We start from the raw sequence: 109,340 nt of genomic DNA, 5'->3' as shown, positions 1-109,340 counted from the left end.
GAATCACCGCAATGGGCGATGAGCGCATTCACCAGCGTGCCGCTTTCATGGCCAGCGGCCGGATGCACCACCAGGCCGACCGGCTTGTCGATGACCAGGAGGTCGTCGTCCTCATACACAACGGCAAGGGGAATGTCTTCGCCCTGCGGTTCGGCAGGCTCGGGTTCCGGGACCCGAAGCGCCACCCGCTGCCCCGGCTTGAGGATCTGGCCGGCATCGAGCACCGCCCGGCCGTCGATACTGGCATGACCGGCCTCGATCAGGGCCTTGATGCGCGTGCGCGACAAGGGCTGCAGATCGGGCCTGCTATCGGCCGCCTGGCATTGGCGCGCCAGGAAGCGGTCGATGCGCTCGCCGGCTTCTGTGGCCTCAAAAAACGTCTCTTCGGAGTTGCTGTCGATGCTATTCATAGGCGGGTACTAGAGCAAAATGGGGCTGAGTGGAAACGTGATTATTCCCTAACTCTTTGTTTCGACGCGCCTTTGCAATTCAGGCCGTTTCTGTCGAATTGCGGAACGCTTCAGGCGTGAATGCCTGCCATGCGAAGAATTCAAACCATAAACAGGCAGATTGCGCAGATTGCCGCTTGCCGCCGTCCTGATTTGCCGCTATAGGCGCACTCCTTGCCGCTGCTCCCATCGTCTAGTGGCCTAGGACGTCGCCCTCTCACGGCGAAAACAGGGGTTCGAGTCCCCTTGGGAGCGCCAGCAATATCAAGCACTTAGGTGCCTTCCCCGGAAAACTAGGTAATATCTAGGTAATACATACCGGTGAAGCGTGGTGCAAATCAGCGCAAAATCAGCCCTGAAATGAAAAACGCCGCAGTTTCCTGCGGCGCTTGGTGATTCTGGCTTACCGAAGCCGTTGCATTCGTCGGTAGCTGGGCTGAAGGCCCGCAATGACCTTGAGGGCCGTTTTGATGTCCGGCACCTTCCGAACGCCGGGGTGCTCCTGCCACGTCCCATAGTCTTCGTGTTCGCCGACGACGAAGACGGGAACCCCGTAGGCCAAGGCCATGCCCGCCTCGACGAGCGCCCCGCGCAGGTGCTCCCCTTTCTCCGCATAGACAAGCACGGCATCCGCCTGGCGGACGTCCTGCTCATCTTGCAGCCAGAAATCTTCGGCTTCCTCGGGAATGTCTGGCGTCCCGATGGCGTTATGTTTCAGCCACCGGGCATGAAAATAGATGCCCGGCTCGTCGCGGCCAGTCAGACGCCATTTCGGCCCGTGCACCAGTTTGGACGCGGTGTAGACTTTAAGCATTGGCGGAATCGTCCTTCTCCGCTCGGGGTGGAAGCCCCAGCGCGGCAAGCTGTTTGTTGATGCCATGGGCGAAATCAGCCAGCCGCTTCGCGGTTGTGGCCAGCCCTCCGTATGCATTGTCAATGCCGAGGGTGCGGATAGCGCCGACCAAGCGCCCCATTTCGTCGCCACTGCCGCCCCAGCCGTAGCCTTGCGAGATCCTGAAACCTGCCGCCTTTTCGAACGCGTCGACCTCTTCCTTGAGTTTTTGATAGGCACGGGTCCGGTTCTGGACCTCCGTCTCAATGACGGCGGCGTTGTCTTCCAGCTGCTTGGCAGCACGTTCCTGCACGTCTTTGGTGCGCTCGGCGACCCGCGCCTCTACCATGGCCGCCGTGGCCTCGTCGGAGCGCCGCAGAAGGGCGGCCAGGAATTTCCGGTCTATCGGCGCGGTTTCCGTTTTTTGGGCGTCACGGCGGCGGACAAAGGCCCTGCCGTTGAATTCCAGCCAGCCCCACGCAAGCGGAATCTCTGCCTCGTCCCGCACCACGTTCGGGGCGGTCACCAACCACCACCGGTCGCAGTATGCCGCGATGGTTTCGGCCTTCTGTGGCTGCGCGCGCTCCTTCGCCCAATCCTTGCGCGAGATCTTGATCTCCATGCCCCACAGTTCGAGCCCGCGGCTAGGCCATAGCCCCATGACCATGGCGTCGGCAAAGCGGGTATGTCTGGCACCGGTAGCGTCGCCGACTTCGAAGAGCGTGGCGTACTCGGGAGCGGGATAGCGGCGCCGCAATGCCGCCCGCACGTCAGCTGTCCGAATCTTGTCGGCCATCGGGTGAATTCCTGTGAGAGAAGATCAGGCAGAAGACGAGAGACACGGCGCCGCCGGCCATGAACGCGGCGACGGCGACGGCGTAGACGCCTTCCACGGTGGCGCCGCAAATCATTTGCGTGCCCCCCCACCGCCCGTGTTTGCGGCCTCATAGGCCTCGATGACGGCAATGCGATAGATCACCGTGCCGTTGAGTTTGACGAACGCCGGGCCTTTGTTTTCGGAACGCCAGCGTTCAAGCGTACGCACGCTGACGGCCCCGCCCCACCGTTCGGACAGTTGGACGGGCGTCAGGAACTGCGCCGCTGTTGGAGCGGGGCCGGCTGCCATCAGATGGTGTCCCCGTCTTCGGAGTCGCCATAGTTGCCGTCAAAGTCGCCGTTGTCCCCATCCTCGGGGCCATCATAGTGGTCGACCGGCGGGGCTTCCTCTTCCTTCGGGGCGGTCGGGGCAGCCGTGCGGGCCTGTGCAGGGGCCGTAGCAGCCGCCTGCTTGGCTTGGGCGGCCTGCCCAGCGTCGTCCTTCTCCATAGCCGCCTGCACGCCGCGCGGGCGGCGCTGCCGGCCGCTGGAAACCTCGACGGGTGCGGCCTGTGTTTGTGCCTGCTGCCGGGCTGGGGCTTCCTGCACGACCGTATATTCGACGTCCTGCAAGTCGCTCACTTCGTCGTTAGTCTGGAAGCCCATAAGCAGGTCGGGCGCGTACAGCCGGCCGAAGAATGCAGCCGCGCGGTAGCGCAGCATGAGATCTGGCATCGTCACCCACTTGGAGCCGCTGCGGTGATACCAGCCTTCCGCCACCGCCATGGCGATAGAAGCCTCGGGGCCTTCCAGGACCTCGCCGGTTGCCTTCTCGACCGCCGTGGCGATGCAGGTCTTGTTGCGTACCTTGGCAGAAATCGTTTCCTTCTTCCGATCCCCCTTCGGGCCGGTCCAGCGCTCATAGGAAACGGTCTTCTCGCCTTCGTCGACGATGCGGAAGCGGATTGGCGAGAACTTGCCGCAGGCGTTGAGGGCAGCAATGATGAACTGCGATGCCCAGGACGGCCGCCCCTCAATGATATTGAGGTTCTGCATCACCATAAGCGGGCTGGCGTTGATGCGCTGGGCGATGTCGAGGGCGATAAGGGCATCGCCCATGTTTTCGCGATAGCTTACCGGCGCCATCGACGAATGCACCAGGGCGTTGGCCATCCGCTGGGCCGCTTCGAAGGAGGCCGGCGACTGCCAGACGGACACGTGTTGCGAAGAGGCGTGCGGGCGCGAGTCGGCGACCGCGAGTGCGGTTGATTCAGACATTGTAGGCTCCGTGTTGGACGTGCTGCAGGTGTCCAGCGCGCTTACGCGCTGGCGCTCTCTTTCACCGGCGTGATGGTGAGACGGCGATAGGACGATGCCCGGCGCGTGACGGTCTGTTCGGGGGTGTGCACCGTGACCGCAGACAGCCGGAACTCCTTCATGCCCGACACACGTTCGTGGTCGTTCATGATGACGATCAGTTCGGCTTGCGCCCGCTTCTTGTCTTCCTCGGCAAGCTTCATGGCGGCATCCGCCGCACGCTCGGCAGCGCACAATTCCTTGATGTGTGCCGCCATTACCGAATGGGCCGGATCCGACAGGTCCATGACCTTGCCCGGCATGGCATCGCGGTAAATCCGTTTGATGACGTCGAAATCGTCCAGATAGTTCGGGCCGGGCGGGTCGTTGTCGCGAACGCGACGCAACATGTCCATGACGCGGTTCCCGATCTCGGCACCGACTTCCGTGTCACGCTCGCGTTCGAACACCTGTGCTTCGTTGCCGCCAATGAGGCCACCGATAGCGCCCCATGACAGTTGCGAGCATTCAAGCTGGTGTTGAATTTGAAGTTCGATGTGGACCGGGGCCTCTTCTTTCGACCAACCGTCCTTGGCGATGCGCCAATCGACGTTCTTGATTTCCAGCAGGCCCACCCCGCGCTCGGGGCTGTGGATGATGTAATCGGGGCTGGCCCCCATCCCGACGAAGTGCGGGCTGCGGACATACAACCACGGCGAGCGGTTGATGATTTTCCACCCGCGATCCGCGCAAATGCCCTCGGCAATTGCGTTTTGCAAACGCTGCCCCCAAAGCATTCTTTCCGTGGTCTCGAAGCTGACTTCGAGTGTCCCCGCCTTGCGATGATATAATTCGAAAGGCGTCGAATATGGCGACACTCCAAAGAGTGCCGCAGCGTCAGTTGCCGTGATGTCGTCACCGCGCAGCTTGTGCCAATCTTCTTCCGTCTTGGCGGTAATCCAAATTGATTTAGTATAAGGATACCGCAACCGTCCTGCCGTAGGCATAAATGACCCCCCAAAATGACTCGCCACCGACCGACCGCAAATTTGCGTCAGCGAGTCAGTATTTGTATATTGCAAATATGTTTTGGGAGTCGTCAAGGGCACTTGCGTGCCAAATGTGACGATAGCGTGTTAACGCTAATGGGCGCGGCTCGATGCGAGTTGTTGACGTGAAATGCGGATCAGAGCGGGCGGAAGAGAAGCACGCGCCGGATCCATTCAAGGCGCACGTCGTGCATTGGCTCCGACGTCCCGCTGCCAGTGAGGGTGTAGACGTCGGGGGAAGCGCCGCGCCGAATAACGCGCAGCACAGGGGCCTCATTCGGCATTTTCGCAATCACGAACCGGTCAATGTGGCGGTCGAAATCGCGGCGCTCTTCCGGCCCGATATACGCGGTCCAGCCGTTCATGAAGTCGAGTTCGGTTTGCGCCGTCCGCATCACGAGCGCGGATACATCGCCGACAATGGCGGGTGGCGGCGGGACTTTGCCCTTCGGCTCAGCGTCCAAGCTTATGGTACCGTCCCCGCCAACATAGCCGATTATGGGCAACCGTTCGGCATTGTCGGGTTCAATCGGAATGCCTGCCCTGGCTATTACCTCGTCCACGCTCGTTTGCAGGTGCAAAGCAAGGTTTCGGGCTACCTCCACCGTCATTCGACGTTTGCCCGCCAACAGAAGCGACATAGTGGAGGGGTCGACGCCTATTGCAGCGCCGATTCTGCGCTGAGACGTGCCGACGTCGGCGATTCTATCCAGAAACCACCTTTTATCGACTCGGTTCATTTCTCACACCCCTCTGTTTGCGTTTTTTGTCAATAGCCCGCAAAGGCCCGCAAATGCACGCGCAAACTCTTATACACGGAACGGATCAATGAGTTTATCCACCGCAGAAAAAAAACCATTGGAAATGGTGGTCAAAAAGTTGACTAACGGGAACTATCGAGCATTTGCCCAAGGCATAGGCGTATCGCCATCTACTGTTTCATGCTGGAATAACCCCGAAAGACGTGCTGACGGTTTAGTAGGCACAATTCCAATGAAGCATCATGCCAAAGTATTCGATCTGGCGGATAGGTTGGGCATCCCATTTTCTTATGATGACCTACTTGGTAAACCAAAAGACGTAATGGCGGAAAAGTAGGACGTCGTTAACGCTGCCGGCGACAAACCGCTTGCCTGCGCGCTCAGTGTTTGCATAATGCAAATTCATTGACAGAGTCGCAAACGATGAACGCCAAACTTCCACGCCTCGCCATGGTGCCGGGAAACACCCACCCGGTGTTTCTCCACCCCTGCTGCGCAGAGGGCTGCGAGGCAGACGGAACGTATGGCGAAGGCGTCGCCCTGCTGAAGGGAAAGGCCGGGGTTTGGTGGTGCTTTGAGCACTGGCCCCGTCGTGACCAGGCCCTGGCAAACCGCGCGAAACAAGCGCCGCCCGTCGAGGCGGCGACGACGGGAGATTTGTTCTAAATGGCCAGCCAGAATGACGACGGCTTTCAAGAAATTCTGCCCGAGAGCGGCAAGCCGACCAAACACCCCTGCACCATGGCGACAATTGCGATGGGCAAGAGCGGCGCGCGGCGCGTCAGCCTGACATTCCGGTTGAATACGGCGCCGCCTGACGTCGCGCACATCCTGATGCACGGCCCTCGTTTCGCAATCGCCTACAACAAGGGCACAAGAACTATTCGCATCAAAGCCGATAACCTCGGCAGGTTCGAAACAATCGACGCCCCGCGCGGCAAGAGGGTGGTGGGCGGCGATAAAGTTGTTCTGCTGCGCTTCCCTCTGCCCGATGGCATCGCCTTCATTGGCGACCGCATCGCCGTCGAGCCCGACGCGAATCTGTTGCAGCGGGCCATACTTATTGACGTACCCGTGGGCTTCTGGCCCGTGCCCAAGCCGGCTCCGCGCACTCCGGCGCCGCCCGTAACGCGGCGAGCGGACGTTACCGCCGACCTTATGGGCGATCCTTCCCCCAGCCGTTCCGCCTTCAAACCGAAGGTGTGATGTCATGCAGGAACTCGCCCGACTGCGGGAAGAGAACGACAGGCTGAAGGCAGAGGTGGACTATCTGAAATCCGCCCTTGTTCCGCCCGGCTGGTTGCCCGCCCGCTTCCGTCTGACCGCACTTGAAGAACGCTTGTTCAAGGCCTTGTTGAGCCGCGAGCAGGCTACAAAAGAACAGCTGCTGACAGCGGCCTATTCGCATGTGTTCTCCGCCGACGAAATCCCACACGTCAAAATCATCGACGTGCTGATTTGCAAGGTGCGGCGGAAGTTGACCCCATTCGGTGTTGAGATCAATACCATTTGGGGTAAGGGGTACAGCATTCCCGCCGATATGCGCCAGAAAGTGGCGGATATCATCAAATCCGAGGCTACAGCGGTTGCCGCGATCACTGCGGAGGCATCCGCATGACGCCTCGTTCCCCTGCGGCTTGGGCTGCACAAGGCTTCCTAGATCGGTTCCAGCGACGGCAGCGCCTCAGCGCCCTGATGGAACGTGACCATGGCGTTTGCTTCTGGTGTGAACGCCGGGTTTCCATCGTCAAGGTCAAGGCTGGGCAGCGTCACCCCAAGCACGCCGCCACAGAAGATCACGTTATCCCGAAGGTCAAAGGCGGCGCCGACGTCCTGTCGAACCTCGTCCTGTCCTGCTGGCGCTGCAACAACGAGCGCGGCGGCATGGACGCCGAAGCGTTCCTTGAACTGCGCAGCACACAGCGCCGCGCCGGGCGTGTGAATGTGTGCGAGGCCGTGCAATGAGGCCTTTCACCTATCTCAGCGTGTGCAGTGGCATCGAGGCCGCGAGCGTCGCATGGCGTCCGCTTGGCTGGCAGCCGTGGGCATTCGCCCAATTCGACCCCGAGCACAATTACCGTCGCGGCCCTGACTTCGCTTCCCGCGTGCTCGCCCACCACTACCCCGACGTTCCCAACCTCGGGGACATGACGAAATACCGGGAATGGCCTGATGCAGCTATCGATCTTCTCGTCGGCGGAACCCCCTGCCAAGATTTCAGCCTCGCCGGCCTCAGAGCGGGATTGGACGGCGAACGTGGCAACCTCATGCTCGTCTATGGCGCAATTGCTCGCCGATATCGGCCCACATGGCTGGTCTGGGAAAACGTCTTCGGCGTCCTTTCAAGCAAAGGAGGACGCGACTTTGCAAGCCTTCTGGGACTCCTCTCCGGAAAGCGCGTCACCGTCCCCGCAGGAGGATGGCGATCTTCGGGCGTTGTCGAAGGCTACCAGGGCGCATACGGACTTGCATGGCGCGTGCTTGACACTCAATTCGTCCGAGTGGACGGGTTTCCGCGCGCCATCCCACAGCGTCGACGCCGTGTGTTCGTTGTCGGATATATTGGTGACTGGCGACGTGCCGCAGCGGTACTTTTTGAGCGCGAAAGCGTGCATGGGAATTCTGCGCCGCGCCGCCAACCGGGGCAAGGCGTTGCCGCCGACGTTGCACCAAGCATTGTCGGAAGCGGCTGCGGCGTAGCCAGAGCCGGAGAAGGCCGGGGGCAAGACCCTGTCGTCGCAGTGCAACCCGTTGCACCGACTCTCAGCGCTCGCGTGAACGCAGGCGGTGGCCTCGGCACCGACGTTGACCTTGACGGTGGGCTTGTCCTGGCGTTCGGCGGGAACAATACCCGTGGCCCGATTGAGGTAGCAACGTCTGTCCTGGCGCACGGCGGGCCGCATGGACACCTCGATTTTGAGAGCGAAACCTTCGTTGCCCATTCGCTTCGCGGCGAAGGATTCGACGCCAGCGAAGACGGCACGGGACGTGGCACGCCTATCGTTCCGGTGCGGATACAGGAAGTCGTCAGCACGCTTGATGCCAGCTATGGCAAGCTGCAAGGGGCAAGCGGGCAGGATCTGCGGCACGGGCATTCCCACCTGATTCCGGTGGAAGTCGGCGCGGCCCCCGTCGCCCCTGCCCTCACCGGCAACCAGTACGGCGACCATGAAAGCCGCGAGGGCTTGCTTGTTGCCGAGCCCATCACGTTGGCGGTTCGCGGGCGTGGCGACGTTCGGCAATTGGAGTTTCGACAGGACGGGACCGCCAACACCATCGTGACGCCGAACGGCGGACGCGACGGCATCGGTGTGGGCGCCATCGCGTTCAGTTCGAAAGACCATGGTGCGGATGCGACGGAGGAAGTCTCCCCGACCTTGCGGGCCGGTGGGCATGTCACCAGCCACGCCAATTCCGGCGCACCGCCTGCCATAGCGTTCAACGCCCGGCAGGATCCTACGTCCGACCTTGAGATTTCCGGCGCCCTCGACGGCGACGGCTACACCGCTGGCGTCCTGACGCACTGGCGCGTGCGCCGCCTCATGCCCGTGGAATGTGAACGCCTGCAGGGTTTCCCCGATGGCTACACCCTTATTCCGGTCGGGAAGAAAATGGCGGCCGATGGGCCGCGCTACCAGGCGCTCGGCCTGTCCATGTCGACCAACGTCATGCAGTGGATTGGCCGTCGCATAGACATGGTTCGCTCCATCATCGAGGGGGCGAACTCGTGAGCGTCTCCCTTCGTGATTACCAGGGCAAAATGATTCAGGACACGCGGGTCGCCCTGCGTTCGTTCGACCGCGTCCTGCTTCAATCCCCTACCGGCTCGGGCAAAACCGTGCTGGCCTCGTTCATGTCCGGCAGCGCCTTAAGCAAGGGGCTTCGCGTCGGCTTTATCTGCCACCGTCGCGAACTCATCAAACAGACGGCGAAAACCTTCACCCGGGCCGGACTTCCGTTCGGCATCGTCAGCGCCGGCATTACCGGTGACAGGCGAGCGCCTATTCAGATCTGCGGTATCCAGACGCTGGCCAACCGGTTGGACTTCTTCAAGCACTTTGATTTGGTGCTTTGGGATGAGGCGCACCACGTCGCTGCAGCGTCATGGGCACGCGTCATGGAGCAGTACGCGTCTGCCAAGCACGTCGGCCTCAGCGCCACACCCGAGCGTATGGACGGCAATGGCCTTGCGCAGTGGTTCCAAACGCTTGTGCCGGGGCCAAAGGTGTCGTGGCTGATAGAGAACGGATACCTCTCGCCCTATCGCCTTTTTCAGCCTGCGATGCCCGACCTCGACGGCGTTCGTGCGGGTGGCAACGACTTCAACAGGGATGACCTGTCGGCAGCCATGCAAAAGCCGAAGCTCATCGGCGACATGGTGGAGCACTATCACCGCATCGCGCCCGGCAAGCGCAACATGGTGTTTTGCGTCAGCGTGAAGCATTCGCTTGCGGTCGTCGACCGTTTCAATGCCGCCGGCTACCGCGCCGCCCATATCGACGGCGACACCGATTCCAAGGTTCGCGACGACCTCATTGACGACTTTACAGCGGGCCGCATTCAGGTGCTGTCGTCGGTGGACCTCGTTTCGGAAGGCTTCGACTTGCCCGCCATCGAGGTTGCCACCCTGGCGCGGCCGACACGGTCGACGGCCCTTTACCTGCAGCAGGTCGGCCGTGCCCTTCGCATTGCGGAAGGCAAGACCGAGGCCATCATTCTCGACCACGCCGGCAACAGCGTTCCAACCCACCTTGGCGGACGTGGCCACGGCTATCCCGACGATGATCGGGAATGGACGCTTGAGGGCCGGAAAAAGCGCAAGCGGAAGTCCGACGAGTTCAACGACGAGGAAGAGGCGCAGGTCGAAATGCGGCGCTGTCCGCATTGCTACCACGCTCACCGGCCTGCACCCGTCTGCAGCCGCTGCGGATACGAGTATCCGGTCGAGGGCCGGACACTTCTCGAGGCCGAAGGCGAACTTACGGAGGTGCGCAAGGCACAGCAGCAGAAGGCCGAACGCGTCGAGGTTTGGAAGGCCACGACGGAGGCCGAACTGATCCAGCTGGGCAAGCTGCGCGGATACAAGAACCCCGGCTTTTGGGCCAAGAAGGTCATGCAGAGCCGGAACGCAAAGGCCAACCGCGATTACGGGGGGCTGTTCCGGTGACGCCTACCATTATTGGCCCCTGCACCCTGTACGAGGGTTCTTGCCTCGACATCATGCCCACGCTCGACCCGGTGGATCACGTTTTCAGCGACCCGCCATACGAGGACGACGTGCACGATGCGAAAGCGCATGCAAAGGCGCTTCGCAAAGACAAAGGCCCCAACCTCAAAGAGATCGATTTCGCCAGCATCACGGGAATTCGCGATGCTGCGACGAAGGAAATGGTCCGCCTGTCGAACGGCTGGCTGCTGGTGTTCTGCACACCCGAGGGCGTTGCAGCCTGGCGGGATGCCATCGAGACCCATGGCGCGAAATACAAGCGCGCCTGCGTGTGGGTGAAGCCGGACGCCGCCCCGCAGTTCAACGGCCAAGGCCCAGCCCAGGGCGCAGAAATGATGATCGCGGCTTGGGCGGGACGCGGGCACGCTAAGTGGTTCGCGGGCGGCAAGCGGGGCGTGTGGACCTGCAACACGAACAGCCGCGGGCGAGACGGGACGCACCCGACAGAGAAGCCCGTCAAGCTGATGACCGATCTCATCTTCGATTTCACCAGCATGGGCCAAACGCTCCTGGACCCGTTCATGGGCAGCGGCACCACAGGCATCGCAGCGGCCAAAAATGGCCGTCGCTTCATCGGGATCGAGAAGGATCCCCGTTATTTCGACCTCGCATGCCGCCGCATCGAAAAGGCCATCGCAGAGGACATGTTTATTGAAGAGTGGAAGCAGGGGGAACTGCTGGCATGACCGACACAATTTCCACGGCTCGCGGCATTGTTCGCAATTGGCTTGCCGGCACCCGTAACCAGTCCCCCGAGTTCCGCGCCGCAGTATGCCGGGGCGCGATGGCGGCGGCGATCGACGAAATGCACCGCGTCGTGGGCGCGCGCGCCACTGCCGAGGCCCTGTATCGCTACGCCGACGTGGTAGTTGACTCGGTCAAGCCGGAAAATCTCGTTCCTCCCCTGCCCCGGTTCTACCGGGCGCGAGTACTGCTTGGCTACGTCACCCCCAGCCGGTGGGTAGTCGCTTATATCTGCGGCTGCGCAGTGACAGGCATCCTCATGACACTGGTGCGCCTGTGATGTCGGAAGGCAACCTTATGCGCCGCATCATCATGCGGCTGTCGGACATCGCCGGCACAGTGGCGTTTCGGAACAACGTCGGCATGGGCTGGGTTGGCGACGTCGTCCATAGAGACTACACGCGCGACACGCTTCTACTGCGCCATCCACGCCCAATCCGGTTCGGCCTCTGCGAAGGCTCTGCCGATATCATCGGCTGGCACAGTGTCGTGGTTACACCCGACATGGTGGGGAAGCGCGTCGCCATCTTCATGGCGCCCGAGGTGAAAACTCCCGACGGCAAACCGCCGACCAAGCTGCAGCGCAATTTTATCCGTGCCGTGAATGATGCGGGTGGAATTTCCTTTCCTGTCCGTTCCGAAGACGAGGCGGCCGAAGCATTGCGGCGGGGGCGCCCGTGACGGAACTTGTTCTGAGTCCCACCGAAGAGCCGAAAAGCGTTGGCGGGCGGCGGCAACGGACCAAAACGCGCAAGGGCGGGTGGAGTTGGGGGCCTGTCGAAGGCGTCAAACTCCGCGCCCTTTCCCTCGGGGCCGGTGTCCAGTCAACCACGCTTGCCCTTATGGCGGCGCGCGGCGACCTTCGGCCCCGGCCTGACGTCATACTGTTTGCCGACACCGGCGACGAGCCGGCGTCCGTGATGCGTCACCTCGACTGGCTGGAAGGCGAGATCACACGCATGACCAATGGGCAGATGGAGGTGAAGCGCGTCAGCGCAGGACGCAAGCTTTCCGATGATATCCGTCACCGGCAGCAGTCATCAGGCCATCGGTTCACGGTTGCCCCCTTCTTTACCGCCAATGGCGGCATGGGCAGACGCCAGTGCACCCGCGAATTCAAGGTCGAGCCGCTGACGAAGGCCCACCGGGCACTGATGGGATTCCAGCCTCGCCAACGAATTCCGGCCCGTTCGTGCGAAATTTGGATCGGGATTTCTACCGATGAGGTCATACGAGCCGGCGCATCCTTCGATGCATGGGCAGTCAATCGCTTCCCATTGCTCGAACTCAGAATGTCGCGCGGCGATTGCATCGAATGGTTGAAACGAAACGGGTATCCCGTGCCGCCAAAGTCGGCGTGCGTCTACTGTCCTTTCAGGGAAAATGCGGAATGGCGGTGGTTGAAGGAGAACGACCCCGAAGCATTTGCGGCTGCCTGTGAGATTGACGCCCTGATCCGCAATACGCCCGGCATGAAACATCAGGAATTTGTGCACCGCTCACTGCGACCGCTCGCCGACATCGACTTTTCATCAGCTGAGGCCAGGGGCCAAGGTAATCTGTTGGCCTTGCCGTGTGCAGCTGAGGCGGGGTGCGGATTGTGACGACGCAAGCGCATACCGAAGCCGATCTAGAAGACGCCTTCCGCGATGCCATGGCCAATGCTGGCTGCACGTTTGACGGCCCGCTTATCGCGGACGGCAAATTGCACCGCGTCGACCACAACGGACGGGCGAAGAACAAGAAACACCTTTGGTACATTCTCCACCTGAACGAGCCGGCATCGGGCGCGTTCGGCGACTATTTGGAAGGCGTGAAAGAGACGTGGACGGCCAAGCGCGGCCAGTCCATGACACCGGAAGAGCGCGCGGCGCTGAAAAAGCGGATCGAGGAAGACAAGAAAAATCAGGCTGCCGAACTGGCGAAAATCCATGCCGAGGCGGCGGACAAAGCGGCCAAGATGATGGCGGCTGCCATCCCGGCCGCTGCCGACCACCCGTATCTTGTCCGCAAGCTGGTGAAGCCGTTCAACGCCATGAAAATGACGAAGGACGGGAAGCTACTGATCCCGTTGAAGTCGTCGGACGGCAAGCTTTGGTCTGTCCAAACTATCGCGGCCGATGGCCGAAAGCGCTTCCTCGTCGGCGGGAAAAAGGGCGGCAACTATTGGTCCGTTGGCAAGCTGACAGACACCATTGTCATTGCCGAGGGTTACGCGACGGCCGCCACCGTGCACATGGCCACGGGCTTCTGCACCGTCATTGCCTTTGACGCCGGCAACCTCGCTGCCGTTGCGGTGGCGATACGGAAGAAGTATCCGGACCATAAAATCATCTTCGCCGCAGATAACGACCACCTCACCACCGGCAACCCCGGCGTGACGAAGGCAACGGACGCGGCGCGTGCCATAAACGCTACGTTGGTTGTCCCGCGATTTTCAGGTGAACTGCTGCCAGACGGGAAGGCGCCCACCGATTTCAATGATCTGCACGCCCTCGCTGGCCTCGACGCCGTGAAAGAGGCGTTCTTTCCCAAGCCCAAACCCGAACCTGCGCGCGACATGGTGGAGGCCCGAGTTACCGGGAACAATGTCGTCAGCCTGGCAGAGGCTCGAGCGGAACGCACGGCCGACGAACAGCCGGATACGCCCAGGCCCATGGCCAGGATGCCCGGCGACTTTGGCCCGATACCCTTGGGCTATGACGGGGCGGGCACCGGCGGCACGACATATTATTATATGTCCGCATCGAGCCACATCGTGACGGCCTTGACGCCTCCCCAGCACAATGAGGCCTATTTCTGCAGCCTTGCCGATATCAGCTATTGGGAATCGGAATTCCCGGCCAAGTCGGGGTGCAATTGGAGCGAGGCGCGCGCCACGATGATTCGCGCATGCACCGCAGCTGGCTATTACAAGTCCAGCCGAGTGGTCGGCCGCGGCCTCGTTATCGACAAGGGGCGCGTCGTCCTTCACCTCGGCAACCGCTTGCTTGTTGACGGCAAAGCGATGCCGACCATGCACATCGAGGACAGCCGCAATATCTATGAGAGCGGCCCCGAGATCGAATTGCAGCGGTGCAAGCCCCTCGACCCGGCTGGTGGCGAACGCCTGATTGAGGCTGTCGGTACTCTTCCATGGCGCTCATCCGACATGGCACCGCTGTTCGCCGGCTGGCTGTTCGTCGCGCCCATCTGCGGCGTGCTGCCCTGGCGCACACACGCGTGGCTTACCGGCGCGCGCGGCTCGGGCAAGACATTCATCGTGGAGAAGGCCAAGGAAATCTTGGGCGACCTCGCTGTCCAGTATGAGGGCGCTACGACCGAGGCCGCGATCCGGCAGCAGCTGGGCCGCGATGCGCTGCCCGTCATCTTCGACGAGGCGGAAAGCCAGAACGAGAAGGCCCGCGAACGGCTGCAGCTGATCGTGGACCTCGCCCGTCAGATGTCATCGAAGAAGGGTGCGAAAATCGTCAAGGGCGGCGCCAGTGGCCGGGCTACCGAATTCCATCTTCGGAGCTGCTTCATTTTTTCGTCCATCAACACAGGCGCCGTGCAAGCGGCCGACCAATCGCGCATCATTGAGTTTAAGCTTGAAGGCGCGCCGGAAGAGGAAACGGAGGATCAGAAGGCCGAACGCGAAGCGAATTTCCAATACGTGGTGCGCAAGTTCGCGGAACTGATGACGCCCGACTTTGGGAGCCGTCTGTTTGCGCGTGCGCTTCGGCAGGTGAATGCCATACGGCACAATTGGGCGTCCTTCCGTTCGGCGATCGCCGCCAAGTCCGGCAACGCCCGCATGGCGGACACCATTTCCGCGCCGCTTGCCGGCTGGTGGTCTCTTCTGCACGACACCGAACTGACGCCCGAGGAAGCGCGCGAGATCCTCGACGCCAATGGCTGGGCATTGTCAGCGGCCGAGCGCCAGAAGACGGAAGCGGACCACGACCAGGCTGTCAGCCATCTGCTTGACCAGCGCATCGAGGTGAACCCGTCACGCCGGGACAATATTTCCGCGCTCATCTATGCCGCTTCGCAGCAGGCCGCGCCGCACTCTCTCGAAAGCTCGGACTTGGCCGCGCAACAGGCCCTCGCCAAAATCGGCATCAAGGTGATTCCGGGCGAATCAGAGTGTCCCGGCTTCGGCGAAGTGTATTTCGGATCCGATCACGACGGCTTGAACCGTCTATATGAAAAGACGGCATGGGCTGGGAAGCGCTGGGCTGGTGTTCTCAAGCAACACCCTGCGTGCGTATACGAGGGAAAAACCATGCGGATCAACGGCGCGCCCAAGAAAGTCTTCATGTTCCACATTTCATCGCTTGTTGGCGCGGATTGAGTGTTGACATTTTGCAAATATGTTTGCATCTTCGGTGACAGCAGAGTGGCGCAGCGGTCTAGCGCGATTGGTTCATACCCAATGGGTCACCGGTTCGAATCCGGTCTCTGCAACCAATTTGCCCTAGCGGGCATACGAGAAGGTGGGCGGGGTTTCCGGTTCCTGCAGCGCCTTTGCCGCCGAGAGCGAGATCTCGGAGCGGAGAGAACCGGGCCGATGGGCGAGCGGCTTAAAAAGCGCCTCGGGTAATTCACCGGCCGAAAGGCAATATTCGACCAATTGGCTGCATGTCGTAAAACTCTGTCGGTTTCGCCCGAATGGGCAACGGAATGGGGGGAGTGGCCTAGTCAGCCTCTCAGCCGACCGGGAGTGACTACCCGAGAGGCACCCCCGCGAAATAGTAGAGCCCGGCGTCACGGCTTTGGCCACGACGTTAAGCAGCCTCTATTCCAAGTCTAAGCCGGGATGCGTGACTTGGTAGAAGTGGGATCGGTCATTTTGCGCGCGGCCGGCGCTAAAGCCCACACCGGCAAGAGCGAGGGGAGAGACGACGGTCATTCCCCTCGCCCGATATTCGCCCGAATGGGCAACGTTGTTCCGTAGCACCGCCCCCGGCCCGTGGCCCGGGCCAAGCTGGCGAGTCAGAGACGGGCAGTGAAGGGATAGGCCGGAGCACACGCGGCTGTTTCCCTTCACCCGGTTTCGCCCAAGAGGGCACGAAGTGCGCCGAACGCCAGCAATGGCGGCTTTACCTCGCCCCGCCGAAAGGAAAAGGGGATCGCAGTCCTTAAGTGGAACAGCCCCGTTAGGCCGGGGCCGAGCCGAGGCAGGAATTTCCGAGCCTGCGTGGGACCCTTCTCGCTGCGCAGGGGCTGACGGAGCATCCACCTGCCGGGATGCCCGAAGAGCCGAACAGACGGCAGGTGGCGGGCACGGCCGCCAAGAATGGCACTTGCGGGTGTCGTCCGTGCAGCATTCGCCCGAAGGGGCAACGGCACGCCTAGCAGAGAAGGGGCCGGGAGTATGGGGCGCAGCTGATCACTGCGTTGCTAGAGACCCGGCCCCGCTGGCGAGTTTTCAGGCAGCGGACGGACGAGGCTAAGGCCGGTGAAAATCCGGGTGGGAAGCGAGCGGTCCAGTCTGTTTGAATGTGAGACGCGGTGAGCGCCAGAACCCGCGAGGCCTACGGCAGAATTGAGGCTCTGCCCCTCATAGGCGTATGTGGTGAGCACGTTCGGGGGACCGACGTTGATTGTAGCGCTTCGCGCTTGAAATTGCCCCGGTACCCAATCCGGCCCACATAAAGAAGCCCCGCCGCGTGTCATGGACGCGGCGGGGCTTCCGATTCTACGGCGTCAGATCTCAGCCGTGCAGGTACTGGACGGCCAACAGGCCGATAATCACGACAGACACGGCGATCGACGCCCACGCTAGTTTGTTACTCCGCATTGTCATTTCCGGCTCCTTTCGCATCGGGGCTCGAGCCCCATGGTTTCAGGCCGCTGGCGAGGGCGGACATTGCCAGCGCATATGAATGCTGGACCGGCACGTCCTCCCCCGCCTTCGCCAGTGCAAGCCATCGTTGGGCTATGTTCCTACCCGTGCCGAGGCGCTCGGCGACGTCGCCAGCAAAGCGCGCGCCTACCACGTCCATCCACCGCAGGAAATCTTGCCCTCGCATGCCTTCCACCTTATGTTTGGAGGTGCCCGCCCCGGGTGCAGCCGGGACGGGCGGGCTTCAGTTTACCAGTGGTGGATCAGGCTCACTAGGAGCATGATCGCCACTGTCACCTGAAGGGCAAGGGCGAAGTATTGCAGCTTCATTCCCTCTTACCTCCAGCGCGGGGCGGGACCATCCCGCCCCCTCAGCGCTTGAATAATATGCACTAAAGAGTGCATTTCCGCAAGCCTTGACCTGCGGAATTTTTGCATTTTCATGATCTTTTTCAGGGACTTAGTTCGGTGCGCCCGTATCGGCTGCCGGCCTGGATAGCGCGTAGCGTATCGTGCTGCCGTCGCGCTTGAAGATCCTGGCCAATTCCAGATACGGCAAGTCCGGCCGCATGGCGTGGACGAGGCGGATTGCGTCATATCTGGCGGCGACCAGGTGCTTGAACCGGCCGGGCTTGAGGATATCGGCCGGCGCGATTCCGTGTTCGGCCGCAACCTGCTTGATGACTTCCATAGGGTCGACGTTGTTGGGCGGAATGATGATCCGCTTAGAATTGGCCATCGCCGAAATTCTGCGCGCCCCCACCCCAACCAGTTCGGCCACCTCGGCATGTTTGAGGCGGGGGAAGGCCTTGCGCAGCTGGCGGACGGCATAAAGCCTGGCGGTGGAATACCTGCCCTGGTAGCGCCCGCCCATCAACTGATGCGCCGGGACCTTATAGGTGGCCGCGGCCTCACGTACGACATCAAGCGGCGTCATCGAGGATCACCGCGCCAGCCCGCACTACAATGACAGGCCGGTACCAGTTGATTTTGATGCGCGGGCCTTTGCCGTCATCGTTCGGGTCGTATTCCCCAATCATCCACTTGGGCTTACCGCCCTTGCGGATGAAAACTGTGTCATAGGCCCCGTCGAGGCGGCGCCACCGCTTGCCCGGTGTTGTTCCGGTCGGAAAGGTGGTGCTGTATTCCGGCAGGTCCAGGAACTGCCGAGGCGTGAGGCGCAGCACCGGCTTGCCAGCGCGCCATGTTTCTGTGCTCATGCCCGCCCCACTGGTGTGCCGATGGTGTCGGGAACGTCGGTCGCCTCGAAACGGCGGGCGGTGTGCGCGGCGCGCACCATGCTGGTGGCGACCTCAACAGTGCCTTGCGGGCTGTTCGTCATGCGCGCAACAACGCGACCGCCGGCAAACAGCATGACGTGCACCCGGCCACACGTGCAGCCCTCGACCGTCACCTCGTCGATCTCAAGCAAATTATCGCCTGCCATTGTATTTGCCCTCTCCGGCCAGATGGCCAAGCGAACTCAGCACGAAGAGTTCGCAGTCCTCGGTTTCGGAGGGCGCCATAGGCACCCCCAGCCTGAAAAAGGTGTGGTGTTCGCCTGCATTCGGCGCGGCCGGGTTGCGCAGGCATTCCTTGCGGCGCGGGCAGATTTGTGACCGGCAGCCCGTCAGGTTGTTTTCAGGCATCGGCGGTGGCCTCGGCCGGAACCTCGGGCTCCTTCAAATTGCGCAACTTGTCGTCCATGCGCATCGGCATCATCAGCGTGACGGCATAGGGGATGCCTTCATGCTGTAGGACGATAGGCCCCAAGTCCGTGCTGGACTGCTTTATGCGGAGGGTTCCCACTGCCGTTTCGACGAGGGTGGCCAGATACTCGGCATTGAGGCCCACAGGCACGAAAGGCTTGTCCTTGAGATCTGGTGTTGAGGTGCCGGGGATGCGGGCCGTGGTGATGTAGTCGCCACCGTCCTCGATGTAACGGAGTCCGATCTCGCTATCGCTGATCGGCAACAGGCAAGTGCACCTGAAACTGCCACCTATCGAAGAACGGACGAAACGCAGCGCCCTGCGCAATTCGAGGGCGGACACGTCCACAAACGCGCCGCCGGCGACATCCGGCACAACGCGCCGCCAGTCGGGATAGGTGCCGTCGATCAACTTGAACCGGATTTCGAAGTTATCGCCGACATACCGGCCAATATGATATGGGCGCTTCTCGTCGCCGAACAGTTCGAGCCGGGCCTCGACGTCTGGCGAGGTTTGCAGGATCGCCTTGACGGCCACATGCGGGATGATGACGGACAGGTTCGGCAGCTGCTGGAGGACGCCCGTCGCGCGGCTTTCCAGCATATGACCATTGGTGGCTATCGTCCGCAGCAACTGCAATTTGCCGTCGCTATCGTTCTGCAGACAGACGCCGTTCAGATAGTACCGCGTCTCTTCATAGCTGGCAGCGTGATAGACGGGCCGAATGATGCCGTGCAACTGCCCCTCGGCAAGCGGGAGTGAGAAAAGCGGCGGCGGGCCGGACTCGGGCATGACATCGCCGATTTTCTCAGCCAAGCCCAGCATCTGCATGCGCTGCCGCCTGCCCCCTAGAACAAGGCGGCCGGAGATCGCGACGAGGTGGATTTCATCGTCTTCCATGGCGGACAGGACGCGCAGCAAGCGCGACATCGGCACGAAGACAGATCCTTCCGTCGCGCCGCGCCCTTCCGCGCGAACTGTCACGTCAATAGCGATCTCGGCATTGTACGTGCGCACCCGCAGGTGATTTTCTATCACCTCGAGCCAGACATAGCGGAACGGCAGCGCGCCCAACTTGTCGACACCCGGCAGCGCCAGCTTAAGGGCTGCAATCAGCGCCCGGCGTGAGACGAGGGCGTTCATTGCACCACCTCGGGCACATTCGAGGGGTCGTAAACGGGCGGGAGCTTTCGGGACGCCTCGATATCGGCCAGCGCTTCGTAAAAGAATTGCCGGATTTCCGCGCGGCGCTGCGCATCTTCGCCAAACGACACACAAGCCAGTGTGTGATAGGCAGCGCAGAACATGGCACGCACCCCACCCGTGATGACCAGTTCGACCGTGTGTTCTTCGTGGTCGGGATGAACGGCGGTCCGGATTGCGTTGGCGTGGTCGGTGAAGACTTGCAGGATCTTTTGTTCCAGATCCCTGCAGGCCAGAGCGTAGGCCCGCGCCCCGCGTTTCTCTTTCTCTTCCATCTTCGAATCTCCGCTACGCCGGGCGTTTGCCAGGCTGCAAAGACGTTACTGTTTTGCAAACATGTTTGCAATATGCAAATTCTCGCTTGACGTGGACTATACGTAGCGTATAGTTAAGCCATCGAAACGGAGGGCTCAGAAATGGCCAAAGATGTGAAAATCAAGAAGAAGGATGGTGATGAATTCGCAGTCGGATGGGTGCCGGATGCCGATGAGTTGAGGGGCCTTAGCATCGAAGATTTGGCCTCCGAGCTAGAACTCCGCATGCAGAAGGCTGCCGAGAAGGCTTACCATGAGGGCTTTGAGGATTTCAGGGCGCGTCTAGTTACGTTCACAAACAGCGACAAAAAGTACTTGTGGTGAGACCCATGCCCACCTGCCGCACCTGCAAATACCTCGACGTCAAGCCCGACAAGCTGGGGCGTATCAGCCCCCGTCGAGGTTTGTCGTATCCATGCCTTGCGCCCGACCCGCCCGAGCCGACGTTACCGGCCGTTGCGCACAAGGCATGGTACAGATGGCCACCATCCCGGTGGCAACCGGGGCCTGATGACGGCAAAGATTGCGCACTCTATGCCGAACGCGAGAAACAGGCCTGATGCCCCGCGCCAGCAACCCCGACCTATGCGAAGCCTTCCGCGCCCTGTTGACGACAGGGTTTCACGCGGAGGGCATCGCGCATGCCGATGCCTTGGCGGCAACAAAGCCGTGGCGCGGCGAACTCTGGCGCGCGTTCCGTGAAATCGAGGCGCGCTTGTGCCCTACCCCTCCCCGCCCTGGTGAGGCCATCGACCTAGGCGACGACGACGAGGGGTGAGCCCGGCCGGAGCGGCTATTCGGATGCCGCGTCCGCGATCACGTCGTCTATCGCCCGCCGCATTTCTTCATGCGTGCAATCGACCTCCCCGTCATCGACCATTTGCGCACCGACTTTGCGGGCCTCTTCGGCTGCCTCGTCGTCGAAATTGTCAATAGTCCGTCCGTCCCGCTCGTCGTCCCGTTCGATAGCCCCGGCATCGACGGCTATCTGTGTGGCGATTTCGTACAGGTCTGGCTCTCTCGGCTTTCCCATTTGATGCACCTCCATTGCTAGGGCTTCCCAATTAGGAAGGCGCCGCGCTCATGAGAAGGTCCATAAGTCGGAAAATTTCACCGCGCAGACATGGCACCGATTTTATCGCCTACGAAAAATCTGATCTAAATCAGCGTGTTAGGCTTGACGGAACTATACATTACGTATAGTATCCAATCATCGAAACGGAGCAAGCCAATGTCCATCTACACCACGCCCCGCATGCGCATCGTCTGGCAAGTTCTCGAAGCCGCGAAGGATGCCGGCGAAACCGTGGTGCTCGCGGCTTGCCGTCGCCTCGTCGAGGCCGACCGCCGTGGCTGGAAGCGCCACGCGAACCCCGCCGACTATCAGCTTGTTTTGTCCTTCCTCGACTGAGGCCCGCCATGTCCTACCGCACCGAATTCCCCGACTTCGACCCGGCCACTCTGCCCGCAATTCCGGCCCATTGGGTTGACCAGTCCTGGCATAATGACATGTGCCCCAGCTGGGCCGCTGGCCTCGCCACGGTATTCGTCGATCATGTCCAACCTGAAAAGCGCGATATCCCCGACCTTCCCCGCTTTTCCGTCATGGTAGGCGAGGCTGAGGCCTACAGCGGCGACGATTGGCAGGCTGTGCTTGCCGCCGTCGACACGGCGAACGCCGATGTCTATTCATTCGAAGAGTTTCAGCAGACGGCGGAAGCGGTCGACGATGTCGAGGCCTTCATAGGGGAAGCCTATTACCCTATGAAGCTGGCGGGCAACGTGTACATGGCAAAGCTGTACATCGTTAAGGAAAAGGATGGTGGGTGGTTGCTGGATATCGGCAACACCGAGTTCCATGCCTCCCCCGATGACCTGCCCACGCTTGAGGCTGAATTGTACAACTTCGCCGTGCGCGAAGGCTATTGCGGGAGGGCGTGACCTTGGGCTTGCGATGGAAACAGCAGGACGACATCTGGTTTGCCTACCAGGGCGAACTTGTCGTGGGCATTGCCGGCCAGCGCGATGACGGCACGTTCTATTATGATGCCAATCGCGCCGTTCACATGAGAAGAGTTACGGCCGGCGACGGTGAAGCGGACTCGCTCGGCGCTGCAAAACTTGCCGTTGAACGCGTGTGGCAGCAATGGCTTGATGCGGCCGATTTAATTGAGGTGGGGACAGAATGAAAATCCGCCGACGCCGCTTCAAGAATGCAATGCATCAGCAGGTCTACGACCAGCTTCGTGAAATGCGGCCCGATGTTGAGAAGTATCGAGGCATGGGGGGCGGTGGCAACGCTTACGCCGTTGGTTATTCGATGCCAGACGAGCCTAATCACCTTTTTCCACCCGGCAGCAAAGCGTACGTCCAGTGGGCTGCTGGCGTCGACAATGCCCGTGCAGATCAGAAAGTAAGGGGGACGGAATGACCAAAGACAACATGATATCCTTGTCAATGGCAGTGGGCGGCTCGTTTGTGCGGCAGGCTATCGAGCCTTGGAAAAAGATGAGCGTCTCCGTTCAAGTGGCGCTTGCTGCCGGGGTGCCTGACAGGACAGTCGAGAAAGTCGTGCGCAATGTGCAAGAAGAGGCCAAAGAGGTCGCTTTTTGGGGCAGTGCCGAACAAATCGCCGACGAGGTGTCGAGGCGTCTCGCTGTTTTGCGAGAGGCGTCAGCCAACCGGAGGTGAGTGCCGTGGCCATCACCGACGAACGACTTGCTGCCATCCGCGCCGCACTCGGCATGCCTGCCCTGTCGCGTCGGCGCGTCGAGGCGATGGTCAAGGCGGTGGAAGAGACCGCTTGGCAGCGCCTCGACGATAGCACCATGGACAGGCTCACCGATGCCGCAGGCAATGGCGGCGATTACTCGTTTATCGTCGCTGGAAAGGCCAGCGCAGTTCCCGCGTCCGGCTACTGGATATCAGGCGCGCATTTGTGGAATGGGGAATGGCGCACCGTCGTCACCATGGATTCCCTGCCGTTCGAGCCGCTGTATTACCGTGTCATGGCGGGGCCGAAACCGGCCTGAATCCAGCCCACGCGCGCCCGTTACGCCAATCGTTACACCCTCCGTTACACGGATCGTTACGCCCTTAACTCGATGAAATCGCAAGAAAAAATCGTGATTAGCAGCGAAGTGTAACGCTGTAACGCGGAAAAATACCCATATGCAGACACGCACACGATGCACGCGCCCACACGCCCGTAGCGCGCATATGCGACGTCATCACGCCGTTACATCGTTACATCTATATATATAATCATATAATATAATATATATATCAGTAGCTTAGAGGTGTAACGATCATTGTAACGACCCCCGTAACGGGGCTTTTCGGATCGTTACGGGCCTAAGTCATTGATTTTCATGCGCGGCGCTAATCCTGCCCTCGGGCTTTTATTGACGTTTTGCAAATACGTTTGCGCATCGATATATTCGGCCCCAGCAAATCAGGGGCAACCATGGCAGCGACAGATTCAGCCGTAGACGTCGATATGGGCTCACCGGCCCGCACTCAGAAATCACCGCATGCCATCGTGCCCCGTGACGTCAGCAACGGGGGAATGGTTCTCACGTACGGCGTGAACCTGCTGGAACCCACCGTCTTGGACAGCTACGCCCGGCGACGCATGATCACGTCACGGGAATACGAAGCCGGGATCCTGCTGGCCAAGGTGTTTCGTCGTGCCATTCACCTGCCCAGCGTGACCGCGTCCTATGGCGAAGCCAAGGGCGGCGGCGGCGGGCTCGATACCGGGGTCGATGCACGCAAGCAGCTGTGGTCGCTGCTACTGGCAACCGGCCTTGCCATGCCACTGCAAACGGAAGTGCCCTTTCAGGTCGAGCGGCAAGAGGGCTATGCCCGTGAACCCGTGCTTGGGCCAGTTGGATTGACGCCCCTCGGCTCTCTCGTTCTCAGCGTCTGCGGATACGATGACAGGGCCGGTGGAACTCGACGTATCAAGCGCCTGCGCCAAGGCCTCAACCGCCTGGCAGACAACTGGAACTTGCCCAACCCGAACACCGACAGCGAGCGCCACCGCATCGGGAAATACATCGCACCAGGCCCCCGGCCCACGGACAACCCGGCAGCCCGCGACCTGTCGTGGTCGAATCAACAGAACGAAAAGCGGAAGTCATGGGCCGAACGGCGGCGTGAGAAAGCCGAGAGGCGAGCCGCCAAAAACCCGCAAGCATACGCAACGACGCAAACGAATTGACGTTTTGAAAATTCCCTTTGACAGGTGCACGTTTTTTGACCAGATTTCCCCAGCGTGCCGCAGTGCGCCGGGGACTTGGAGAGGCCAAAAGCCTTAGCGGAGCCCGACACATAGCGGCGCCCTCGTCTCGGTCCCCCGCTGCTGAACCCGCCCCGCAAGGGCGGGTTTTTCTTTGAGGCTTGGCAATGCGTCTCTACATCGATGGCACAGCGAGCGCCGTCGAAGAATTCGCTTCCCGCCTTAGCCCCGAACGCATCAAGCAGGGGCTTTCGACCGCAGTAAACGACACCGCCCGGCAGACGCGCCGGAAAAGCGTGCAAGTCGTTCGCAAGGAATCATCGCTGCCCACCGCAGTGGTAGAGCGAGGCCTGGACATCAGGCCGTGGTCAACACCGGCCACACTCAAAGCCACGGTAGTAGGGTCAGGCAGGCCTATCAACACGAAGCACTTTGGCGCACACCAGAACGCCAAAGGCGTCGGCGCTGTCATCTGGGGCAAGGCTCAATTCTATCCACATGCATTCGTGGTGGACAGTTTGGGCGGAAATGTCTTCACCAATACCCGCGGCTACAATGAGAAGTCGGGTAGGCACAACGCCCTTGAGGCGCACTTCGGTGCAGGCATAGCCCAAGTCATGACAGAGCACGCCGTGGAGCGGGTACTCATCACCTATGGCAAGGAACGCCTAGAGGTGAATGTGAAGCGTCAGCTTGACCGCGCTGTAGCAGGCCCAGGAGGCGCAGGGCGGGCATGATATCTCATGGCCTCGACCCCAGCGCCTGACGTCGCAAAGCCCCTCTGCGGGCCTCCCCAGCCCATCGGCGACGGCACCCCCACCCCCCACCCCTATCCCCCCGAAGGTACTTCCGAGGCGGGGCGCGGGGTGCGGGTAACGCCGCCCGCAAGCCTTCGCTAGAGGGTGGCCTCTGGTTTGGGTTAAAAAATGCCCCGGCCCGAAAATCCCGTTTTTCGGCTTTCGGGGATCGGATCGCAAAAAAGCCGCCCCTTTCGGAGCGGCTCTTGGCAGTCCTGGCGCTGACGTCAGGCGGGGATACGGTACCGGCTGACCTTGCCTTCGCGGCGGCCGATGATGCCCATCTTGTGTTTTGAGTTCGCCACGGAAATGAACCGCCGCACGCTGTGCTTGAGCCAGTTCGTTGCCGCCGTGATTTCGTCCGTCGTCGCACCTTCGGGCCTGCGGATCAGATCAAGCACCATCGTGTTCTTGTCGACCTTCGGCGCTGCTGCCTCGGCTTCTGCCTTGGCGGAGTGACGCTGGCGGCGCTCTTCGCGACGGGCAAGGATTTCATCGCGGGTCGACGGGACATGCGGCGGGATCGATTCAAACACCGTGCGAAGCTTGCTTTTCGGCTTGGCCGTGGTGACGAGCATCGTCTCGCGCGTTTGCATTTCCGGCCCGGCTTCGGCCATCGCAATCGGCGTCTTCTGCACGCCATCGGCCGGGGCCTGCCACTGGATGATGGCGATTTGGTCGACGCCATTGGCGATCAGTCGTTCCCGCAAATCCTCGGGCGCTGAAATAGCCGGATACCACTGCCCGCTGTCACCAGCCTGCACCGGCTCAATCGGCCAGATGCCGGGGATATTCTCATACAGCTTGCGGGCGGCGCGCTTGGCGTTGGACTTCACGGAATGCGACTTCATGGCGGGCTCCATTGATGGGGCGTTGGCCCCGTTGCTGATGATCCGGACCATATCAAACATTATACGTCCCGTATAGTGCAATGTGCACTAAAGCATTGGAAATGATCAGGAAATGCCGGGGCTGAATTCGTCGCAGTTCGCCAAGCTGGTGGGCGTCAGCCCCACGGCCATTCACAAGGCCGTCAAAAGCGGGCGCGTTATCGTCGGTGCTGACGGCTTGATCGACCCTGACACACAGGTCGACCGCTGGAACTCGACACGCGATTTGTCAAAGGTGCGAGGGCGTGGGCGGCCGCCGACAGTCGCGACGCCGCGGCGGTCCAAGAAGGCCGCGCAGGATTTCGACGACCTCAAGGTCGAAGAAAAGTCACTGCAGATCGCCTTGCTTGAGGAAGAGTTGAAGAAGCGCCGCGGCGAGACCGTCCACAAGGCGGACGTTGAATTGGCGCTTGCCAACTTTTCGCGTTTGATCCGTGACAAATGGCTGAACTTCGCCAATCGCTACGGGCAAGAGATTGCCGGCGATGTCGGAGCCGATGCCAAAGCCGTAATGGCGTCCCTTGACCGCTGCGTGCGCGATCAGCTGATTGAGATTTCGAACACGCGGCCGACCGTGCCGGGCATACCGAATCCGTCCGCGTCCACATAATGGAGGGCGCATATCGGTGCGAGGCGGTGTTGCTGGAGTCACAGCAACCCGACCCGCCGTACACCGTCAGCGAATGGGCTGACGAACACCGCTATTTGTCGTCCAAGGGCTCGGCAGAGCCTGGCAAGTGGCGGACGGCGCGCACGCCCTACCTGCGCGAAATCATGGACAACCAGTCCTCATATTCTACCGTTGAACAGACGGTGGTCATGAAGGGCGCCCAAATCGGCATGTCCGAGGCCGGCTTCAATCTGGTCGGCTACTGCATCCATCACAGCCCAGCCCCGGCGCTGTACGTGATGCCCACCGATAAGATGGTCAAGCGGTTCTCGAAAGCCCGCCTTGATCCCATGATTGCGGACAGCCCGGCGCTGTCCGAGCGCATCGGCCCGGCCCGCTCTCGGGACTCTTCAAACACCATGTTTGAGAAGGAGTACCCGGGCGGCATCCTGATTCTGACCGGCGCGAACTCGGCTTCGGCGCTGCGTTCGATGTCGATCCGCTACCTCATCCTAGACGAGGTGGACGCGTATCCGTTGAACGTCGATCAGGAAGGCGACCCCGTCTGGCTGGCTATCAAGCGCACGGCAAACTTCGTCCGGCGCAAGATCTTCATGCTGTCGACGCCCGGTGTTGCTGGTTTCAGCCGCATCGGCAAGGCGTTCCGCGAAGGCGATCAGCGCTATTTCAACGTCCCTTGCGACAATTGCGGCGAAATGCAGCCGTTCACTTGGAAGCAGATCAAGTGGCCGAAGGGACGTCCGGACCTCGCACAGTTCCGGTGCAAGTTCTGCGACCATCCGCACGCGGAACACCGCAAATCGCCGCTGATGGCCAAGGGCGAATGGATCCCAACCGCCGAGTCGACGCGGCCGGGCCTTCGATCCTACCACATCAGTTCGCTGTACAGCCCCTGGCAGTCATGGGCCGATTGCGCGCGAGACTTTCAGGCTTGCCACGGCGACGACGGGCGGCCGGATCCTGCGCTGCTGCAGGTGTTCGTGAACACCGTGCTTGGCGAGGAATGGGAAGAGGCGGTCGAGCGCGTTGATTCCGAGGGCCTCGTTAAGCTCGTCGAGGATTGGGGCAACGAAGTGCCGGTCCGTATCGCTGTCATCACTGGCGGCGTTGACGTTCAGCCGGATCGCCTTGAAGCGGAGATCGTCGGCTGGGGTGCAGGTGAGGAATCGTGGTCTCTCGAATATCGCGTCTTGCCCGGCGACCCCGAGGAAGACGGCGTTTGGGAGGACCTGGACGAACTCTTGCAGTCGTCATGGCCCCACCTCGGCTATGAGGAAGGCATGCGGCTCCAAGCAGCCTGCGTTGACACTGGCGGCAGCAACACCAGCCGGGTTTATGCGTACTGCGACAAGCGGACCAGGCGGAAAATTTGGGCCATTAAAGGTTCAAACCAGTTCCACGCCAAGATTTGGCCCCGCAAAGCCTCTCGCTCGAAGAAAACGGGATCGAGTTTCTACATGGTTGGCGTCTCGGCCGCCAAAGACACCATTCACAAGCGCCTCAAGCGCGTCGGGGCCACAGCTTCCGGTGCCGGCGCATGCCATTTCCCGCGCAATCGGGATGCCGCTTACTTCGATCAGCTGACGGCGGAAGTCATCCGAACGAAGTTCAGGAACGGATTCCCGCAAAAGTACTGGTGGAAGGAAGATGGCAAGCGAAATGAAGCCCTTGACTGCCGTGTCTACGCCTATGCGGCGCTTCATGGCCTCTATTCCATGGGCCTGAAACTGGATCAGCAGGCGGCGAAAGTCGCCGAACGGGTAGCGAAGGCCGAACGCGACGGCCGAACGCCCCAGCAACCGGAATCTACGGCGGACGTCAGCACTCCCGAGCCCGTTCCGGCCCCCATCCCGGCCCCAAAGGCCTCGAAATCGAGAGGGCGGCGCGTCGTCCGGTCAACCTACATGTGAGCCGCCATGGAAACGCTCGAAGAATTGCAGGTGGAGCTGCGAAAGCTCCGCCGCGCCAAACGTTCGGGCGTCCTGATTATCCGGCACGGTGACAAATCGATCCAATACCGGGACATGGGCGAACTGCAGTCGGCCATTGATGACATCAGGTCTGCGATTGCTGACCTGATGGGCACCCGCCGGTCCCGCATCCGTTATCACAAGACATCGAAGGCACTAGGATGACGCCCAAGCCGCGCTATAGGGTCGGCCTGGACGGCAGGAACCCGCGAGTCATGGACGCATCGGGCGCGTTTCGCCCGTTCGGCCCGCTTGGCTCGGCATCCTCCTTCGAAGGCGCTGGCTACGGCCGACGTCTTGCGAATTTTCAGCCGTCGCACGTTCACGTAAACGTTGCGTTGCAGGCGGCCGGCCGCACGCTGGTAAAGCGCGCCCGCTTCCTCGTCGAGAACAATGGCCTGTGCGGCAATGCGGTCGACGTCTGGGCCGGTTGGGCTGTCGGCGACGGCATCACGCCTAATTTCGCGATCTCCGATCCCAAAAAGCGCAAGGCCCTCAAGAAGAAGTTCAAGCGCTGGTGCCGTCGCGCCGACGCCGATGGGCAGACGGGCTTTAGTGGTCTGCAAGAGAAGATCGTGCGCGAGGCTTATATAGCCGGCGAAGTGTTTGTGCGGCGTCGCCGTCGTCGTCGCGATGACATGCCCGGCACCGTCCCCATGCAGATTCAGGTGTTGCCGTCCGAAATGCTGGACCTCGCCTACAATGACAATCTGCCAGGCGGAAACGTCATCCGCATGGGGATCGAATTCGACAAGATCGGACGGCGTGTCGCCTATCACTTCTGGCGGGTGCACCCTGACGACACGCAGACGCAATTTCCGCCTGATGGGAACACCCGGTCCCGCGTGCCGGCGGAAGACGTCTTGCATGTGTTCGACGGACGCCAGGGCGGACAAATCCGCGGCGTGCCTAAGATGGCCCGCGCCATGGTGCGCGCATTCATATTCGACATCTACGATGATGCCGAACTCGACCGAAAAAAGACCGCTGCGCTCTACGCCGGTTTCGTCGAGAAGCAGGGCGAAGATAGCCCGATCGACGGCGAAGAGGACGAAGACGGCGATATCCCGCTCGAGCCGGGTGCGATCGTCGAACTGAACCGCGGCGAGAAGATGAATTTCAGCCAACCGGCTGACGTCGGCGGATCGTACGAGCCGTTCATGTACCGGACCACCCTGTACCTGTCGGTGGCGCTTGGGGTGCCCTATGCCTACCTCACTGGCGATTGCACCAAGGGCAATTTCTCGAATGTCCGCACGGATATTCAGAACTTCCGCCGTCGCGTATCGCAGTATCAGGCCAACACCATCATTCCGCAGGCGCTGGAGCCGATCGTCGCGTGGTGGGCCGAAATCGGCATCGGATTCGGGTACCTCGACGAACTTGATGGCGAGGACGATTTTTCCGTTGAGGACGACACCGAATGGTTGCCGCCCCACATGGAATACATCGATCCGAACAACGACGTGACGGCCGATATCAAAGCCGTCCGCGCCGGCTTCAAGAGCCGCACCTCCGTCATTGCCGCGCGCGGCGGTGACAGGGAAGGCGTTGACGACGATATCGAGCGTGAAAACGCCGATGCTGATCGGCGCAAATTCATCTTCGACAGCGACCCGCGCCGGGTTTCCTCTGTTGGCATGACGAACGCCGTTCCGGCCGGGACCGGATACGCCGACCCGCAGGACGAGAATCCGGATCCGCAGGACGTGCAGGACGCCAAAGACGAGGCAGCTCAAGAGGCGGCCAAACGTCCGGAACCGAAGCCGGCGGCCCCCGCGCCGGCCCCAGCCAAGCCCAAGAAGAAAGGGGCCGCAGAATGAGCCGCGACCTCCCTTCCCTGGTGTCGCAGGTGTTCAACACACCGCACCTGCTGCAGGGCAAGAAGCTGCAAACCATCCTCGATGCCATTGGCGCGCGGTTGCTTTCAGGCCAACCCATTGAGGCCACCGCCGAACGTCCCGAACGTGAGGCGCGTGGTGGCGGCAGCACTGCCGGGAATTTCGAGCACGGCGGCTACCTGGCAGACGGCGGAATTGCTGTGCTGCCCGTCTACGGCACCCTTGTTCGTCGCGGATCCTGGCTCGACGCCATGTCCGGCATGGCCAGCTATCAGCGCATCGAGGCCGCCGTTATCGAGATGGCCGAAAGCCCCGCCGTTCGCGGAATCATGCTCGATATCGACAGCTTTGGTGGGCAGGCGAGCGGCTGCTTCGATCTGGTTTCGTCCATCGCGGAAATCAGCCGCGTCAACGAAAAGCCCATGTGGGCCATCGCGAACGAGGCGGCCGCCTCTGCTGCTTTCGCCATCGCCTCGGCAGCCGACAAAATCTGGATCCCGCAAATGGGCGTGGTGGGGTCGGTCGGCGTTGTCGCTGCTCATGTCGACGTCACCAAGGCCGATCAGATGGCGGGCCAGAAGTGGACCTTTATCTATGCCGGCGAGCGGAAGATTGACGGCAATCCCCACATTCCGCTGTCCGACGAAGCCAAGGCGGAAGAGCAGGACGACATTGACGACCTGTACGCTTCGTTCGTCGACCTCGTCGCTGCCAATCGGCGCATGAGCGCGGAGGCCGTGCGCGACACTCAAGCCCGCGTCTATCGCGGGCAGAAAGCCATTGATGTCGGCTTTGCCGACGAACTGGGCACGCTTGCCGAGGCCATGCAGGCCTTTGCCGAATATCTCGACGAGACGCCCTCAACCGCAACCCGCCGCTTTGCGGTGGATCAGCAAAGGACTTATGTCATGTCCAGGACGCAGCGCGGAAAGCCGCAGGCGAATGCCAACGCCACGGCGGACATCGAGGAAGACCGCACCCTCGACAACCAGACCAGCGAAGGCACCGGCGAAGGTGACGACGAGGGCGAAGGCGAGGCGGATGCGCCCGCCGCAGCACCGACCGCTACCGCGCCCAAGCGTCAGCCCGCAGCGGCTGCGCCGCAGTCGTTGGACGCCGCCGCCCTCGAAACCCAGCGCTGCAGCGAACTGGCGTCCCTTTCCGCGCAGGCGGCCAAGATGGGCGTTTCGTTCGATCTGGCCAAAGCCATTTCAGGCCGGGTTTCGGTCGACGCGGCCCGCAAATCAATCCTCGACGCCGCCGCCGAAGCCGACGAGGCGATCGAAACGCACAACCTGTCGACCTCCCACACGGTGAGGGAAGGCAACACCACGGATGCCGTAACCGCAGGCTACAACCGTGCCATCGAGCGTGTCAGCCAGCGGTTCGGCTTCAAGCGCTAACCCCTCCCACCATCTGACGGACCCTTAGGAGTTCCCCATGACCGTCTTCACGGAAGGCCGCCATGCGGCCGAATTTCTGGTAAGCGAGGCCGCAGGCTATCGTTCTCGCGAAGCCATCATCATCGGTGCAGGTGCCAATCTTGAGGCCGGTACCGTGCTCGGCTTCAACGGCAACGGTTCGGCCACCGCGTCGGCCGTTGACGGCAACACCGGTAATGGCACGATCTCGGCAGTCACCGTTTTGACTGGCGCGCTCGATGGTGTTTACGAGGTGGAATTCACCTCGGCTACCGCTTTCACCGTCACGGACCCACTCGGCAAGACGATGGCCGCCGGCACGGCAGGCACCGCCTATTCCGATGACGTGGGTTTCACCATCACGGCCGGCGCCACCGCCTTCGTGGCTGGTGATGGCTTCCATATCTCGGTCACGGCTGGCGGCGGTAAGTTTGTCAGGCTGAATCCCACCGCGAACGATGGCAGCCAGGTCGCCGCCGGCATTCTTTACGCGCCTGCCTTCGCGGCTGACGCCGAGGTGCATGGCGTCGCCTTCGTCCGTGACTGCGAAGTGCACCACGACGAAATCGTTTTCCCCGCCAGCATCACCAATGACCAGCGCGCGACCGCCGTCGCGCAGCTGAAGATGGCAGGCATCATCCTCCGCTGACGTGGTCGTCACGGAATAATAGAGAGGCACGACCATGGCACACATGGACATTTTCCGTCAGGACGCCTTTTCCATGGGCTCCCTGACCGGCACCATTCAGCGCATCCCCTACGAACCGATGCTGCTGGGGTCGCTCAATCTGGCCCGCCCAATGCCCATTCGCACCGAATTCGCTTCGATCGAAGAGAAGGGCAAGAAGCTGGCCATCATCCAGACGTCGGCGCGCGGTGCCCCGCTGGAACAGGGCCGCACCAACAAGCGCAAGCTGCGGCGCTTCGATACCGTGCGCCTTGCCAAGGGCGACCGTGTCAACGCTGCGGAAATCCAAGGCATCCGTGCATTCGGTTCGGAAACCGAACTTATGCAGGTGCAGGAACTGGTGGTCGAGAAGCAGACCGAGCTTCGCCGCGATCTGGAACTCACCTTCGAGAACCATCGCCTTGGCATGATCAATGGCCTTGTTCTCGACGCGGACGGCACGGTGATTGTTGACTGGTTTGCCGAATTCAATATCGAGCGGCCGGATCCGATCTCGCTGGGATTGAGCACCGCCACCACCGACGTGGAGCTTGCCATCAGGCAGAAAGTCCTGCGTCCGATGGCGCGCGCGGCGCAGGGCCTGTGGCTGCCGAATACCTATGCGGCGGCTCTCTGCGGTGACAGCTTCTTTGACAAGCTGACCAACCACAAGACGGTGCGTGAAACCTACCTCAACACCGTGCAGGCCCAGGCCCTCCGGAACGCCTTCGGCCCGGCGGCCGATAGTCTCACCGGCGCCTTCGCCGTCTACTGGTATGGCGGCGTGCTGTGGATCAACTATCGCGGTGTCGATGACTTCGACGAGAAAGCCGAGCCGGGTACCCGCCAGGCAATGGGCGTCCGTCCGAAGGAAGCGAAGTTGTTCCCCATCAACGCGCCCGGCGTTTTCATGCGCGCGCAGTCGCCCGGCGAGGCGTTCGCGTACGTCAACACTCCCGGCCGCGACATGTATTCGGAAATCGAAATCGAAAAGCGCACCAATCCGCGCTTCGTCGACCTCGAAATCTACAGCTATCCGCTGTTCATCTGCACGCGTCCGGAAATCCTCCGCACGGTGACGGAATAAGCCGTCTTCGGCTGACAGAGCGCCCGCAGTGATGCGGGCGCTTCAATGAGCCGAAAGGGAACCATCATGGTTTCGCTATCCGACTTCGCCAGCATGTGGCAGGACGCCGGCCCCGCCCTTGCAACGGCATTCGGTGAAGACCTCCGCGTCTTGCCGCAATCCAATGGTGCTTTTGTCGTCGGCGGGCCGGATCCGTCTCGCGTGGAATACGATATCGTCGGCATCGTCGACGAGCGCACCTTCGCAGGACGGAACGAAGGGCGCGGGTCCCGCAATGCCGACCAAGTCGACCGCCTGCTGGATCGCGTCGTGATTGACTTCGATGTCAACGACTTCGGCACCAGGGCATGGCCGCAGGAAGGTGACATCATCGCCACGAAGCGCGCCGACAGATCTAAGTATGAGGTGGTCTCACCCCACCCGAGCGAAGTCGGACGCGTCGCCTTCAAGTGCGTGAGGATCACGAAGTGAGCAGCATCATCGCCTTTGCCGCTGGTGTCTCGCTCACCTATGCGCTTCGTGGCCGCACGCTTGCAGACAATGACGTGACATTTGCCCCGCAAAACCCCCTCGGGGCTGTCCTCGATGGTGTCCGCATTGCCGTGTTCGGCGGCGAAGATGGCGGCAAAGCCTGCGGGCGCGATATGTTGGCCATCGACCGCTTGGCCGATATTTCCATCCACGTGCACTTGCCCGCCGATAAGGTTGTCGTCGAGGGCACGCCGTTGGCCGTGCGCAACTCGGCATCGGATCTTGTCTATGCCCTCGTCTGGCGGCAAATCACGCGCGCGTTGGACGACGACACCACCCCATGGGGGCGGCTGTGGAAGCTGTTCACGGTAGGCGTCAAGGAACTGACGAGCCGCCCGTTCATCATCGAGACGGAAAAAGGCGTTCGCGTGCAGGCGCGCGAATACATCCTTACCGTGGAACTGATAGCCGATCCGCAGTTCGGTGAAATCGACCCGGCCACGCCGTGGGGCGAATTCCTCGACGCGATGCGGGCCGAGCCCGACATGCAGCCGTTTGCTGATCTGATGCAACGCGCCATTGAGAGCCCGGCCGATATCCCCGAGTGGGAAGAGGCCCGCTACGCGCTGGGCCTCACTTCTGAGGCTATTCACGGCATTGGTCTTGGCCGTTTGCAGCCGCCCGACTCGGCCGCCATTACACAATGGACGGTTGAGGATGCAGAAGCCGGTGACCTAGTCATCGCCGACAGCACGCCGGCGCCATGACGTTTGACGACGTGCTGGCGCACCTCCTGGCGAGGATCGCCGAAGTCGAGCGCAAGCTGGACGGCATGGTCACGCAGGGGCCGGTGCACTCCGTTGACGCTGATGCAGGAACCGTCCGGCTGCGGCTGGGCGGAACCGATGACGAACCTTTCCTGTCCGCGCCCATCCCATATGCGCAGTTCATGGGCGCATTGAAGGTGCACACACCACCGTCGATCGGGCAACAGATGACGGCGCTTGCCGGTGCCGGCGACTTTCGCCAGGGGCTCGCTATCCCGATGACGAAATCGGATGCGAACCCGAGCCCCAGCACGAAAGGCGACGAGAACGTTGCCACCTATGGCGGCTTCCGCATCAAGCTGGATGGCAGCGACCTGCAGGTCACCAAAGGCGGTGTATCCGTCACCATCAACGACAAAGTCGCCATCGTGTCAGACGTCACGATCAAGGGCAACGTTACCATTGAAGGTGACTTCAAGGCCTCGGGCGGTGCCTTCGAACACGAGGGCAAGAACGTCGGACACGATCATATTCACACAGGCGTTTTGCCCGGCCCGGCGAATACCGGGCCGCCTGCATGAGGTTCCCAATGGAAAAGAAGCTCTATCTTGTCACCGACAAGGCCGGCCCGTTCGTTGCCGGTGCCCGCAAGCCCAAGGATGGCAAGCTTTGGCTTACGGCCAACCAGGCGGAATACGAACTGATGCTCGGCACCATCGAGTTGGCGCCCGAGAAGAGGCCCGACGAGGACAAGCCCGCGCCCAAAGGCGGCAAGGCCTGATCCGCAATGCCGCTTGTCGGTTTGAACTGGACGACCGGACGTCGCATCGAGGGATGGGAGTCCACCGTTCAGGGCATGGGGATCATTTTCTCGACCAACTTCGGGGAACGCTTCTTGCGCCGCGACTTCGGTAGCGCAACGCCCCGCCTGCTTGGCGAGAACATGGTCCCGGAAACGTTCCTTCGTTTCTTCGCAGCTGTCGGCATCGCCTTGCTGCAGGACCCTCGGGTGGTACTGACGCGCGTTACGCCAGTGTCAGTCGACCGCGGCGGTAAGGCCGGGCTTCAAATCGAAGTGCAGTGGCGACCGCGCGCGCCGCTTGGGGATTTCACGGTCTACGGCAACAAGCGCGTGCTGGTGTCCAACATCGGCACCGCAGCCGTTACCATCATCGATACGACCCCGACACAAAATGGCTGATTCAACCGTTTTCGACCTGTCGGGGTATCCGCCCCCGACTGCCATTGAGGAAGTAGATTCCGAGGTGATTATCGCGCGCATGCGCGACCGCCTGCTGGAACTCTTCCCCGACGCTGCCGGCGTCATCGATTTGGAAGACGAGCCGCTGCGGATCCTCATTGAGACGTTCGCCGGCCGCGAAACGCTGGTGCGCGAGCGCATCAACTATGTGGTGTGGGCGAACCTGCTGGCAGGGGCGCAAAAGTCGGACCTCGACCACTTGGCGGCATTCTATGGCGTGGTGAGGTTGCCGGGCGAACTCGATGACGCTTTCAAGCGTCGCGTCATCCTCGCAATTCAGGGCCGGTCAACTGGTGGCACCGCGCCCCGGTATCGCTCCGTTGCGTTGGGGGCGAGCGTGCGTGTCGCCGACGCCGTGGTGTATCGCGATGGCGACGATCCCACCGTCTACATCGCGGTGTATGCGGCCGACAACAATGGCGTAGCGGATGAGCCTTTGTTGGCCCTCGTCCGCGCCGCTGTGAACGACCCTGCGGTGCGCATGGTGAATGACACCATAGTGGTTCGGTCTGCCGTTTTCAGCGTGGTGGACATCGAGGCCGACATATGGCTCCTGCCGGAAACCCCCGACAGCGTCATTCAAACGCTATCAGATGGCCTGCGGGCGGCGTGGACAAGCGAAACCGGTCTCGGCTTCGACCTCGTCCGCGCATGGATATCGGCCCGCCTCATGAAGGCTGGCGTGCAGAAGGTGGCGGTTATCTCCCCGGCTGCCGACGTCGTGGCGTCGCCGGAACAGGCCATTTCGATCCGAAACATCGTTTTGAACAACCGCGGCCGCGCGTACTGACATGGCCGAAGATCTGCTTCCGCCGGCATCGCCTCCCCTCGGGAAGGCGATTTCCCTGGCCTCCGACATCTATGGGCTTGTCGACCCCAACGTCACCGCACTGCGCGGTTTGAAGCTTGGCAATCCGCCACCTTCGTTCCTGCCGTACCTCATCTATGAGTATGGGCTCGGAGAATTGTCTCCCTATGTGCCCAGCCTCTATCAGCTGATCCGCGAAGGTATTCAGTGGCAGCGCGTGAGGGGAACACCGGCCGCCATCTTTATGGGCCTCGGATGGCTCGGCTACGGCGGCACATTGGAGGAAGAACCCACCTGGCGCAGGCGCTGGAACAGGTTCCAAATCCAGCTTGACCGGGTGCGCGACCACGACCTGCCGGACTTGGAACGCATCGACGGCATTGTCAGCCTATCGCCGCCCGTCCGCTCGAAATTTAGCCGAGGCTTCGCGGGCTATGACGTCCGCGCTTTCGTCACGTCCAAGTCAAAAGCGTCGAATGCGATCTATTCGGACAATTCCGGCGTCACCCTTCCCGGTATCGGCGCGAAATGGTCCTTCGGTCGGAATTACGACTTCACCCGGGCACTGACGCAGGCCGAACTTACCGCCCTCGATGCGTGGATTCCGCCTGTTGATGAAGGCGGCCCTTGGGGGAGCGACAACAACCTATGGGTTGACGAAGATTTCGTGTGGTCGGTTCCCGCAGCGCAGGCCCGCCGCAATGCCATTGCCGAGGCCGTAACGGCCTATCAGCCATGGCTCCGCTTCGACGACGCCGATGGCAACCCGATTGGTTTCCGCCGCGCTGTCATTCATCCCGTGGCCGTTTCGTCGGCTGGCGAATACCAGGTGGGCGCGAGCAAATGGACGACGCTCACCACAACGCCCACGGCCATGGTGCTGCGTGCGCGCACCGATTTCGGCGACGGCTCTGGCTCGGCAGCAGCTTCGGTTGCACCCGTCTTTGGCGGCGGCCCTGCTGTGGGGCTCAAGCCGGGCTTGATGTGGCTTACCCCTGACCAGTTTTCGGGCGGCATCCCCTTGGCGGGGTCGGCCGTCTCTATCCCGTTCGGCCTCACCGTACGGGAGCGCTGCACCTTTCTCCTGACATTCTGAGGTTCGACTCCATGCCATTCGAAGTCGCGGGCGCCCCGCCGATGACCTATGACCGTGCGCCGGCCAATCCGAATTGGTCGCGCGCCCTGTTCTCCGAACGGTCTTTCGTCGACGGCGCCACCTTCAATGAAGGCGCAACCATGGAGATGCGCCGCAACCAGCGCGTCGCCAACATGACGGCCCGTGATGGCGACAGGCAGACCGGTTGCGACATCATCGTTGATGCCGTCTCGAAAACCGTCACGTTGTCGTCGGGAACCGTCTTCGTAAATGGCGACGTGCGCCCGGTCGGCGCAGCCATATTCCACGACGTCCCCATGACGGGCGATGTGCAGATCGGTGTTCGCCTGCAGACCACCACCATCACGCACGAAGACGATCCGTCGCTGCGAGGGCTTGGGCCGGGCACAGAGGCCGAGAATGAACCTATCGGCGCCCGTGTAATCGAATCCCTCGTGTGGGCGCTGGAGAACGACAACCAGCCGGGTGCCTTCTATCAGGTGTATTTCCTGCAGCGCGGCACCGTCATTGACCAAACCCCGCCGTCTGCACTGTCTGGTATTCAAAACCTGATAGCTGGCTACGATTACGGCCTTGCTGGGCACTACATCGTATCTGGCAACATGGTCCAGGCAATCGGCAACCGCGGCGAAGGACAGGTGTTTTCCATCGCAGCTGGCGAGGCGAATATTCTTGGCTACAAGAAGATCCGCTATGGCGCGCTGCCTCTCGTCGTGCCAGAGGAATTCGACGTCGAAACCGTCGCGGCCGAAACCTCGATGTGGACTTCGCCCACCGGCGGGCAACACACCATCACCGTGCAGCGCCCGCCGATTGCGGCGGTTTCTTCCGTGGTGATAGTCAAGCGCACGACGCAAAGTGTGGTGCGCGGCCCCGTGCCGGGCGGGACGGATGCTTTGCAGTTTTCGTCCGTTGTCGCCATTGAGCAGATCACGCAGGGGGCTACCACCTTCGCCGGCAATACCGACTATGTGCTTTCGAACGGGAACGTTTCTTGGGCACCTGGCGGTGCCGAACCCGCCGCTGCCAGCACGTACAGCGTCACCTATCTTTACAACTCCCCGGTTCTGCCGGACGAGGTTACGCCGACGACGATCAAGGTGACGGGCGGCGTCAATGGGCAACCGGTGTTGGTGTTCTACACCTCCAAGCTGCCACGCGTGGACCTCGTCTGCCTAGACCGGTTCGGCCTGCCCGTTTACGTCAAGGGTATCTCGACGCGCCAAAGCTTGATGGCTCCCCAGCCGCCCTATGGCCTTCTTAAGCTGGCGGAAGTGACCAACACGTGGATGTCTCTTCCCGTCGTGAACAACAACGGGACCCGCCGGACGTCGCAGGACGAGATTGCGCGTATGAAAGCGCTTCTGTTCGCGGTGGCTGCGACGTTGGACCGGCAGGCGTCTCTTTCGAAGATCGCCGCGTCCTCACCAGTCGCCAAGCGCGGCATCTTCACTGACAATTTCACGACGGACTTTTACCGCGACCAGGGCGCGCCGCAGACGGCAGCCGTGAACCGCGGGGTGCTGCAGCTGGCGGTCGACCTGATCGAAATCATCCCGGTCGGCAACAATCTGGTGACGCTGCCCTACACCGAAGAAGTGGTAATCAGCCAGCCGATTGCCTCAAGCAGCATGAAAATCAATCCGCATGCCAACTTCAATTCGATGCCGGCAGAACTCCGGCTCGAGCCGAATGTGGATTATTGGAAAGAGACCGTCACAAATTACCTGTCGCCCATCACGCAAGAATTCGTGGCCGCGCCAGGACAGCCGCCGGGTGAGCAAACCCTAACGGTCGTCGAGGACACCACGCAGGAAACCGGGTCGTTCATTCGAGAGATCCCGGTGAAATGCACCATCAACGGTTTCGGCGCCGGTGAGAATCTCGCGACGCTGACGTTTGCCGGCATCGACGTGAAGCCGGCCGGGACGCAAACTGCCGATGGGAACGGTGTGCTTGTCGTGAACATCACCGTGCCGCCCAATATCCCTGTTGGCACCTCTCGCGTTCGTGCCACCGGAGCCGCCGACACCTTCGCAGAGGCGCTCTATGTGGGCAACCATGACATTGACGTCGTGACGGCACGCATGGTGACGCTCATCAGCCGCGATGCGCCCCCGCCGGTGACGATCATCAACAACATCACCAACGTGACCAACGTCGTTCGGACAACGACGGTGGTTCGCACGCCCAACACGTCGATCAATACAGGCAGCGAGCCGACGCGTGGCGGCAGCAAGGACCCGCTCGCACAGTCCTTCGCCGTTCCCGAGCCTCGCCAAATCATCGGCTTGAACTTCAAGTTCACCGAGATCGGCAACCGGGCCAAGGGCGTGCGCGTGCAGTTGGCCACGATGGACAACGGCGAGCCGACGCAAGAGGTGATGGCCGAAGCATTCATCAACATGAACACCGTCACCATTGGCGTTCCGGTGAAGCCTCGCTTCGGCGCGCCGATCTATCTGGTGGATAACGACTTGTTCTGCAACGTCATCCTTACCGACGATGCGGAGCATGCCGTCGCAATCGCCAAGCTCGGCGATGTCGACCCGGTGACGCAACAGCGCATTGCAGCGCAGCCCTATACGATTGGCGACCTCTTCTCGTCGTCGAACCGGGCCAGCTGGCTGGTTATGCTGGATGCCGACCATTGCTTCGAAGAAGTCGCGGCGAAATATACCTCGACGACGTTGACCGTCGAATTGTGGGCCGGCGACCTAGATCAGGTGTCCGACATCACTATCCGTGGCACCGTCGATATCCCCACGGAAGATGCCCGCTTTCACTTCGAATTCGTGCGGGCAACGGGTGAGGTGATTGCCCTCATGCCGGGCCAGACGTGGTCCTTTGCTGAGTACGTGACGGAACACGTGAAGGTTCGGGCTGTCCTAGAAGGCAGTACGAACATTTCGCCGATCCTATACCCCGGCGTTCAAATCATCTGCGGGCGGATCCGTCCCACCGGAACGTACATCACCAAGGCGTGGGCGGCTGGCAACCCGGTCACCCTCGATGCCGTATTTGCCAAGCTTATCCCGGCCGGTTCCGGCGCCACCATCGAAATGGACAACTCAGATGGGGTCTGGGTTCCTGTTCCCGAGGTGCCCGGCGCAACCCAGCCCCTTGGCGACGGCTGGACCGAGCCTGCCCATCAGCTGCCGGCATTCACGGGCCTTAACGGGCGGCTCAAGATCACCTTGAACGGTGGCCCCTCTGCCCGGCCCTCTATCGCGGACCTCCGCGCTTTCACTCATTGAGGCCTGACAGATGGCTGACTCTCACGAGCCGGTGCGAAACTACCCGACGCCCGACGAGACCAACACGGTAGCGCAAGAGTTTCCGCGCATCCGTGTTGCAATTATCATGATCGGGCAGGACGTTGGCGCTATTCTGACGGCTTTGGATGGCAAGGCCGCGAAAATTCACCAGCACGGCTTTGCAGATATTCCCGGCCTGCAAGAAGCGCTGAACGGTAAGCTCAACGTCGGCGCATCCTTCGGACTCGACGATTTAACCGACGTCGACGTTGCTGGTGCGGCAAACCTGCAGGTTCTGATCAAGAGTGCCACCGGGTGGATACCTGGCGTCGTCAGTGCCAACAACCTCGCCGATTGGGATAGCACCTTGTCGTCGTCGAATGTGGCGCGGTTGAATGTTAACCAGTCCTGGACAGCGCAACAGAACTTCACCGGCCTAAATGCGGTAAGCGGCCAATATACCGGCTATCTGTTCGTACCGACCGAGGCGTTGGGAACGGCGAATACCCGCGCCGCCAGCACGGCTTTCGTGAAAAACGAACTTGATGCCCGTTGGTCCGCAAGCGGATCAGCCCTCGTTTACGCGAAGACGTCGGGTGGCTTCGACGTTTCGGCGGAAGTCCGGAACGCGGCAACTGCGAATAATTCGAACGCCCAATACAAGCTTTCGACGGGCCGGGCGAACGTCTATGGCTTCCTCTATGTCAAGAACGACACGGCATCCGCAGGGTTCGCCGGCATATCGTTCGGCCCGAGTGTCACGCAGCACACGGTCAGCGTCGACAGCCACTATTTCACGAAGCAGGACGGCACCGCGCTTGCCTTACTGGATGCTTCCGGCTTCGATCTGAAGTCTGGCACTCTGAAGGTAGCCGGCGCGCTTGTAAAAAGCGCCGCGTTCAAAGATTGGGCGACCGGGGCAGAATATGCCGCCAACGTGGCCGGCAAGGTGCTGGTGACCGATGAGGTTTGGAGTGCGGCCGCCCCCAAGCCTGCCACATGGGCATCCTCGCTGACCTTGGATTTCACCAAGATCAACCATTGGTTTGTGATGGGAGGCAACACGACGTTGGCAATCCCCACTGGCATGAAGGCTGGCCAGACGGGTTATATCTCGATCTACCAAGGCACCCCGGGTGGCCAAACATTATCCTTCGCCTCTTGCTGGAAGTTCGCGAATGGCGTCATCCCGGCGCTGTCGACCGGCGATAATGCATGGGACAAGCTCTATTATCAGGTTGAATCGGTTGCGCCGGGTAGCGAGCGGATCCATGCCAACCTAGTCAAGGCAATCAACTGATGTTGCCCGGCGATACTGCAACAATGATCGGCTTTCTTCGGGCCGTTGTGCCGCAGGTGATTACACATGGCACAGCTGGAACCTTCAATGACGTTGTTCCGCAATACAACGTGATGGTCATTGAGGGCTTTGCCGCTGCCGCGGGTGGTTGCAGCACCACGGCTAGCAGCTACGGGCGCGGAACGGCTGGCGGCGACACGACCGTTGCCGCCCTGTCGCTCTATGCGCAAGGTGGTCAACCGCCAGCCGGAACCCTCAGCAACAGTTCGCTTGGCGGCCTCGGGGGCATCGCCACGGGCGGTGATGTGAATATCTCTGGCCAGCGTGGTGGCGGGGCCTATGCGTCGTCCAATCCTGGCGGCAAGGGGGGCGATAGCGGCGGCGTTGGCTTTGGTGGGGGCACCGGTGGCGCCGCCCGCTACAGCGGCGGTGGCGAGCCGGGAACCCCATACGGTGGCGGTGGTGGCTCTGGCCTCAACGCGTCGGGTGCGTATTGCGGCGCTGGCGGCGGCGGCGGGTACTTCAAGAAGACCTACTACTACGGCCAAGCCGGCGCCCCCATCCCTGGCAGCACCCTAACAAGCGTCGTCGGAGCCGGCGGCGCTGGCGGTACGGCGGGCAATCCTGGCGGCGCCGGTGCGACGGGTGGCCTCCGCATCACCATTTCTTAGCTTCGAACATTGGAACTCGCACATGCTTGTCCGCATATCGACCTTGCAGCCTTGGCGAGGCGAGCCGATCGACGATATCCAGCATCCCGCCATCATCGAACAGCTGTGGTCCCCTTTTGAGCTGGCTGCAGTGGACTTGGCTGTTCCTGGCGCGTTTGTCGTTCCCCCCGGCAAGGTGACGGTTGGGGAGCCCTACTACGTCATGTCCGAAACCGGCTTCGTCATGACAAAATATGACGTCGCCGACGCCCCACCCCCACCCGTCCCCGAGGAGCTATCGCGCTGGCAATTCTTTGCCGCCGCAGCCATCGCGGGAATCATCACGCAACAGGAAGCCGAGGACGCGATTACCGGCCCGCTGCCCGCGCCGTTCGCCGCTTTCATTGCGACGCTGCCCGAGGGCGAACGGTTCACGGCGACGATGCTGCTACGCGGGAATCAAGCCTTCCATCGTCACCACGCCTTCGTTCAGGCGTTCCTAGAAGCCAACGGCATGACCGACGAACAAGCCGACGCGATTTGGCGCGCCGGCGCAACTCTCGGCACCTGATCTCAAACACATAGGAGTGGCAATGCGCATCCTGCTTTGCGGGTTGCTGGCGCTCGCCTTGACGTCGTGCGCCACGCGCCAGCCTGACACGCCCATTTGGGCGCGCACGGCAAAGGAAATCGGCAAATGGTGAGCCTGCTTTTGATCCCCGCGTTCGCAATTGCCAACCATGTTCGGGGCGGCGGCGGCCTTTTCGGCACTCGGGTGGTCGGGCTACTGCAGCGCATCCCCGGTAATGGCGACATTACCGCAGCGCCGTTCGTGGCCATGATGGCTTGGGCGGCCGGCGTGTCCACGTTGGGGTTGCCCGGCTGGGCATCGAGCCTGATTTTCGCTTTGTGCTGGCTTGCATGGTCAACGCCTGCATGGGGTTTCCTGCAGGGACTCGGCCGTGGACCAGGCCCCATCAATGAGCGTCAGCCCTCTTGGTATGAGGCGCTTTTCATTCGGGCGGCCGGTGGCAATCCTCATGTCGCCTTCGGGTTCCGCACCACTCTCTTTCTGATCCCCATGGCAATCAACTTCGGCTGGCTGTGGCTTATCCTCGGGCCGCTGCAAGTTGCGGCTTACGAAATCGGTTGGCGGATCAAATCCCCCGGCATCGCCGTAGGGGAACTGATGACGGGCGCCCTCTGGGGTGCGGCACTCATCCTCCTTGCGTGAGTGATCAACCATGCCAGTGCGGCTCAACATTTCGATTTGGAAGGGCAACACCTTCGAACGCGGGTTCGTGCTCCTCAACAAAGACCGAACGCCCGCCCAAATGGACGGATCTGATTTCGTCTTCATCATCACTTGGGCAGGCGGAAAAATCCGCAAGACGGTTGGCTCCGGCCTGACGTTCGATGCCGCCACCGGGCGCATCTGGTTGACGATCCCACCGTTGGAAACGCGCTTGCTGCCAACGGGGCAGAACGTTGCCAGGTACGAACTGGAACGGCGGGTCGGCGACTGGCAGGGATCCCCGTTGTACGGCTCCGTCACCGTGGAGGAATGGGCCAATGACGATTGACGTCATCGAGGTCATCGTTTCGTCGGAGCCGGAAGTCGTGGTCGTTGAGGTACCCGGCCCGCCGGGGCCTGCCGGCAAAGATGGGGATACGGTTCTTGATGACCTCCCCGACCTTACCCTGATTTTCAACAATGGGATCGTGTGATGTCATTCGCCACCAATATCCAGAACCTTGCAACCCGTATCGCAACTGAATTCAAGGCGGTGCGCACGCTAGTCAACGGCAATGCCGGTGACTTGTCCGGTTTGACGACAACAGCGAAGGCCAATCTTGTCGCGGCAATCAACGAAGTGAAGGCAGCGGTTTCGGCCGCCAGCGGTATCGATGATGGGGCGACGAGTACCGGGTCGACTTGGTCGTCATCGAAAATCCAACAGACGCTTACGGCTGCAATCGACGGGATCTTGAACGGCGTCCCCTCTGCCCTCGATACCCTTCAAGAACTGGCGGCGGCCCTCGGCAATGATGCCAACTTCTCCGGCACCGTGACCACCGCGCTCGGCAATCGGGTTCGCTTCGATGCGGCGCAGACGCTCACCGCGCCGCAGCAGGCCCAGGCCTGCGCAAATATCGGTGTCGGCGACCCGGCCACCAATTTCGTGACCACCTTCGAGGCGGGCTTGGCATGAGCCTAGCAGCCGGTGTCAACGATCTCGCGTCGCGGATAGCGGCCGAGATAAAGGCCATTGTCGGGCGGGTTTCACCGGCCGCCATTGTTGCCGTCTTCGACGGCGGCGGTTCTGTCATCCCCGCTGGCACAAAAGTGACGATCCCGGTTCCCGTCGCCGGGACGGCAAAAGATTGGACCTTGCTCGCGGACGTGTCGGGCGATGCCGTCGTCAACATCTACAAATGCACCTTTGCGGCTGCACCGCCTACGGTCGCCGACAAGATTACGGCCAGCGCCCCTCCTACCTTGGCGGCAGCTGCGAAGGCTACTTCAACGGCCCTCACGGGCTGGACAACCGCCGTCGCTTCCGGTGACGTCTTCACCTTCATTGTCGACAGCAACACCGCCGCGACCAAGCTTTCGATTGCGTTGAAGGTGCAGCGTTGAGCACGTCGTGGGATCCGACGCACTGGCATGCCCAGATGGTGTTGAGTAACGGCAACCTAACGATCACGGCGGCAACCGCATATTCAGTCTGCGGCATCGCCGTGGACCCGATAACCACGAAAAGCGTCTTCGGCCTTCGCCTCGACGATACCGATGGCAATGGGCAAGTGGCGTTAGGGGTAGCCAACGCCGGTGTCTACACCAGCAGCTATCTTGGCGGCGAAGCCAACGGATACGGCTTCTGGCCCGGTGACGAAGGCCTGTATTTCAACGGCAACAAGATTTCGACGGCCCCCGCTGCCCGTTCCAACGGCATGAAGGTTTGGGTCGCAGTCGACCCGACGCTGCGGAAGTTCTGGCTACGGGCCAACAATGACGCGTGGTTCGGCGGGACGTCGCCGGATCCGGCGACCGGTAGCGGCGGCATCGATATCGCCTTTTCCGGCGCCATTTACCCGGCTGTGGCCGTGACTCGCGCAGGTGAAGTGGCAACAGGCCTGTTCGCTGCTTCGTCGCTGGAAAACGTTCCTTCCGGGTTTGCCGAGGTCAATCCGCCTGCCGTGGCCACCGTAGCCACCGCCACCGTCTACATCATCGTCTAGCCGTTCAAACCCTCACGGCTGACAGCCCACCTAGTTCAACCCCGCCCCGCCACGGCGGGGTTTTTTTATGGAGCGCCCTATGAGCACGCCCACTTTCGGCATGTCGATTACGAGTGTCGACAACGAGCCGTTGCCGGCAATCACTTCCAACATGAGCGGTGTCGGCATCGTCGGCGTTGCACCCGATGCCGACGCGGCCGAATTCCCCTATGACCAGCCGGTTACGTTCTTTTCGAACGACGCCGGCAAGCTGGCGAAGCTGGGCAAGGCCGGCACGATCTACCGCGCTATTCAGGCCATCAACGCGCAGCTTGGGCAGTTGCAGGTAGCTGCGCAGGTGGTGGTTGTCCGCGTGCAGCCGGGAGCCAATACCGCGCAGACGATCGCCAATCTTCGCGGCGACATCAATGCGCGCACCGGCATGTTCGCCCTTCTCGATGCAGGTGAAGAACTCGGCATCACGCCGCGGCTCATCTGCGTGCCCGGCTTCACTTCCCAGAACGTTGGGTATGTCTCGGCTGTAAGTTTGACGGCCAACGGCTCCAAGCTGACCGAAGCGCCCACCATCTCGTTCACTGGCGGCGGCAGCGACCCGAACAAGATCCTGCCCACCGCTCATGCTGTGATGGGCGACGGCACGACCGGCCCGGTCGACACTGTCGTGTCGGTGGTCATCGACACGGTTGGCGCGAACCTGTCCGGTGTTGTGACGGCGACGTTCGCAGGTGGCGGCAACGCGGCCGACAAGGCCCTTCCCACCGCCACGGTGACTGTGGATACCGGATCCAATGCAATCATTGCCAGTCTTGGCGGTCTGCTGGATCAGCTGATGGCGGTTTCTGTCGTGGACGGGCCGGCCACCACTATGACGGATGGCATTGCTTGGCGCTCTACTATCTCGTCCAAGCGCATCATCCCGGTCGACCCGGCCGCCAAGATTCTGGACGAGGCCGGCAACATCGTCGTGGTGCCGATGTCGCCCTACATCATCGGCGTGGCCGTTCGTCGCGACCATGAATTCAACGGCCGCCCCTTCCGCTCTTGGGCCAATCAGCCCATCAACGGAATCGTCGGCGTCAGCCGTCCGATCTCGTTCTCCATCCTCGATGGCGCGAACGAGGGGCAGACGCTGCTTTCCCACAACATCGGCGTGGTCGTTCGCGGCAACAGCACCGATGGCGCTATCGGGGACGGCGGCTATGTCTATGTCGGCACGGACACCTGCAGCCCCGACGAACTTTGGCAGTTCTACAACCAGGTGCGCGGGCGCGACTATATCCACCTGATCTTTATCAAGACGCTGCGCTATTACCTCGGGCGCTTCAACATCACCGGCCAGGCGTTGCAGGCGGTGTTGAACACCATGGAATTCGCGCTCCGCGACTTGAAGGCCGATGATGACATTCTCGGCTACAAAATCAGGTTCGATACGACTTCCAACAGCCCCGAGAAGCTGCGGCAGGGCAAGATCTTCATCGGCTTCGCCGCTGAGGAACCCGCGCCGCTGCGCTTCATCGGCCTCAGTTCGGCCCGTTACCGGCCGGCGCTGGATACGCTGTTGACTGACCTGATGTCGCAACTCGACCTCGCAGCCTAACCCGCCACCACCCTCGTAACGCAGCAGCCGCAGCCCGCACCATCGGGTGCGGCTGCCTTGCTTTGGAGCCTGCACTATGTCCAATTCCCTGTACTTCATGGAAGCCGCCAACCTGTATTGCGGCGACACCGACCCCACGAAGTCCAAGCACCTCACCATTGAGGACGTCACCTTTTCCGACCTGCAGGCGCAGTACGCCGACCATCACCCTGGCGGCAGCTATGTCGGTGTCGAATTCGAGGTGGGCGTTAACAAGCTGAATTTCTCGTTCAAGCTCAAGGGCTGGGATCCGGACCTGCTGAAGCAATTCGGCCTCGGGACCCGCCTCAAGAACACCTATACGGCCTATGGCGTCATCCGCGACAAGCGCACCGGCCGCGCCATCGAGGTGAAGGTCATCGCCGAAGCCCGCCTCGGCAAGGCCACCGCCGACCAGTTCACCCGCGGCCAGGGCCTCGGCTTCTCCTACGCTCTCAATGAGATCACGCACTACGAAATCCACTTCGACGGTGCGGAAATCTTCTATTGGGATTTCTGGACCAACACCCTGCGCACGGGTGAGGAAGACCAGAACACCGACGTGAACCGCATCCTGCGGATCCCCAACGCCTCCTGACAATTCGCCTCGACATCGACGGCCGCGTTCGCGCGGCCGCCCCTTTTTCACATGGAATCATACCCGTGAACGCAAATGCCTCGTCCGAAGCCGCCGCTTCCACCTCGCCCGAATCCACCGCCAAGACGGCCACGCCCGCCCCGACGCACGTCCGCGCGTCCGAGCGCTTCACGACCGTGCCCCTCGAATGGCCGGTCGAGTTCGGCGGCACCACCTTCTACAGCGTTGGCGTACGCCGCATGACGGTTGAGGAAATCGAAGGCTTCACCGACCGGGTTCGGAATGCCGAATCCCGCGGCGAGAAGGCCCCGACGCGCTTTCCCATGTTCGATATTCCGGATGAGGTATTTGCCATCCTCGACGTCGACGACGCCGACAAGGTGGACGAGGTGGCAGCCCGTTTTTTGCCCCGCCGCTACCTGGACGCCCCGGCGCCCGCGCAGTCCCCGGCGGCTGGCGACGCCTAGCCGCCCTGGTGATGGCGACATTTCCGCGCCTTTCCCTCCAAGAGATTCGAGCCATGGATTGGCACGAATTGATCGAATGGTGGGATGAGGCGCGGCTCCTCAAGGAAGGCGCAGGGGCACCCCTCGAATGACTGCATCTATCGCCGAACTGATCATCAAGCTGCAGGATGATGCTTCCGCACACGCCAAAAAGGTGGCGGAATCCCTCAAGAAGATCTCGCAGGCGGAAAAGGAAGTTGGCAGCGGTTCCGCTGCCATGCAGAAGCTGACGAACGAACTCCGCAAGCAGCAGGAACAGCTGGGGCGGGTCGGCTCAGTTCGGACGATGCAGCAGCGGCTTTCCGAACTCACGGCCACCTATGACAAGGCACGCCAGCGGGTTCGGGAACTCGGCAATGCGCTGCAGGCTTCGGCGAACCCGACCGAGCGCATGCAGAGGGCCTATGAGAAGGCCGCCCAGCATGTGAAGCGAACCACGGATGCCATCAGCAGCCAGAAGTTCGCGATCCAGCAGGCCGAAAAAGAATTCGGCGCGTTCGGGAACTCGGCAAACAAGCTGGTGACGGCTGAAAACCGCGTCAAAGAGGCCATCGAGCAGACGACGGCCGCCCTCCGCAAACAAGTCCTTGCCGAACAGAACGCCGCGAAATTGGAAGCCCGCCGCGAGCGCCGACGAGCCGTCATCGGCACCATGGCGTCGGGTGGGGCCATGTACGTCGGCGCGAAGGCAAGCGAGGCCGTGCGAGGTGTCGGCCACACCTATCGCGAGTTCGACAAGGAACGCCGGTACGGCAAGGCGGTGATGGGCATCACCGATGCGGAGCAAGCGCCGCTCATCGACCAGGCCATCCACATGGGTGCCACCACCAAATACAATGACGTGCAGGTGTTGGAAGCCCAGCGCGATCTTGCCGCGCGCGGTGTCAGGCGTGACGCCATCCTTGGCATGATGCCGGACGCTGCCACGCTCGGCCAGGGTTTCGACCTGTCGCTGCCAGATGCTGTGAAGCAGATGGAAGGCGCGATCTTCACCTTCAAAAAGGACGTCTCGACGGTGGCGGCTGCTGCGGAGGCGGCAAGGCAGACCGCTGACGTGCAGGTGAAGGCCTCGAAAATATCCGGCATGACGCCCGAGGATATCCGTCAGATTTACAAGTATGGCGGCACGCCGGCGTACATGGCTGGTATCAGCGAACAAAACCTGTTGGCGTTCGGCGCTATCAGCAAAAAGGCCAACATCGGCGGCGACGAGGCAGGCGTTGCCTTCCGCGCTCTCATGGCCTTCGGGCAGAAACCGACCCGCGGCGCGAAGGAAGCCATGCTCGCCAACGGGCTGGACTATTCCAACTACCAGCGCAACCCCGACCGCATCGAGGTGGACCCGTTCGTCAAGAACGTGGCGGCGCAATACGGCGTGGCGCTCAACGAAGAGGCCCGGGCCGGGCTTAAGAAAATCTTCGAAGACAAGTCGATGATTTCGGACCCGGCCAAATTCACGCCGGCCGTTATGGGTGTCCTGGCTGACAATCTCGACGGCGACGACGCCAAGGCCAAGAAGAGCATTGCCGGTATGGCGAACCGGTTCCGCGATGCCTCGATGCGCGGCGTGGATATCAACGCCCTCATTGAAGATCTGATGCCGAAGATTGCGGGCAACCTCGCCCTTGCAAACGCCGTATTCGGTTCGAAGCAGGGCGGCCGCATTGCTACCGCGCTTGGAGATTCCAAGACCTTCAAGCACATGATCGACGAACTCAACAATCATTCGGACGGCTACGCAAAGTCCGTCTCTGATGAGCGTATGGGCGGTTTCGACGGTGCAGTTTCCCGCTTTGAAGGTGCGGTGAAGAACCTCGAAACGGCTGTGGGCCGCTCCCTCGACAATTCCGGGACAGGCGGATTCCTCACCAATATTACCGACGCCACGGGGAAATTTGTGCAAGGGCTTGCCGAAGCCAATCCCAATCTGTTGGCGTTCGGCAGCGCCGCCGGATTGGCAGCCAGCAAGGTTGCCGAGTTCTCAGGCGCTTGGGGACTCGTAAACAACCTACTGGAATTCAAATCAGCCACTGCCCTGACAGCGGCGGCCGGTGAATTGACGGTAGCCGCGAGGGCTCTGCAGGGCGCAGCTGCTACCGGTGGCGCTGCTGATGCAGCAGGCGGCGCGAAGGGCGGCAAGAAGGGTGGGAAATGGAATGTAGCCGCCGGCATAAGCGTGGGTGCTGCCATCTTGGCGGCTGGGCAAGAGGGAATGGACTATCTGTTCCCGAAGCTTCCCCATCCCACGACAACCAGAACCGGGAAGCCATACGACCCCGAGGCAGAATTCAATCTGTCGATTTGGGATCGCGCCAGACGCATGTGGGGTGGCTATAAAGAGGGGCCGAACACGTGGGCAACTGCGCCCGCGACTTCCGACATGTCATTGCGCGGCATGGCTGCGAAATACCCGCAGGGCGCTGCCGGCGTCTCTCGAGCCCCAAATGCCGGGTGGACCCCTCCGTCGTCTGGTGGCCAGAACTATCAAGATGACGTGGACAAGGCGAAGCAAGCGGGCGGCGAAATCAAAAGCGCCCTCGATGTGACGGCAGCACCGAAAATCGACCTTTCGTCCATTCAGGCGGCGCAGGCGGCGGCAAACCAGCTTGTGGCCACCATCGAGAAAATCAACGGAATGTTTGTGCGCTCGCCAACCAGCGGCCAGGCGGTGCGAGGCGTCAATGCTGACGTCGGCATCGGGGCCGGGCCATAGGACTCACCATGCTTGCCATTCTTGGACCCGTCATCTTCGAAGTCTATCCCGTGAACATCACGGATTACGAGCGCACCACCGAAGCCGGGCTCGTCGAGAAACCGGTCATGGGGCGTCGCCCTCCCCTCGAATTCGTCGGCGACGGCCCCGAAAGCTTCACCATCACGATCAAGCTGTTCCCCGAAAAGCTTGGCGGGCTGGGCAGCTTGTCCGATCTCGACGCAATGCGGCAATCGGGCATCGCCCAATACTTCATGCGCGGCGATGGCGTGCCCCTCGGGTGGTTCTGTGTCGGCGGCTGCTCTGAGAAATCCACCTATCTGGGGCCGCACGGAGTCGGACGCGTCATTGACGCGTCGCTCACCCTGAAACGGGACGAGCCGCCGTCCGGCCCTGACTTCTTCGCCTCCATTTCCTGGCTGTTGCAATGACCGATTACGAGACCGTCACCGTCCGAGGTGACAACCTGATGGTGGATCTCATTCTGTGGCGGCGCTTCAAGCGCGTGGTGCCCGGCCTGCTGGAACGGACGCTTGCCGCCAACGAAGGACTTGCCGACCTCGGGCCTATCCTGCCCGTTGGCACGGTGTTCAAAATCCCTATCGAGGCACCCGACGTAGTGACACCTCGTCGGCCTGCCGTCCGCCTGTGGGATTGAACCATGGCCACCAAAACCATATGCGTTGTCACGATTGATGGGCAAAACGTCTCGTCGGCGATCATGCCTTACCTGACGGACATCACCATCACCGACAAGGCCGGCAACACACAAGACACCTGCCAATTCGAATTCGACGATCGCAACGGGCAGATTCTGCTGCCGCGCCAGGGCGTGCCAGTGTCCGTTGAACTCGGGAATGATGAGAACCCGTCCCAAATCGCATTCACTGGTACGGTCGACGAGGTTACTTCGAAGGGATCCCGGTCCAGCGGTATGACGCTATCGGTGTCCGCCAAGAGTGCTGACACGAATTCAAAGGCGAAGCAGCCTCGCAAAAAGCATTGGGATAAGAAGAAGATCGGCGAAGTGCTGTCCGACGCCGCCAAGGATTCGGACATTGACGAAGTCGTGGTCGCCCCATCCTTGGCGGAAATCACCCGCGAATATTGGGCCATGCAGAATGAAAGCTTTCTCGCCTTCGCACAGCGCGTGGCGCGGGAGGTGGGCGGCACCTTCAAGGTCGTAGGGCGCAAGGCCATCGTCGCCGACAGGAACGCAGGCAAAAGCGCAAGCGGGCAGGATTTGCCGACGTTCGCCGCGGTGATGGGCGTGAACCTCATTTCATGGGATATCAGCCCCGAAATGGGGCGCCCTCGATACAAGACGATCAAGGTTCGGCACTACGACAAGAAGCAGGCCAAATGGGTAGAGGAAGAGCAGCAGGTCCAGGACGACGGCGCTAAGGCCGAATTCGTCGACCGGTTTACAGCCGCCGATAAGGACGAGGCGAAGGCTCGGGCGAAATCGCACGCCAAAACGTCCGAGCGGGAAAAGGGCGGCGGCACCATCGTCGTGGATGGCAGCACCGCCCCCCAGCCCGAGGCAACCGTTATCCTGATCGGCGCCCGCCCCGGTGTTGACGGCACGTACACCATCGACACCGTGACACAGAATTATTCCCGGTCTGGTTGGACCACGTCGCTGTCAGTGAAGAAGCCAGCCGGCGAATCCGGGAAGGACAGTCGCGGAAGCAAGACGGCGGCCAAGGGCAAGTAGCCATTATTTGCCCTTGAAGATCTCCAGTTCCTTCGCCAGCAATACGACGCGCTTATTTTCGATGCCGCCGATGTCATCCATGGTCGAACCCAAAAGCGTAAATCGAATTGTACGACGGCACTTTTTTGTAAATGTCGACTTCACCGAGTCGCAGTCATTTTCGAGCATCGTCCGCTCGTTATCTGGCGTGATTTTCCTGGCTACAATCATGACGGTCATGCCACGGCCATTGCTTGCACAGCGGTATTCGTCTTTATCAGCGTACAGGCATTGCGCGTTTCGCCACTCGACGGCCGTACCTTTGTATTTGTTGGGTGAGACGTAAAGATCATCCGAGTCCACAACCTTGTAAGACTTAGGCTTTTCGTCCGCATCCTTTTCCGCCGTTGCAATTGAAGCGTCGTATTTGCCTTGAGCGACCGAAATAGCCTGTTCAAAGCACGCCGCTTTGCTGGCCTCCGTCTCTTCCTGTCGGCATTTTCCGCCGTCTTCGAGCACAGCGCGTAGAATACCCGTGTTGGCATCGTCAGCCATTGCCGAGTTTGCGCCGACAATAGCGATCGCCGCAATAAGTAGTGCCCGCACATTCATGTAGTCGCCTCCCCATATAGCTGAGGCGGATGGTAGCGGTGCTCTGCGCTTGAAGTCCAGAGCCATTAGTGCGGCAAATATTCTGCCGCCCCCCTTTAGGAAAACTCAATGTTGAAAGTACTGGCGGCAGCCGGCGCGCTGTCGTGCGCCATCATCACAACCGGAAAAGCAGAAACGGGCGTCGCCAGTTGGTACGGCAGCGAAAGCGGATCCCGCACCGCGAATGGCGAACGTTTCCCGACTTCCGAGCGCACTTGCGCCCATCGGACTGCACGATTTGGCAGCCGTCTGCATGTTACCGACCTCCGCACAGGCCGCGCCGTCGTGTGTCGCGTCAACGACCGCGGGCCATTCATTCGGGGGCGCGTCATCGATTTGAACCCTGCCAGCGCCAGGGCGCTCGGCATGTCGGGCACGGCCAAAGTGCGCGTGTCCCCCCGCCCCTAAGTCACCACGTTGGAGCTATCCATGACGCCCGTTACCCTCGATATCATCCGCAAGATTGCCGGGCCGCTTTCGTCCGCGCAGGTGGCCAACGCCAACAGCGTCATTGCCGGCCTGAATGCCTACGGCGCGCGGCTCGGCCTCGACCAACCTCACCGCATCGCCCACTACCTGGCGCAGGATCTTCACGAGTCCGGCGCCTTCAAGTGGGACCGGGAGATTTGGGGGCCGACGCCGGCCCAGAAGAAGTACGAGGGGCGCGCCGATCTCGGCAACACACAGCCTGGTGACGGCCATCGCTTCATGGGCCGGACTGGCATTCAGATTACCGGGCGGGCGAACACCGCGGCGTTCCGCGATTGGTGCCGGAAGAATATCGATCCCAACACGCCAGATTTCGAGGCGAAGCCGGATTTGATGAACACCGACCCGTGGGAAGGTGTTGGCCCCCTCTGGTATTGGTCGACGCGTGGGCTCAACCGCTACGCCGACCGAAACGACATCGAGACGATCACGAAGAAGATAAACGGCGGCTTGAACGGATTCGCCGACCGCCTCGATTGGTATGCGAAGGTCGCCCTTGTCCTGCTGGGCTACGGCCCCAACGACGTGCGGCAGTTCCAGACGGCTGCAAAGCTGTCGCCTGTCGACGGCGATGCAGGGCCGCGCACGCGGGCCGCGCTCCACACCGCCTTGGTAAACCTGACGAAGGCCACTGCCCGCACCGCCGACGTGCAGGCGGCACCGGTGCAGGTGGAAAAGACCGTGACGGTTCCGGTACCCGTCGACCGTCCGACCGTTCCCGTCGAGGTGGACAAGGCTGTGAAGCGCCGCACGGGCTTAGGCGGCTGGCTACTCGGCATCGGCGGTGGCGTCGGCTCGGCATTGTCCGGACTGCTTGGCGCAGACTGGCAAACCGTGCTTGCCATCGGCGGCGTCGCCCTTGTCGCCCTCGTCGTCGTGCTGCTTCTGCGACATCAGATCGTGGGCGTCCTGCAGGACGTTCGCGCCGACGTCGAGGGGTGAGCCATGGGCCTCATCTCCGTTCGCGGCTGGCTGATCATCGTCGCCGTTGTTGTCGTCGTCGGCTTCCTCGGGTGGATAGCCACCGCACTTTTGGAAGCCGGCGGACAGCGGGAACTCACCCGAATCGAAAAGCAAGATAGGAGCGCAGTAGATGCGGCTGCCAAGGCTCGGAATACTCGTCGCGCTTGCGTTGACGCTGGCGGCGTGTGGGACACTTCGACCGGCAAGTGTGAGCGGCGGTGAGTGCAGGGTGTTCGAAGCACCAAAAACCGTCGTTCACGGCAAGACGCCAGCTGACCAGGGCTGGATAGACGACACCATAGAAAGCGGTGTCGCGGCCTGCCACTGGCCCCGACCGAGGCCACGGACATGATTGTGTCGCGCGTTATCCTCGGGGCCAAGCTGCATTTCCGCGAACGGTTTTGGGAATGGCTGTTGGCAAGCATCCTGGCAGGATGCGCCTATGTCATCCTGAAACCGGATGCAGTTTTCGGCCGCTCCCCCGCCTACGACATCATGCAGTCTGTGGCGGCAGAAGAGACGTGGGGAATCGTCTTCATGCTGGTGGCTTTCATTCGGCTCGTTGCCCTGACACTCAACGGCACGTTCAAAGTGTTCCGCCGGTTCTCTCCGCTTGTGCGGGCGGGCACGGCATGGCTTTCGGCAAGCGCGTGGGGGCTGATCGTCATAGGCCTTTGGCAAGCGGACATATCCTCAATCGGCGTCGTCACCTATCTGGGCTTGATGGTGGGCGATTTGTTTCTTGCGACCACTATCGCCGACGAGGCCGGCGACGCCGAAAGGATGTATCGGAATGCCGACGCCCCCTGATTCTGACGCGTGGTACGGGTGGGCGATCGTTGCGGGTGGTATAGCGGCGGCTTTTTACAAAGGTGTCGCCAACTATTTTCGGAGCAAGAACTCCACCGCGCCGGCACGTCTGCCGGCCGTCAATGGCTCCGACGATGCCATGCGGGCCGATATCAAACGGATCCGCGAAATCTTGGAAGAGCAGCACGACAAAACCGTGTGGCGCGAAGAGGTCGACGCGGAGGTTGACAGGCGTATCGCCAAGCAAAGGGCCATCGAGGCCGAGCGGCGGGAACGCGAAGACCGAGAAAACGCCCAACGGGCAATTGAGCGGCGGGAGCGCAGGGCCGCTATTATGCGCAACAAGTCCAGGAGGCCCCATGATGAAAGCTCATAGGGTGACAGCGCGGACGCTGCGCATTGCCGCCGGCATCGAGGCCAGGGCGGCGCAGCTGGGCATGACGCCGCTTATGCTGGCGGCACGGATGATTGAGGAATGCACCGTTGAGGCGCAGCCCGAGCCCCAGCCCGTAGGCGCTGCAACCGAGCCTCCGCAACGACCCTTGCGGGCCGAAAATCGCTATTGAGAATCAGACGCCCCTGCCCTCGCGGCCGGGGCGCTTTTTTCGCTCATAAGCTTGGCCAGCAGTTGCGGCCTGTGGGATTTCGCCACGGCATTGTATGCGGCCAGGAAAGCGAAGGCATATTCCGGCACCGGGATGGCGTGCCGCGTGTTGGCAAGCCAGCGGCTGACGGTGTTCAGGCTGACGCCAAGCACGGCCGATAACGTGGTCTGCGACATTTCGGCAGAAGACATCATATCTTCAAGCTGTTGGCGGCGGTCTGACATCGGAACTCCTATACGTACCGTATACTACACGGGGCGATAGGGCGCAACGCGATCAGCCCTGTCTTGACGCTCGATCCTTGCGAGAACAAAATAAGAACACACACTGAGGCGAGCATGTTCCGATGACAATTTACGGATGGGTCCGGATGCACATGTTCTTCGTGCCGGCCGAAGGCGGAAACCAATATTGCGTCGAGGATTGGGGGTGGCGGCCGGATCCTGGGCAGACCGACGCCAAGCCCAATCGGGAAGAACCATATCAGACTATCGCCGCGTGCGACGGCATCATGATGGCACGGGCAGCGTTCAAGGAAGCGGTAAAGGAGCGGCCAAGAAACCTCATCTTGCTTCGGCAAGGCATGCGCGTGATTCTCGATTCTCAGCGGCTCGAAGATGGCAGCATTTGACGGCTACTGTGTCACCGGCGCGGCTCGATCCCTTCGGCATGCGCCCGTTTCACGTCATCCCAAGTGGCGTACGCCTCGCGCCGCGGGTCCAATTCATCGAGCGGCAGCGCCTGCAGGCGTTCCGCCACCCGCATTATCTGATTGGGCTCGCCCTCTCGGTGAAGGACAGCCATTAAGCCGGCGCATTGCTGCGGCTTGTCTCCTGGCGACGGACATTCGTCGTCGGAATAGTCCACCGTCTTGTGGCACTGAAACGAGGTGGCGCGCTGGATCTCATCCAAGCGCCCGGGTGGAAGCCGGAACATCGACCCCAGCCCAATTCGGAACGGGCAATTTTTGCAAGGCGATTTCAGGTCGAACACGGCGGGGCCTCGTCGTCGGAAGATTTCACGCCGGCCGTCTTCCTCGCCCATAGCAAGGCGGCAGCGCGGTCGATGAACGCCCCGCCTCTGACGTCCTCACCGGTCTCCGGCTGGCGGGCATGTGGATAGCAGGCATAGCCAGCGTCGAGGACATAGGCGACCAACTCACCGGCATCCGTCCGCAATTCGGCCTTCGGGAGCGTCGTGCCCTCATATGTTTCATCGAACATGCGCCACGTCGCGCCGACGAGGTTGGATTCGGGGGAGTGCCACCCGGCCCGGTCGGATTCCCGCTTCCCCCTCACAACCGCCATTCGCTCCATGGCGATAGCTCGCGCCGTCTCGGGCGTGCCCATCGGATACCCCGAGCGCCGATTGTTTGCCATGAACGCCAGCGTGCGCATGGGTATCTCAACCGCCCCAGCCGCGACGGCCAGTGCCCTCTTGCTCATGGCGATGTCGTAATGGTCACCCTGGTACCACTTGCGCGCGACGCCGATTTTTCTGGCCATGGCGTGCAATTCTTCCTCGGTATCGGCGATCATGTGCGACATCTTCATACGCCGGAACTGGCCCAGCGGCACCTTGTGCATGTCGTCGACGTAGACGGTCATGGCTTGGGCTCCCGGTGTGTCCGCAGGGTTTTTACCTTCTTGGCCCCGCGCGGCCTCAATTTCCGATGCTTCGTTTGGCGGCCGTCCTCGTCGGGCCAGCAGCCGTAGCCAACCGCAGCTTGGGGGCTCATCTTCCCGTGGCCGGTTGTCACTGAGACGGGCGCACGTTCCTTCACAGCCGGTCCTCCCACTCCGCAACCTTCACGCCGCAGAGAACCGCGAAGAACAGCGGCCAATAGAAAAGCCACAGGGCGCAGGCCAAGAGTTTGATGACGGTACCGGTGCCGGGCCGGTTCTCATGCATGAACGAGGCGGTGAACATGAAGCCCAGCAGCCAGACGAAGAGGGCGGCAGCGCCGTAGGAAAAGCTAATTGTGATCATGGTTCTTCCTTCCACCTGGCAGATGGCTGCGCAGGTATTTGACCTGTTTCGTCAGCTTGCGGATTTCGTCACGGATGGCCTGCGGCCACAGCCGGCGGGCGTAGCGCAGGTGAGCGTCTCGCGCCGTCGTCGACAGCAGTTTGTGCCGGTCAAGCGCCATCGTGACGGAGGCGGCGGCTAGCACCTTCTCGATATCAGTGGGCGGTTTCTTGGGCATCACGCCGCCAGGACAACCAGAAAGGCTATGAAGATGAGCCAGCCCCAGCCGTCATGCCCGGTGCACATCACCGCGCCCGCCATGATGCAGATCAGGAGTGCCAGGACATTGCGGTCAATGGAGAAGGTGTATTTGGTTCTTTTGGGCTGATCGGTCATATCACACCGCCATCGACGTATCTTTGAGCGCGAAGTCGCGTTCGGCCTGCTTGTCGAGGTCGAAGGCGCGCATCAGCCATTGCGGCTCGGGGTGCCATTCCGTCGCGCCGTAATGAATGGAGATCGGCACAGCGTTCCGTTCGCCCACTTCGCCGCGCCAGTTCATATAGGTGAAGGTGATGGCACGGGCCGGATCCCGCTTTTCCTTCTCAAGCTGCGCTGCGATGTCGGCGACCTGATCCAGATGCTTCTGCACCTCGGCATACCGGAAGCGCGTAAGGCCCATCACCAACCGCACCGCTTCGACTGTGGCGGCTTCCCGATGCTCGGGGACGTAGCAGCCGATATAGTCGAGAAGCGTGCCGACCGCCGTTCGCAACGGGTCGCCATCGCCACCTAACTGCGCTGGTGCCGGCTTGGCGGCATTCAGAATGGTCAGCAACTCTCTATCGCTGACGGTGACGGAATACGGATGCTTCCACCCGCCCGTGAGGAGGTCGGGAACAGACGCGCTTTCCCGAATGTACCAGCCTTGATCACGCGCATGTTCGCGCAAGCTTTCGGGTGTCCACGCTACCGGCTTCCCCGCAGGCGCGGCGGCGAAGTAGTGGCCGACAAGGTCGCAAACCATTTGGATGGCCTCGGCCTCGTCTTCGGCACTGCCCGGCGCGCCCATGTTGTTGGCAGTTGCAAAGGCATATGCCGCCTTCTTGGCGGCTTCGCGGTCAATCTGCATTGTGTTCCCCCGTAACGTCGATTGCGAACACCTCGACCGGGTCGGGGCCGAAGTGCGGATGCGTGATTGTCTCGATGGTGGAGCCGCGCCACTGACGGACGATGCGACGATCGTCGTCGCCGGCCTTTGGGTATCCCCGTGTCAGGACGATGCTGTCATAGGTCCGCCCGAGTAGGCGCTTGCACCAGAAAGCGTTGACGCGCCGGTATTCCCTCGGTTTCGTCCCGGCCTTGATGGCGTCGAAATACTCGCCCTTGAGAGATAGGTGCAGCGTGCTCATGGCGCGCCCTCACCCGCGCCGCGCATGTCGGCGATATCTTTCTCGCGAATGGATGGGCAGCCGGACGGGTAGAGGTATGCCCCGACGTGCATGCGTTCGTGGATGAAATCGCCATCCGAAAGATACACATTCACGTCGTATCTGTTGCCCGCCTCGATCTCCTGCCGGCAACGGCAGCAGGTGTAAGGCTTGCGCGCCATGTGGCTTGCCGAGCGCAGGTGCGTGAAGGAAGGTGCGTCGCTGTCATACATCGCCGCCGCCCCTCGCGAGGATCATCGCGTCGGCCAAGGCATATGCCCATCTGGCGAAGTGATGAGGCTCGTTGCGTTCGCCTTCGCGACCAGGGTATGCGGCAAGGCCGGCCAAAGCCTGTCCGGCGAACCAATCCCGTAATGACATGCCTTCGTGGATCGGTTGATACTCGGGCACGTGCGCGCCGTCGTAGCGCCCTCCACCGAACACGACCTTGCCTTTCAGGCCCAAGGGGAACGCCGCCCCACCGTCTTTCACCGGCATGGCGTCCCCCTTTCGGCGGCGCGGTCCAACCGCTCGATTTCAGCGATGATGAGGGCGGCGGCTCGGACCAGGTCCTGGCGGCGTCCTTTAGGCTTCCACCACTTCGCGGCCCACGGCCACCACGCTACGGCGCGGCGCAAATTCGTGACATATATGCGCGCTGCCGCCGTCATTGCGTAGGCAATCGCTGCCTTCGTCATACTGAAATCGGTGTGCGCGTCGTCGTGCTCGGGCGTCCAGCCTTCCACCGTCACCTGTCGACGGCGCTCGGCAAGCACGTCTACGATCGCCCGACTGTCTTCGCCATGAAACGGAAGCCAGCCTATCGGAGTGCCATGCCCCTGCGTGAAACAATCGTGCGTCCAGTTCCAACCAGCGAGCAACCATTCGTCATCGTCGGCGGTCTCCTGCTGATTGAAGCCTATTGTCCACGTAGGTTGGTCGCTGTCTTCCAGCGCGCCGTCACCGTCCGTGTAGTCGACGAGAAGTCGAACAATCGTCCCGTCACGGGGGCAGGTTTCAATCGGGCGCGGAATTGGTTTCGCGTTTTCAGCTGACACGACGCAGCCCCCTGACGACGAAGCCGGCCAGCACCAGCACGTTCGCGGCGATGACAGCGGTGAGGATAGGATTGTTGGCGACGAGGACAGCGGCGCTATAGACGAGGAAGGTCATTGCTTGCCCTCCCTTGGCGTCAGTTCCGCCGCTGGAAGGCTGTCAAGATAGGCCTTCAAGTCATCGGCAAGCACGACGGTGCGGCGGCCGATCTTGCGAGCGCGCAATTTTCCCTCTCGCAGCAGGTAGTACAGCGCCGACATTTTGAGGGTGGTTGCCTCGCAGGCCTCTTTGACCGTGTAGGCTAGTTTTTGGGGCGGGGCGGTGTCTGCGCCCCCGCTCCCCTGTATCTGCGACATTGCGTAGAACCTCGCACGCTTTCAAGTGAACGTGCGAGAGTATTTGCATATTGCAAATATGTTTGCAACTTTGAAAACACTAGCCGGTCGATTTTACCAGCTTGGCAGGCGGATCCGAAACCGCCCCAAGCGGAATGACGGCGCGTGCCGCCACCTCGTCCATGGCGTCAATGATGTATGCCGAATAGTGCTTTTCGATCATTTCCGTGGAAGTGTCGTGCAGTGCCGCGACGAGGCGCACCGGCAGCATGGCGCGCAGCCCCCGCACGATGCTGGAATGGCGCAGCGCGTACGGAATGATGTCGACCGGTAGCTCTGCCACCTCAAGCGTCTTCCGCCACAGGCGCGACATTTCCGTTGCGTTCTGCCACGGGCCGCGCCGGTCCTTCACCCACACGATTGGGCTTTCTTGCCGGTAGCGCCAGCGCTCCAAAAGCGGATCAGTGCTCTTTCTGCCGGCGATGGCCGGTCGCAGCGCGTCGACGACATCTTGCCCAATGGGGACCGCGAATCGGGACACCTTCTTTTCGCCTGTCCCCTTGAAGGACACCGGGACCATGATTCGGTTGTTGTGGCGTTGGACGTCGCCGACAACATGCCGAGACGTTTGACCGAATCGAGCACCGGTCGCGGACAGAAGGAGCACCAGCCGGTACCAGTCCCCCTCCCACCCGTCGCGGTCGTCGACCGTTTTGGCTGCGGCGATGATGGCGCGGATCTCCGCATCCGGCAGCACCTGAATATCGCGGTCGCCGGCCGACCCGCCCCCAGTGACTTTCAGCCCCTTCTTGATGATGGCGGGCAAACCAGGTGGTGCACCCTTCGTGCCGGCAGCGGCATTCAGAGCGGCCTTGAAATCATTCACCAGCCGCTTGACCGACGTCACCACCAGCCCGTCAAGGCCGTCGAGCCATTTCGAAAGGTCGTCTTCCGTCAGTTCGTGAAGCGACTTGTCCGAAATTGATTCGACGCTGAGAACGTGTCCCGTCAACCGCGAGCGGGCATCCCGCTTCAACGGCTTGCCCGGCCGTTGCGCGGCCTCCTTCTTCTCCCTGGCAGCAATATAGGCGTCCACGGCGGTGCGTACTGTTTGCACCGGTCCCGAGGCCTCTATCACCGCCTTGGCGCGAAGGTCGGCAATCGTCTCTTTAACCTTGGCAACGGCCTGACTGTAATCCAGCACGTCGAGGCCATTGGCTGGGCTCTCGTCGTCCGTCGCGCCGGGCAGCGTACCTTTTCGATATACCCCCTCGATACGCCAGCGATATTGCCAGCGGCCACCCTTGGCGCGGCTGCGATAGCCGATGTGGATATCTGGCTCGAGTTCACGCCAATATGGTTCGGCCCTCACCGCCAGTTTCGAGCGCAGATTGCGCGTCGTAATGAGTGCGTCGGGTACTTCCCTGCCCACTTCACAGCCCCCAAGCTAGGTAATATCTAGGTAATACATGCCAGTGAAAGCGGGTGCAAGCCAGCGCAACAATTTCAAATAAGCCATTGATATTGCTATAAGCCGGTGAAAGCCCATGGAAACCAGAACCCCTAGTTTTCCGCCCTCTCACGGCGAAAACACCGGTTCGAGTCCGGTTGGGAGCGCCATTCGCTTTTTCAGGCGCCCGGGCAAGCATTTCCATTGCACCCACCGGTTTGCAGCGCCTTCTGGCGCCTCGCGGCAGGTCATTTCATGCGCAAATGAAAAGCGCCGCGGTTTCCCACGGCGCCCGGTAGATTTTCATCACGGATGGCGAAGCAGCCTGCGCGTCAGCGCATGCCAACCAGGCGCTTGGGCGTACGATATTCAACGACCACAGCCCGCGGAGCGACAGCCGCACGGGGGGACTTGGCGATCGGCAGGCTGAGACGGCGCTCGACCGGCTTCACCGACCGCTTGGCGACCGCACGCACTTCCTCGACGCCGACACCGAGCAGCGATGCGGCAATCTCGACCTGCTGGTCGAAGTCGTCATTGAGGCACTCGGCGGCGAACAAGGCTTCCTCGATGGTCGGGAGGGCCTGCTTGACGCGCCTGCTGCCGAATTTCGTGTTCCAGGTCTCGCTCACGGATCTATGCCTTCTCTTTCACTTGACGGCACCATAGCAGGATTCGCGCAATGTTGCAGTGCAACAAAGGCTGAGCAGCTATGCGTTGCAATTTCGGCAAATGTTGGGAAGACCGCGCCCCGGATACCACCTGCCCTGTGCGAATAAGGCCGCTGCCTTAGGGATGTCCGGCACATCTCTCCAGCCGGGTCAGCAATAATTTTCGGCCAGACAAAGTACCCCCAACGCCAGCGTGGCCTCGTTCAGCAACCCGTGGGTGATTAGGATGGGATCCGACCATGCAAGGAGGCGTGGCGCCTCAAATACCTCTGCGTAAGAAATACCCAAAAAGGATAAATGACCCAATGGAATTCTAGAAATCACCCTCCCTAAATCGCTTAATCATGACAATTCTAATCCGCGCGCTTCCCTAGCTAATGCTGTCAGAACACCTGTCACCATCTGATCGCAATGCGGTACATTGCGTTAGACTGCGATGCAAAAACGCAACAGGCCGCCCGATTTCCAAGGGATCAGCTCTGAACATGCTTAATAAGCCTTCACTTTTCAGCTGTCGCAGCGCTATGATCGCTTCGATTGGATACCGCGTTGACCCCCACCTTCGAGTAACGGTTCGATATTTGTCATGACATTACGCTTCCCTCGCCTGGCACCGGTGCTGTTCACCCTGCTTGCTGCCTTCTCCATGCAGACGGCCGCTGCCCAGACCGCCCCGGCGAAGCAGGGACCCGAAGTCATCGGTGACGTCGTCGGCCTGACGCCGGCCGTGCATGGTTCGATGTCCGGGCGCCTGGAAATCGGTTCCAGCGTGCATCAGGGCGAGAAGATCGTCACCGGCCCGAGCGGCGTGATCGAATTGCGCTTTCTCGACAACACCCATCTGATGCTCGGCTCGAAGTCGTCCGTCACGCTCGATAGCTTCGTCTATGCCGGCAATGGCAAGGCCAAGTCGGTCGTGCTGCAATTCGCCAAGGGCGCCTTCCGCTTCGCCACCGGCGATTCGGCCAAGAGCGCCTACAAGATCCATGCCCCCCAGGCTTCGATCGGCGTGCGCGGCACCAAATTCCAGGTCGATTCGCGCACGCCCACCAGTGCGATCACGCTCTATGAGGGCAAGACCTTCATCTGTCCGCCGCGGCGCCCCATTCGCTACTGCAAGCTGGTCAAGCCGGGCGAGACCGCGCTGGTCGGCGAGGACCGTATCATCCGCATCGTGCCCGCCGCGGGCTCGCCTACCGAGCATTGCACGGGCACGCCCAATTCCAAGATCTGCGACACCTTTGGCGGCAAGTAAGGGCTTCGAGCCGAGCTGACCAGGCAATTGCAGGACAGGCGGGCCCTTCGGGGCCCGTTTCCGTTTGTGCGCCCGGGATGTCAGAACTTCTTGCTGAGAAATTTCGAGCCGCTCCAGCCGAAGCGCCAAGGCCGCTCGACCGCCTTGCTGATGCCGATACGCGGCCCCGTAGCGATGGGCGGCTCATGGGATCGGCGCAGCAGCTCGAAGGGAGGCTGCGTCAGCGCCAGCCCGTTCTGGCTGCCGGTCAACCCCAAGGCCTGGCAGAGCCGTCCCGGTCCGGAACACAGCAGCGCCGGATTGGCGAGCCCCCGCCTCTGTGCCATGCGATCCAGCCCCATCGTCGGCTCCAGTGCTCGCAGCAGCACCGCGCTGGCGCGGCCGGGCTCGCCGGAGACGATATTGGCGCACCAATGCATGCCGTAGGACAGATAGATGTAGATGTGGCCCGGCGGACCGAACATCACGGCATTGCGTGGTGTCGGCCCGCGAAAGGTGTGGGAGGCCGGATCGTCGCGATCATAGGCTTCGGTCTCGACGATGACGCCTCCGACGCCGTCGACCAGAAGAGTCATGCCGATCAGATCTTTGGCGACGGCGAGAACATCGCGCCTGTAGAACGCGGCGGGAGCATAGACCAGGGCGGAATCGGGCATTTCTCAGATTTTGAAAGATTATTGGGCGCTTTTGCGCTTTTTTGCGCAAATTCATCAGTCAAATTAATCTATTGTCACGAAATCGGCGCGGTTTGAAGCGCCGTGGCATTGACAGGCGATAATCCCTGTTTAGCTTGCGGACGCAGTAAAGCGTTTTGCGATTGGACGGAATCACCTCGAATCGTAAAGACGCGTCGAAACAAGGAGCTAGAGCAAAACGCGTTCACGCTTGAACGCGTTTTGCTCTAGAAGTTAGGAACTTTTTGATGAACGACGCTTTCGACCGGCGGCTTTTCCTCCAGGGAGCCGTAAGTCTCTCGACCCTGATGGCACTGGGCCTTCCCACCGCAGCATTCGCCGACGAGGGCGTGCTGACCTTCGGTCCGCCTGCGCCTTTCTCCTTCGAGGGTCTGGTCGAGCGCGCCAAGAAGCTGGCGATGGAGGCCTATGTTCCGACCGAGAAGCCGGCGCCGGACATCACCTCCAAGCTGACCTATGAGGAACTCGGCAAGATCAAGTTCAAGACCGAGGACGCCCTGTGGGCCAACGGTCCGGCGCCCTTCCCGGTCACCTTCTTCCATCTCGGCACCTTCTTCCAGAAGAAGGTCACCATCAATGTGGTCGAAGGCAAGAACGCCAGCGAGATCATCTACCGCAAGGCCTCCTTCGACATGCCGCCGGACAGCCCGGCTCAGGCCATGCCCGACGGCGTCGGCTTTGCCGGCTTCCGCTTCCAGGAGCCTCGCACCGGCTCCGTCGATTGGAAGAAGAACGACTGGGTCGCCTTCCTCGGCGCCTCCTATTTCCGCGCCATCGGCGAACTCTACCAATATGGCCTTTCGGCCCGTGGCCTTGCCGTCAACGCGGCCGATCCCAACCCACCCCACCAGGAAGAATTCCCCGATTTCAAGGAGTTCTGGCTGGAAGCCGTCCCGGGCTCCGCTGACCAGGTCAAGGTCTATGCCCTCCTGGACGGCCCCTCCGTCGCCGGCGCCTTCTCCTTCCTGATGACGCGCTCCAAGGCCGTGCTGATGGACATCGAGGCGCAGGTCTTCACCCGCAACGACATCAGCCGCTTCGGCCTGACGCCATTGACCTCGATGTATTGGTTCTCCGAGACGGCCAAGCAGACCGCGATCGACTGGCGTCCCGAAGTGCACGATTCCGACGGCCTGGCCATGTGGACGGGCGGCGGCGAGCATATCTGGCGCCCGCTCAACAACGTGCCGGCCACCACCACCTCGACCTTCACCGACACCAACCCGCGCGGCTTCGGGCTCCTGCAGCGCGACCGCCTGTTCGATCACTACCTCGACGGTGTCAAATATGATCTGCGCCCTTCGCTGTGGGTGGAGCCGCTGGCCCCCTTCGGCGAAGGCACCGTCCAGCTCATCGAGATCCCCACCAATGACGAGATCCACGACAATGTCGTGGCGATGTGGGTGCCGAAGGATCCGGTCAAGGCAGGCCAGCAATTCACGCTGAAATATCGCCTGCATTGGGCCGCGGACGAGCCCTTTCCCACCAATCTCGCCCGCGTGGTGGCGACGCGGCTGGGCAATGGCGGCCACCCCGGCACGCAACGGCCGGTCGGCCTGCGCAAATTCGTGATCGAGTTCCTCGGCGATCCGCTCAAGGACCTGCCCTATGGCGTCAAGCCCGAGCCGATCATCACCGCTTCGCGCGGTGAACTCTCCTACATCTTCACCGAAGCGGTGCCCGACGGCATCAACGGCCATTGGCGTGCCCAATTCGACCTGCACGCCACGGGCCCCGAGCCGGTGGAACTGCGCTGCTATCTCAAGCTCGGTGACAAGGTGCTGAGCGAGACCTGGCTCTATCAGTACCATCCGTTCGTATAGCGCCCGATGGTCTGAGACATCAGCTGGCGATCCGGGGAAAAATCCCCGGAAGCCATTGCTGGAAAAGAAGAAATCACGCAATATCGATCGCGAGAGAGACCGCCGCAAAGGTCTCTCTCTCGGGCTTGAATGAAACGACAGACGCCGGGCATATTGGCCATGAGTGGAGTTCCAGCATTCATGCAGTGATATGTGAGCCCACCAATTTCTGCCGTGTCTGCGGTCTCGAGCAGCCTTATGCTCAATATGGCCACGACGGCCGCAGTCCGACCTATGAAATCTGCTCATGCTGCGGTGTCGAATTCGGATATGAAGATCAGCTGGTTGGATCAGCGATCGATTTTCGAAAAGCTTGGTTGGCGAAAGGAGCAGGCTGGTTTCATCCGAAGCACAGACCCCCCGGCTGGGAATTGGCGCGTCAACTCCGGCAGATCCCAGCAGCTTTTGCAGACGACGAGAGTGTCTCGCGATCGTGCTGATGCGCGACTCAACTATGTAAAGCGTTGCCACCTTCCCAAAAACGGCGTCTTGCTCTAGACACCCCTTTTACCGAAGGGAGTCCCGATGCCATCCAGCACCGCGGCGGGGCAGGCCGTACCTGTCGCCATCATCATGGGAAGTCAGTCCGATTGGGCCACGATGCGTCACGCGGCGCAGACTCTGGATACGCTCGGCATCGGTTATGAAGCTCGTATCGTCTCGGCGCACCGCACGCCGGACCGTCTCTACGACTTCGCCAAATCGGCAAAGGCGAAAGGCTTCAAGCTGGTCATTGCCGGCGCTGGCGGCGCGGCCCACCTGCCCGGCATGGCGGCGGCCTTGACCCCCCTGCCCGTCTTCGGCGTGCCCGTTGAATCCAAGGCGCTTTCGGGCGTCGACAGCCTGCATTCCATCGTGCAGATGCCGGCCGGCATACCGGTCGGAACCCTGGCGATCGGGCGGGCCGGTGCCGTCAACGCAGCCTTGCTCGCAGCGGCCGTGCTCGCCCTCGGCGACGATGCGCTGGCGACGCGGCTCGAGCGCTGGCGCACCGCCCAGACGGCCGCGGTCGCCGATCATCCCGTTTCCGACGACACGGTGAAGGCATGAATGCGGTACGTGTCGGCCCGGGCGGCGTGCTCGGCATTCTCGGCGGCGGCCAGCTCGGCCGCATGCTGGCCCTGGCCGCCAGCCAGCTCGGCATTCGCTGCCACATCTACTGCCCCGACGATACCAGCCCGGCCTTCCAGGTCGCCGAGCGCTTCACCTGTGCAGCCTATGAGGACGAGACGGCGCTGGCGGCGTTCGCGCAGAGCGTGGACGCCATCACCTACGAGTTCGAGAACATCCCGGCCGCCACCGCCGCCATCCTTTCGGCCGCCCGCCCCGTGCTGCCAGCAGTACTCGCGCTGGAAACCACCGCGGACCGCCTGACGGAAAAGAGCTTCGTGCGCTCCCTCGGCATCGGCACCGCCGAATTCCGCGCCGTCGACAGCCATGCCGACCTTGCCTCCGCGGTTGCAGCCCTGGGCCGGCCCAGCGTGCTCAAGACCCGCCGCTTCGGCTATGACGGCAAGGGCCAGACCATCATCCGCCCGGGCAGCGACCTCTCCGAAGCGCTGGCGCGCATGGGGGGCCAGCCCGCCATCCTGGAGGCCTTCGTCCCCTTCGAGACGGAAGTCTCGGTGATCGCCGTCCGGGCCGATGATGGTGCCGTCCGCACCTACGACCTCACCGAGAATCTGCATCACGACCACATTCTCGACCAGTCGATCGTGCCTTCGCATTTTTCGGCCCTGGTCGAGGTCGAGGCCCGCGACATAGCCGCCCGGATCATCGCCGCCCTCGATTATGTCGGCGTGCTCGCCGTCGAGATGTTCGTCACCTCGGACCGCCAGGTCCTGGTCAACGAAATCGCCCCGCGCGTGCACAATTCCGGCCACTGGACGCAGAATGCCTGCCTGGTCAGCCAGTTCGAGAATCACGTGCGCGCCGTCTGCGGCTGGCCGCTCGGCTCCACGGAGCGCCATTCCGACGCCGTGATGACCAATCTGATCGGCGACAGCGTGCATTCCTGGCAGGGTCTGGCCGCCGAACCGAACGCCTCCGTGCATCTCTACGGCAAGCGTGAAGCGCGTGCCGGCCGGAAAATGGGCCATGTCACCCGGATCAGCCCAAAGTCCCGCTAATTGGATCTCGCTGATCCATGCTAATCAATATGGACAGCGGCGATCCCTTCTGTTATGACGCCGCTTCCAAATTCGGCGGTGCCTTGGCACCGGGTCTCTCTGTTGCCAAGCCGCCGCAGCGATTCACACCAGGATAATAGGACAGCACGCGTGCAGGTTCTCGTTCGCGATAACAATGTTGATCAGGCGCTGAAGGCGCTCAAGAAGAAGATGCAGCGTGAAGGCATCTTCCGTGAAATGAAGCTGCGCGGCCATTACGAGAAGCCGTCCGAAAAGCGCGCCCGCGAGGCTGCCGAGGCCGTTCGCCGCGCCCGCAAGCTGGCCCGCAAGAAGCTGCAGCGCGAAGGCCTGATTCCCGCAACGCCCCGCGTTGTGAAGAAGTAAAACTGATTTTCCGAGCCATTGACTGGTTGGGACGAACGCCCGGGCAATTTGGCCGGGCGTTTGCGTTTGTGTCGTCCCACGGCGTTTTGCCACTCGGTGGAACCCGCAGGAATTGCACAGGCGCGTTCGAACGAAGGGCCGCGCAAGGGAGCGTTTCCGCTCGGACGCACTTTGCCCTCGCAGGCAAGACCCGTCGTCAAGGGGCAGATGTGCGGAGAGGCTTTACTTTCCGGCAAGGTTAATCCGGCAGATTGCACGCCGTATCGCTTTTTCCAATCTGTCCGGACCACCATGGCTCAGTCTCCGTCCTGTCCGCCGATGCGTATCGCCGCAATGCCGAACACCGGCATTGCGGGCGCCAGCATAGGGCCGGTAGGATTGGGCAGCAGTTGGATCACGGCCAGATTTACGGCCCCCTTGTAAATTCGTCTCGATGGACCCGGACCGACAAGATGACACTTTCCACGACAACCACGGCAGAGCCCCCAGCCAGACCCTCCATCTCCCGCATTGCCGCGCTCCTGATGCTGGGCGTTGCGGGCCTTGGCCTGGTCGGCTGCGCCTCCACCGGCGGCGGTGGCGATGATGGCGATGCCAGCAGCCGTCAGGTGGCGTCCGCCGACATCGGTTCGCTTTCCTCGGTGATCGAAAAGAACCCCAACGATCCCGAGGCCTGGAACATGCGCGGCTCGGCCTATGCCCGTTCCAACCAATACGGACCGGCCATCTCCGACTTCAACCGCGCGCTGCAGATCGACCCGAATTTCGTGCAGGCCCTGGCCAACCGCGCTCTGGTCTACCGCAAGACTGGCCAGACCGCCCAGGCGATGGCCGATTACAGCCAGGTGATCACCAACGATCCCAACTACGCGCCCGCCTATGTCGGCCGCGGCAATATCTACCGCCTGCAAGGCCAGACCCAGCAGGCCATGGCCGACTATGACAAGGCCATCAAGATCAAGCCCGAAACAGCCGAGGCCTATTACAATCGCGGCCTGATCCGCCAGGCCGGCAGCAATCATGAAGTGGCGATCGACGACTTCACCTCGGCGATCTCCAACGATCCGCGCGCCGAAGCCCCCTATTATTCGCGCGGCAGCTCCTATCTGCAATTGCAGAAATACAAGGAGGCGCTGTCCGACTTCGACCAGGCCCTGCAGATCAACAACCGCAATGCGGCCTCCTGGGCCGGCCGCGGCTACGCCCAGGCCGGCTTGAACGATACCCAGAAGGCCCGCGAGAGCTTCCAGCGCGCGCTGGCGATCGATTCGAGCAATGCCGCGGCCAAAAGCGGCCTCAGCCGCCTCGGCGGCGGCGCCTGACGGCGGCGGTAGACATAGACCACGCCGAAAGAGGCGCAACGGACCTTCCCCGACTTCGGGGAAGGTTCCACTCTGCAGTCGATCCGATCGCAAGGACCGATCGGCTGTGCGGCATCGCCCAGCTTCGCTGTCAGGCAATCGCCATTCGACGCAGCTTGATGCCGAGGCGGCGTTCGTCTGGACCGATGCCGAGCTCCTTGGGGCTGGTCGCAGTATCCATGCCGATCGAGATTTCCAGCATCGAACCGACCGGTGCCGGCGGAAGGGGAATCCGCAATTCGCGTATTTCTGCGGTTGCCAATAGGATTTTCTCGATGAGGCCGACGGGCGGTGAAGAAATCGTCAGTTCCTGTCGGTGGCCCACATCCGGCGCGAACGCATTGAGCGTCAGAACCAGTGTCGATGCCAGCCCGTCAGCACAGGCGGGCAGCTGAAGAACCGCCAGGACTCCATCGCTCCAGACGCCATCCGGTTCCGTTCCGCTCCAACCGAATAGGCAATAGGGCTGGATATTCGTCGTTGTTTCGCCGCGCGAAAGCGGCAAGGGGGCAATGGCCGTCATGGGCCGCGGAAGTCCCCAGTTTGCCCCGAACATATGACGCAGCGGGGGAAGCGGGGATGCACGGCTCGGCATCTGAACGGCTTGATCGAGCAGATCCCCCCAGAAGGGCGCGCTCGCAGCCCTGCCGTCGATGCGCTGGAACGGGCCGATCACGCCGGGCTCGATAAACTCCACATCCGGCTTGATCAGCCGGATGGCAGGCTTGTCGAAATACGCGGCTTCCGTCGCCACGCTCGATGAAAGAGTAACGACGGCCCCAAGCCAGGGAGCCGCCATCAGGGCGTAGATGTTGTCGCGCGTGAAGCGGCTTTTGGGCAAGGCGCGATGCAGCATGGCAAGGTCGGGATTGCCAGGCGCGTAGGGATGCGGCTTCAGCAGAATCTCGCGTCCGGCGGCGATCTCGTTCAATCGATCGGCAAAAGGCACCGCACTTTGAATATGGCTGCCGGCAATCAGGCTGCTGTCATCGGGAACCTGTCCAGCGAACACGATGGCCTCCGGCTGGGCGGGCAGCGGCTGAATTCGGGCTTTGAGTTCTGCTGCGCCGGCAGCGATCTGTTCGGATGGCGCGGATTGTTCGGCCAGCCGCGCCTGAAGCACGGAATCGTTGCTGCGCATGCGCAAGAACAAATCCTCGCAGAAGCGGATGGGATCGATCGAGATATCAACCAGTCTTTGTCCGTAGGCATGGAGAGCACGGATCAAGTTGGGGGGCATCTCGAATCCCAGCACCAGATCGAATGTCCGGAGCCGATCGAGAGTCGGCATGATCAGGCCGACAACCTCCGGGTGGGAAAAGACATGCGCCCAGCCCCCCTTGTCCCGCGGCCACCCATGCCGTGCCGCGAGGTCCTCGAGCAGGGAAGGCTCGCCATTCGCCAGGATTGAGACACGCTCGACCTCAATTCGAAGCGGCCTCAAAATCTGAAGGAATCTATTGTAGAACCAGTGGCCGATGACGGGATCGGCCTCCGGCATGCCGAGCACGCTGGAACGAAAGATATCGTGGATGGTCGCTATTCTCATCGGTTCATATTGGCTGAATCGAAGGGTGCATCATGGCCCAGATCCTGCGCGACACCTGCAGGGCATCCGCAGTCCGTCGAGCGATGCAGTATAGTCATGGGTTCTGCGCCGTTCCCAGAGCATAACGGGTGTAGGCAGCCTTCCAAAACCAGGGAACGCCAACCCACGCCCCATCTTCGAAGCGGCGGGAAGAATCACACTTTGGGGCTTACATCCGACGGCATCGATCCAATATAAGGCTGAGCGAATGCGGCCGGGCAGCAGCGCCCCCGACCGCACGCCAGTTCTTTGCTGAAGAGCGCGCCCGCGCTCCGGAGATTGCCATGGCCGATACGATTGCTTCGCAGGATAAGACGTCCGACAAGATTCCCGTCACCGTTCTCACCGGCTATCTCGGCGCCGGCAAGACCACCCTGCTCAACCGCATCCTGACCGAACCGCACGGCCAGCGCTTCGCCGTCATCGTCAACGAGTTCGGCGAGATCGGCATCGACAACGACCTCATCGTCGACGCCGACGAGGAAGTCTTCGAGATGAACAATGGCTGCGTATGCTGCACGGTGCGCGGCGACCTCATCCGCATCATCGACGGCCTGCTCAAGCGCAAGGGCAAGTTCGACGCCATCCTGGTGGAGACCACGGGCCTGGCCGATCCGGCACCGGTGGCCCAGACCTTCTTCGTCGACCAGGACGTCGCCGAGAAGACCCGCCTCGACGCCGTGGTCACCGTGGCCGACGCCAAATGGCTGAAGGATCGTCTCAAGGACGCGCCCGAGGCCAAGAACCAGATCGCCTTCGCCGATGTCATCGTCCTGAACAAGACCGATCTCGTCACGGCGCCGGAGTTGCATGAGGTCGAGATGCGCATCCGCGCCCTCAACCCCTATGCCAAGCTGCACAAGGCGACGCGTTCCAACGTGGCGATCGCGGATGTGCTCGGCCGCAACGCCTTCGACCTCGACCGCATCCTCGACCTGGAACCCGCTTTCCTCGAGGTCGACGAGCACGACCATGACCACGACCACGATCATCATCACGGCCATGACCACCATCATCACCACGACCACGGCCTGAAGCACTATCACGACGAGACCATGCAGTCGCTGTCGCTGAAGATCGACGGCGATGTCGATCCGGCCAAGTTCATGCCCTGGATCGATCGCATCGCCCAGAGCGAGGGGCCGAGCCTGCTGCGCTGGAAGGGCATCCTCGCCTTCAAGGACGAGCCGCGCCGCTTCGTGCTGCAGGGCGTGCACATGATCGTGGACGGCGATCTCCAGCGCGACTGGAAGCCGGACGAAAAGCGCGAGTCGCGCCTGGTGTTCATCGGGCACAACCTCAACCGCGACGAACTCGAGAAGGGTTTCCGCGCCTGCGCGGCGTAGGGAGGAGATTGCACCCCTCATCCGGCTTCCGCCACCTTCTCCCGCGAGGGGAGAAGGGATTTCAATGGGATGTGTCGAGCCGAATCAAACTCCTTCTCCCCTCGCGGGTGTCGTCAACTCACTTGAGTTGACTAGAGGTCCCGGCAGGGGGATGGGGGTAAATCGCCGCGCAACCCCAGAACATCCCCGCCTCTTGTCCATGAGCCCCGCCTTGAACACCACCTCCTTCCCTTCCCTGTCCGAAAGCGTCACCCCGGTCGAGGCCGGCAGCCACGTGCTGGCCTGCCATTGGCTGGGCCGCACGCCCGTCTTCGCCTTGGCCGACGGCACCGTGCTCAGGGCGGAGATCGGCGAGGAGAAGCGCGACGCCCTGTTCGGCGATGCCGGCGTGCTGGCTGTCGCCGCCAATGCCAGCACGCTCGTGGCCGGCGGCGACGACGGGCGCATTATGGCCCTCTCCGCCAATGGCGAGATCGGCCAGATCGGCGAAGCCGGCAACAAGTGGATCGACGCGGTGGCGATCTCGGCAAGCGGCGCCGCGGCCTGGTCGGCGGGCAAAGCCGTCTATGCCCGCGACGAAAAGGGCAATGTGAAGCAGTGGACGGCACCGTCCAGCGTGCGGGGCCTGGCCTTCATGCCGAAGGGCTACCGCCTGGCCATCGCCCATTACAACGGCGTTTCGGCCTGGTTCCCCAATTCCACCGCCGCCCCCGAATTCTACGAATGGAAGGGCAGCCACCTCGACATCACGATTTCGCCCGACAACCGCTTCATCGTCACCTCCATGCAGGAAAACACCCTCCATGGCTGGACGGTCGCCGAGAAGAAGCACATGCGCATGTCGGGCTATCCCTCCAAGACGCGCTCCTTCTCCTGGTCGCATGACGGCAACTGGCTGGCGACCTCCGGCGCCGATGCCGGCATCGTCTGGCCGTTCCAGAGCAAGGACGGCCCGATGGGCAAGGCGCCGCGCGAATGCGGCATTCGCCACGCCAAGGTGACGCGGGTCGCCTTCCACCCCAAGGCACTGGTGCTGGCGCTCGGCTACGAGGATGGCTGCGTGCTGCTCTGCCGCCTGACCGACGCCTCGGAGATCCTGGTGCGCCGTGCCGTGCCCGGATCGGGTATCACGGCACTCGCCTGGGACAAGACGGGTGCCCAGCTCGCCCTCGGCGCCGAGGATGGCGCCGCCGGCATCCTCACTCTGCCCGGAGCCGCCTGAGGTGGTGTTCGGCCTGTTTCGCAAGCCCAGCCAGGCCGACCGCGACAGGGCCGCCGCCATCAAGCAGATGACGCGGGAGATTCTGGGGCTCGACGAGGAGACCGCCATCTCCGTCAGCGAGATCCAGTGCGGCGATGCCGCCTGCCCCGGCACCGAGACGGTGATCCTGGTGATGCAGCCGGGCGTGAAGACCAAGGCTTACAAGGTGCTGGCGCCATTGCTGGAGGTGGAGCGGGCTGCCGTCGAACAGGCGCTGGCCGAATAGGCGCATTCCGCATCGCCGGTCTCCCGTCGGCGGACGCGCCCCTTTTTTACAAAGGCGGTGAACTCAGCGCACGCACGCCCTCACGCAGGACCGCAGCCAGCGATGAGCGGGGTCGGCGTCAAAGCGCGGGTGCCAGGCCATCGAGATGGCGAGGGCATCGGTCTTCACCGGCAGGTCGAAGGTAACCATGCCCTGGCGCAGCGGTTCGGTCAGGCGCGCGGCCACCGAGGCGATGTGATCGCTCGAGCGCACCAGCGTCAGCGCGTCGGCAAAATTGGCGACAGCTACCGAAACGGTGCGCGTGAGCCCCAGCGCACCAAGCGCCGTATCCAGCGGCCCCTCGAAACGCCCGCGTCGCGAGACGGAGACATGGGGAAAACGCGTGAAGGCCTGCGGCGTCATCGGCTCGCCCGCCAGCGGATGGCCCTGCCGGATCACGCCGACGAAGCGATCATGCAGCAGGGCTTGGAGCCGGACCTCCGGTCCCATGGCACCGATGACGCCGATGTCGAGATCGACGCTGCCCTCGCGCAGCGGCTCGACATCCTCCTTGCCCTGCGGCGCAAAGCGCACCCTGACCTTCGGCGCCTCTCGCGTCAGGGCCGTGGCGATCGCGGCGCCGAAAGCGGCGACGAAGCCGTCATTGGTACGTACGCAGAAATCGCGTTCCAGCGTGGCCGGATCGATGGCACCCTCGCCCCGTATCACCGCCTCCGCGTCCTGAACCAGCCGCCGCAAGCGGTCGCGCAACGCCTCGGCGCGCGGGGTCGGCACCAGGCCACGCCCGGCCCGCACCAGCACGGGGTCGCGCAGCAAATGGCGAATGCGGGTGAGCTGGCGGCTCATGGCCGGCGGGCTGAGATTCATGCGCTGTGCCGCCCCGGCCACGCTGCCCTCCGAGAGCAGGGCATCGAGGGCGACCAGGAGATTCATGTCCACCAGGGGTGGTGGCGTGGCGGAGCTGGGGCGATTCATCGGGCTGGTGACTTCGAGTGCGTCTGATGCATTTATACATTGCCATCATTGCACTGTATGCATTATTTTGGCAGACTTAGAAACAGACCGAGATCAGTCCGGCACAGCCCGGACGCACCGCTCCCCTCGGAGCCTCCAACACTCGGTCCATCATGAATCAAGCCATTCATCCCCATCCCGCCACACCGGCGGTCCATCATCGGCCGATCCGCACCAGCTTCGTGCTTGCCGGCCTCTCCCTCGCCATCCTGCTCTCCCAGCTCGGCACCAACATCGTCAATGTCGGCCTGCCGCACCTGGTGACGACCTTCGGCACCTCCTTCGGGGCAGTGCAATGGGTGGTGGTGAGCTATCTCCTGGTCGTCACCGCGCTCATCGTCGGCGTCGGCCGCTTCGGTGACCAGCTCGGCAAGAAGCGGCTCTATCTCGCCGGCCTGGTGATCTTCATGGCAGCGTCGGTCGCCTGTGCCCTGGCGCCCAATCTCACCGTGCTGATCGCCGGACGGGCCGCGCAGGGGCTCGGCGGTGCCATCATCATGGCGCTGTCCTTCGCCTTTGTCGGCGAAGTCTTCCCCAGGGAACGCACCGGCCTGGCCATGGGCGTGCTCTCCACCATGGTCTCGTTCGGCATTGCCCTCGGTCCCTCGCTCGGGTCGCTGGCACTGGCCTCCTTCGGCTGGCCGGCCATGTTCTGGCTCAATCTTCCCTTCGGCCTGCTCGCTTATCTGCTGATCAGCCGCTATTTGCCGGCAGCGGTCGATGCGCCCAGGCACGCGGTTTCCGCCGCCCGCTTCGACTGGCTGGGCACGGCGCTGTTCGCCGGCGCGCTCACCGCCTATAGCCTGGCCATGACGTTCTCCGGGGCCCGCGGCTTTTCCGATACGCTGGTCTTGCAGCTCCTCACCGGTGCCGTCGCCGGCCTGGCGCTGTTCCTGGCCGTGCAGGTCAAGGCGTCCGCCCCGCTGCTGCGGCTGGCCATGTTCCGCAATCGGCTGCTCTCGGCCAGCATGGCGATGAGCGTGCTGATCTATGCCGTGATGATGGCGACGCTGGTGCTCAGCCCGTTCTTCCTCGCCAAGGCCGCGAGCCTGGACACCCGCAGCGTCGGCATGGTCATGACCATCGGTCCGATCGTGGCCGCCTTGATGGGCATTCCGGCCGGCTATGTCGCCGACCGTTTCGGAGCGCGGCAGGTCATGGTGTTCGGCATCGCCCTGTTCACCATCGGCGCCTTCGGCATGGCCCAGCTCTCCGTCGACCACGGCGTGCCGGTCTACATCGCTGCCATCCTGCTCATCAGCATCGGCCTGGCCTTCTTCCAGACCCCGAACAACACCGCTGTGATGGCGGATGCCCGCCCTGAACAGCGCGGCCTCGTCTCCGGCCTGCTGGCGCTCGCCCGCAATCTCGGCCTGATCACCGGTGCCTCGCTGATGGGAGCCGTCTTCGCCCACGCCGTCGGCGGCGACAGCAGCGCGGCGGCACCCGAAGCCATCGCCCGGGGCATGCGAACGGCCTTCCAGCTGGGTGGCGCCATGGGTGCTGCGGCCCTGCTCCTGGCACTGGCCACCCTGCGCCGCCGCGCCTGATCAACCTCTTCCCAAGGACCACAATCATGAGAATGCACGACCTGCATCAGGGCGCGGATCAGCGCCCCACCCCGCCCGAACGCCGCCTGCGCGTGGCTGAAGTGCGAACCATCCGTCCGGTGACGCCCCATATGCGGCGCGTCACCATCGCCAGCGCGGCCCTGGAGGCCTTTCCGGCGAACCGGCCAGGCCAATGGGTGAAGGTTTTCGTGCCGACGCCCGGCTCGGACCGGCCGAGCGGGCGCGCCTATACCATCCGGGCCTTCCGCGAGGCGGATGCCGAAATCGATATCGACTTCGTGCTGCATGGCGACGGCCCCTGCTCGCTCTGGGCGGCGCAGGCACAGCCCGGCGACGTGATCCAGATCGCCGGGCCGCGTGGCGGCTTCCGGCTCGATCCCGAGCTGCGGCATCTGCTGATCGGTGGTGACGAGACGGCACTTCCGGCCATCGGCGCCATCCTCGAAGCGCTTCCTGCCGGCGTGAAAGTCGAGGCGTTCATCGAAATCCCGGAAGCCGAGGATGCCCAGATCCTGCCTTCCCGGGCCGAGGTCAGCTTGACCTGGTTGCCCCGCCATGGCCTGCCGGCCGGTATCGGCACGGCACTCCAGGATGCGATGACGGCGGCAAGCCTGCCGCGGCATGACAGCGAGGTCTGGGTCGCCGCCGAAGCCGGCACCGTGCGCAGCATACGCCGCCACTTCCAGGCGGATCTCGGCCTCGAACGCCGGCGCATTACCGCTTCCGGCTATTGGAAGAAGGGCGAGACCGATTTCCGGGACCGCGACGGCGACCAGTGAATGAAGAGCTGCTCGTGATGGGGCCGATGAGATCGGCCCTACGCCTTTCGCCGTTCCAGCGCCTCGACATACCGCGTCAGCGGGAAGCAGATCACGAAGAAGATCAGCGCCACGAAGCCGTACACGGTAAAGGGGTCGAAGGTGGCGTTGTTGATGGCATTGGCCGTGCGCAGCAATTCCTCGAAGCCGATGATCGAGGTCAACGCCGTGCTCTTCACCAGCTGGATCAGGAAGCCGACGGTCGGGGCGCGGGTCATCGAGAGCACCTGGGGCAGGATGACCAGGCGAAGCTGGCGCCAGTAATGCAGGCCGAGGCTGGCGCTGGCTTCCCATTGGCCGCGCGGCAGGGCCTCGACGCCGCCCCGCCAGATCTCGGCGAGAAAGGCGCTGGCACACAGGGTCAGGCCCAGCACCGCCGTCAGCCAGGGATCGATGCGCAGCCCGATGCGCGGCAGGCCGAAGAAGACCAGGAAGAGCTGCAACAGGAGCGGCGTGCCCTGGAACAGGCCGATATACCATTCGGCCGGACGGCGCACCCATTTGCGCCGGTCGATGCGGGCGATCAGGATGGCAAGGCCCACCAGGCCGCCGCCGATGAAGGCGACGATCGAGAGCAGGATGGTCCAGCGCGCCGCCAGCAGCAAATTGCGGGCGATATCCCAGAACGTGAACTCGATCATGCCACACCCCCGAACAGGAAACGCTGGCCGCCGAACCGCAGCAGGCGCCGCAGCACGATGCTCAGCAAGAGATAGATCAGGGCGACCACCAGATAGGTCTCGAAGGGCAGGAAGGTGCGGGCCTGGATGAGGTCGGCCTCATAGGTCAGTTCCTTCACCGCGATCTGGGAGACGGCCGCCGATTCCAGCATCATGATGACGATCTGGCTGCTGAGGGCGGGAAAGATCACCTTGAGCGCCTGGGGCAGCACGACCTTGACGAAGACCTGCCTGGGCCGCAGGCCGAGCGCCAGGCCCGCCTCCTTCTGCCCGCGCGACACGGCATCGAGGCCGGCCCCGACGATCTCGATGCCATAAGCGGTGAGGTTGATGGTGATGGCCACGATGGCGACCACCAGCGGGTTGAGCAGGATGCCCAGCGTCGGCAGCCCGAAGAAGATGAAGAACATCTGCACGATGAACGGGGTGTTGCGGATCAGTTCCACATAGGCGGTCACCGCATAGCGCAGCGGCGCCTGGCGGCTGCGCCGCGCTGCCGCTCCCAGCACGCTGAGAACGAGCCCGAGCAGGGCCGAGACCAGGATCATCAGGATCGTGGTGCCCGCTCCCCTCGCGATCGCGGCGAGCGCCTCGCCGAGCCAGCCGAAATCGAGACTGCTGCCCATGTCAGCATTCCTTTCTCAATACCCAACTCACCAACCGGTCTCCCGACAGGCTGGCGCAGACACACATCCTGCGTTTCCAGAACAGAGCGCCGAAATCCTTCCCCGGTTTCGGGGAAGGTGTCGCCGCGCAGCGGTGACGGAAGGGGGAGGGTGGCGCCATGGAGCCGACAAAGCCGCCAGGTCGTGTTGCTCGCCCCCATCCGGTCCGGCTTCGCCGGCCCACCTTCCCCGAAGCCGGGGAAGGATTGTTGCGTCTCACTCCGCTTGGCCGCGAGTTGCGTGCTGGCTGCCAGCGGGCCGAATACCCCCAAGGCGAGCGATTACCTCAGTCCTTGAGATCCTTGGGATCGAGCGGCTTCTGCAACCACTTCACCGAGATCTCGTTGAGCTTGCCGTCGGCCAGCAGCTTGGCGACGGCATCGTTGAGGGCCTGCTTGAGGCGCGGCTCGTTCTTGTTGATGGCGATATGGTCGGGCGAGGACAAGAGCTGGAACTTCTGCTCGGGCTTGAGGTCCACCCGCTTGGCCAGCACCTGCGAGCCGACATCGTTGCCCACCACCATCACCTGGGCCTGGCCGGAGAGGAAGGCCTGGATTACCGAATTATAATTGTCGAAACGACGGACATCGGCCGAAGCGGGTACCACCGCCGTGAGGGAGGTGTCCTCCAGCGTGCCGCGGTTGACGGCAATGGACTTGTCGGCGAGATCGTCCTTGCCGCTGACCTTGAGGGCCTGCGGGCCGATCACCGCAATGTAATAGGGCGCGTAGGCCGAGACATAGTCGACTACCTTCTCGCGCTCGGCGCTGTAGCCGACGCTCATCAGGAGATCGACGCGCTTTTCGGTGAGGAAGGGAATGCGATTCTGGCCGGTCACGCTGACCAGGTTGAGCTTGACCTTGAGACCGTCGGCGATGATCTGCGCGACGTCGATATCATAGCCCTTCAGGCTCATGTCCGGATTGACCGAGGAGAAGGGCGGGAAGTCGGCGAAGACGCCGACATTGATCACGCCGGCCTTGGTGATGTCGTCGAGAGCGTCGGCCTTGGCCGCGACGGTCGCAGCAAGCAGGGTGGCCGTCAGGGTGGCGGCCCGCAGGAGACTGCGTAGGATCATGATGTCAGTCCTTTCCTTGGATGGTTTGTTCTGGTTGGAGGAAACGTCTCAGGCTGCAACCGGCACGACCACGCAGCCTTCGGCCGGCAGCCCGACGATGACCGGCTGGCCGAGGCCATGCAGGTCGCTGCCGCGGTTGGGCTGGACGGCCAGGACCTGCCCGCCGCCCTGCAGTTCGACCAGGATCTGCCGCATGGCACCGAGCGGCGTCACCTCGAGCACCTGGCCCGGGATGCGATTGCGCTCGCCGGAGGTGGCGGCGGCCTGCAGGGGCATCAGGTCGATACTCTCAGGCCGCACGCACAGATCGACCTCGCTCCGACCGGCGGTGTCATGCGGTGTCGAGACCACGAGCTTCATGCCATTGGCGCCGACAAAGGCGGCAAGGCCGTTGCCATGGGCTTCCAGGCGGCCGCGGAACCAGTTCGCCCGGCCCATGAACTCGGCCACGAAGCGCGAGCGGGGCTGGCCATAGACCTCGTTCGGCGGCCCTTCCTGCACGATCGTGCCGCTCTTCATCACGAAGACGCGCTCGCCCAGGCTCATCGCCTCCTCCTGGTCGTGGGTGACCACGATGGTGGTGGCGTCGACGGCGGCGAGCACCTGCTTGAGCTCGGCCCGCAATTCCTGGCGCAATTTGGCGTCGAGGGCGGAGAGCGGCTCGTCGAGCAGGACCAGGCCGGGGCGCGTGGCCAGGGCGCGCGCCAGGGCGACGCGCTGCTGCTGGCCGCCCGAAAGCTGATGGGGCTTGCGATGGCCGAAATCCGGCAGGCGCACCAGCTCCAGCATCTGGGTCACGCGGTCATCGATCTCGTTGCGCGGGCAGCCCCGGTAGCGCAGCCCATAGGCAACGTTCTCGGCGATCGTCATGTGCGGAAACAGCGCATAATGCTGGAACAGGAGGCCGACATTGCGCTGATAGGGCCTGAGCCGGGTGACGTCCTCGCCGGCGATGCGCACGGCACCGGCATCCGGCCGCTCGAAGCCGGCAATGATGCGCAGGATGGTGGTCTTGCCGCAGCCGCTCGGACCGAGCAGGGCGACGGTCTCGCCACCGGCGATCGAGAAGGAAACGCCGTCGACCGCCGTCACGTCGCCGAAGCGCTTGACGGCATTGATGAATTCCACCGAGTTCGCCATGTCTGGCTCCTTTGCCTGAGCATTGCCGATTATCTGAACATTCCTTGGCCGATCAGCCGGTCGAAACCGACGAGGCGCTCGAGAATGATGATGAGGATGGCCGTGATGCCGACCAGCAGGACGGCAGCAGCCGCGATGGTGAGATCGAAGGAGGCGCGCATATTGCTCACCAACGCCACCGGCAGCGTGTAGGTGGTGGGATCGGTGAGGAAGAGACTGACGGCGACGTCATCCATCGAGATGGCGAAGGTGAAGACGGCGCCGGTGACGATGCCGGTGCGGATCAGCGGCAGGGTGACGCTCCAGAAGGCCTGCTTCTCGGTGGCCCCCAGGATCAGCGCCGCCTCGGTCAGGCGCTTGTCGCGGCCGACCAGGCTCGCCAGCGTGGCGCGCAGGGCATAGGGCAATGTGATGATGATATGCCCGGCCAGGAGACGCGGAAAACCGCTGACCACGCCGATCTTGGAGAGGAACAGCAGCAGGGCGAAACCCGTCACCACCGCCGGCACGATCAGCGGGGAGAGGAAGGCGCCCATGATCACGCCCTTGCCGCGAAATTCGCCACGGTCGAGCCCGACCGCTGCGGCGGTGCCGATCACCACGTTGATGATGGTCGCCAGTACCGCGATCTCGAGGCTGGTGGTCAGGCCCACCGCCACATAGTCCTGCGAGAACAGCTTTTCGAACCAGTGCAGCGACAGGCCGGGCGGCGGCAGCGGCCCGAGATAGTCGCGGGCATCGAAGGCGAGCAACCCCGCGACCAGCAGCGGCACGATCAGGAAGGCCAGGCCCAGCCCGATTACGGCGTTGGTCGTGGAGATGGCCAGGCGGTCGCCCCACAGCTTGGTCTTGCCGTTGGCTGTCATGCGCTTTTCCTCCGGCCATGCTGCACCAGCGAGACCAGGTAGACGACAGCGAGGGTCAGGATCAGCATGGTGATCGAGACGGCAGCACCGCTGGGATAATTGGAGACGTCGCTGAAGCGGTTGTAGATCGAATTGGAGATGAACAGCACCCGCCCCTTGCCGAGCACCATCGGGATGACGAAGGCACTGATGGAGAAGGTCAGCGAGACCAGGAAAGCAGAGACCAGCGATGGCAGGCTGCGCGGCAGGGTGATGTCGAGATGGGCGCGCCAGGCCGGCGCCCCCAGGGACTGGGCGGCGTCGATCAGGCGCGGGTCGAGGTTCTGCACCGTACCGATCAGGGTCAGCACGCTGATCGGGATCACGGCATGCAGGAGCCCGGCTCCGACCAGCGTCTCGATATACCAGCGGCTGGTTGGCGCGATGCCCAGGAAGGTGAGCAGCGGCCTGAGAATGCCGACCGAACCGAAGGTCAGCTCCAGCGCATAGGTGCGTACCAGCATGGAGAGCAGTACCAGCGTGATCATCAAGCCGATGCAGGCGACCCGCCAGCGCTTGGAAAAGCGCCGTACGATGCCATAGGCGATCGGGAAGGCGATGATCATGCCGACCAGCGAGGCGGCGACGCTGATGCGGAAGGTCTCCAACAGCACGCCCCCGAAAGCTGGACTGACGAGCTCGCGGTAATTGTCGAGCACAAAGGGCGAATCCGGCGCCGAACCGATACGCCCCGGCACGAACTGCCGGAAGCTTTCCAGCGCAAGATCGATCAGCGGCGCGGCAAAGATCAGGGCGAAAACAGCGAGCGCCGGCAAGAGCAGCAGCATCGCCGCGCGATTGGGCGACGATGTCGCCGGGCTGGTCGTGGAAAGGGCTGGAGACGACAAGGCGATATCCTCCTGCAGACAGGACAGGCGAGGAGACGGACAATTGGGCCGGAAGAACACTCACATTTCTCAACTGACCCCAGTGGAGTGCGAGATCCCTCCCCCCCCTTTCGGGGAGGATGGGTCGGCGAAGCCGGGTCGGGTGGGGTAGAGCGGCGCTACGATGCCTTCTTGCCGCTAGCTCCCGCCACACTCACCCTTCCGTCGCTGCTACGCATCGACACCTTCCCCGAAGTCGGGGAAGGATTGCCGCGCTCTAGCTTGAAAGCAGGAGCGCTTTTGCCCGCATTTGCCTCACAGCAAGGGCGCGATGTCGGATTCCCAGCGCTTGGCCCAGGCGTCCTGGTTGGAGAGCACGACATTGTAGTCGGGCACATGGACGAATTCGTCCATCTCGGCCGACGTGAAGATCAGGTGCTTGAGGTTCTCGGGCTTCTCGGCCTTGGCGTTGAGCGGCGCTTCTCCGGCAACCTTGGCGTAGAGCGTGTTCATCGCCGGGCTGATGGCAAAATTGATGAAGTCCAGCGTCGCCTTGAGGTTGGGCCGGTTCTTCAACACGGCAAAACCGCTCTGATAGAGGAAGGTCGCCATGCCCTTCTGCTTGGTCAGGCGGGTCACCGGGAAGTTCTTGGCCACCGCCGCCCAGCTCGGCTCGGCGAAGAAGCCGACGGAAGTCTCGCCCGCGGTGAAGGAATTGGTGAAGTCGACGTCGGTCACGGCGATGCGGCCGATATTGCCGGACTTGGCCAGGTCCGCCATCAGCTTCCAGCCCGGTTCCATGTTCTTCTCGTCGCCGCCGCCATGCAGGGCCAGCGCCACGATCTGCAGCATCATGCTCTGGGTCGGGCCCGGCCAGCAGATGGCACCCTTGAGCTTGGGGTCGAACAGGTCATCGATCTTGGTGACCGGCATCGGCACGGTGTCGGTGCGATAGCCGAAATACATGCCGCCGACGGCGCGCGGCACCGCCATGATGCCTCCCTTGTCGTTCTTGATGATCATCTTGGCGGGGATGTCGGCGAGATTGGGAATGTCGGCCGGATTGATGGTTTCCAGCCAGTCTTCCTTGATCATCGAATTGAAGGAGCCTTCCCAGCCGGCGACATAGTCGAAATCGGTGCGCGGCCAGATAGCCTTGATCTTGGGCAGGATGGCGGCGGCGCCGCCCTGGTGCAGCACCCAATCGATATCGGCTGCGCTTTGCTGGGCGGCGATTTCCTTCATCGCCTTGACGACGTCGCCGCCCCATTCGACGGCGGTGAGCCTGGTGCCGGCGGCCCGGGCCGGTGCCGCCTGCCCCAGCAGGGCGGGCAGGCTCAGCGAGCCCATGAGAGCGAGCAGGTTCCTGCGCGACAGTTCAACCATGATGTTCCCCTCGGTAGCGATCACCATGCCCTCGTCGTGGATCGACTGTTATGGACAGGTTCAGGCGCCGTCAGGGGGCCCGAAAAAGGCCGGCTGCGGTAGCCGGATAATTGGCGTGAGGGTATAAGCGTTGCTGAATGCCCTGGGCACTCGACCTGTCACCCCCGGCCGGGCGTCGCGAGGGGAAAGGGATCCAGGAGCCAGAAGTTTCAACCCGTTGGCCCCTTAGCCCCCCTCCCCAGGCCTGCGGCCCCGCCGGGGATGACAGCCTATCCGCCCGGGTCGGTCGATCCCCGTCGCCTCTGTTCTCAGGCGTGGCCGAGCTCGACCTGGCGAAGCACGAAATCGGCCAGGAAGCGCGATTCCTCGCGGGCGCCGCTGCGCACATAAAGGCCGATATCGACCCGGGCCGAGCCCGGCATGTCGATTGATTTGTCGAGGGCACGGCAGCCCTCGGGAATCGTCGCGGCTATCATCGGACCGATGCCGATGCCGACGCGCACCGCCGTCGCCATCGCCACCAAGGTCGAGGCCTCGCAGACGATGCGCCAGTTGCGGTTGCGCATGGCCAGCGTCGCCATGGCCGGCCCCCGCCAGGGGCAGCTTTCCACGAACATGATCACGGGCAGCGGCATGTCGGGCGTGAACTCGATGTCGCTACGCCCGACCCAATGCAGATATTCGTTCCACACATGCACCGGCTTGCGGCTGCAGCGGCTGGTATCGCAGACCGCAATGTCGAGCTCGTCGTTCTCCAGCATGGCGGCGAGGCGCGCATTGGATTCGACCAGGATGTCGATGTCGACGCGGGCATTCTTGTCGCGGAAATCGCGAAGAATGTCGATCAGCCGGGTGGCAGCGAAATCCTCGACCACGCCGAGGCGGATGCGTCCCTCGATCTGCCGGCCGTTCAGGCGCTTGCCCACCTCGTCGGTCAGGGTGAGGATCTCGCGGGCATAGGGCACCAGAAGCAATCCGTCGGCGGTCAGCGTCAGCCCCTTGGGGCTGCGCTCGAACAGGTCCGAACCGACCAGGGCCTCGAGCTTGCGGATCTGCATGCTGACCGCGGCCTGCGTGCGATGCAGCGACAGCGCCGCACCGTTCACCGTCCCCACTTCGGCGACGGAGAGAAAGGCGCGAAGCAGGTAGGGATCGAGGTTCAGCATGCGGGGTGCGGTGATGCGCCGGCAAGCCGGATGGACAGCGGATGGGACGGTGGCACGTTCGCCGCCAGGCGCCGGATAGGATGGTCCATGCTCTCGATCCCCTGGTCTGGCGTCCCCGCCTGTGCCGGCCGGCCCTTTCAAGGCCCAGGACGCCTGTGGGCATTGTTCCATACCGATCGAAAATCACAAGGCCTATACCGCCCGGCAACAAGTCCCCTCTCCCTCGGTGTTCACGCCTTTGCCGCCACCACCTCCACCTCGACCTTGAATTCCTCCCGCGTGAAGCCCGAGACGATCATCAGGGTGGAGGCCGGCGGCGGATCGGCGACCACGGCGTCACGAGCCTTCATGTAGCCGGCCATGTGCTCGCGGCCGGTGACATAGGCATTGATCCTCACGATATCGGCCAGCGCCATGCCGGCCTCCGCCAGGATGGTCTCGATGGCCTCGAAAATCAGCCGGGCCTGCGCCTCGGCACCCTCGGGGACGGCTTCGTCCGGGCCGATGCCGAGCTGGCCGGAACAAAAAACCATTCGGGCACCCGCAGGCACCTCCATGGCATGGCTGTAGCGGGCGAAGGGGGCCCGCAGGGAGGGCGGCGTGATGGCGCGAAGCATGGCGGATCCTGCGAAAAACTGGCCGGCGCAAAATTAATCGTGATCACGACTTGTGCAAGCGTGAATTGGCGCTAACAATTATGCCTCGGCGTTGCGGCAATCCGATACCAGTAACTCCCAAGACGAAACCGAACAGAGGCGACAGGAATGAACAGCATGCTCAAGACCGCCGTGCTTGCAGCGACGGCCGTGGTTTTTGCCGGCCTGAACGCCGCCTGTGCCGAGGAATTGGTGAAGGTGCGTTTCGGCACCAACTGGCTGGCCCAGGGCGAGCATGGCGGCTACTATCAGGCCGTGGCGGATGGCACCTACAAGAAGTTCGGCCTCGACGTCGAGATCGTGCAGGGTGGCCCGACCGCCAACAACGCCACCGCTTTGGTCGCGGGCAAGAACGATTTTTACATGGGCGGCAATCTGGTCGAGGTCTTCTCGGCCGCCAAGGAAGGCGTGCCCCTCGTCGCGGTGGCTGCGACCTTCCAGAAGGACCCGCAGATCCTGATGACGCACCCCGGCGTCGGCCTCGACAGCTGGGCAGACTTGAAGAAGGCCAAGACCATCTTCATCGGTCCCGATTTCCAGGCCACCGGCTATGCCTGGATGAAGGCGGCCTTCGGTTTCACCGACGAAGCCGTCAAGCCCTACGACTTCAATCCCGGCCCCTTCATCGCGGACAAGGGTTCGGTGCAGCAGGGCTATGTCGCGTCCGAGCCTCTCCAGGTCGAAAAGGGCGGCGGCTTCAAGCCCAATGTCTTCCTGATCGCGGACCAGGGCTGGAACACCTATTCGACCCTGATCGTCACCCGCCAGGACATCATCGATGCCAAGCCTGACGTGGTGCAGAAATTCGTCGATGCCTCGGCGATCGGCTGGGCCACCTATCTCTACGGCGACAACAAGCTCGGCAATGCGGCGATCCAGAAGGACAATCCCGACATGACCGACGAGAACCTCGCCTTCGCCGTCAAGCAGATCAAGGCCTATGGCATCGTCATGTCGGGTGACGCCGAGAAAAGCGGCATCGGCGCCATGACCGACGAGCATATGAAGTCCTTCTTCGACAAGATGGTCGCCGTCGGCCTCTACAAGCCCGATTTCGACTACAAGAAGGCCTACACGCTGAAGTTCGTGAACAAGAATGTCGGCTCCGACCTGATCAAGAAGTGACGATGCCCGATCGAGCGTCAGTGGCTGAGTTAAGGCGTCACGCTGGCGGTGAAAGACTGTCTCGCCAAGGCGGCAGGCTAGCTCAATGTACCGGAGACCTGTCTTGAATCGAACGGCCCGCCCGACCGTCGTCTCGTTGCGCGACGTGGGCAAGACCTTCTCCTCGGGCACCACCGCGCTCCAGCATCTCGACCTCGACATCCGCCAGGGTGAGATCCTCTCGCTGCTGGGGCCGTCGGGGTGCGGCAAGTCGACGGCGCTGCGCATCATCGCCGGGCTGGGCGAGGCCTCGAGCGGCAGCGTAGTCTGGGCGGATGGCGGAGCGGACCACTCCCGCGACGTCGGCTTCGTCTTCCAGGAACCGACGCTGATGCCATGGGCCAGCGTGTTCGACAATGTCTGGCTGCCTTCGCGGCTCAAGGGCGTATCGCGCAAGGCCGTCCGCGATACGGTGATGCAGGCCCTCGACAGCGTCGGCCTCACCGCCTTCGCCGATGCCTATCCGCGCGAACTTTCCGGCGGCATGCGCATGCGCGTCTCCATCGCCCGTGCCATGGTGACCCGTCCTCGGCTCCTCCTCATGGACGAGCCCTTCGCGGCGCTCGACGAGATCACCCGCCAGAAGCTCAACGACGACCTGATGCGCCTGCAGGGCGAACTCGGCTGGACGGTGGTGTTCGTCACCCATTCGGTGTTCGAAAGCGTCTATATTTCCGATCGCATCGTGGTGATGGCGGCCCGGCCGGGACGGGCCTTCGCCGAACTCACCATCGATGCCGAACGCCCGCGCGGCGCGGCCTTCCGGACCACGCCTGTCTATGTCGACTATTGCCGCCAGGCCTCCGCCGCGCTGACCTCGGCCATCGGCAAGGCCGCCGAGACGGTCGACGGACATTGATCGCCAAGAATTTGGATCACAGCAATTCGGATCAGGAGGGCAGGAACAGGATGAGCGCGATCAGTTCGGCAGGCGGTGCCGCCTCTCCTTCCGCGACGTCCCGCCGGGGCCCGCCCGCCCTGTTGAAATGGCTGCTGCCTCTGGCCTTTCTGGTGGTGGTGCTGGGGATTTGGGAATATTGCGTGGCCGCCGGCCTCACGCCGATGAAGGTGGTGCCGGCCCCGAGCGAGATCTGGGCCGCCTTCTTTCGCGAATGGGAGACCCTGGGGCCGGCCTGGCTTTTCACCCTGGAAGTGACGTTGAAGGGCTTCGTGCTCGCCGTGGTGGGCGGGGTGTGCCTTGCCGTCCTGTTCTCGCTGTCGCGGCTCGTCGAATATACGCTCTACCCCTACGCCATCATCCTGCAGGTCACGCCGGTCCTGGCCCTGGCGCCGCTCTTGCTGGTGATCTTCTCGCAGGCCACCGTGCTCCTGATCTGCGTGTGGCTCGTCGCCTTCTTCCCGGTGCTCGCCAACACGCTGATCGGCCTGCGCTCGACCGACCACAATCTGCTCAACCTCTTCGAGCTCTACCGCGCTTCGTCCTGGCAGAAGCTCTGGTTGCTGCGACTGCGCGGCGCCCTGCCCTATTTCCTTGGCGGCGTACGCATTGCCGGCGGCCTGTCGTTGATCGGCGCCGTGGTGTCGGAGCTTGCCACCGGCGCGGGCGGCGCCCGCGGCGGGCTTGGCTATATCATCTATCTCGCGCCACGCTATTTTGCCTATCCGCGAGCCTATGCCGCGCTGGTGCTGCTGTCGCTGAGCGGCATCGCCATCTTCCTCGCCCTGTCCTATCTGTCGCATCTCATGCTGTACAAATGGCATGAGAGCGCACTGAAGCGGGAAAACTGATCGTGTCCAGATCCGCCCAGACTGCTGCAAAGATCCCGCCCACCGGCCGCTGGGCGGTCGAGGCCAGCGTGCCGGCCTGCCTGGTGCCGCAGCGGCTTGCCGGCATCGACCAGGACGGCCTGGCGCGCATATGCCTCACCGTCGCCGACGGACGCATCGAGGCGATCGAGGCCGTGACAGGCCCCTCCGACGCGCTCTCGACCGGCATGGTCTTTCCGAGCTTCGTGGAACTGCACACCCATCTCGACAAGGGCCATATCTGGCCGCGCCGCCGCAATCCCGACGGCACCTTCTTCGGCGCGCTCGACAACGTCACACTGGATCGCGAAGCCCATTGGTCGGCAGCCGACGTCGCCGCCCGCATGGATTTCTCGCTGCGCTGCGCCTATGCGCATGGCACATCCGCGATTCGCACCCATCTCGATTCGATCGGCAAGCAGATCGGCATTTCCTGGCCTGTTTTCAGTGAGATGCGCGAGAGATGGGCCGGCAGCATCGAACTGCAGGCGGTGGCGCTGTTCTCCATCGAGCATGTGGCCGATCGCGCCCATATGTCCGAGATCTCTGCCGCCCTGCGCACGCATGATGGCATCCTGGGCGGCGTCACCTATATGGTGCCCGAGCTCGACCAGGGCCTGGACACGCTGTTCCGCCTCGCCGCCGACAATGGCTTCGACCTCGATTTCCATGTTGACGAGACCCAGGATCCCACGGCGCGCTCGCTGCACCATGTCGCCGAGGCGGCCCTGCGCCATCGCTTCGCCGGCCAGGTCACGGTCGGCCATTGCTGTTCCCTCGCCCGGCAGGGGGAGGACGAGATCAAGGCCACCATCGACAAGGTGGCCGAAGCGGGCATCGCCGTGGTCTCGCTGCCGATGTGCAACCTCTATCTGCAGGACCGCGTTCCCGGCCGCACCCCGCGCTCGCGCGGAGTGACGCTGCTCCACGAATTGAAGGCCGCCGGCGTTGATGTCGCAGTCTCCTCCGACAACACCCGCGACCCCTTCTATGCCTATGGCGATCTCGACGCCCTCGAGGTTTTCCGCGAGGCGACGCGCGTGGCCCATCTCGATCATCCCTTCGGCGACTGGCCCAAGGCGATCACGGCGACGCCCGCTTCGGTGATGGGCATCGATGCCGGCCGGCTGCGGGTCGGGGGGCCGGCCGATTTCGTGCTGTTCAAGGCCAGGACCTGGACGGAATTGCTGTCCCGGCCGCAGGCCGATCGCATCGTGGTGCGCAATGGCCAGGCCATCGACACCACTTTGCCCGATTATGAAGAGCTGGATGCGCTTCTATTGGACCACACCAAGGATTTGGTCAGGGGACCGCAGGCCAGCGGCCCGTAGGCGCTCAATCAACGACATTCGACGCACCAGACATGGTGTGCCGATCTCCAGATCGGCATCTTTCTTCGACGGAACGTTTCATTTCCAAGAATGCCGATCTGGAGATCGGCACTCCGAGATCCGCCCATGACCGATATCGCCGCCCTCAAGGCCCGCCTGCCCGACATCCGTATCGAGGATCACCCGACCCTGGTGCGGCAGAAGAGCCGTGATTTCTTCTGGTATTCGCCGGTGCTCAAGCGCGAGCTCGACCACATCACCGGCGATTGCATCATCTTCGCCAAATCCACGGACGATGTCGTCGCGGCGCTCGCGGCCTGCTACGAGCTCGACATTCCCGTCACGCCCCGCGGCACCGGCACAGGCAATTACGGCCAGGCCATGCCGCTTTCGCGCGGAGCCGTGCTCGACCTGTCCTTCATGGACAAGATCATCTCGATCGAACCAGGCGTGCTGGTCGCCGAAGCCGGCGCGGTGATGGCCGAGATCGACAAGAAGACGCAGGCCCATTCCGGCCAGGAACTACGCCTGCACCCTTCCACCGCCAAGACGGCTACCATTGGCGGCTTCGTCGCCGGCGGCTCGGGCGGCGTCGGCTCGATCACCTGGGGCGGCCTGCGCGACTGGGGCAACGTTACCCGCCTCAAGGTGGTGACGATGGAGGCAAACCCGCGCATCCTCGACCTCACGGGCGAGGATCTGCACAAGGTCAGCCATGCCTATGGCACCAATGGCATCATCACCGAAGTCGAAATGCCGCTGACATCCGCCTTCAAATGGATCGACGTCATCGTCGGTTTCGACACGCTCGCCGAGGCAGCCGCCTTCGCCAATGAGACGGGCGAGGCCGACGGCATCCTCAAGAAACAGCTCGCCGTGGTCGCCGCGCCAGCGGCGCACGACTATTTCAACCGGCACCGGCGCTGGATCCCGCGGGACAAGCACATCGTCTGTGCCATGATCGCCCCGCAGAACTACGATGCCTTCCTCACCATCACCCGTCGGCGCATGGGCGCTGAACTGCTGTTCTCGACGTCTGATATGAGCGAGGCCGACCGCAAGGGCCTGCCCGATATCTACGAGCTCGGCTGGAACCACACCACGCTGCGCGCCCTCAAGATCGACCCCACCGTCACCTATCTGCAGACGCTCTATCCCTTCCCCAACCAGCTGACGCTGGTGGAGAAGATCCATGCCGTCTTCGGCGACGAAGTGGTGGCCCATCTCGAATTCGTGCGCTTCGACGGCAAGATCACCTGTTTCGGCCTGCCGCTCGTCAAGTTCACCACCGAAGAGCGCCTCGACGAGATCATCCGCATCCACGAGGACATGGGCGCGCCGGTGTTCAATCCGCACCGCTACACCCTGGAGGAAGGCGGCATGAAGCAGACCGACGCGCTACAGCTCGCCTTCAAGCGCGAGGCTGATCCCAAGGGCCTGCTCAATCCCGGCAAGATGATCGCCTGGGACGACCCCGACTATGACTATTCATCGAGCCGCACCTATCTTTTCCGCGGCATGCAAGTGGAGATCTGACAATGTGTGGAGCACACAACAGCGACAACACCAATCTGGCAACTGGAACGCTCCAGGTCGACGACGAGCGGGTGCGCATCACCCGCTACGACTTCCAGCCCGGCCAGGAGACGGGCTGGCACCGGCATGAATATCCCTATGCCGTGGTGCCTCTGGTAGATGGCACGCTGCGCATCGTCGACACCCAGGGCGAGAAGCTGGTGCCGCTCGCCGCCGGCACCTCCTATTCGCGCCCGGCCGGCGTCGAGCACAATGTCTTCAACGGAGGCCAGTCCCACATGGCCTTCGTCGAGGTCGAGATGAAGGGCTGATGCGGGTCCTCGTCCTGTTCTCGCACCCTTGCGAGGAATCCTTCGGCGCAGCGCTGCATGCCTGCGCCGTGGAGACCCTGCGCAAGGCCGGCCATGAGGTCGATGATTGCGACCTCTATGCCGAGGATTTCCAGCCGGTGCTCACGGCCGCCGAACGGCGTGCCTATCACGACACCGCAAGAAACCAGGACGGCGTGGCACCCTACGTCGAGCGCCTGCAGCGGGCCGACGCGCTGGTGATCGTCACGCCGATCTGGAACTACGGCTTTCCGGCCATCCTCAAGGGGTTTTTCGACCGGGTCTTCCTGCCCGGCGTGTCCTTCACCCTGGTCGACGGCAAGGTCCAGGGCAATTTGCACAACATCACCAAGGTGGTGGCCGTCACCACCTATGGCGGCTCGCATCTGAAGGCCCTGCTGATGAGCGACCCGCCGCGCCGGGTGGTCACGCGCATGCTGCGGGCGGTGGTGAAGCCCTTCGCACGCTTTCGCTACCTCGCCCATTATTCGATGAACCTGTCGACCGACAGTTCGCGCGCCGCCTTCCTGGCCAAGGTGGAGCGGACGCTCGCCGGGATCTAGAAGCTGCGCCGGATAGGAAATTTTTACCGGATTTCCAGCAAAAGCCTACGAAATCCTCGACATTTTCTATCAGAAACTGTATCTGAAGCCGGCTACAGCAAATCATCAGCCGGCGGATCATTGCCATGCGACATCCGGCCTCCAAGACACTTGGTTATCAGTTGATCCACGTGGCCCGTCTGCACCGGGCCCGCACTGCCAAGCTCCTCGAAGGGCTCGGCCTGTTTCCGGGCCAGGAACAGGTGCTCGAAGCCCTTGCCGGGCGGGAAGCCCTCTCGATGAGCGAATTGGCGGACATCCTGCGCGTCCGGCCGCCGACGGCCTCCAAGACCATCGCGCGCCTGTCGGCCGCCGGCCTGATCGAGCGCAAGGCGACCGATGGCGACGGGCGTGTCGTGCGCGTGGGCCTGAGCGCGGACGGCAAGGAAAAGGCCGCCGCCATCGCCGCTTTGGCGCTCGACATCGAGGCGGAAGCCACCAGCCATCTCGACAACAAGGACCGCAAGCGCCTGCGCAAGCTGCTCAAGCGGGTCGAGAAGGGCTTCAAGCACGCCCTCGGCGGCGAAATCGACGCCGATGATGACGACGAGGGCGACGCCGACGAGGCTTGAGGGGAAGTTTGTGGCGCGACAAGCCTTCTCCCCTTACGGGTGTCGTCAACTCTCTTGAGTTGACTAGAGGTGGCGCGAAGCGCCGGATGAGGGGTCTCGTGACCCATCCGGCTCGTCTCCGCAGTGGTGGCCATGACACCGAAATCAGTTAGGTCGAGAAACCCCTCATCCGCCCCTTCGGGGCACCTTCTCCCGCAAGGGGAGAAGGTTTGGAACCTCCCTCACCGCGCCATGATGGCCTCGACCAACTCCTTGCCTCGGAATTGGTAACCGGCATTGTCGACAGCCACCCAACCGCCCTTGCCGTCATCGACGATGCGGCTGCGCATGCCGCCGGCCTTGGCGATGATGTCGTAGTCCTGCCCGGAGTCGGCGGGATAGGCGAAGGTCATGACGAGATCGGTGGTGCCGACATTGACGGAGCGGTGGATCCAATAGGGCGGCACGTAGCACAGGCTGCGCGGCCCGATCTCGACGCTGCGGATCTCCCCAGCCGGCGATTCCAGCAGCATGATGCCGTGCCCGCTCTCGCCGTAATACATTTCCGGACGATTCGGATTGGCGTGGATATGGCCGCGCGTGAGGAAATATTCGCGCCCCACCTTGCCGGGAATCATGCGGGTGACCCCGATGATCATGTCACCGGCATCCGCCGAGGGTTTGTAGTCCGTCACCTCATAGACGACCTTGTCGCCGAGTTCGGCCAGGACGGCCTGGTAGGCAGCCTCGTCCTCATAGAGGCCGGCAAGGTCGCCCATCGTCTTGGTGTAGCGGTTGGTCGCCCCCCGCAACTCCCCCTTCTCGACATCGACGACGCACAGACCCGGCTCGCGCATGGGCATATCAACCAACCTTTCTTTTGACCGCGGCAATCCAGTAAGCTCGCTATTTTGTAGCATCACTACATTTTTATCAGCGCCTCGACAACCCCAGGCACATTAATTTAACTAGTTTCAAGCTAATTTCGGCAATATTGCGTTGCAATATTTCACGTATGTGATTTTGTTTCAATTTTTTAAAATTTGGCTCGCTTGACCCCTTTCAAAAAATGTACTTATGCTACAGAACAGGGCCAGGAAAAATGCCCTGACAGACGACGTGGAGGAGAGAGCCGATGAAGAAGACCCTTTTGGGCAGCAGCCTGGCCGCAGCATTGCTGGCCGGCACGATGGGCATGGCGAGCGCCGCCGACTGCAAGATCGGCGTGGCGATGTACACGCTGAGCGCCCCCTATTTCGCCGCCCAGCAGGCCGCCGCCATCGATCAGGGCAAGAAGGCGGGTTGCGAGGTCACCACCTCCGACGGCCAGAACGACATGGGCAAGCAGATTTCCGACGTCGAGGACATGGTCGCCAAGGGCGTCAACCTCCTGATTCTCAACCCGCGTGATCCGGAAGGCCTCGTCGGCGCCGCCAATGCCGCGAGCGCGGCCGGCGTGAAGGTGGTGGTGATGGATTCCTCCATCAACACCAAGGCCAACATCGTCACCCAGGTACGCTCCTCCAACGACCAGAACGGCTTCCTGGTCGGCCAGTGGCTCGCCAAGAAGATGCAGGGCAAGCCTGTGAAGATCATCCTGCTCTCGGGCTCGCAGGGCAACGAAGTCGGTCGTGACCGCCGCCTCGGCGTCTTCCGCGGCCTGGTCGAGGGCCAGCTCGTCAATGACGGCAAGGCCAGTTTCGAAGTGCTCGGCCAGGGCTGGGGCAACTGGGCAACCGAAGATGGCCTGAAGGCCGCCGAGGACCTGCTGCAGGCTCATCCCGACGTCACCGTGCTGCTGGCCGAGAACGACTCGATGGCTCTGGGCGGCATGAAGGCGCTGCAGGCCGCCGGCAAGAACGACGTGCTGGTGCTCGCTGCCGCCGACGGCCAGAAGGAAGCGCTCGCCCTCATCAAGGAAGGCAAATATGGCGCGACCGGCCTCAACGATCCCGATCTGGTCGCCCGTACCGCCGTCGATATCGGCCTGAAGGCCCTCAAGGGCGAACTCGGCGCCGACACGCCCAAGCTCGAGCTCACCACCCCGGCGGTGATCACCCAGGAGAACGTCGACAAGTACTACAAGAAGGACGCGGTGTTCTAAGCACCGACCTCGACACGAGATTCGCCTTCTCCCCTTGCGGGAGAAGGTCCCGGCAGGGGGATGAGGGGTGAAGCACAGACTCGGCAAAGTCGCGTGTCTCCCCTCATCCGCCCCTTCGGGGCACCTTCTCCCGTAAGGGGAGAAGAACAGGCGCGCCGTTTTTCCTACTCGACGACTCCAAACCAGCGAGGACACCATGTCCGAACTCGCCAGGCTCACCGCCATCACCAAATCCTTCGGCGGCGTGCACGCCCTCAAGGGCGTCGACTTCGACGTCCAGAGCGGCGAGGTCCATGCTTTGCTCGGCGAGAACGGGGCCGGCAAGTCGACGCTGATGCGCGTGCTGGGCGGCGAGCTCCAACCCAGCAGCGGCGAGGTGAAGATCGCCGGCCGCCACGTCGATTTCCGCGATCCGCGCATGGCCAAGGCCCTCGGCATCGCCGTGATCCATCAGGAACTGGCGCTGGCACCCGATCTGTCCGTAGCGGAGAACATCTTCCTGGGCGAACTGCCCGGGGTTTTCGCCGGCCCGGGGCTGAAGAAGCGCGCCGGCGAACTGATCAAGCGGCTGGGCTTCGACATCGATCCGGGTGAGCGCGTCGGCAATCTCGCCGTCGCCCACCAGCAGGTGGTCGAGATCGCCAAGGCCCTGTCGCGCGAGGTCAAGATCATCATTTTCGACGAGCCGACCGCCGTGCTTTCGGACCGGGACGCCGCGCGCCTGCACAAGGTCATCGCCGACCTCAGGGCCCATGGCGTCGGCGTCGTCTATATTTCCCACCGCCTCGAGGAGGTGATGCGCATCTCCGACCGCATGACGGTGATGAAGGACGGCCAGCTCGTCGGTACCGTCGCCGCCAAGGATGTGAGCATCGACGACATCATTCGCATGATGGTCGGCCGGCCGCTCTCCGCCCTCTTTCCGGAGAGGAGGGAGCGCAAGATCGGCGAGGAAGTGATCAGCGTCTCCGCCCTCCATGCCGGCCGCAAGGTCCGCAATGTCAGCCTGGCCGTGCGCGCCGGCGAGATCGTCGGCCTTGGCGGCTTGGTCGGCTCCGGCCGCACCGAGGTCGCCCGCCTGATCTTCGGCGCCGACAAGCCCGACAGCGGCGCCATCAAGCTCAAGGGCAAGCCGGTGCATTTCCGCTCGCCGCGTGATGCCGTCGCGGCCGGCGTCGGGCTGGTCCCCGAGGACCGCAAGCATCAGGGCGTCATCCTGGACAAGCCCATAAGGGTGAACGCCACCATGGCCCGGATGTCGTCGGTCACCACCGCGCTCGGCTTCCTGCGCCGGGGCCTGGAGCGGCGCACCGTCAGCGAACTCGGCCAGAGCCTGCGCCTCAAGGCCGCCAGCGTCGAGGCGCCCGTCTCGAGCCTGTCCGGCGGCAACCAGCAGAAGGTGGTGCTGGCCAAGTGGTTCCATGCCGATGGTGATCTCATCATCCTCGACGAACCGACCCGCGGCGTCGACGTCGGCGCCAAGACCGAGATCTACACGCTGGTCAATCGCCTGGCGGAAGCCGGCAAGGCCGTCCTGGTCATCTCCTCCGAGCATCAGGAACTCTTCGGCCTGTGCGACCGGGTATTGGTGATGCGCGAGGGCGAGATCCGCGGCGAACTCAGGCCCGGCGACTACAGCGAGGAAAACCTGCTTTCCCTGGCCATGAGCGAGGGCGGGCAGCCCGGCAAAACAATTCAAGCTGGAACGGTATAGGACAATGACAGCTCTCAGCGAGAACCGCGGCGACGGCAAGCGCGGCTATGATCTCGGCGCCCTGGTGCAGCGTTTCGCGACCCTCGGCATCTTCCTGGTCCTGGTCATCGTCGCCTCCCTGTGGACGGACAGCTTCCTGACCAAGAACAATATCCTGAACGTGCTGCGGCAGGTTGCCTCCGGGGCCGGCATCATGTCGGTGGGCATGCTCTTCGTCATCCTCACCCGCGGCATCGACCTCTCCGTCGGCTCGGTGCTGGCGCTGGGCTGCGTGCTGACCGCCTATTTCATCGCCAAGCTCGGCTATGGCGTCGGCGTCAGCATCGCCTTGGTGATCCTGTGCGGCGCCGCCTGCGGCCTCGCCGTCGGCTTCTTCGTCGCCTATATGCGCCTGCCCTCCTTCGTGATGTCACTGGCCATGATGGCGATCGCCCGGTCGCTCTCCTTCATGATCTCGGAAGGGCGGCCGATCTCGATCGGCGACGGCGGCCAGGCCCTCGCGGACTTCGGTGCCGGCTACTGGCTCGGCATCCCCCAGCCCGTCATCCTGATGTTCGCGGTGTTCATCGTCGGCGGCATCGTGCTGTCCTTCACGCGCTTCGGCCGCATCATCACCGCCATCGGCTCCAACGAGGAGGCCGTGCGGCTCTCCGGCATCGCGGTGCCGCGCTACATCCTTTCCGTCTATGTGATCTCCGGGGCGCTGGCCGGGCTCGCCGGCGTGATCTCGGCCAGCCGCACGACCATCGGCTCGGCCCAGGTCGGCGTCGGCATGGAGCTCAACGTCATCGCGGCGGTGGTGATCGGCGGCGCCAGCCTGATGGGTGGGCGCGGCGACGTGGTCAACACGCTGCTGGGCACGCTGGTGATGGGCATCATCGCCAACATCATGAACCTCGCGGGCGTGCCCGGCTACAGCCAGCAGCTCTATACCGGCCTGATCATCGTGGTGGCGATGCTGCTGCAATACGCCACCGGTACCTTGAAGCGATAGAACACGACCCGACGCGCTGCCGACTCCGTTGACAGCGCGTCTCTTTTTGTCTAGTTTTTCACATAAATGATCATATTTCACAAATGTGAATATCGATCATTCATCGCCGCCGGGCGGTGCGACACAGGGAATCCCTCCAAATGGCTGCAACTCAAGGATGGCACAGCGCGCAGGGCCGGGCTTTCGGCGGTCCGCTCAAATACATCCAGCGCGCCGGCGAGATCGACCGCCTCGCCGATCATCTCACTCCGCTCGGCAGCAAGGCCTTCCTGCTCGTCGACGGCTTCGTCTTCGAGAAGCTCGGCCCCTCGATCCTCGCCTCGCTGGAGGGCAGCGGCCTCGGCCTCACCATGGAGAAGTTCAACGGCGAGTGCTGCCGCGAGGAGATCGACCGGGTCACCGCCCTGGTCGCCGAGGCCGAGGCGGATGTCGTCGTCGGCATCGGCGGCGGCAAGACGGCCGACACGGCCAAGCTGGCCGCGATCGCCAACAAGGCCCGCATCGCCATCGTGCCGACCATCGCCTCCACGGATGCGCCGACCAGCGCCATCGCGGTGACCTACACGCCGCAGGGCGTGTTCAAGGAATCCTTCATGCTGTCGCGCAACCCCGACGTGGTGGTGGTCGACAGCGCCCTGATCGCCAAGGCGCCGGTGCGCTTCCTGGTCGCCGGCATCGGCGATGCCCTCTCCACCTGGTTCGAAGCCCGCTCCAACCTGGAATCGCGCTCGGACAATTTCATCGCCGGCGGCTATCCCGCGCCGCTTGCCGGCATCGCCATCGCCAAGACCTGCCATGAAGTGCTGATGCGCGATGCGCTGGCGGCCAAGCTCGCGGTCGAGAAGGGCGCGCTGACGCCGGCAGTCGAGAACATCATCGAGGCCAACACGCTGCTCAGCGGTCTGGGCTTCGAGAATTGCGCTGTCTCCGCCGCCCACGGCATCCATGACGGCCTGACGGCGCTGGAGGAAAGCCACGGCTTCTTCCACGGCGAGAAGGTCGCCTTCGGCGTGCTCTGCCTGCTGATGCTGGAGGGGCGCCCGCTCGCCGAGATCGAGGAAACCGCCCGCTTCTGCAAATCGCTGGGCCTGCCCACCACCCTCGCCGACCTCCGTCTCGGCAAGGCCACCGCCGCAGACATCGAGCGCGTCGCCAAGGCGGCCCTCAAGGAAGGCTCGATCACCTGGCGGGTCGCCGTGCCCCTGTCGGTGGAGATCGTCCGCGATGCCATCATCGCCCTGGACGCCTTCACCTCCTCGCTCTTCGGCGCGCATTGAGGCAATTCGACGTGGCCGAACCCAAACGAGAAAGACGCCACAATCCCTCCCCGACTTCGGGGAGGGTGGCCCGGCGAAGCCGGGTCGGGTGGGGGAGCGTGGCGCAAGCGGCGCTGGAAAACGCACTGTCGTGCCACTCGCCCCCTTCCGTCGCTGCTGCGCATCGACACCTTCCCCGAAACCGGGGAAGGATTCTCGCGCTCCCCTCTGCTTGGCCACAAACAGGTCCGCAGCAAGCGACCTCACCATCGCAATCTCAGACTTCATTTCCTATTCAAGGACTTTAACCATGCGCGCCGCCGTTATGTATTCGCCGGGTGACATTCGCCTCGAGGACGTTCCGAAACCGGTCGCCGCAACCGGAGAAGTACTGCTGCGCGTCGCGGCCGTCGGCGTATGCGGGTCGGACCTGCCGCGCATGCTGACCAAGGGCGCCCATCGCATGCCGATCATCTGCGGGCATGAATTCTCGGGCCACATCTCGGAGATCGGCTCTGGCGTGACCGGTTTCGAGAAGGGTGAGCTCGTCGGTGTCGCCCCGCTCATTCCCTGCCGGGTCTGCGATCAGTGCGCGACCGGCAATTTCTCGCGCTGCCGCAACTATGACTATTTCGGCAGCCGTCGCGACGGCGCCTATACCGAATTCGTTGCGGTGCCGGTCGGCAATCTGCTCAAGGCCCCGGCCGACGCCGATCCCCGCGCCATCGCCATGACCGACCCGGCCTCGATCGCCCTCCATGCCGTCTGGAAGGCCCCGCCCACCGTCGGCCAGCGCGGCGGCGTCATCGGCTGCGGCCCGATCGGCCTGTTCGCCATCCAGTGGATGAAGCTGATGGGCTGCACTGAAGTCGTCGCCGTCGACGTCTCCGAGCAGAAGCTCGAACAGGCGCGCGAGGCCGGTGCGACCCACACCCAGCTGATCACCGATCCGCTGCCGTCAGGGTTGAATTGCGACCTCATCGTCGAGGCGGCCGGCCATCCTTCCTCGATCAACTTCGCCGCCAAGCTGGCCGGCCCCGGCGGCCATGTCGTGTTCATCGGCATTCCCGTCGGCGAGGTCGCGCTGGAGAACCAGACCTTCCAGCACTTCCTGCGTCAGGAAGTGTCCCTGCACGGCGCCTGGAACTCCTTCGGCGCGCCCTTCCCCGGCAAGCAGTGGACGGTGTCCCTCGACGCTCTCGCCACCGGCAAGCTCAAATGGGAATTCATGATCACCCATGAGCTCACGCTCGAGGAACTGCCCGGCATGTTCGAGAGCTTCAAGCGCAAGAACGAGTTCTTCTCCAAGGTGATGTTCAGGCCGTAGACTAAGTTCCTTCTCCCCTTGCGGGAGAAGGTCCCGGCAGGGGGATGAGGGGTGATGCGCTACCTTGCAAGGCATCCTCTTCCACCCCTCATCCGGCGCTACGCGCCACCTTCTCCCACAAGGGGAGAAGGGAGTTGCGCTCTATCTTGGAGAACCTCATGCCACGTCTTCTCGGCCTGGATTTCGGCACCGGCGGCATCAGGGTCGGCGTGTTCGACCTCGACAGCCGTGCGATGCTCGGTGAGCGGGAGGTCCAGTACCCCACCCGCCACCCCCATCCGGGCTGGGCGGAACAATCGCCGACCGACTGGTGGGAGGCGCTCGGCCAGGCCAGCCGCGGGCTGATGCGCGACCTCGGATCCCCCCTCATCGATGGGGTCTGCGCCGCTACCACGGCCTCGACCGTGGTGGCCTGTAGGCGGGACGGGACACCGCTCCGGCCTTCTCTCTTGTGGATGGACTGCAGGGCCGCCGAGGAAGCCGCCCGAACCGCACGCTCGCAGCACCCCGTATTGGCCTATGCCGGCGGCAGCGACGCGGCCGAATGGCTGGTGCCCAAGGCGATGTGGCTCTCGCGCCACGAGCCGGACGTCTATGCGGACGCCGACATCATCTGCGAGTGCCTCGACTACATCAATTTTAAGCTGACGGGCCTGTGGGTCGGCTCGCGCATGAATGCGACCTGCAAGTGGAACTACGATTCCGTCAGCCGGCGCTTCCCCGACGAGCTCTATGCCGAGTTCGGCATTGCCGACCTCGCCGCGAAACTGCCAAACGATATCAAGGCGGTGGGGGCGCCGATCGCTCCGGTCAGCGCCGCTGCTGCCGAGCATCTCGGCCTCGCCAACCGGCCCACTCTGGCGCAGGGCGGCATCGATGCGCATACCGGCATCGCGGGCGCCGGTACCCTGAGGCCAGGCGAACATCTGCTGATCGGGGGCACCTCGATCGTCCATCTTTTCCAGCTCGCGGCCGAGGCACCGGTCACCGGCTTCTGGGGGCCCTATCCCCACGCCCTGGTCGACGATTACTGGCTGGTGGAAGCCGGACAGGTTTCGGCCGGCTCCGTGATGTCCTGGTATGCCCGCGACATGTTCGGCCTCGACCAGCAGGAACGAGCCGCCCTGGTGCAGGAAGCGAGCGCCCTGCGCGTCGGCGGCACCGGCCTGCTGACGCTCGATTATTTCATGGGCAACCGCACGCCCTATCGCGATCCCTTGCTGCGCGGTGCCGTGCTCGGCCTTGCCCTCAGCCATACCCGCGCGGATCTCTATCGCTCCGCCGTCGAAGCGGTGGCACTGGGTTCGGCAAACGTGTTCCGCCGCATCCAGGATCTCGGCATTCCCTGCAACCGCATCGTCTCTTCGGGCGGCTATGCCAAGAATCCGCTGTGGTTGCGGGCCACGGTCGACGCCATGGGCATGCCCGTCGAACTCCTCGGCCAGACCAATCTTACCCTCGTCGGCACCGCCGCCTCAGCCGCCACCGGCGCCGGCCTGTTCGACGACCTCTTCGCCGCGGCGGACGCGGTGGCCCAGCCGGTCACGCTGGTCGAGCCCGACCTCGTCGCCCATGCCCGCTATGGTGAATTGCTGCAGGATTATCTTGAAGCGACCGAGCTTCTTGCGCCACTCTCGCGCAAGCTGGCATCAAGACAGCTTGAGGGATCGCGTTGATGAGTGTCGGCAATCTCGACCAAGACGTCCAGTTCAGGACGATGTCCGGCGAGCAGCGCGAACTCCTGATGATCCAGGTCGCCAAGCGCTACTATGAGCTCGACATGACCATGGGCGACCTCGCCAAGGAGCTCAACCTCACGCGCTGGCAGGCGAGCCGCCTGCTGACCGAAGCACGCGAGGCCGGCATCGTGCGCATCGAGATCGTGCCGCGGGCGCCGCGCTCCCCCGACATCGAGTCCAGGCTCCAGCGCCGCTGGAACCTGAAGGAAGCGGTGGTCGTCCCCAACAATGGCGAGGAGGACGAAGGCCTCCTGCTCGATGCCGTGGCGCAGGCCGCCGCGCGCATGCTCGCCGGTCTCGGCAAGGTGCCGCTGATCGGCGTGTCCTGGGGCCGCACCATGAGCGCCGTGGCCCACCGCCTGCCGCCCTTCTGGAACGAAGGCGTGGAGGTGGTGCTGCTCAACGGCGCCATGAACATTCGTTCGCCCTCGGTGCGCACCAACAACACCGCCGAGCTCTTCGCCCGCTCGGCCAATGGCACGGCAACCTTGCTGCCGGTGCCCGCCATTCTCGGCCATGCCGCCACCCGCATCGCCCTGGAGCAGGACCCCACCATCGCCAGCGTCTTGGAGCTTGCCCGCCAGGCCCCGGTGATCTGCTTCGGCATGGGCACGATCAGCCCCGATTCCGTCCTGGTGCAATCGGGCTTTGTCACCGAGGCGGAAACCCAGGCGCTCAAGGCGAAGGGCGCCGTCGGTGACATTCTCAGCCGTTACATCGATGCCCAAGGCAATATCGTCGATGCGGATATCGACGCACGAACCATCGGCCTGGACCTGCGTTATTGCCGGGAGCGCAAATTCTCGATCGGCGTCGCTGCCGGCAAGTCCAAACAGCCCGTTACCCTTGCCTGCCTTCGGGCCGGCTATGTCAATGTGCTCGTCACCGACGAAGAGACGGCACGCTTCCTCCTGGATGAAAGCCACCATGGATAAGACCGAAAAAGGCACGCCGGCTGCCTCCAAAAAGCCCGCCCAGGTCTCCTCTGGTCAAACAGTCCCAGCTCTCAGCGTGGTGCCTGTCAGCTCCGCCCTCACCGTATCAGGCCAGGGTGCCCATGCCCGCAATTCCGGTACCGCCCTCAAGCCCGAATGGTTCGACGCGATCGAGGTCAATCTCAGCGCGACCGAACGCCGGGCCGCGACCCTGGGCGGGCGCCGCACGGTGAAGAAGGAATACCAGGCTGCCTGGCTGGTGAAGGCGGTGCAATGCATCGACCTGACCACTCTGGCCGGCGACGACACGCCCGGGCGCGTCCATCGCCTCGCCATGAAGGCGCGTCGCCCCATCCGCGAGGATATCGTTGAAGCCCTCGGCCTCGCCGATGCCCCGCCCACGGTGGGAGCGGTCTGCGTCTATCCGACCATGGTCGGTCCCGCCGTCAAGGCGCTCGCCGGCTCGGGCATTCCTGTCGCCTCGGTGGCGACCGGCTTTCCCGCCGGCCTCACCCCGCTGCCCCAGCGCCTCGCCGAGATCCGCTATGCGGTGGACCAGGGCGCCGGCGAGATCGACATCGTCATCAACCGCGCCCAGGTGCTGACACAGGACTGGAACGGTCTCTATGACGAGATCCGCGCCATGCGCGAGGCCTGCGGCGAAGCCCATCTCAAGGCCATTCTCGCCACCGGCGACCTCAAGACCCTGCGCAATGTCTACAAGGCCTCGATGGTCGCCATGATGGCGGGCTCCGATTTCATCAAGACCTCCACCGGCAAGGAGGACGTCAACGCCACCCTGCCCGTCAGCCTCACCATGCTCCGCGCCTTGCGCGACTATGGCGAGTTCACCGGCGAGGCGGTCGGCTTCAAGCCGGCCGGCGGCCTGAGGACGGCCAAGGACGCCCTCGCCTGGCTGGCCCTGATGAAGGAAGAGCTCGGCCGCCCCTGGCTGGAGCCCAACCTTTTCCGCATCGGAGCCTCTTCGATGCTCGCCGACATCGAGCGCCAGCTCGAACACTTCGTGACCGGGCGCTACTCGGCGCTGACCCACCACGCTTTGGCTTGAGGACAAGACTGTGCCCACCGTAAAGGAAATTCTGCAAACCATGGACTATGGTCCTGCGCCCGAAGCCGACAATCACGTCACGGCCTGGCTCGCGAGCCACGAGAAGGGCTTCAAGCACTTCATCGGCGGATCCTTCGTCGCCTCCAAGGGCAAGGACACCTTCGAGGTCGTCAATCCCGCCCGCGACACCCTGCTCGCCAAGGTCGCCGCCGGCACGGCCGAGGATGTCGATGCCGCCGTCAAGGCCGCCCGCAAGGCCTTTCCGGCCTGGTCGGCGCTGCCGGGCCATGAGCGCGCCCGCTATCTCTATGCCATCGCCCGCCACATCCAGAAGCGCGAGCGCTTCCTTTCGGTGCTGGAGACGCTGGACAATGGCAAGCCGATCCGCGAGAGCCGCGACATCGACATTCCCCTGGTCGCCCGGCATTTCTACCACCATGCCGGCTGGGCCGAGCTGGTCGAGACCGAGTTCGCCGGCTATGGCCCGGTCGGCGTCTGCGGGCAGATCATTCCGTGGAACTTCCCGCTCCTGATGCTGGCCTGGAAGATCGCCCCGGCCCTGGCCGCCGGCAACACGGTGGTGCTCAAGCCCGCCGAGTTCACCCCACTCACGGCGCTCGCCTTCGCCGAGATCTGCCGCGAAGCCGGCCTGCCGGATGGCGTGGTCAACATCGTCACCGGCGACGGCGCCACGGGTGCGGCCCTCGTCGCCCATCCCGACGTCGACAAGATCGCCTTCACCGGCTCCACCGAGGTCGGACGCCTGATCCGCCAGGCCACGGCGGGCTCCGGCAAGAAGCTCTCGCTCGAGCTCGGCGGCAAGTCGCCTTTCATCGTCTATGAGGATGCCGATCTCGACGGCGCCGTGGAAGGCGTGGTCGATGCCATCTGGTTCAACCAGGGCCAGGTCTGCTGCGCCGGCTCGCGCCTGCTCATCCAGGAAGGCATCGCCGAGCGCTTCCTCGGCAAGCTGCGCCGCCGCATGGAGACGCTGCGCGTCGGCGATCCGCTCGACAAGTCCGTCGACATGGGCGCCATCGTCGCGCCGGTGCAGCTCCAGCGCATCCAGGACCTCGTCAAGAAGGGCGAACAGGAGGGCGGCACGCTCTGGCAGGCCGATTGCGCGCTGCCAGCCAAAGGCAGCTTCTTCCCGCCGTCGATCTTCATCGATGTGGAACCCTCCTCCACGGTCTCGGAAGTGGAGATCTTCGGTCCTGTCGCCGTGGCGATGACCTTCCGCACGCCCGACGAGGCGATCCAGCTCGCCAACCACACCCGCTATGGCCTCGCCGCCTCGATCTGGTCGGAGAACATCAACCGCGCCCTCGACACCGCCGCCCGCATGAAGGCCGGCGTGGTCTGGGTCAACTCCACCAACCTGTTCGATGCCGCCGCCGGCTTCGGCGGCTATCGCGAGAGCGGCTTCGGTCGCGAGGGCGGCCGCGAAGGCCTCTACGAATATCTCAAGCCCGACTGGGAGAAATCCCTGCCGGCTGCCGAGGACGGCAAAGCGGCCGCGCTCGGCGTGACGCCGGCGGAAGCACCTGCCGGTACCGGCCTGCCCAGCATCGACCGCACTGCCAAATTGTTCGTCGGCGGCAAGCAGGCCCGTCCGGATTCCGGCTATAGCTACACGGTGAAGAGCACGGCCGGGGCCACGCTCGGCCAGGCCGGCCTCGGCAATCGCAAGGACATCCGCAACGCGGTCGAAGCGGCGACCAAGGCGGGCGGCTGGGGCGCAGCCACGGCGCATAATCGCGCCCAGGTGCTCTACTACATCGCCGAGAACCTGTCGGCCCGTGCCGCCGAATTCGAGCAGCGCCTGGTGAGCTACGGCCACAGCGCCAAGGCGGCCAAGGCGGAAGTGGAAAAGGCTGTCAGGCGCATCTTCTACTATGCCGCCCAGGCAGACAAATATGACGGCCGCGTGCATTCCACCCGTTCGCGCAACGTGACGCTGGCGATGAACGAGCCCTTCGGCGTGGTCGGCATCCTCTGCCCGGACGAGGCGCCGCTGCTCGGCTTCGTCTCGCTGGTGCTGCCGGCGATCGCCATGGGCAACCGCGTCGTCGTAGTACCCTCGCCGGCCTTCCCGCTGGCGGCAACCGACTTCTACCAGATCCTGGAGACGTCGGACGTGCCTGGTGGCGTGATCAACATCGTCACCGGCGCGCGCGACGAACTCGCCAAGACCCTGGCCGAGCACGATGACGTCGACGCGCTCTGGTATCACGGCTCCAGGAGCGGCGCCGCTTCTGCCGAGAAGGCCTCCGCCGGCAACCTCAAGGCGACCTGGACCAACCAGGGCCGCGCCATCGACTGGCTGAAGGACACGCAGGCCCAGGGCGCCGACTATCTGCGCCACGCCACCCAGGTGAAGAACATCTGGGTGCCCTACGGCGAATAGGGTCGGCACCATTACAAGCAACCCCGCTTGTAATGGCACGTCCCATCGAAGTCGCGCAGCCCCTCACCTCTATCCTCTCCCCGTAAGAACGGGGCGAGGGGGCGCAGGCGTCGCGATTCATCCTCGGGCCGTTCATCTCGCCCGGGGGTTGAGCGAGATGAGACGTTTTCAGTATAAAATGTACCGGCAAGGTCCCCTCGCCCCGTTCTTACGGGGAGAGCGACTGTCTTGGATGTCAAGCGGTTTGCCATGGTTGTTGATCGCGAATGATTGCATTGAGGATTGTGAGTAGCT

Annotated in this window: 132 protein-coding genes and 3 tRNA genes (1 of these 135 running past the window's edge); 91 read left to right on the top strand and 44 right to left on the bottom strand. The window is 62.8% G+C overall.

Translation table 11 applies throughout. From position 1 onward, the window contains the following. On the bottom strand, positions 1-410 hold the 5' portion of the coding sequence (locus BA190_RS09630) for an RluA family pseudouridine synthase (protein WP_068285613.1). 637 nt of this gene lie to the left of the window's left edge; the window shows 410 of its 1,047 coding nt (coding positions 1-410); it begins with the start codon at positions 408-410; its stop codon lies off the left edge, out of view. A 221-nt stretch (positions 411-631) separates the two neighbouring features. On the opposite strand from BA190_RS09630, the gene BA190_RS09625 reads away from it, so the two are divergent. Beyond that, positions 632-707, top strand: a tRNA-Glu gene (locus BA190_RS09625). A gap of 145 nt (positions 708-852) precedes the next feature. On the opposite strand, the gene BA190_RS09620 is transcribed toward BA190_RS09625, so the two are convergent. From BA190_RS09620 to BA190_RS09595, 6 genes are all read right to left on the bottom strand, one after another. Next, on the bottom strand, positions 853-1,263 hold the full coding sequence (locus BA190_RS09620; protein ID WP_068285611.1) for a hypothetical protein: 411 nt from the start codon (positions 1,261-1,263) through the stop codon (positions 853-855). Then, complete coding sequence (locus BA190_RS09615) at positions 1,256-2,077, bottom strand: hypothetical protein (protein ID WP_068285609.1); 822 nt, start codon at positions 2,075-2,077, stop codon at positions 1,256-1,258. Before BA190_RS09615 ends, BA190_RS09620 begins: the two co-directional genes overlap by 8 nt. Positions 2,078-2,188: 111 nt before the next feature. Further along, entirely contained in the window at positions 2,189-2,407 is a 219-nt protein-coding gene (locus BA190_RS09610; protein ID WP_068285607.1) for an AlpA family transcriptional regulator, read from the bottom strand. Then, positions 2,407-3,270 carry a recombinase RecT gene (locus BA190_RS09605; RefSeq protein ID WP_156771446.1) on the bottom strand — a complete coding sequence of 288 codons (864 nt, stop codon included), beginning with the start codon at positions 3,268-3,270 and terminating at the stop codon, positions 2,407-2,409. The genes BA190_RS09610 and BA190_RS09605 overlap by 1 nt, the downstream gene beginning before the upstream one ends. A 146-nt stretch (positions 3,271-3,416) precedes the next feature. Beyond that, positions 3,417-4,400: a YqaJ viral recombinase family protein gene (locus BA190_RS09600; RefSeq protein ID WP_082979609.1), complete on the bottom strand. Its 984-nt coding sequence runs from the start codon at positions 4,398-4,400 to the stop codon at positions 3,417-3,419. 179 nt (positions 4,401-4,579) lie between these two features. Beyond that, positions 4,580-5,182 carry a helix-turn-helix transcriptional regulator gene (locus tag BA190_RS09595; RefSeq protein WP_068285601.1) on the bottom strand — a complete coding sequence of 201 codons (603 nt, stop codon included), beginning with the start codon at positions 5,180-5,182 and terminating at the stop codon, positions 4,580-4,582. A gap of 88 nt (positions 5,183-5,270) precedes the next feature. Between BA190_RS09595 and BA190_RS35845 the strand changes: the two genes are divergently transcribed. The 13 genes from BA190_RS35845 (at position 5,271) to BA190_RS09530 (ending at position 15,626) form a co-directional block, all read left to right on the top strand. After that, positions 5,271-5,540 (top strand): hypothetical protein, encoded by a 270-nt coding sequence (locus tag BA190_RS35845; RefSeq protein ID WP_156771445.1) that lies wholly within the window; start codon positions 5,271-5,273, stop codon positions 5,538-5,540. An 86-nt stretch (positions 5,541-5,626) separates the two neighbouring features. After that, positions 5,627-5,869 carry a hypothetical protein gene (locus BA190_RS09590; protein ID WP_068285599.1) on the top strand — a complete coding sequence of 81 codons (243 nt, stop codon included), beginning with the start codon at positions 5,627-5,629 and terminating at the stop codon, positions 5,867-5,869. Continuing rightward, positions 5,870-6,409, top strand: coding sequence for a hypothetical protein (locus BA190_RS09585; protein WP_068285597.1), 540 nt, complete (start codon positions 5,870-5,872; stop codon positions 6,407-6,409). A gap of 4 nt (positions 6,410-6,413) precedes the next feature. Then, positions 6,414-6,821, top strand: a complete 408-nt coding sequence (locus tag BA190_RS09580) for a winged helix-turn-helix domain-containing protein (RefSeq protein ID WP_068285595.1) — start codon at positions 6,414-6,416, stop codon at positions 6,819-6,821. After that, entirely contained in the window at positions 6,818-7,168 is a 351-nt protein-coding gene (locus BA190_RS35205; protein WP_082979608.1) for an HNH endonuclease, read from the top strand. The genes BA190_RS09580 and BA190_RS35205 overlap by 4 nt, the downstream gene beginning before the upstream one ends. After that, positions 7,165-8,934 (top strand): DNA cytosine methyltransferase, encoded by a 1,770-nt coding sequence (locus BA190_RS35200; protein WP_082979607.1) that lies wholly within the window; start codon positions 7,165-7,167, stop codon positions 8,932-8,934. The genes BA190_RS35205 and BA190_RS35200 overlap by 4 nt, the downstream gene beginning before the upstream one ends. Next, a complete protein-coding gene (locus tag BA190_RS09560; protein ID WP_156771444.1) occupies positions 8,931-10,370 on the top strand; it encodes a DEAD/DEAH box helicase in 1,440 nt (479 codons plus the stop codon). Before BA190_RS35200 ends, BA190_RS09560 begins: the two co-directional genes overlap by 4 nt. A gap of 53 nt (positions 10,371-10,423) precedes the next feature. After that, positions 10,424-11,116, top strand: coding sequence for a site-specific DNA-methyltransferase (locus BA190_RS09555; protein ID WP_068285584.1), 693 nt, complete (start codon positions 10,424-10,426; stop codon positions 11,114-11,116). Next, a complete protein-coding gene (locus tag BA190_RS09550; protein ID WP_068285582.1) occupies positions 11,113-11,454 on the top strand; it encodes a hypothetical protein in 342 nt (113 codons plus the stop codon). The genes BA190_RS09555 and BA190_RS09550 overlap by 4 nt, the downstream gene beginning before the upstream one ends. Before the next feature lie 17 nt (positions 11,455-11,471). After that, positions 11,472-11,855, top strand: coding sequence for a hypothetical protein (locus BA190_RS09545; protein WP_068285580.1), 384 nt, complete (start codon positions 11,472-11,474; stop codon positions 11,853-11,855). Beyond that, on the top strand, positions 11,852-12,778 hold the full coding sequence (locus tag BA190_RS09540) for a hypothetical protein (protein ID WP_245314651.1): 927 nt from the start codon (positions 11,852-11,854) through the stop codon (positions 12,776-12,778). Before BA190_RS09545 ends, BA190_RS09540 begins: the two co-directional genes overlap by 4 nt. Further along, positions 12,775-15,510 (top strand): toprim domain-containing protein, encoded by a 2,736-nt coding sequence (locus BA190_RS09535; RefSeq protein ID WP_068285578.1) that lies wholly within the window; start codon positions 12,775-12,777, stop codon positions 15,508-15,510. Before BA190_RS09540 ends, BA190_RS09535 begins: the two co-directional genes overlap by 4 nt. A 39-nt stretch (positions 15,511-15,549) precedes the next feature. Next, positions 15,550-15,626, top strand: a tRNA-Met gene (locus tag BA190_RS09530). Between the two features lie 1,838 nt (positions 15,627-17,464). On the opposite strand, the gene BA190_RS09520 is transcribed toward BA190_RS09530, so the two are convergent. From BA190_RS09520 to BA190_RS09495, 6 genes are read right to left on the bottom strand one after another with little or no spacing between them, the layout of a single operon-like run. Then, positions 17,465-17,941, bottom strand: coding sequence for a hypothetical protein (locus BA190_RS09520; protein WP_068285575.1), 477 nt, complete (start codon positions 17,939-17,941; stop codon positions 17,465-17,467). Further along, positions 17,928-18,224, bottom strand: coding sequence for a hypothetical protein (locus BA190_RS09515; protein WP_068285572.1), 297 nt, complete (start codon positions 18,222-18,224; stop codon positions 17,928-17,930). Before BA190_RS09515 ends, BA190_RS09520 begins: the two co-directional genes overlap by 14 nt. After that, entirely contained in the window at positions 18,221-18,451 is a 231-nt protein-coding gene (locus BA190_RS09510; RefSeq protein ID WP_068285570.1) for a hypothetical protein, read from the bottom strand. The genes BA190_RS09515 and BA190_RS09510 overlap by 4 nt, the downstream gene beginning before the upstream one ends. Beyond that, positions 18,438-18,653: a hypothetical protein gene (locus BA190_RS09505; RefSeq protein WP_068285568.1), complete on the bottom strand. Its 216-nt coding sequence runs from the start codon at positions 18,651-18,653 to the stop codon at positions 18,438-18,440. Before BA190_RS09505 ends, BA190_RS09510 begins: the two co-directional genes overlap by 14 nt. Next, positions 18,646-19,857 carry a DNA polymerase III subunit beta gene (locus tag BA190_RS09500; protein WP_068285566.1) on the bottom strand — a complete coding sequence of 404 codons (1,212 nt, stop codon included), beginning with the start codon at positions 19,855-19,857 and terminating at the stop codon, positions 18,646-18,648. Before BA190_RS09500 ends, BA190_RS09505 begins: the two co-directional genes overlap by 8 nt. Beyond that, positions 19,854-20,192, bottom strand: a complete 339-nt coding sequence (locus tag BA190_RS09495; protein WP_068285563.1) for a hypothetical protein — start codon at positions 20,190-20,192, stop codon at positions 19,854-19,856. Before BA190_RS09495 ends, BA190_RS09500 begins: the two co-directional genes overlap by 4 nt. A gap of 141 nt (positions 20,193-20,333) precedes the next feature. On the opposite strand from BA190_RS09495, the gene BA190_RS09490 reads away from it, so the two are divergent. Together BA190_RS09490 and BA190_RS09485 are read left to right on the top strand one after the other, a co-directional pair. Further along, positions 20,334-20,555, top strand: a complete 222-nt coding sequence (locus BA190_RS09490; protein WP_068285561.1) for a hypothetical protein — start codon at positions 20,334-20,336, stop codon at positions 20,553-20,555. A gap of 235 nt (positions 20,556-20,790) precedes the next feature. After that, positions 20,791-21,009 carry a hypothetical protein gene (locus tag BA190_RS09485; RefSeq protein ID WP_068285558.1) on the top strand — a complete coding sequence of 73 codons (219 nt, stop codon included), beginning with the start codon at positions 20,791-20,793 and terminating at the stop codon, positions 21,007-21,009. A 15-nt stretch (positions 21,010-21,024) separates the two neighbouring features. Here the strand turns inward: BA190_RS09485 and BA190_RS09480 are convergent, their stop codons facing one another. Then, positions 21,025-21,279 (bottom strand): hypothetical protein, encoded by a 255-nt coding sequence (locus tag BA190_RS09480; RefSeq protein ID WP_068285556.1) that lies wholly within the window; start codon positions 21,277-21,279, stop codon positions 21,025-21,027. A gap of 183 nt (positions 21,280-21,462) precedes the next feature. On the opposite strand from BA190_RS09480, the gene BA190_RS09475 reads away from it, so the two are divergent. The 8 genes from BA190_RS09475 (at position 21,463) to BA190_RS09440 (ending at position 25,211) form a co-directional block, all read left to right on the top strand. Beyond that, positions 21,463-21,642: a hypothetical protein gene (locus BA190_RS09475; RefSeq protein ID WP_068285554.1), complete on the top strand. Its 180-nt coding sequence runs from the start codon at positions 21,463-21,465 to the stop codon at positions 21,640-21,642. Between the two features lie 8 nt (positions 21,643-21,650). Next, a complete protein-coding gene (locus BA190_RS09470) occupies positions 21,651-22,172 on the top strand; it encodes a hypothetical protein (RefSeq protein WP_068285552.1) in 522 nt (173 codons plus the stop codon). Then, positions 22,169-22,420 carry a hypothetical protein gene (locus tag BA190_RS09465; RefSeq protein WP_156771443.1) on the top strand — a complete coding sequence of 84 codons (252 nt, stop codon included), beginning with the start codon at positions 22,169-22,171 and terminating at the stop codon, positions 22,418-22,420. The genes BA190_RS09470 and BA190_RS09465 overlap by 4 nt, the downstream gene beginning before the upstream one ends. Further along, a complete protein-coding gene (locus BA190_RS09460) occupies positions 22,417-22,662 on the top strand; it encodes a hypothetical protein (RefSeq protein ID WP_156771442.1) in 246 nt (81 codons plus the stop codon). Before BA190_RS09465 ends, BA190_RS09460 begins: the two co-directional genes overlap by 4 nt. After that, entirely contained in the window at positions 22,659-22,922 is a 264-nt protein-coding gene (locus BA190_RS09455; protein WP_068285547.1) for a hypothetical protein, read from the top strand. Before BA190_RS09460 ends, BA190_RS09455 begins: the two co-directional genes overlap by 4 nt. Positions 22,923-22,927: 5 nt before the next feature. Beyond that, entirely contained in the window at positions 22,928-23,263 is a 336-nt protein-coding gene (locus BA190_RS09450; protein WP_068285545.1) for a hypothetical protein, read from the top strand. A 434-nt stretch (positions 23,264-23,697) separates the two neighbouring features. Further along, on the top strand, positions 23,698-24,456 hold the full coding sequence (locus tag BA190_RS09445) for a hypothetical protein (RefSeq protein ID WP_156771441.1): 759 nt from the start codon (positions 23,698-23,700) through the stop codon (positions 24,454-24,456). A gap of 185 nt (positions 24,457-24,641) precedes the next feature. Continuing rightward, positions 24,642-25,211 carry a hypothetical protein gene (locus BA190_RS09440; RefSeq protein ID WP_068285543.1) on the top strand — a complete coding sequence of 190 codons (570 nt, stop codon included), beginning with the start codon at positions 24,642-24,644 and terminating at the stop codon, positions 25,209-25,211. Between the two features lie 287 nt (positions 25,212-25,498). Here the strand turns inward: BA190_RS09440 and BA190_RS09435 are convergent, their stop codons facing one another. Then, positions 25,499-26,122 (bottom strand): DUF3489 domain-containing protein, encoded by a 624-nt coding sequence (locus BA190_RS09435; RefSeq protein ID WP_068285542.1) that lies wholly within the window; start codon positions 26,120-26,122, stop codon positions 25,499-25,501. A 112-nt stretch (positions 26,123-26,234) separates the two neighbouring features. Between BA190_RS09435 and BA190_RS09430 the strand changes: the two genes are divergently transcribed. From BA190_RS09430 to BA190_RS09285, 31 genes are all read left to right on the top strand, one after another. Continuing rightward, positions 26,235-26,771 carry a hypothetical protein gene (locus BA190_RS09430; protein WP_068285540.1) on the top strand — a complete coding sequence of 179 codons (537 nt, stop codon included), beginning with the start codon at positions 26,235-26,237 and terminating at the stop codon, positions 26,769-26,771. A 29-nt stretch (positions 26,772-26,800) separates the two neighbouring features. Further along, a complete protein-coding gene (locus BA190_RS09425) occupies positions 26,801-28,702 on the top strand; it encodes a phage terminase large subunit family protein (RefSeq protein WP_245314649.1) in 1,902 nt (633 codons plus the stop codon). Between the two features lie 6 nt (positions 28,703-28,708). Further along, the gene (locus BA190_RS09420; protein ID WP_068285533.1) at positions 28,709-28,927 is read left to right on the top strand and encodes a phage head-tail joining protein; all 219 of its coding nucleotides are present in this window, start codon (positions 28,709-28,711) and stop codon (positions 28,925-28,927) included. Between the two features lie 50 nt (positions 28,928-28,977). Then, positions 28,978-30,585, top strand: coding sequence for a phage portal protein (locus BA190_RS09415; RefSeq protein ID WP_162275078.1), 1,608 nt, complete (start codon positions 28,978-28,980; stop codon positions 30,583-30,585). After that, on the top strand, positions 30,582-32,006 hold the full coding sequence (locus tag BA190_RS09410) for a S49 family peptidase (protein ID WP_068285529.1): 1,425 nt from the start codon (positions 30,582-30,584) through the stop codon (positions 32,004-32,006). Before BA190_RS09415 ends, BA190_RS09410 begins: the two co-directional genes overlap by 4 nt. Before the next feature lie 37 nt (positions 32,007-32,043). Beyond that, a complete protein-coding gene (locus BA190_RS09405) occupies positions 32,044-32,673 on the top strand; it encodes a head decoration protein (RefSeq protein ID WP_068285527.1) in 630 nt (209 codons plus the stop codon). Positions 32,674-32,707: 34 nt separating this feature from the next. Beyond that, positions 32,708-33,778 carry a major capsid protein gene (locus BA190_RS09400; protein ID WP_202908450.1) on the top strand — a complete coding sequence of 357 codons (1,071 nt, stop codon included), beginning with the start codon at positions 32,708-32,710 and terminating at the stop codon, positions 33,776-33,778. Positions 33,779-33,844: 66 nt separating this feature from the next. Beyond that, complete coding sequence (locus BA190_RS09395; protein WP_068285524.1) at positions 33,845-34,249, top strand: hypothetical protein; 405 nt, start codon at positions 33,845-33,847, stop codon at positions 34,247-34,249. Continuing rightward, complete coding sequence (locus BA190_RS09390) at positions 34,246-35,016, top strand: hypothetical protein (protein WP_068285521.1); 771 nt, start codon at positions 34,246-34,248, stop codon at positions 35,014-35,016. The genes BA190_RS09395 and BA190_RS09390 overlap by 4 nt, the downstream gene beginning before the upstream one ends. Continuing rightward, the gene (locus BA190_RS09385) at positions 35,013-35,597 is read left to right on the top strand and encodes a phage baseplate assembly protein V (protein ID WP_068285518.1); all 585 of its coding nucleotides are present in this window, start codon (positions 35,013-35,015) and stop codon (positions 35,595-35,597) included. The genes BA190_RS09390 and BA190_RS09385 overlap by 4 nt, the downstream gene beginning before the upstream one ends. Before the next feature lie 8 nt (positions 35,598-35,605). Beyond that, a complete protein-coding gene (locus BA190_RS09380) occupies positions 35,606-35,797 on the top strand; it encodes a hypothetical protein (RefSeq protein WP_068285515.1) in 192 nt (63 codons plus the stop codon). A 6-nt stretch (positions 35,798-35,803) separates the two neighbouring features. Beyond that, positions 35,804-36,217, top strand: coding sequence for a GPW/gp25 family protein (locus BA190_RS09375; RefSeq protein ID WP_068285513.1), 414 nt, complete (start codon positions 35,804-35,806; stop codon positions 36,215-36,217). Continuing rightward, on the top strand, positions 36,210-37,067 hold the full coding sequence (locus BA190_RS09370; RefSeq protein WP_068285511.1) for a baseplate J/gp47 family protein: 858 nt from the start codon (positions 36,210-36,212) through the stop codon (positions 37,065-37,067). The genes BA190_RS09375 and BA190_RS09370 overlap by 8 nt, the downstream gene beginning before the upstream one ends. Position 37,068: 1 nt before the next feature. Continuing rightward, positions 37,069-38,181, top strand: coding sequence for a phage tail protein (locus BA190_RS09365; protein WP_068285509.1), 1,113 nt, complete (start codon positions 37,069-37,071; stop codon positions 38,179-38,181). 11 nt (positions 38,182-38,192) lie between these two features. Continuing rightward, positions 38,193-41,459: a DUF4815 domain-containing protein gene (locus tag BA190_RS09360; protein ID WP_068285508.1), complete on the top strand. Its 3,267-nt coding sequence runs from the start codon at positions 38,193-38,195 to the stop codon at positions 41,457-41,459. 10 nt (positions 41,460-41,469) lie between these two features. Beyond that, positions 41,470-42,759: a hypothetical protein gene (locus BA190_RS09355; protein ID WP_068285507.1), complete on the top strand. Its 1,290-nt coding sequence runs from the start codon at positions 41,470-41,472 to the stop codon at positions 42,757-42,759. Positions 42,760-42,782: 23 nt separating this feature from the next. Next, positions 42,783-43,430: a hypothetical protein gene (locus BA190_RS09350; RefSeq protein ID WP_156771440.1), complete on the top strand. Its 648-nt coding sequence runs from the start codon at positions 42,783-42,785 to the stop codon at positions 43,428-43,430. A 22-nt stretch (positions 43,431-43,452) separates the two neighbouring features. Then, positions 43,453-43,980 carry a hypothetical protein gene (locus tag BA190_RS09345; RefSeq protein ID WP_068285504.1) on the top strand — a complete coding sequence of 176 codons (528 nt, stop codon included), beginning with the start codon at positions 43,453-43,455 and terminating at the stop codon, positions 43,978-43,980. A gap of 126 nt (positions 43,981-44,106) precedes the next feature. Beyond that, positions 44,107-44,643 carry a hypothetical protein gene (locus tag BA190_RS09340; RefSeq protein ID WP_068285499.1) on the top strand — a complete coding sequence of 179 codons (537 nt, stop codon included), beginning with the start codon at positions 44,107-44,109 and terminating at the stop codon, positions 44,641-44,643. A gap of 10 nt (positions 44,644-44,653) precedes the next feature. Next, positions 44,654-44,992, top strand: a complete 339-nt coding sequence (locus BA190_RS09335; protein ID WP_068285498.1) for a hypothetical protein — start codon at positions 44,654-44,656, stop codon at positions 44,990-44,992. Continuing rightward, positions 44,982-45,137, top strand: coding sequence for a hypothetical protein (locus tag BA190_RS35840; protein WP_156771439.1), 156 nt, complete (start codon positions 44,982-44,984; stop codon positions 45,135-45,137). Before BA190_RS09335 ends, BA190_RS35840 begins: the two co-directional genes overlap by 11 nt. Further along, positions 45,137-45,622 carry a hypothetical protein gene (locus tag BA190_RS09330; RefSeq protein WP_068285496.1) on the top strand — a complete coding sequence of 162 codons (486 nt, stop codon included), beginning with the start codon at positions 45,137-45,139 and terminating at the stop codon, positions 45,620-45,622. The genes BA190_RS35840 and BA190_RS09330 overlap by 1 nt, the downstream gene beginning before the upstream one ends. Beyond that, on the top strand, positions 45,619-46,050 hold the full coding sequence (locus BA190_RS09325) for a hypothetical protein (protein ID WP_068285494.1): 432 nt from the start codon (positions 45,619-45,621) through the stop codon (positions 46,048-46,050). The genes BA190_RS09330 and BA190_RS09325 overlap by 4 nt, the downstream gene beginning before the upstream one ends. Then, on the top strand, positions 46,047-46,652 hold the full coding sequence (locus tag BA190_RS09320) for a hypothetical protein (protein WP_068285493.1): 606 nt from the start codon (positions 46,047-46,049) through the stop codon (positions 46,650-46,652). The genes BA190_RS09325 and BA190_RS09320 overlap by 4 nt, the downstream gene beginning before the upstream one ends. A gap of 79 nt (positions 46,653-46,731) precedes the next feature. After that, entirely contained in the window at positions 46,732-48,249 is a 1,518-nt protein-coding gene (locus BA190_RS09315) for a phage tail protein (protein WP_068285489.1), read from the top strand. A 76-nt stretch (positions 48,250-48,325) separates the two neighbouring features. After that, positions 48,326-48,865 carry a phage major tail tube protein gene (locus BA190_RS09310; protein WP_068285488.1) on the top strand — a complete coding sequence of 180 codons (540 nt, stop codon included), beginning with the start codon at positions 48,326-48,328 and terminating at the stop codon, positions 48,863-48,865. 65 nt (positions 48,866-48,930) lie between these two features. After that, entirely contained in the window at positions 48,931-49,332 is a 402-nt protein-coding gene (locus BA190_RS09305) for a hypothetical protein (RefSeq protein ID WP_068285485.1), read from the top strand. A 127-nt stretch (positions 49,333-49,459) separates the two neighbouring features. Beyond that, complete coding sequence (locus BA190_RS09300) at positions 49,460-52,084, top strand: phage tail tape measure protein (RefSeq protein ID WP_068285484.1); 2,625 nt, start codon at positions 49,460-49,462, stop codon at positions 52,082-52,084. An 8-nt stretch (positions 52,085-52,092) separates the two neighbouring features. Further along, the gene (locus BA190_RS09295; protein ID WP_068285482.1) at positions 52,093-52,515 is read left to right on the top strand and encodes a phage tail protein; all 423 of its coding nucleotides are present in this window, start codon (positions 52,093-52,095) and stop codon (positions 52,513-52,515) included. Then, positions 52,512-52,742 (top strand): tail protein X, encoded by a 231-nt coding sequence (locus tag BA190_RS09290; RefSeq protein ID WP_068285479.1) that lies wholly within the window; start codon positions 52,512-52,514, stop codon positions 52,740-52,742. Before BA190_RS09295 ends, BA190_RS09290 begins: the two co-directional genes overlap by 4 nt. 3 nt (positions 52,743-52,745) lie before the next feature. Continuing rightward, positions 52,746-53,801 carry a phage late control D family protein gene (locus tag BA190_RS09285; protein WP_068285477.1) on the top strand — a complete coding sequence of 352 codons (1,056 nt, stop codon included), beginning with the start codon at positions 52,746-52,748 and terminating at the stop codon, positions 53,799-53,801. A 3-nt stretch (positions 53,802-53,804) separates the two neighbouring features. Here the strand turns inward: BA190_RS09285 and BA190_RS09280 are convergent, their stop codons facing one another. Next, a complete protein-coding gene (locus BA190_RS09280) occupies positions 53,805-54,392 on the bottom strand; it encodes a hypothetical protein (RefSeq protein WP_068285476.1) in 588 nt (195 codons plus the stop codon). Positions 54,393-54,500: 108 nt separating this feature from the next. On the opposite strand from BA190_RS09280, the gene BA190_RS09275 reads away from it, so the two are divergent. From BA190_RS09275 to BA190_RS09250, 6 genes are all read left to right on the top strand, one after another. Next, a complete protein-coding gene (locus BA190_RS09275; RefSeq protein WP_068285474.1) occupies positions 54,501-54,839 on the top strand; it encodes a septal ring lytic transglycosylase RlpA family protein in 339 nt (112 codons plus the stop codon). Between the two features lie 21 nt (positions 54,840-54,860). After that, the gene (locus tag BA190_RS09270; protein WP_068285468.1) at positions 54,861-55,862 is read left to right on the top strand and encodes a chitinase; all 1,002 of its coding nucleotides are present in this window, start codon (positions 54,861-54,863) and stop codon (positions 55,860-55,862) included. A 3-nt stretch (positions 55,863-55,865) separates the two neighbouring features. After that, positions 55,866-56,105: a hypothetical protein gene (locus tag BA190_RS09265; RefSeq protein WP_068285466.1), complete on the top strand. Its 240-nt coding sequence runs from the start codon at positions 55,866-55,868 to the stop codon at positions 56,103-56,105. 126 nt (positions 56,106-56,231) lie between these two features. Then, complete coding sequence (locus tag BA190_RS09260) at positions 56,232-56,693, top strand: hypothetical protein (RefSeq protein ID WP_068285464.1); 462 nt, start codon at positions 56,232-56,234, stop codon at positions 56,691-56,693. Continuing rightward, positions 56,677-57,069, top strand: a complete 393-nt coding sequence (locus BA190_RS09255; RefSeq protein ID WP_068285462.1) for a hypothetical protein — start codon at positions 56,677-56,679, stop codon at positions 57,067-57,069. Before BA190_RS09260 ends, BA190_RS09255 begins: the two co-directional genes overlap by 17 nt. Continuing rightward, positions 57,053-57,259 (top strand): hypothetical protein, encoded by a 207-nt coding sequence (locus BA190_RS09250; protein WP_156771438.1) that lies wholly within the window; start codon positions 57,053-57,055, stop codon positions 57,257-57,259. Before BA190_RS09255 ends, BA190_RS09250 begins: the two co-directional genes overlap by 17 nt. On the opposite strand, the gene BA190_RS09245 is transcribed toward BA190_RS09250, so the two are convergent. After that, a complete protein-coding gene (locus tag BA190_RS09245; RefSeq protein WP_068285459.1) occupies positions 57,253-57,522 on the bottom strand; it encodes a helix-turn-helix transcriptional regulator in 270 nt (89 codons plus the stop codon). The genes BA190_RS09250 and BA190_RS09245 overlap by 7 nt on opposite strands. A gap of 146 nt (positions 57,523-57,668) precedes the next feature. On the opposite strand from BA190_RS09245, the gene BA190_RS09240 reads away from it, so the two are divergent. Next, complete coding sequence (locus tag BA190_RS09240) at positions 57,669-57,929, top strand: hypothetical protein (RefSeq protein WP_156771437.1); 261 nt, start codon at positions 57,669-57,671, stop codon at positions 57,927-57,929. A gap of 11 nt (positions 57,930-57,940) precedes the next feature. Here BA190_RS09240 and BA190_RS09235 read toward each other — a convergent pair whose 3' ends face one another. From BA190_RS09235 to BA190_RS09185, 13 genes are all read right to left on the bottom strand, one after another. Further along, a complete protein-coding gene (locus tag BA190_RS09235) occupies positions 57,941-58,291 on the bottom strand; it encodes a hypothetical protein (RefSeq protein WP_156771436.1) in 351 nt (116 codons plus the stop codon). Then, positions 58,279-58,905: a DUF4031 domain-containing protein gene (locus BA190_RS09230; protein ID WP_068285453.1), complete on the bottom strand. Its 627-nt coding sequence runs from the start codon at positions 58,903-58,905 to the stop codon at positions 58,279-58,281. The genes BA190_RS09235 and BA190_RS09230 overlap by 13 nt, the downstream gene beginning before the upstream one ends. A 172-nt stretch (positions 58,906-59,077) precedes the next feature. After that, on the bottom strand, positions 59,078-59,287 hold the full coding sequence (locus tag BA190_RS09225; RefSeq protein ID WP_068285451.1) for a hypothetical protein: 210 nt from the start codon (positions 59,285-59,287) through the stop codon (positions 59,078-59,080). Beyond that, positions 59,274-59,504: a hypothetical protein gene (locus tag BA190_RS09220; RefSeq protein WP_068285449.1), complete on the bottom strand. Its 231-nt coding sequence runs from the start codon at positions 59,502-59,504 to the stop codon at positions 59,274-59,276. Before BA190_RS09220 ends, BA190_RS09225 begins: the two co-directional genes overlap by 14 nt. Next, positions 59,504-59,662: a hypothetical protein gene (locus BA190_RS35835; RefSeq protein ID WP_156771435.1), complete on the bottom strand. Its 159-nt coding sequence runs from the start codon at positions 59,660-59,662 to the stop codon at positions 59,504-59,506. Before BA190_RS35835 ends, BA190_RS09220 begins: the two co-directional genes overlap by 1 nt. A gap of 1 nt (position 59,663) precedes the next feature. Then, the gene (locus BA190_RS09215; protein ID WP_068285443.1) at positions 59,664-60,398 is read right to left on the bottom strand and encodes a hypothetical protein; all 735 of its coding nucleotides are present in this window, start codon (positions 60,396-60,398) and stop codon (positions 59,664-59,666) included. Beyond that, on the bottom strand, positions 60,388-60,678 hold the full coding sequence (locus BA190_RS09210; RefSeq protein WP_068285441.1) for an RNA-binding protein: 291 nt from the start codon (positions 60,676-60,678) through the stop codon (positions 60,388-60,390). Before BA190_RS09210 ends, BA190_RS09215 begins: the two co-directional genes overlap by 11 nt. Continuing rightward, positions 60,675-60,929 carry a hypothetical protein gene (locus BA190_RS09205; RefSeq protein WP_068285440.1) on the bottom strand — a complete coding sequence of 85 codons (255 nt, stop codon included), beginning with the start codon at positions 60,927-60,929 and terminating at the stop codon, positions 60,675-60,677. The genes BA190_RS09210 and BA190_RS09205 overlap by 4 nt, the downstream gene beginning before the upstream one ends. Further along, complete coding sequence (locus BA190_RS09200) at positions 60,922-61,194, bottom strand: hypothetical protein (RefSeq protein ID WP_068285439.1); 273 nt, start codon at positions 61,192-61,194, stop codon at positions 60,922-60,924. The genes BA190_RS09205 and BA190_RS09200 overlap by 8 nt, the downstream gene beginning before the upstream one ends. Continuing rightward, positions 61,185-61,754 carry a hypothetical protein gene (locus BA190_RS09195; RefSeq protein WP_068285438.1) on the bottom strand — a complete coding sequence of 190 codons (570 nt, stop codon included), beginning with the start codon at positions 61,752-61,754 and terminating at the stop codon, positions 61,185-61,187. Before BA190_RS09195 ends, BA190_RS09200 begins: the two co-directional genes overlap by 10 nt. Continuing rightward, positions 61,744-61,869, bottom strand: coding sequence for a hypothetical protein (locus BA190_RS37045; protein WP_256390523.1), 126 nt, complete (start codon positions 61,867-61,869; stop codon positions 61,744-61,746). Before BA190_RS37045 ends, BA190_RS09195 begins: the two co-directional genes overlap by 11 nt. Continuing rightward, positions 61,866-62,108, bottom strand: coding sequence for a helix-turn-helix domain-containing protein (locus BA190_RS09190; RefSeq protein ID WP_068285437.1), 243 nt, complete (start codon positions 62,106-62,108; stop codon positions 61,866-61,868). Before BA190_RS09190 ends, BA190_RS37045 begins: the two co-directional genes overlap by 4 nt. Positions 62,109-62,187: 79 nt before the next feature. Beyond that, positions 62,188-63,519 carry a tyrosine-type recombinase/integrase gene (locus BA190_RS09185; RefSeq protein ID WP_068285436.1) on the bottom strand — a complete coding sequence of 444 codons (1,332 nt, stop codon included), beginning with the start codon at positions 63,517-63,519 and terminating at the stop codon, positions 62,188-62,190. Between the two features lie 94 nt (positions 63,520-63,613). Here BA190_RS09185 and BA190_RS35830 point away from each other — a divergent pair. Further along, positions 63,614-63,707: transfer RNA gene (locus tag BA190_RS35830), tRNA-Ser, on the top strand. A 162-nt stretch (positions 63,708-63,869) separates the two neighbouring features. On the opposite strand, the gene BA190_RS09180 is transcribed toward BA190_RS35830, so the two are convergent. Then, complete coding sequence (locus BA190_RS09180) at positions 63,870-64,169, bottom strand: hypothetical protein (RefSeq protein WP_068285434.1); 300 nt, start codon at positions 64,167-64,169, stop codon at positions 63,870-63,872. A gap of 625 nt (positions 64,170-64,794) precedes the next feature. Between BA190_RS09180 and BA190_RS09175 the strand changes: the two genes are divergently transcribed. Next, positions 64,795-65,463 (top strand): FecR domain-containing protein, encoded by a 669-nt coding sequence (locus tag BA190_RS09175; protein WP_068285432.1) that lies wholly within the window; start codon positions 64,795-64,797, stop codon positions 65,461-65,463. Between the two features lie 80 nt (positions 65,464-65,543). On the opposite strand, the gene BA190_RS09170 is transcribed toward BA190_RS09175, so the two are convergent. Continuing rightward, positions 65,544-66,119, bottom strand: a complete 576-nt coding sequence (locus BA190_RS09170; RefSeq protein WP_068285430.1) for a DNA-3-methyladenine glycosylase — start codon at positions 66,117-66,119, stop codon at positions 65,544-65,546. A gap of 266 nt (positions 66,120-66,385) precedes the next feature. Here BA190_RS09170 and BA190_RS09165 point away from each other — a divergent pair, with 266 nt between their 5' ends. From BA190_RS09165 to BA190_RS09145, 5 genes are all read left to right on the top strand, one after another. Continuing rightward, a complete protein-coding gene (locus tag BA190_RS09165; protein ID WP_068285428.1) occupies positions 66,386-67,981 on the top strand; it encodes a glucan biosynthesis protein in 1,596 nt (531 codons plus the stop codon). 564 nt (positions 67,982-68,545) lie between these two features. Beyond that, complete coding sequence (purE, locus tag BA190_RS09160; RefSeq protein ID WP_068285427.1) at positions 68,546-69,070, top strand: 5-(carboxyamino)imidazole ribonucleotide mutase; 525 nt, start codon at positions 68,546-68,548, stop codon at positions 69,068-69,070. Beyond that, a complete protein-coding gene (locus tag BA190_RS09155; protein WP_068285425.1) occupies positions 69,067-70,149 on the top strand; it encodes a 5-(carboxyamino)imidazole ribonucleotide synthase in 1,083 nt (360 codons plus the stop codon). The genes purE and BA190_RS09155 overlap by 4 nt, the downstream gene beginning before the upstream one ends. A gap of 150 nt (positions 70,150-70,299) precedes the next feature. Continuing rightward, the gene (rpsU, locus tag BA190_RS09150) at positions 70,300-70,533 is read left to right on the top strand and encodes a 30S ribosomal protein S21 (protein ID WP_068285423.1); all 234 of its coding nucleotides are present in this window, start codon (positions 70,300-70,302) and stop codon (positions 70,531-70,533) included. A 452-nt stretch (positions 70,534-70,985) separates the two neighbouring features. Then, entirely contained in the window at positions 70,986-71,855 is an 870-nt protein-coding gene (locus BA190_RS09145; RefSeq protein WP_156771434.1) for a tetratricopeptide repeat protein, read from the top strand. Between the two features lie 130 nt (positions 71,856-71,985). On the opposite strand, the gene BA190_RS09140 is transcribed toward BA190_RS09145, so the two are convergent. Further along, entirely contained in the window at positions 71,986-73,443 is a 1,458-nt protein-coding gene (locus BA190_RS09140; RefSeq protein ID WP_068285418.1) for a hypothetical protein, read from the bottom strand. Between the two features lie 323 nt (positions 73,444-73,766). Here BA190_RS09140 and BA190_RS09135 point away from each other — a divergent pair, with 323 nt between their 5' ends. The 3 genes from BA190_RS09135 to BA190_RS35825 all read left to right on the top strand — a co-directional run bounded on the left by BA190_RS09135 (position 73,767) and on the right by BA190_RS35825 (position 76,315). Next, positions 73,767-74,828: a GTP-binding protein gene (locus BA190_RS09135; RefSeq protein ID WP_068285417.1), complete on the top strand. Its 1,062-nt coding sequence runs from the start codon at positions 73,767-73,769 to the stop codon at positions 74,826-74,828. Between the two features lie 211 nt (positions 74,829-75,039). Next, positions 75,040-76,050, top strand: coding sequence for a WD40 repeat domain-containing protein (locus tag BA190_RS09130; protein ID WP_371260308.1), 1,011 nt, complete (start codon positions 75,040-75,042; stop codon positions 76,048-76,050). Positions 76,051-76,054: 4 nt separating this feature from the next. Further along, positions 76,055-76,315, top strand: coding sequence for a hypothetical protein (locus BA190_RS35825; RefSeq protein WP_245314648.1), 261 nt, complete (start codon positions 76,055-76,057; stop codon positions 76,313-76,315). A 63-nt stretch (positions 76,316-76,378) separates the two neighbouring features. Here BA190_RS35825 and BA190_RS09120 read toward each other — a convergent pair whose 3' ends face one another. Further along, the gene (locus BA190_RS09120) at positions 76,379-77,290 is read right to left on the bottom strand and encodes a LysR family transcriptional regulator (RefSeq protein ID WP_068285409.1); all 912 of its coding nucleotides are present in this window, start codon (positions 77,288-77,290) and stop codon (positions 76,379-76,381) included. 152 nt (positions 77,291-77,442) lie between these two features. On the opposite strand from BA190_RS09120, the gene BA190_RS09115 reads away from it, so the two are divergent. Beyond that, positions 77,443-78,879 carry an MFS transporter gene (locus BA190_RS09115; protein ID WP_068285407.1) on the top strand — a complete coding sequence of 479 codons (1,437 nt, stop codon included), beginning with the start codon at positions 77,443-77,445 and terminating at the stop codon, positions 78,877-78,879. Between the two features lie 26 nt (positions 78,880-78,905). Then, on the top strand, positions 78,906-79,679 hold the full coding sequence (locus BA190_RS09110; protein ID WP_068285404.1) for a siderophore-interacting protein: 774 nt from the start codon (positions 78,906-78,908) through the stop codon (positions 79,677-79,679). Between the two features lie 38 nt (positions 79,680-79,717). Here BA190_RS09110 and BA190_RS09105 read toward each other — a convergent pair whose 3' ends face one another. The 9 genes from BA190_RS09105 to BA190_RS09065 all read right to left on the bottom strand — a co-directional run bounded on the left by BA190_RS09105 (position 79,718) and on the right by BA190_RS09065 (position 88,182). Further along, entirely contained in the window at positions 79,718-80,359 is a 642-nt protein-coding gene (locus BA190_RS09105) for an amino acid ABC transporter permease (RefSeq protein ID WP_068285402.1), read from the bottom strand. Continuing rightward, positions 80,356-81,024 (bottom strand): amino acid ABC transporter permease, encoded by a 669-nt coding sequence (locus BA190_RS09100; protein ID WP_068285401.1) that lies wholly within the window; start codon positions 81,022-81,024, stop codon positions 80,356-80,358. The genes BA190_RS09105 and BA190_RS09100 overlap by 4 nt, the downstream gene beginning before the upstream one ends. A gap of 325 nt (positions 81,025-81,349) precedes the next feature. Further along, a complete protein-coding gene (locus BA190_RS09095; RefSeq protein WP_068285396.1) occupies positions 81,350-82,141 on the bottom strand; it encodes a transporter substrate-binding domain-containing protein in 792 nt (263 codons plus the stop codon). Between the two features lie 48 nt (positions 82,142-82,189). Beyond that, entirely contained in the window at positions 82,190-83,281 is a 1,092-nt protein-coding gene (locus tag BA190_RS09090) for an ABC transporter ATP-binding protein (RefSeq protein WP_068285395.1), read from the bottom strand. A 29-nt stretch (positions 83,282-83,310) separates the two neighbouring features. Further along, on the bottom strand, positions 83,311-84,147 hold the full coding sequence (locus BA190_RS09085) for an ABC transporter permease (RefSeq protein WP_068285394.1): 837 nt from the start codon (positions 84,145-84,147) through the stop codon (positions 83,311-83,313). Then, positions 84,144-85,034, bottom strand: coding sequence for an ABC transporter permease (locus BA190_RS09080; protein WP_245314647.1), 891 nt, complete (start codon positions 85,032-85,034; stop codon positions 84,144-84,146). The genes BA190_RS09085 and BA190_RS09080 overlap by 4 nt, the downstream gene beginning before the upstream one ends. 294 nt (positions 85,035-85,328) lie before the next feature. Then, positions 85,329-86,363: a PotD/PotF family extracellular solute-binding protein gene (locus BA190_RS09075; protein WP_371260311.1), complete on the bottom strand. Its 1,035-nt coding sequence runs from the start codon at positions 86,361-86,363 to the stop codon at positions 85,329-85,331. A gap of 344 nt (positions 86,364-86,707) precedes the next feature. Continuing rightward, complete coding sequence (locus BA190_RS09070; RefSeq protein ID WP_068285392.1) at positions 86,708-87,565, bottom strand: LysR substrate-binding domain-containing protein; 858 nt, start codon at positions 87,563-87,565, stop codon at positions 86,708-86,710. A 230-nt stretch (positions 87,566-87,795) separates the two neighbouring features. Beyond that, positions 87,796-88,182 carry a RidA family protein gene (locus BA190_RS09065; RefSeq protein WP_068285390.1) on the bottom strand — a complete coding sequence of 129 codons (387 nt, stop codon included), beginning with the start codon at positions 88,180-88,182 and terminating at the stop codon, positions 87,796-87,798. A gap of 147 nt (positions 88,183-88,329) precedes the next feature. Here BA190_RS09065 and BA190_RS09060 point away from each other — a divergent pair, with 147 nt between their 5' ends. The 8 genes from BA190_RS09060 (at position 88,330) to BA190_RS09025 (ending at position 95,522) form a co-directional block, all read left to right on the top strand. Further along, a complete protein-coding gene (locus BA190_RS09060; RefSeq protein WP_068285388.1) occupies positions 88,330-89,346 on the top strand; it encodes an ABC transporter substrate-binding protein in 1,017 nt (338 codons plus the stop codon). 103 nt (positions 89,347-89,449) lie between these two features. Then, a complete protein-coding gene (locus BA190_RS09055; RefSeq protein ID WP_245314646.1) occupies positions 89,450-90,244 on the top strand; it encodes an ABC transporter ATP-binding protein in 795 nt (264 codons plus the stop codon). 50 nt (positions 90,245-90,294) lie between these two features. After that, positions 90,295-91,134 carry an ABC transporter permease gene (locus BA190_RS09050; RefSeq protein WP_068285910.1) on the top strand — a complete coding sequence of 280 codons (840 nt, stop codon included), beginning with the start codon at positions 90,295-90,297 and terminating at the stop codon, positions 91,132-91,134. A 2-nt stretch (positions 91,135-91,136) separates the two neighbouring features. Continuing rightward, entirely contained in the window at positions 91,137-92,483 is a 1,347-nt protein-coding gene (locus BA190_RS09045; protein ID WP_068285384.1) for a cytosine deaminase, read from the top strand. A gap of 126 nt (positions 92,484-92,609) precedes the next feature. Further along, positions 92,610-94,019, top strand: a complete 1,410-nt coding sequence (locus BA190_RS09040; RefSeq protein WP_068285383.1) for an FAD-binding oxidoreductase — start codon at positions 92,610-92,612, stop codon at positions 94,017-94,019. A gap of 2 nt (positions 94,020-94,021) precedes the next feature. Further along, on the top strand, positions 94,022-94,330 hold the full coding sequence (locus tag BA190_RS09035) for a cupin domain-containing protein (protein ID WP_068285382.1): 309 nt from the start codon (positions 94,022-94,024) through the stop codon (positions 94,328-94,330). After that, positions 94,330-94,911, top strand: a complete 582-nt coding sequence (locus BA190_RS09030; RefSeq protein ID WP_068285381.1) for an NAD(P)H-dependent oxidoreductase — start codon at positions 94,330-94,332, stop codon at positions 94,909-94,911. The genes BA190_RS09035 and BA190_RS09030 overlap by 1 nt, the downstream gene beginning before the upstream one ends. 125 nt (positions 94,912-95,036) lie before the next feature. Next, a complete protein-coding gene (locus tag BA190_RS09025) occupies positions 95,037-95,522 on the top strand; it encodes a MarR family winged helix-turn-helix transcriptional regulator (RefSeq protein WP_068285379.1) in 486 nt (161 codons plus the stop codon). A 221-nt stretch (positions 95,523-95,743) separates the two neighbouring features. Here the strand turns inward: BA190_RS09025 and BA190_RS09020 are convergent, their stop codons facing one another. Continuing rightward, positions 95,744-96,364 (bottom strand): glucose-6-phosphate isomerase, encoded by a 621-nt coding sequence (locus tag BA190_RS09020; protein WP_068285376.1) that lies wholly within the window; start codon positions 96,362-96,364, stop codon positions 95,744-95,746. Between the two features lie 272 nt (positions 96,365-96,636). On the opposite strand from BA190_RS09020, the gene BA190_RS09015 reads away from it, so the two are divergent. The 9 genes from BA190_RS09015 to BA190_RS08975 all read left to right on the top strand — a co-directional run bounded on the left by BA190_RS09015 (position 96,637) and on the right by BA190_RS08975 (position 109,046). Then, on the top strand, positions 96,637-97,605 hold the full coding sequence (locus BA190_RS09015) for a substrate-binding domain-containing protein (RefSeq protein ID WP_068285374.1): 969 nt from the start codon (positions 96,637-96,639) through the stop codon (positions 97,603-97,605). A gap of 196 nt (positions 97,606-97,801) precedes the next feature. Continuing rightward, complete coding sequence (locus BA190_RS09010; RefSeq protein ID WP_068285372.1) at positions 97,802-99,319, top strand: sugar ABC transporter ATP-binding protein; 1,518 nt, start codon at positions 97,802-97,804, stop codon at positions 99,317-99,319. A gap of 4 nt (positions 99,320-99,323) precedes the next feature. Beyond that, positions 99,324-100,313, top strand: coding sequence for an ABC transporter permease (locus BA190_RS09005; RefSeq protein ID WP_068285370.1), 990 nt, complete (start codon positions 99,324-99,326; stop codon positions 100,311-100,313). A 140-nt stretch (positions 100,314-100,453) separates the two neighbouring features. Beyond that, complete coding sequence (locus BA190_RS09000; RefSeq protein WP_068285368.1) at positions 100,454-101,590, top strand: glycerol dehydrogenase; 1,137 nt, start codon at positions 100,454-100,456, stop codon at positions 101,588-101,590. A 289-nt stretch (positions 101,591-101,879) separates the two neighbouring features. Beyond that, the gene (locus tag BA190_RS08995) at positions 101,880-102,896 is read left to right on the top strand and encodes a galactitol-1-phosphate 5-dehydrogenase (protein WP_068285366.1); all 1,017 of its coding nucleotides are present in this window, start codon (positions 101,880-101,882) and stop codon (positions 102,894-102,896) included. Between the two features lie 158 nt (positions 102,897-103,054). Further along, entirely contained in the window at positions 103,055-104,572 is a 1,518-nt protein-coding gene (locus BA190_RS08990; RefSeq protein WP_068285365.1) for a ribulokinase, read from the top strand. Beyond that, complete coding sequence (locus BA190_RS08985) at positions 104,572-105,570, top strand: sugar-binding transcriptional regulator (RefSeq protein WP_082979602.1); 999 nt, start codon at positions 104,572-104,574, stop codon at positions 105,568-105,570. The genes BA190_RS08990 and BA190_RS08985 overlap by 1 nt, the downstream gene beginning before the upstream one ends. Beyond that, entirely contained in the window at positions 105,563-106,639 is a 1,077-nt protein-coding gene (gene deoC / locus BA190_RS08980) for a deoxyribose-phosphate aldolase (protein WP_082979601.1), read from the top strand. Before BA190_RS08985 ends, deoC begins: the two co-directional genes overlap by 8 nt. Positions 106,640-106,649: 10 nt before the next feature. Then, positions 106,650-109,046, top strand: coding sequence for an aldehyde dehydrogenase family protein (locus tag BA190_RS08975; RefSeq protein ID WP_162275077.1), 2,397 nt, complete (start codon positions 106,650-106,652; stop codon positions 109,044-109,046). Positions 109,047-109,340 lie beyond the last annotated feature (294 nt).

Origin of the sequence: Labrys sp. WJW (genome assembly GCF_001676615.1) — a bacterium.
Classification (GTDB): domain Bacteria; phylum Pseudomonadota; class Alphaproteobacteria; order Rhizobiales; family Labraceae; genus Labrys; species Labrys sedimenti.
This window is presented reverse-complemented; position numbering and strand designations above follow the sequence as displayed.

Excerpts from the sequence above, each read along its gene's own strand:
- BA190_RS09370 (WP_068285511.1), top strand. The coding sequence starts at position 36,210 with ATGGCTGATTCAACCGTTTTCGACCTGTCGGGGTATCCGCCCCCGACT.
- BA190_RS09190 (WP_068285437.1), bottom strand. The coding sequence starts at position 62,108 with ATGTCGCAGATACAGGGGAGCGGGGGCGCAGACACCGCCCCGCCCCAA.
- BA190_RS09010 (WP_068285372.1), top strand. The coding sequence starts at position 97,802 with ATGTCCGAACTCGCCAGGCTCACCGCCATCACCAAATCCTTCGGCGGC.
- BA190_RS09380 (WP_068285515.1), top strand. The coding sequence starts at position 35,606 with ATGGAAAAGAAGCTCTATCTTGTCACCGACAAGGCCGGCCCGTTCGTT.
- BA190_RS09460 (WP_156771442.1), top strand. The coding sequence starts at position 22,417 with ATGAAAATCCGCCGACGCCGCTTCAAGAATGCAATGCATCAGCAGGTC.
- BA190_RS09090 (WP_068285395.1), bottom strand. The coding sequence starts at position 83,281 with ATGGCGAACTCGGTGGAATTCATCAATGCCGTCAAGCGCTTCGGCGAC.
- BA190_RS09290 (WP_068285479.1), top strand. The coding sequence starts at position 52,512 with ATGACCGATTACGAGACCGTCACCGTCCGAGGTGACAACCTGATGGTG.
- BA190_RS35205 (WP_082979608.1), top strand. The coding sequence starts at position 6,818 with ATGACGCCTCGTTCCCCTGCGGCTTGGGCTGCACAAGGCTTCCTAGAT.
- BA190_RS09070 (WP_068285392.1), bottom strand. The coding sequence starts at position 87,565 with ATGCTGAACCTCGATCCCTACCTGCTTCGCGCCTTTCTCTCCGTCGCC.
- BA190_RS09225 (WP_068285451.1), bottom strand. The coding sequence starts at position 59,287 with ATGATCACAATTAGCTTTTCCTACGGCGCTGCCGCCCTCTTCGTCTGG.
- BA190_RS09500 (WP_068285566.1), bottom strand. The coding sequence starts at position 19,857 with ATGAACGCCCTCGTCTCACGCCGGGCGCTGATTGCAGCCCTTAAGCTG.
- BA190_RS09260 (WP_068285464.1), top strand. The coding sequence starts at position 56,232 with ATGATTGTGTCGCGCGTTATCCTCGGGGCCAAGCTGCATTTCCGCGAA.
- BA190_RS09165 (WP_068285428.1), top strand. The coding sequence starts at position 66,386 with ATGAACGACGCTTTCGACCGGCGGCTTTTCCTCCAGGGAGCCGTAAGT.
- BA190_RS09440 (WP_068285543.1), top strand. The coding sequence starts at position 24,642 with ATGCGTCTCTACATCGATGGCACAGCGAGCGCCGTCGAAGAATTCGCT.
- BA190_RS09515 (WP_068285572.1), bottom strand. The coding sequence starts at position 18,224 with ATGAGCACAGAAACATGGCGCGCTGGCAAGCCGGTGCTGCGCCTCACG.
- BA190_RS09270 (WP_068285468.1), top strand. The coding sequence starts at position 54,861 with ATGACGCCCGTTACCCTCGATATCATCCGCAAGATTGCCGGGCCGCTT.
- BA190_RS09035 (WP_068285382.1), top strand. The coding sequence starts at position 94,022 with ATGTGTGGAGCACACAACAGCGACAACACCAATCTGGCAACTGGAACG.
- BA190_RS09580 (WP_068285595.1), top strand. The coding sequence starts at position 6,414 with ATGCAGGAACTCGCCCGACTGCGGGAAGAGAACGACAGGCTGAAGGCA.
- BA190_RS09220 (WP_068285449.1), bottom strand. The coding sequence starts at position 59,504 with ATGCCCAAGAAACCGCCCACTGATATCGAGAAGGTGCTAGCCGCCGCC.
- BA190_RS09135 (WP_068285417.1), top strand. The coding sequence starts at position 73,767 with ATGGCCGATACGATTGCTTCGCAGGATAAGACGTCCGACAAGATTCCC.
- BA190_RS09590 (WP_068285599.1), top strand. The coding sequence starts at position 5,627 with ATGAACGCCAAACTTCCACGCCTCGCCATGGTGCCGGGAAACACCCAC.
- BA190_RS09020 (WP_068285376.1), bottom strand. The coding sequence starts at position 96,364 with ATGCCCATGCGCGAGCCGGGTCTGTGCGTCGTCGATGTCGAGAAGGGG.
- BA190_RS09295 (WP_068285482.1), top strand. The coding sequence starts at position 52,093 with ATGCTTGCCATTCTTGGACCCGTCATCTTCGAAGTCTATCCCGTGAAC.
- BA190_RS09025 (WP_068285379.1), top strand. The coding sequence starts at position 95,037 with ATGCGACATCCGGCCTCCAAGACACTTGGTTATCAGTTGATCCACGTG.
- BA190_RS09250 (WP_156771438.1), top strand. The coding sequence starts at position 57,053 with ATGATGAAAGCTCATAGGGTGACAGCGCGGACGCTGCGCATTGCCGCC.
- BA190_RS09445 (WP_156771441.1), top strand. The coding sequence starts at position 23,698 with ATGGCAGCGACAGATTCAGCCGTAGACGTCGATATGGGCTCACCGGCC.
- BA190_RS09170 (WP_068285430.1), bottom strand. The coding sequence starts at position 66,119 with ATGCCCGATTCCGCCCTGGTCTATGCTCCCGCCGCGTTCTACAGGCGC.
- BA190_RS09205 (WP_068285440.1), bottom strand. The coding sequence starts at position 60,929 with ATGTATGACAGCGACGCACCTTCCTTCACGCACCTGCGCTCGGCAAGC.
- BA190_RS09430 (WP_068285540.1), top strand. The coding sequence starts at position 26,235 with ATGCCGGGGCTGAATTCGTCGCAGTTCGCCAAGCTGGTGGGCGTCAGC.
- BA190_RS09350 (WP_156771440.1), top strand. The coding sequence starts at position 42,783 with ATGATCGGCTTTCTTCGGGCCGTTGTGCCGCAGGTGATTACACATGGC.
- BA190_RS09405 (WP_068285527.1), top strand. The coding sequence starts at position 32,044 with ATGACCGTCTTCACGGAAGGCCGCCATGCGGCCGAATTTCTGGTAAGC.
- BA190_RS09545 (WP_068285580.1), top strand. The coding sequence starts at position 11,472 with ATGCGCCGCATCATCATGCGGCTGTCGGACATCGCCGGCACAGTGGCG.
- BA190_RS09095 (WP_068285396.1), bottom strand. The coding sequence starts at position 82,141 with ATGATCCTACGCAGTCTCCTGCGGGCCGCCACCCTGACGGCCACCCTG.
- BA190_RS09360 (WP_068285508.1), top strand. The coding sequence starts at position 38,193 with ATGCCATTCGAAGTCGCGGGCGCCCCGCCGATGACCTATGACCGTGCG.
- BA190_RS09475 (WP_068285554.1), top strand. The coding sequence starts at position 21,463 with ATGTCCATCTACACCACGCCCCGCATGCGCATCGTCTGGCAAGTTCTC.
- BA190_RS09275 (WP_068285474.1), top strand. The coding sequence starts at position 54,501 with ATGTTGAAAGTACTGGCGGCAGCCGGCGCGCTGTCGTGCGCCATCATC.
- BA190_RS09495 (WP_068285563.1), bottom strand. The coding sequence starts at position 20,192 with ATGGAAGAGAAAGAGAAACGCGGGGCGCGGGCCTACGCTCTGGCCTGC.
- BA190_RS09340 (WP_068285499.1), top strand. The coding sequence starts at position 44,107 with ATGGTGAGCCTGCTTTTGATCCCCGCGTTCGCAATTGCCAACCATGTT.
- BA190_RS35200 (WP_082979607.1), top strand. The coding sequence starts at position 7,165 with ATGAGGCCTTTCACCTATCTCAGCGTGTGCAGTGGCATCGAGGCCGCG.
- BA190_RS09335 (WP_068285498.1), top strand. The coding sequence starts at position 44,654 with ATGCCAGTGCGGCTCAACATTTCGATTTGGAAGGGCAACACCTTCGAA.
- BA190_RS09200 (WP_068285439.1), bottom strand. The coding sequence starts at position 61,194 with ATGCCGGTGAAAGACGGTGGGGCGGCGTTCCCCTTGGGCCTGAAAGGC.
- BA190_RS09395 (WP_068285524.1), top strand. The coding sequence starts at position 33,845 with ATGGTTTCGCTATCCGACTTCGCCAGCATGTGGCAGGACGCCGGCCCC.
- BA190_RS09105 (WP_068285402.1), bottom strand. The coding sequence starts at position 80,359 with ATGATCGAGTTCACGTTCTGGGATATCGCCCGCAATTTGCTGCTGGCG.
- BA190_RS09520 (WP_068285575.1), bottom strand. The coding sequence starts at position 17,941 with ATGACGCCGCTTGATGTCGTACGTGAGGCCGCGGCCACCTATAAGGTC.
- BA190_RS09210 (WP_068285441.1), bottom strand. The coding sequence starts at position 60,678 with ATGAGCACGCTGCACCTATCTCTCAAGGGCGAGTATTTCGACGCCATC.
- BA190_RS09325 (WP_068285494.1), top strand. The coding sequence starts at position 45,619 with ATGAGCCTAGCAGCCGGTGTCAACGATCTCGCGTCGCGGATAGCGGCC.
- BA190_RS09415 (WP_162275078.1), top strand. The coding sequence starts at position 28,978 with ATGGACGCATCGGGCGCGTTTCGCCCGTTCGGCCCGCTTGGCTCGGCA.
- BA190_RS09145 (WP_156771434.1), top strand. The coding sequence starts at position 70,986 with ATGACACTTTCCACGACAACCACGGCAGAGCCCCCAGCCAGACCCTCC.
- BA190_RS35840 (WP_156771439.1), top strand. The coding sequence starts at position 44,982 with ATGACGATTGACGTCATCGAGGTCATCGTTTCGTCGGAGCCGGAAGTC.
- BA190_RS09455 (WP_068285547.1), top strand. The coding sequence starts at position 22,659 with ATGACCAAAGACAACATGATATCCTTGTCAATGGCAGTGGGCGGCTCG.
- BA190_RS08985 (WP_082979602.1), top strand. The coding sequence starts at position 104,572 with ATGAGTGTCGGCAATCTCGACCAAGACGTCCAGTTCAGGACGATGTCC.
- BA190_RS09075 (WP_371260311.1), bottom strand. The coding sequence starts at position 86,363 with ATGGGCTCGCTGAGCCTGCCCGCCCTGCTGGGGCAGGCGGCACCGGCC.
- BA190_RS09280 (WP_068285476.1), bottom strand. The coding sequence starts at position 54,392 with ATGAATGTGCGGGCACTACTTATTGCGGCGATCGCTATTGTCGGCGCA.
- BA190_RS09100 (WP_068285401.1), bottom strand. The coding sequence starts at position 81,024 with ATGGGCAGCAGTCTCGATTTCGGCTGGCTCGGCGAGGCGCTCGCCGCG.
- BA190_RS09215 (WP_068285443.1), bottom strand. The coding sequence starts at position 60,398 with ATGCAGATTGACCGCGAAGCCGCCAAGAAGGCGGCATATGCCTTTGCA.
- BA190_RS09355 (WP_068285507.1), top strand. The coding sequence starts at position 41,470 with ATGGCTGACTCTCACGAGCCGGTGCGAAACTACCCGACGCCCGACGAG.
- BA190_RS09385 (WP_068285518.1), top strand. The coding sequence starts at position 35,013 with ATGACGTTTGACGACGTGCTGGCGCACCTCCTGGCGAGGATCGCCGAA.
- deoC (WP_082979601.1), top strand. The coding sequence starts at position 105,563 with ATGGATAAGACCGAAAAAGGCACGCCGGCTGCCTCCAAAAAGCCCGCC.
- BA190_RS09000 (WP_068285368.1), top strand. The coding sequence starts at position 100,454 with ATGGCTGCAACTCAAGGATGGCACAGCGCGCAGGGCCGGGCTTTCGGC.
- BA190_RS09610 (WP_068285607.1), bottom strand. The coding sequence starts at position 2,407 with ATGGCAGCCGGCCCCGCTCCAACAGCGGCGCAGTTCCTGACGCCCGTC.
- BA190_RS09490 (WP_068285561.1), top strand. The coding sequence starts at position 20,334 with ATGGCCAAAGATGTGAAAATCAAGAAGAAGGATGGTGATGAATTCGCA.
- BA190_RS09365 (WP_068285509.1), top strand. The coding sequence starts at position 37,069 with ATGGCCGAAGATCTGCTTCCGCCGGCATCGCCTCCCCTCGGGAAGGCG.
- BA190_RS09255 (WP_068285462.1), top strand. The coding sequence starts at position 56,677 with ATGCCGACGCCCCCTGATTCTGACGCGTGGTACGGGTGGGCGATCGTT.
- BA190_RS09245 (WP_068285459.1), bottom strand. The coding sequence starts at position 57,522 with ATGTCAGACCGCCGCCAACAGCTTGAAGATATGATGTCTTCTGCCGAA.
- BA190_RS09510 (WP_068285570.1), bottom strand. The coding sequence starts at position 18,451 with ATGGCAGGCGATAATTTGCTTGAGATCGACGAGGTGACGGTCGAGGGC.
- BA190_RS09330 (WP_068285496.1), top strand. The coding sequence starts at position 45,137 with ATGTCATTCGCCACCAATATCCAGAACCTTGCAACCCGTATCGCAACT.
- BA190_RS09285 (WP_068285477.1), top strand. The coding sequence starts at position 52,746 with ATGGCCACCAAAACCATATGCGTTGTCACGATTGATGGGCAAAACGTC.
- BA190_RS09265 (WP_068285466.1), top strand. The coding sequence starts at position 55,866 with ATGGGCCTCATCTCCGTTCGCGGCTGGCTGATCATCGTCGCCGTTGTT.
- BA190_RS08990 (WP_068285365.1), top strand. The coding sequence starts at position 103,055 with ATGCCACGTCTTCTCGGCCTGGATTTCGGCACCGGCGGCATCAGGGTC.
- BA190_RS09065 (WP_068285390.1), bottom strand. The coding sequence starts at position 88,182 with ATGCTTCGCGCCATCACGCCGCCCTCCCTGCGGGCCCCCTTCGCCCGC.
- BA190_RS09595 (WP_068285601.1), bottom strand. The coding sequence starts at position 5,182 with ATGAACCGAGTCGATAAAAGGTGGTTTCTGGATAGAATCGCCGACGTC.
- BA190_RS09005 (WP_068285370.1), top strand. The coding sequence starts at position 99,324 with ATGACAGCTCTCAGCGAGAACCGCGGCGACGGCAAGCGCGGCTATGAT.
- BA190_RS09175 (WP_068285432.1), top strand. The coding sequence starts at position 64,795 with ATGACATTACGCTTCCCTCGCCTGGCACCGGTGCTGTTCACCCTGCTT.
- BA190_RS09155 (WP_068285425.1), top strand. The coding sequence starts at position 69,067 with ATGAATGCGGTACGTGTCGGCCCGGGCGGCGTGCTCGGCATTCTCGGC.
- BA190_RS09585 (WP_068285597.1), top strand. The coding sequence starts at position 5,870 with ATGGCCAGCCAGAATGACGACGGCTTTCAAGAAATTCTGCCCGAGAGC.
- BA190_RS09420 (WP_068285533.1), top strand. The coding sequence starts at position 28,709 with ATGGAAACGCTCGAAGAATTGCAGGTGGAGCTGCGAAAGCTCCGCCGC.
- BA190_RS09550 (WP_068285582.1), top strand. The coding sequence starts at position 11,113 with ATGACCGACACAATTTCCACGGCTCGCGGCATTGTTCGCAATTGGCTT.
- BA190_RS35835 (WP_156771435.1), bottom strand. The coding sequence starts at position 59,662 with ATGACCGATCAGCCCAAAAGAACCAAATACACCTTCTCCATTGACCGC.
- BA190_RS09605 (WP_156771446.1), bottom strand. The coding sequence starts at position 3,270 with ATGGCCAACGCCCTGGTGCATTCGTCGATGGCGCCGGTAAGCTATCGC.
- BA190_RS09435 (WP_068285542.1), bottom strand. The coding sequence starts at position 26,122 with ATGAAGTCGCATTCCGTGAAGTCCAACGCCAAGCGCGCCGCCCGCAAG.
- BA190_RS09400 (WP_202908450.1), top strand. The coding sequence starts at position 32,708 with ATGGCACACATGGACATTTTCCGTCAGGACGCCTTTTCCATGGGCTCC.
- BA190_RS09310 (WP_068285488.1), top strand. The coding sequence starts at position 48,326 with ATGTCCAATTCCCTGTACTTCATGGAAGCCGCCAACCTGTATTGCGGC.
- BA190_RS09620 (WP_068285611.1), bottom strand. The coding sequence starts at position 1,263 with ATGCTTAAAGTCTACACCGCGTCCAAACTGGTGCACGGGCCGAAATGG.
- BA190_RS09505 (WP_068285568.1), bottom strand. The coding sequence starts at position 18,653 with ATGCCTGAAAACAACCTGACGGGCTGCCGGTCACAAATCTGCCCGCGC.
- BA190_RS09050 (WP_068285910.1), top strand. The coding sequence starts at position 90,295 with ATGAGCGCGATCAGTTCGGCAGGCGGTGCCGCCTCTCCTTCCGCGACG.
- BA190_RS09240 (WP_156771437.1), top strand. The coding sequence starts at position 57,669 with ATGCACATGTTCTTCGTGCCGGCCGAAGGCGGAAACCAATATTGCGTC.
- BA190_RS09345 (WP_068285504.1), top strand. The coding sequence starts at position 43,453 with ATGCTTGTCCGCATATCGACCTTGCAGCCTTGGCGAGGCGAGCCGATC.
- BA190_RS09410 (WP_068285529.1), top strand. The coding sequence starts at position 30,582 with ATGAGCCGCGACCTCCCTTCCCTGGTGTCGCAGGTGTTCAACACACCG.
- BA190_RS09470 (WP_068285552.1), top strand. The coding sequence starts at position 21,651 with ATGTCCTACCGCACCGAATTCCCCGACTTCGACCCGGCCACTCTGCCC.
- BA190_RS37045 (WP_256390523.1), bottom strand. The coding sequence starts at position 61,869 with ATGACCTTCCTCGTCTATAGCGCCGCTGTCCTCGTCGCCAACAATCCT.
- BA190_RS09015 (WP_068285374.1), top strand. The coding sequence starts at position 96,637 with ATGAAGAAGACCCTTTTGGGCAGCAGCCTGGCCGCAGCATTGCTGGCC.
- BA190_RS09555 (WP_068285584.1), top strand. The coding sequence starts at position 10,424 with ATGCCCACGCTCGACCCGGTGGATCACGTTTTCAGCGACCCGCCATAC.
- BA190_RS09030 (WP_068285381.1), top strand. The coding sequence starts at position 94,330 with ATGCGGGTCCTCGTCCTGTTCTCGCACCCTTGCGAGGAATCCTTCGGC.
- BA190_RS09060 (WP_068285388.1), top strand. The coding sequence starts at position 88,330 with ATGAACAGCATGCTCAAGACCGCCGTGCTTGCAGCGACGGCCGTGGTT.
- BA190_RS09040 (WP_068285383.1), top strand. The coding sequence starts at position 92,610 with ATGACCGATATCGCCGCCCTCAAGGCCCGCCTGCCCGACATCCGTATC.
- BA190_RS09115 (WP_068285407.1), top strand. The coding sequence starts at position 77,443 with ATGAATCAAGCCATTCATCCCCATCCCGCCACACCGGCGGTCCATCAT.
- BA190_RS09230 (WP_068285453.1), bottom strand. The coding sequence starts at position 58,905 with ATGACCGTCTACGTCGACGACATGCACAAGGTGCCGCTGGGCCAGTTC.
- BA190_RS09315 (WP_068285489.1), top strand. The coding sequence starts at position 46,732 with ATGAGCACGCCCACTTTCGGCATGTCGATTACGAGTGTCGACAACGAG.
- BA190_RS09480 (WP_068285556.1), bottom strand. The coding sequence starts at position 21,279 with ATGGAGGTGCATCAAATGGGAAAGCCGAGAGAGCCAGACCTGTACGAA.
- BA190_RS09120 (WP_068285409.1), bottom strand. The coding sequence starts at position 77,290 with ATGAATCGCCCCAGCTCCGCCACGCCACCACCCCTGGTGGACATGAAT.
- BA190_RS09300 (WP_068285484.1), top strand. The coding sequence starts at position 49,460 with ATGACTGCATCTATCGCCGAACTGATCATCAAGCTGCAGGATGATGCT.
- BA190_RS09085 (WP_068285394.1), bottom strand. The coding sequence starts at position 84,147 with ATGACAGCCAACGGCAAGACCAAGCTGTGGGGCGACCGCCTGGCCATC.
- BA190_RS08995 (WP_068285366.1), top strand. The coding sequence starts at position 101,880 with ATGCGCGCCGCCGTTATGTATTCGCCGGGTGACATTCGCCTCGAGGAC.
- BA190_RS09375 (WP_068285513.1), top strand. The coding sequence starts at position 35,804 with ATGCCGCTTGTCGGTTTGAACTGGACGACCGGACGTCGCATCGAGGGA.
- purE (WP_068285427.1), top strand. The coding sequence starts at position 68,546 with ATGCCATCCAGCACCGCGGCGGGGCAGGCCGTACCTGTCGCCATCATC.
- BA190_RS09600 (WP_082979609.1), bottom strand. The coding sequence starts at position 4,400 with ATGCCTACGGCAGGACGGTTGCGGTATCCTTATACTAAATCAATTTGG.
- BA190_RS09140 (WP_068285418.1), bottom strand. The coding sequence starts at position 73,443 with ATGAGAATAGCGACCATCCACGATATCTTTCGTTCCAGCGTGCTCGGC.
- BA190_RS09615 (WP_068285609.1), bottom strand. The coding sequence starts at position 2,077 with ATGGCCGACAAGATTCGGACAGCTGACGTGCGGGCGGCATTGCGGCGC.
- BA190_RS35845 (WP_156771445.1), top strand. The coding sequence starts at position 5,271 with ATGAGTTTATCCACCGCAGAAAAAAAACCATTGGAAATGGTGGTCAAA.
- BA190_RS09485 (WP_068285558.1), top strand. The coding sequence starts at position 20,791 with ATGCCCCGCGCCAGCAACCCCGACCTATGCGAAGCCTTCCGCGCCCTG.
- BA190_RS09110 (WP_068285404.1), top strand. The coding sequence starts at position 78,906 with ATGAGAATGCACGACCTGCATCAGGGCGCGGATCAGCGCCCCACCCCG.